This is a genomic window from Limimaricola variabilis, assembly GCF_014195545.1.
GTDB lineage: Bacteria > Pseudomonadota > Alphaproteobacteria > Rhodobacterales > Rhodobacteraceae > Limimaricola > Limimaricola variabilis.
Map to the genome: position 1 here is coordinate 55,455 of NZ_JACIBX010000002.1, position 107,697 is coordinate 163,151.

120 protein-coding genes and 1 tRNA gene (2 of these 121 running past the window's edge) are annotated in these 107,697 nt (G+C 68.7%); 40 read left to right on the forward strand and 81 right to left on the reverse strand.

Annotation, left to right across the window (positions count from 1 at the left end):
• From FHS00_RS03250 to rpsL, 26 genes are all read right to left on the reverse strand, one after another.
• Positions 1–302, reverse strand: the 5' portion of a protein-coding gene (locus tag FHS00_RS03250; protein WP_183469866.1) for a DUF2182 domain-containing protein. Its footprint begins 493 nt before the window's first position; 302 of the gene's 795 nt are visible here — the first part of the coding sequence; it begins with the start codon at positions 300–302; its stop codon lies beyond the left edge, outside the window.
• Positions 295–918: a DUF1326 domain-containing protein gene (locus tag FHS00_RS03255; protein WP_183470678.1), complete on the reverse strand. Its 624-nt coding sequence runs from the start codon at positions 916–918 to the stop codon at positions 295–297. The genes FHS00_RS03250 and FHS00_RS03255 overlap by 8 nt, the downstream gene beginning before the upstream one ends.
• A 244-nt stretch (positions 919–1,162) precedes the next feature.
• Positions 1,163–1,348: a 50S ribosomal protein L30 gene (gene rpmD, locus FHS00_RS03260; protein ID WP_183469868.1), complete on the reverse strand. Its 186-nt coding sequence runs from the start codon at positions 1,346–1,348 to the stop codon at positions 1,163–1,165.
• An 11-nt stretch (positions 1,349–1,359) separates the two neighbouring features.
• Positions 1,360–1,917, reverse strand: coding sequence for a 30S ribosomal protein S5 (rpsE, locus tag FHS00_RS03265; protein WP_021693348.1), 558 nt, complete (start codon positions 1,915–1,917; stop codon positions 1,360–1,362).
• Positions 1,918–1,928: 11 nt separating this feature from the next.
• Positions 1,929–2,288: a 50S ribosomal protein L18 gene (gene rplR / locus FHS00_RS03270; RefSeq protein ID WP_183469870.1), complete on the reverse strand. Its 360-nt coding sequence runs from the start codon at positions 2,286–2,288 to the stop codon at positions 1,929–1,931.
• A gap of 12 nt (positions 2,289–2,300) precedes the next feature.
• On the reverse strand, positions 2,301–2,834 hold the full coding sequence (rplF, locus tag FHS00_RS03275; protein WP_183469872.1) for a 50S ribosomal protein L6: 534 nt from the start codon (positions 2,832–2,834) through the stop codon (positions 2,301–2,303).
• Between the two features lie 12 nt (positions 2,835–2,846).
• Positions 2,847–3,239 (reverse strand): 30S ribosomal protein S8, encoded by a 393-nt coding sequence (rpsH, locus tag FHS00_RS03280; protein ID WP_183469874.1) that lies wholly within the window; start codon positions 3,237–3,239, stop codon positions 2,847–2,849.
• Between the two features lie 13 nt (positions 3,240–3,252).
• On the reverse strand, positions 3,253–3,558 hold the full coding sequence (gene rpsN, locus FHS00_RS03285; RefSeq protein WP_017928028.1) for a 30S ribosomal protein S14: 306 nt from the start codon (positions 3,556–3,558) through the stop codon (positions 3,253–3,255).
• Between the two features lie 21 nt (positions 3,559–3,579).
• Positions 3,580–4,143: a 50S ribosomal protein L5 gene (gene rplE, locus FHS00_RS03290; RefSeq protein WP_183469876.1), complete on the reverse strand. Its 564-nt coding sequence runs from the start codon at positions 4,141–4,143 to the stop codon at positions 3,580–3,582.
• Complete coding sequence (gene rplX, locus FHS00_RS03295) at positions 4,143–4,448, reverse strand: 50S ribosomal protein L24 (RefSeq protein ID WP_085894974.1); 306 nt, start codon at positions 4,446–4,448, stop codon at positions 4,143–4,145. The genes rplE and rplX overlap by 1 nt, the downstream gene beginning before the upstream one ends.
• Positions 4,448–4,816 (reverse strand): 50S ribosomal protein L14, encoded by a 369-nt coding sequence (gene rplN / locus FHS00_RS03300; RefSeq protein WP_017928025.1) that lies wholly within the window; start codon positions 4,814–4,816, stop codon positions 4,448–4,450. The genes rplX and rplN overlap by 1 nt, the downstream gene beginning before the upstream one ends.
• Before the next feature lie 74 nt (positions 4,817–4,890).
• On the reverse strand, positions 4,891–5,121 hold the full coding sequence (gene rpsQ, locus FHS00_RS03305; protein ID WP_183469878.1) for a 30S ribosomal protein S17: 231 nt from the start codon (positions 5,119–5,121) through the stop codon (positions 4,891–4,893).
• Between the two features lie 4 nt (positions 5,122–5,125).
• Positions 5,126–5,341: a 50S ribosomal protein L29 gene (gene rpmC / locus FHS00_RS03310; RefSeq protein ID WP_183469880.1), complete on the reverse strand. Its 216-nt coding sequence runs from the start codon at positions 5,339–5,341 to the stop codon at positions 5,126–5,128.
• A 236-nt stretch (positions 5,342–5,577) separates the two neighbouring features.
• Entirely contained in the window at positions 5,578–5,991 is a 414-nt protein-coding gene (gene rplP, locus FHS00_RS03315; protein WP_183469882.1) for a 50S ribosomal protein L16, read from the reverse strand.
• 14 nt (positions 5,992–6,005) lie between these two features.
• Positions 6,006–6,713: a 30S ribosomal protein S3 gene (rpsC, locus tag FHS00_RS03320; RefSeq protein WP_183469884.1), complete on the reverse strand. Its 708-nt coding sequence runs from the start codon at positions 6,711–6,713 to the stop codon at positions 6,006–6,008.
• Positions 6,713–7,093, reverse strand: coding sequence for a 50S ribosomal protein L22 (gene rplV / locus FHS00_RS03325; protein ID WP_085894980.1), 381 nt, complete (start codon positions 7,091–7,093; stop codon positions 6,713–6,715). Before rplV ends, rpsC begins: the two co-directional genes overlap by 1 nt.
• A 3-nt stretch (positions 7,094–7,096) precedes the next feature.
• The gene (gene rpsS / locus FHS00_RS03330; protein ID WP_183469886.1) at positions 7,097–7,375 is read right to left on the reverse strand and encodes a 30S ribosomal protein S19; all 279 of its coding nucleotides are present in this window, start codon (positions 7,373–7,375) and stop codon (positions 7,097–7,099) included.
• Positions 7,376–7,378: 3 nt separating this feature from the next.
• A complete protein-coding gene (rplB, locus tag FHS00_RS03335; protein ID WP_183469888.1) occupies positions 7,379–8,221 on the reverse strand; it encodes a 50S ribosomal protein L2 in 843 nt (280 codons plus the stop codon).
• 147 nt (positions 8,222–8,368) lie between these two features.
• The gene (locus tag FHS00_RS03340) at positions 8,369–8,665 is read right to left on the reverse strand and encodes a 50S ribosomal protein L23 (protein WP_085894983.1); all 297 of its coding nucleotides are present in this window, start codon (positions 8,663–8,665) and stop codon (positions 8,369–8,371) included.
• On the reverse strand, positions 8,662–9,279 hold the full coding sequence (gene rplD / locus FHS00_RS03345) for a 50S ribosomal protein L4 (RefSeq protein ID WP_183469890.1): 618 nt from the start codon (positions 9,277–9,279) through the stop codon (positions 8,662–8,664). The genes FHS00_RS03340 and rplD overlap by 4 nt, the downstream gene beginning before the upstream one ends.
• Positions 9,269–10,084, reverse strand: a complete 816-nt coding sequence (gene rplC, locus FHS00_RS03350) for a 50S ribosomal protein L3 (RefSeq protein WP_183469892.1) — start codon at positions 10,082–10,084, stop codon at positions 9,269–9,271. Before rplC ends, rplD begins: the two co-directional genes overlap by 11 nt.
• 10 nt (positions 10,085–10,094) lie before the next feature.
• Positions 10,095–10,409, reverse strand: coding sequence for a 30S ribosomal protein S10 (gene rpsJ, locus FHS00_RS03355; RefSeq protein WP_021693211.1), 315 nt, complete (start codon positions 10,407–10,409; stop codon positions 10,095–10,097).
• Between the two features lie 132 nt (positions 10,410–10,541).
• A complete protein-coding gene (gene tuf / locus FHS00_RS03360; RefSeq protein WP_183469893.1) occupies positions 10,542–11,717 on the reverse strand; it encodes an elongation factor Tu in 1,176 nt (391 codons plus the stop codon).
• A 64-nt stretch (positions 11,718–11,781) separates the two neighbouring features.
• A complete protein-coding gene (gene fusA / locus FHS00_RS03365; protein WP_183469895.1) occupies positions 11,782–13,905 on the reverse strand; it encodes an elongation factor G in 2,124 nt (707 codons plus the stop codon).
• Between the two features lie 17 nt (positions 13,906–13,922).
• On the reverse strand, positions 13,923–14,393 hold the full coding sequence (rpsG, locus tag FHS00_RS03370; protein ID WP_183469897.1) for a 30S ribosomal protein S7: 471 nt from the start codon (positions 14,391–14,393) through the stop codon (positions 13,923–13,925).
• A 12-nt stretch (positions 14,394–14,405) separates the two neighbouring features.
• Entirely contained in the window at positions 14,406–14,777 is a 372-nt protein-coding gene (gene rpsL, locus FHS00_RS03375) for a 30S ribosomal protein S12 (protein ID WP_017930005.1), read from the reverse strand.
• 484 nt (positions 14,778–15,261) lie between these two features.
• On the opposite strand from rpsL, the gene FHS00_RS03380 reads away from it, so the two are divergent.
• Both FHS00_RS03380 and FHS00_RS03385 read left to right on the forward strand, forming a co-directional pair.
• Positions 15,262–16,398 (forward strand): TauD/TfdA family dioxygenase, encoded by a 1,137-nt coding sequence (locus FHS00_RS03380; protein WP_246391028.1) that lies wholly within the window; start codon positions 15,262–15,264, stop codon positions 16,396–16,398.
• A 77-nt stretch (positions 16,399–16,475) separates the two neighbouring features.
• Entirely contained in the window at positions 16,476–17,474 is a 999-nt protein-coding gene (locus FHS00_RS03385) for a glycosyltransferase family 2 protein (RefSeq protein WP_183469900.1), read from the forward strand.
• 22 nt (positions 17,475–17,496) lie between these two features.
• Here FHS00_RS03385 and FHS00_RS03390 read toward each other — a convergent pair whose 3' ends face one another.
• The 11 genes from FHS00_RS03390 to FHS00_RS03440 form a co-directional block, all read right to left on the reverse strand.
• Entirely contained in the window at positions 17,497–18,147 is a 651-nt protein-coding gene (locus FHS00_RS03390; RefSeq protein WP_183469902.1) for a carboxymuconolactone decarboxylase family protein, read from the reverse strand.
• Between the two features lie 107 nt (positions 18,148–18,254).
• Complete coding sequence (gene rpoC, locus FHS00_RS03395; protein ID WP_183469904.1) at positions 18,255–22,496, reverse strand: DNA-directed RNA polymerase subunit beta'; 4,242 nt, start codon at positions 22,494–22,496, stop codon at positions 18,255–18,257.
• 74 nt (positions 22,497–22,570) lie between these two features.
• Positions 22,571–26,710 carry a DNA-directed RNA polymerase subunit beta gene (rpoB, locus tag FHS00_RS03400; protein WP_183469906.1) on the reverse strand — a complete coding sequence of 1,380 codons (4,140 nt, stop codon included), beginning with the start codon at positions 26,708–26,710 and terminating at the stop codon, positions 22,571–22,573.
• Between the two features lie 246 nt (positions 26,711–26,956).
• Positions 26,957–27,334, reverse strand: coding sequence for a 50S ribosomal protein L7/L12 (gene rplL, locus FHS00_RS03405; protein ID WP_085894993.1), 378 nt, complete (start codon positions 27,332–27,334; stop codon positions 26,957–26,959).
• Positions 27,335–27,403: 69 nt separating this feature from the next.
• Positions 27,404–27,916: a 50S ribosomal protein L10 gene (rplJ, locus tag FHS00_RS03410; protein WP_183469908.1), complete on the reverse strand. Its 513-nt coding sequence runs from the start codon at positions 27,914–27,916 to the stop codon at positions 27,404–27,406.
• 257 nt (positions 27,917–28,173) lie between these two features.
• Positions 28,174–28,875, reverse strand: a complete 702-nt coding sequence (gene rplA / locus FHS00_RS03415) for a 50S ribosomal protein L1 (RefSeq protein ID WP_183469910.1) — start codon at positions 28,873–28,875, stop codon at positions 28,174–28,176.
• 3 nt (positions 28,876–28,878) lie between these two features.
• A complete protein-coding gene (gene rplK / locus FHS00_RS03420) occupies positions 28,879–29,331 on the reverse strand; it encodes a 50S ribosomal protein L11 (RefSeq protein WP_183469912.1) in 453 nt (150 codons plus the stop codon).
• Positions 29,332–29,523: 192 nt separating this feature from the next.
• Positions 29,524–30,762 carry a glycosyltransferase family 4 protein gene (locus FHS00_RS03425; protein ID WP_183469914.1) on the reverse strand — a complete coding sequence of 413 codons (1,239 nt, stop codon included), beginning with the start codon at positions 30,760–30,762 and terminating at the stop codon, positions 29,524–29,526.
• 70 nt (positions 30,763–30,832) lie between these two features.
• Positions 30,833–31,366, reverse strand: a complete 534-nt coding sequence (gene nusG / locus FHS00_RS03430; RefSeq protein WP_183469916.1) for a transcription termination/antitermination protein NusG — start codon at positions 31,364–31,366, stop codon at positions 30,833–30,835.
• A gap of 171 nt (positions 31,367–31,537) precedes the next feature.
• A complete protein-coding gene (gene secE / locus FHS00_RS03435) occupies positions 31,538–31,738 on the reverse strand; it encodes a preprotein translocase subunit SecE (RefSeq protein WP_183469918.1) in 201 nt (66 codons plus the stop codon).
• 82 nt (positions 31,739–31,820) lie between these two features.
• A tRNA-Trp gene (locus FHS00_RS03440) sits at positions 31,821–31,896 on the reverse strand.
• Between the two features lie 130 nt (positions 31,897–32,026).
• On the opposite strand from FHS00_RS03440, the gene FHS00_RS03445 reads away from it, so the two are divergent.
• On the forward strand, positions 32,027–32,716 hold the full coding sequence (locus FHS00_RS03445) for a lysophospholipid acyltransferase family protein (RefSeq protein WP_183469920.1): 690 nt from the start codon (positions 32,027–32,029) through the stop codon (positions 32,714–32,716).
• Positions 32,717–32,809: 93 nt separating this feature from the next.
• On the opposite strand, the gene tuf (FHS00_RS03450) is transcribed toward FHS00_RS03445, so the two are convergent.
• Positions 32,810–33,985 carry an elongation factor Tu gene (gene tuf / locus FHS00_RS03450; protein ID WP_183469893.1) on the reverse strand — a complete coding sequence of 392 codons (1,176 nt, stop codon included), beginning with the start codon at positions 33,983–33,985 and terminating at the stop codon, positions 32,810–32,812.
• A gap of 190 nt (positions 33,986–34,175) precedes the next feature.
• Here tuf (FHS00_RS03450) and FHS00_RS03455 point away from each other — a divergent pair, with 190 nt between their 5' ends.
• Together FHS00_RS03455 and FHS00_RS03460 are read left to right on the forward strand one after the other, a co-directional pair.
• Positions 34,176–35,264: a hypothetical protein gene (locus FHS00_RS03455; RefSeq protein ID WP_183469922.1), complete on the forward strand. Its 1,089-nt coding sequence runs from the start codon at positions 34,176–34,178 to the stop codon at positions 35,262–35,264.
• Positions 35,264–35,920 (forward strand): Fe2+-dependent dioxygenase, encoded by a 657-nt coding sequence (locus tag FHS00_RS03460; protein ID WP_183469924.1) that lies wholly within the window; start codon positions 35,264–35,266, stop codon positions 35,918–35,920. The genes FHS00_RS03455 and FHS00_RS03460 overlap by 1 nt, the downstream gene beginning before the upstream one ends.
• 73 nt (positions 35,921–35,993) lie before the next feature.
• Here FHS00_RS03460 and parC read toward each other — a convergent pair whose 3' ends face one another.
• The gene (gene parC, locus FHS00_RS03465) at positions 35,994–38,312 is read right to left on the reverse strand and encodes a DNA topoisomerase IV subunit A (protein WP_183469926.1); all 2,319 of its coding nucleotides are present in this window, start codon (positions 38,310–38,312) and stop codon (positions 35,994–35,996) included.
• 140 nt (positions 38,313–38,452) lie between these two features.
• Here parC and FHS00_RS03470 point away from each other — a divergent pair, with 140 nt between their 5' ends.
• The 9 genes from FHS00_RS03470 to FHS00_RS03510 all read left to right on the forward strand — a co-directional run bounded on the left by FHS00_RS03470 (position 38,453) and on the right by FHS00_RS03510 (position 46,053).
• Positions 38,453–38,950 carry an SH3 domain-containing protein gene (locus tag FHS00_RS03470; RefSeq protein ID WP_183469928.1) on the forward strand — a complete coding sequence of 166 codons (498 nt, stop codon included), beginning with the start codon at positions 38,453–38,455 and terminating at the stop codon, positions 38,948–38,950.
• A 79-nt stretch (positions 38,951–39,029) separates the two neighbouring features.
• A complete protein-coding gene (locus FHS00_RS03475) occupies positions 39,030–39,863 on the forward strand; it encodes an SDR family oxidoreductase (RefSeq protein ID WP_183469930.1) in 834 nt (277 codons plus the stop codon).
• Positions 39,864–39,935: 72 nt separating this feature from the next.
• Positions 39,936–40,139 carry a twin transmembrane helix small protein gene (locus FHS00_RS03480; RefSeq protein ID WP_183469932.1) on the forward strand — a complete coding sequence of 68 codons (204 nt, stop codon included), beginning with the start codon at positions 39,936–39,938 and terminating at the stop codon, positions 40,137–40,139.
• A complete protein-coding gene (locus tag FHS00_RS03485; protein WP_183469933.1) occupies positions 40,139–40,711 on the forward strand; it encodes a cob(I)yrinic acid a,c-diamide adenosyltransferase in 573 nt (190 codons plus the stop codon). The genes FHS00_RS03480 and FHS00_RS03485 overlap by 1 nt, the downstream gene beginning before the upstream one ends.
• Before the next feature lie 90 nt (positions 40,712–40,801).
• The gene (locus FHS00_RS03490; protein ID WP_183469934.1) at positions 40,802–41,758 is read left to right on the forward strand and encodes a calcium-binding protein; all 957 of its coding nucleotides are present in this window, start codon (positions 40,802–40,804) and stop codon (positions 41,756–41,758) included.
• Positions 41,759–41,926: 168 nt separating this feature from the next.
• Positions 41,927–42,196, forward strand: a complete 270-nt coding sequence (gene rpsO / locus FHS00_RS03495) for a 30S ribosomal protein S15 (RefSeq protein WP_183469935.1) — start codon at positions 41,927–41,929, stop codon at positions 42,194–42,196.
• Positions 42,197–42,384: 188 nt separating this feature from the next.
• Positions 42,385–44,517, forward strand: a complete 2,133-nt coding sequence (gene pnp / locus FHS00_RS03500; RefSeq protein ID WP_183470682.1) for a polyribonucleotide nucleotidyltransferase — start codon at positions 42,385–42,387, stop codon at positions 44,515–44,517.
• Positions 44,518–44,705: 188 nt separating this feature from the next.
• A complete protein-coding gene (locus tag FHS00_RS03505) occupies positions 44,706–45,347 on the forward strand; it encodes a hypothetical protein (protein ID WP_183469936.1) in 642 nt (213 codons plus the stop codon).
• 142 nt (positions 45,348–45,489) lie between these two features.
• The gene (locus FHS00_RS03510) at positions 45,490–46,053 is read left to right on the forward strand and encodes a L,D-transpeptidase (RefSeq protein WP_221188703.1); all 564 of its coding nucleotides are present in this window, start codon (positions 45,490–45,492) and stop codon (positions 46,051–46,053) included.
• 36 nt (positions 46,054–46,089) lie between these two features.
• Here FHS00_RS03510 and FHS00_RS03515 read toward each other — a convergent pair whose 3' ends face one another.
• The gene (locus tag FHS00_RS03515) at positions 46,090–46,743 is read right to left on the reverse strand and encodes a peroxiredoxin (RefSeq protein ID WP_183469937.1); all 654 of its coding nucleotides are present in this window, start codon (positions 46,741–46,743) and stop codon (positions 46,090–46,092) included.
• Positions 46,744–46,861: 118 nt separating this feature from the next.
• Here FHS00_RS03515 and FHS00_RS03520 point away from each other — a divergent pair, with 118 nt between their 5' ends.
• The 3 genes from FHS00_RS03520 to FHS00_RS03530 all read left to right on the forward strand — a co-directional run bounded on the left by FHS00_RS03520 (position 46,862) and on the right by FHS00_RS03530 (position 49,981).
• Positions 46,862–48,310, forward strand: coding sequence for an aldehyde dehydrogenase family protein (locus FHS00_RS03520; protein ID WP_183469938.1), 1,449 nt, complete (start codon positions 46,862–46,864; stop codon positions 48,308–48,310).
• Positions 48,311–48,455: 145 nt separating this feature from the next.
• Positions 48,456–49,394, forward strand: coding sequence for a ring-cleaving dioxygenase (locus FHS00_RS03525; protein ID WP_183469939.1), 939 nt, complete (start codon positions 48,456–48,458; stop codon positions 49,392–49,394).
• Positions 49,391–49,981, forward strand: coding sequence for an alpha/beta hydrolase (locus FHS00_RS03530; RefSeq protein ID WP_183469940.1), 591 nt, complete (start codon positions 49,391–49,393; stop codon positions 49,979–49,981). Before FHS00_RS03525 ends, FHS00_RS03530 begins: the two co-directional genes overlap by 4 nt.
• On the opposite strand, the gene FHS00_RS03535 is transcribed toward FHS00_RS03530, so the two are convergent.
• The 4 genes from FHS00_RS03535 to hspQ form a co-directional block, all read right to left on the reverse strand.
• Positions 49,978–50,664 carry an RluA family pseudouridine synthase gene (locus FHS00_RS03535; protein ID WP_183469941.1) on the reverse strand — a complete coding sequence of 229 codons (687 nt, stop codon included), beginning with the start codon at positions 50,662–50,664 and terminating at the stop codon, positions 49,978–49,980. The genes FHS00_RS03530 and FHS00_RS03535 overlap by 4 nt on opposite strands.
• Positions 50,648–51,226, reverse strand: a complete 579-nt coding sequence (locus tag FHS00_RS03540; RefSeq protein WP_183469942.1) for a helix-turn-helix domain-containing protein — start codon at positions 51,224–51,226, stop codon at positions 50,648–50,650. The genes FHS00_RS03535 and FHS00_RS03540 overlap by 17 nt, the downstream gene beginning before the upstream one ends.
• A 67-nt stretch (positions 51,227–51,293) precedes the next feature.
• A complete protein-coding gene (locus FHS00_RS03545; RefSeq protein WP_183469943.1) occupies positions 51,294–51,767 on the reverse strand; it encodes a GAF domain-containing protein in 474 nt (157 codons plus the stop codon).
• 85 nt (positions 51,768–51,852) lie between these two features.
• A complete protein-coding gene (gene hspQ, locus FHS00_RS03550) occupies positions 51,853–52,179 on the reverse strand; it encodes a heat shock protein HspQ (protein ID WP_183469945.1) in 327 nt (108 codons plus the stop codon).
• 83 nt (positions 52,180–52,262) lie between these two features.
• Between hspQ and FHS00_RS03555 the strand changes: the two genes are divergently transcribed.
• The 3 genes from FHS00_RS03555 to FHS00_RS03565 all read left to right on the forward strand — a co-directional run bounded on the left by FHS00_RS03555 (position 52,263) and on the right by FHS00_RS03565 (position 54,440).
• Positions 52,263–53,147 carry an AEC family transporter gene (locus tag FHS00_RS03555; RefSeq protein WP_183469948.1) on the forward strand — a complete coding sequence of 295 codons (885 nt, stop codon included), beginning with the start codon at positions 52,263–52,265 and terminating at the stop codon, positions 53,145–53,147.
• A 75-nt stretch (positions 53,148–53,222) separates the two neighbouring features.
• The gene (locus FHS00_RS03560) at positions 53,223–53,807 is read left to right on the forward strand and encodes a transglycosylase SLT domain-containing protein (protein WP_183469949.1); all 585 of its coding nucleotides are present in this window, start codon (positions 53,223–53,225) and stop codon (positions 53,805–53,807) included.
• 144 nt (positions 53,808–53,951) lie between these two features.
• Positions 53,952–54,440: a cupin domain-containing protein gene (locus FHS00_RS03565; RefSeq protein WP_183469951.1), complete on the forward strand. Its 489-nt coding sequence runs from the start codon at positions 53,952–53,954 to the stop codon at positions 54,438–54,440.
• Positions 54,441–54,503: 63 nt separating this feature from the next.
• Here the strand turns inward: FHS00_RS03565 and FHS00_RS03570 are convergent, their stop codons facing one another.
• The 4 genes from FHS00_RS03570 to FHS00_RS03585 form a co-directional block, all read right to left on the reverse strand.
• Positions 54,504–55,109 carry a LolA family protein gene (locus FHS00_RS03570; RefSeq protein ID WP_183469953.1) on the reverse strand — a complete coding sequence of 202 codons (606 nt, stop codon included), beginning with the start codon at positions 55,107–55,109 and terminating at the stop codon, positions 54,504–54,506.
• Between the two features lie 212 nt (positions 55,110–55,321).
• Positions 55,322–58,915: a DNA translocase FtsK gene (locus FHS00_RS03575; protein ID WP_183469955.1), complete on the reverse strand. Its 3,594-nt coding sequence runs from the start codon at positions 58,913–58,915 to the stop codon at positions 55,322–55,324.
• Positions 58,916–58,929: 14 nt separating this feature from the next.
• Positions 58,930–60,108, reverse strand: a complete 1,179-nt coding sequence (locus tag FHS00_RS03580; protein ID WP_183470686.1) for an aminotransferase class I/II-fold pyridoxal phosphate-dependent enzyme — start codon at positions 60,106–60,108, stop codon at positions 58,930–58,932.
• Positions 60,109–60,216: 108 nt separating this feature from the next.
• Entirely contained in the window at positions 60,217–61,542 is a 1,326-nt protein-coding gene (locus tag FHS00_RS03585) for an amidase (protein WP_183469957.1), read from the reverse strand.
• A gap of 50 nt (positions 61,543–61,592) precedes the next feature.
• Here FHS00_RS03585 and FHS00_RS03590 point away from each other — a divergent pair, with 50 nt between their 5' ends.
• Positions 61,593–62,837, forward strand: a complete 1,245-nt coding sequence (locus FHS00_RS03590) for a UbiH/UbiF/VisC/COQ6 family ubiquinone biosynthesis hydroxylase (RefSeq protein WP_183469959.1) — start codon at positions 61,593–61,595, stop codon at positions 62,835–62,837.
• 3 nt (positions 62,838–62,840) lie between these two features.
• Here the strand turns inward: FHS00_RS03590 and FHS00_RS03595 are convergent, their stop codons facing one another.
• The 6 genes from FHS00_RS03595 to FHS00_RS03620 all read right to left on the reverse strand — a co-directional run bounded on the left by FHS00_RS03595 (position 62,841) and on the right by FHS00_RS03620 (position 66,869).
• Positions 62,841–62,993 (reverse strand): Trm112 family protein, encoded by a 153-nt coding sequence (locus tag FHS00_RS03595; protein WP_183470688.1) that lies wholly within the window; start codon positions 62,991–62,993, stop codon positions 62,841–62,843.
• A gap of 113 nt (positions 62,994–63,106) precedes the next feature.
• Positions 63,107–63,748 carry an LON peptidase substrate-binding domain-containing protein gene (locus FHS00_RS03600; protein WP_183469961.1) on the reverse strand — a complete coding sequence of 214 codons (642 nt, stop codon included), beginning with the start codon at positions 63,746–63,748 and terminating at the stop codon, positions 63,107–63,109.
• Between the two features lie 27 nt (positions 63,749–63,775).
• On the reverse strand, positions 63,776–64,696 hold the full coding sequence (locus tag FHS00_RS03605; protein WP_183469963.1) for a thioredoxin family protein: 921 nt from the start codon (positions 64,694–64,696) through the stop codon (positions 63,776–63,778).
• Positions 64,697–64,787: 91 nt separating this feature from the next.
• Positions 64,788–65,576, reverse strand: coding sequence for an exodeoxyribonuclease III (locus tag FHS00_RS03610; RefSeq protein ID WP_183469965.1), 789 nt, complete (start codon positions 65,574–65,576; stop codon positions 64,788–64,790).
• 78 nt (positions 65,577–65,654) lie between these two features.
• Positions 65,655–65,975 (reverse strand): hypothetical protein, encoded by a 321-nt coding sequence (locus FHS00_RS03615; protein WP_183469967.1) that lies wholly within the window; start codon positions 65,973–65,975, stop codon positions 65,655–65,657.
• Positions 65,976–66,182: 207 nt separating this feature from the next.
• A complete protein-coding gene (locus FHS00_RS03620; protein WP_183469969.1) occupies positions 66,183–66,869 on the reverse strand; it encodes a response regulator transcription factor in 687 nt (228 codons plus the stop codon).
• A 165-nt stretch (positions 66,870–67,034) separates the two neighbouring features.
• On the opposite strand from FHS00_RS03620, the gene ribA reads away from it, so the two are divergent.
• Positions 67,035–68,114 (forward strand): GTP cyclohydrolase II, encoded by a 1,080-nt coding sequence (ribA, locus tag FHS00_RS03625; RefSeq protein WP_183469971.1) that lies wholly within the window; start codon positions 67,035–67,037, stop codon positions 68,112–68,114.
• Complete coding sequence (locus tag FHS00_RS03630) at positions 68,111–68,611, forward strand: L,D-transpeptidase family protein (protein ID WP_183469974.1); 501 nt, start codon at positions 68,111–68,113, stop codon at positions 68,609–68,611. Before ribA ends, FHS00_RS03630 begins: the two co-directional genes overlap by 4 nt.
• 110 nt (positions 68,612–68,721) lie before the next feature.
• Here FHS00_RS03630 and fmt read toward each other — a convergent pair whose 3' ends face one another.
• From fmt to def (FHS00_RS03650), 4 genes are read right to left on the reverse strand one after another with little or no spacing between them, the layout of a single operon-like run.
• Positions 68,722–69,621: a methionyl-tRNA formyltransferase gene (fmt, locus tag FHS00_RS03635; protein WP_183469975.1), complete on the reverse strand. Its 900-nt coding sequence runs from the start codon at positions 69,619–69,621 to the stop codon at positions 68,722–68,724.
• Entirely contained in the window at positions 69,621–70,112 is a 492-nt protein-coding gene (def, locus tag FHS00_RS03640; RefSeq protein WP_183469977.1) for a peptide deformylase, read from the reverse strand. The genes fmt and def (FHS00_RS03640) overlap by 1 nt, the downstream gene beginning before the upstream one ends.
• Positions 70,109–70,576, reverse strand: coding sequence for a peptide deformylase (gene def, locus FHS00_RS03645; RefSeq protein WP_183469979.1), 468 nt, complete (start codon positions 70,574–70,576; stop codon positions 70,109–70,111). The genes def (FHS00_RS03640) and def (FHS00_RS03645) overlap by 4 nt, the downstream gene beginning before the upstream one ends.
• Positions 70,576–71,094 (reverse strand): peptide deformylase, encoded by a 519-nt coding sequence (gene def / locus FHS00_RS03650; RefSeq protein WP_183469981.1) that lies wholly within the window; start codon positions 71,092–71,094, stop codon positions 70,576–70,578. Before def (FHS00_RS03650) ends, def (FHS00_RS03645) begins: the two co-directional genes overlap by 1 nt.
• Positions 71,095–71,192: 98 nt before the next feature.
• Here def (FHS00_RS03650) and FHS00_RS03655 point away from each other — a divergent pair, with 98 nt between their 5' ends.
• Complete coding sequence (locus FHS00_RS03655) at positions 71,193–72,383, forward strand: MalY/PatB family protein (RefSeq protein ID WP_183469984.1); 1,191 nt, start codon at positions 71,193–71,195, stop codon at positions 72,381–72,383.
• A gap of 4 nt (positions 72,384–72,387) precedes the next feature.
• Here the strand turns inward: FHS00_RS03655 and FHS00_RS03660 are convergent, their stop codons facing one another.
• From FHS00_RS03660 to FHS00_RS03740, 17 genes are all read right to left on the reverse strand, one after another.
• Entirely contained in the window at positions 72,388–72,738 is a 351-nt protein-coding gene (locus FHS00_RS03660; protein WP_183469986.1) for a hypothetical protein, read from the reverse strand.
• A gap of 74 nt (positions 72,739–72,812) precedes the next feature.
• Complete coding sequence (gene cobM / locus FHS00_RS03665; RefSeq protein WP_183469988.1) at positions 72,813–73,580, reverse strand: precorrin-4 C(11)-methyltransferase; 768 nt, start codon at positions 73,578–73,580, stop codon at positions 72,813–72,815.
• 69 nt (positions 73,581–73,649) lie between these two features.
• A complete protein-coding gene (gene cobJ, locus FHS00_RS03670; protein ID WP_183469990.1) occupies positions 73,650–75,449 on the reverse strand; it encodes a precorrin-3B C(17)-methyltransferase in 1,800 nt (599 codons plus the stop codon).
• Positions 75,440–76,141, reverse strand: a complete 702-nt coding sequence (gene cobI / locus FHS00_RS03675) for a precorrin-2 C(20)-methyltransferase (protein WP_183469992.1) — start codon at positions 76,139–76,141, stop codon at positions 75,440–75,442. The genes cobJ and cobI overlap by 10 nt, the downstream gene beginning before the upstream one ends.
• The gene (cbiE, locus tag FHS00_RS03680; protein WP_183469994.1) at positions 76,138–77,355 is read right to left on the reverse strand and encodes a precorrin-6y C5,15-methyltransferase (decarboxylating) subunit CbiE; all 1,218 of its coding nucleotides are present in this window, start codon (positions 77,353–77,355) and stop codon (positions 76,138–76,140) included. The genes cobI and cbiE overlap by 4 nt, the downstream gene beginning before the upstream one ends.
• On the reverse strand, positions 77,352–77,987 hold the full coding sequence (locus tag FHS00_RS03685) for a precorrin-8X methylmutase (RefSeq protein WP_183469996.1): 636 nt from the start codon (positions 77,985–77,987) through the stop codon (positions 77,352–77,354). The genes cbiE and FHS00_RS03685 overlap by 4 nt, the downstream gene beginning before the upstream one ends.
• Before the next feature lie 61 nt (positions 77,988–78,048).
• Complete coding sequence (locus FHS00_RS03690) at positions 78,049–79,218, reverse strand: sirohydrochlorin chelatase (RefSeq protein WP_183469998.1); 1,170 nt, start codon at positions 79,216–79,218, stop codon at positions 78,049–78,051.
• Positions 79,215–79,433, reverse strand: coding sequence for a DUF6732 family protein (locus FHS00_RS03695; RefSeq protein ID WP_183470000.1), 219 nt, complete (start codon positions 79,431–79,433; stop codon positions 79,215–79,217). The genes FHS00_RS03690 and FHS00_RS03695 overlap by 4 nt, the downstream gene beginning before the upstream one ends.
• A 183-nt stretch (positions 79,434–79,616) precedes the next feature.
• Entirely contained in the window at positions 79,617–80,141 is a 525-nt protein-coding gene (locus tag FHS00_RS03700; protein ID WP_183470002.1) for a hypothetical protein, read from the reverse strand.
• Positions 80,142–80,203: 62 nt separating this feature from the next.
• Positions 80,204–82,141, reverse strand: a complete 1,938-nt coding sequence (mutL, locus tag FHS00_RS03705) for a DNA mismatch repair endonuclease MutL (protein ID WP_183470004.1) — start codon at positions 82,139–82,141, stop codon at positions 80,204–80,206.
• A 42-nt stretch (positions 82,142–82,183) separates the two neighbouring features.
• Entirely contained in the window at positions 82,184–83,548 is a 1,365-nt protein-coding gene (locus FHS00_RS03710; protein ID WP_183470006.1) for a M16 family metallopeptidase, read from the reverse strand.
• A complete protein-coding gene (locus tag FHS00_RS03715) occupies positions 83,545–84,900 on the reverse strand; it encodes a M16 family metallopeptidase (RefSeq protein ID WP_183470008.1) in 1,356 nt (451 codons plus the stop codon). The genes FHS00_RS03710 and FHS00_RS03715 overlap by 4 nt, the downstream gene beginning before the upstream one ends.
• Positions 84,901–84,985: 85 nt before the next feature.
• Positions 84,986–85,225 (reverse strand): DUF3035 domain-containing protein, encoded by a 240-nt coding sequence (locus FHS00_RS03720; RefSeq protein ID WP_183470010.1) that lies wholly within the window; start codon positions 85,223–85,225, stop codon positions 84,986–84,988.
• 56 nt (positions 85,226–85,281) lie between these two features.
• Positions 85,282–85,809, reverse strand: coding sequence for a signal peptidase II (gene lspA, locus FHS00_RS03725; RefSeq protein ID WP_183470012.1), 528 nt, complete (start codon positions 85,807–85,809; stop codon positions 85,282–85,284).
• Positions 85,810–85,819: 10 nt separating this feature from the next.
• Complete coding sequence (gene purH / locus FHS00_RS03730) at positions 85,820–87,406, reverse strand: bifunctional phosphoribosylaminoimidazolecarboxamide formyltransferase/IMP cyclohydrolase (RefSeq protein ID WP_183470014.1); 1,587 nt, start codon at positions 87,404–87,406, stop codon at positions 85,820–85,822.
• A gap of 31 nt (positions 87,407–87,437) precedes the next feature.
• A complete protein-coding gene (locus tag FHS00_RS03735; RefSeq protein ID WP_183470015.1) occupies positions 87,438–89,093 on the reverse strand; it encodes a heparinase II/III family protein in 1,656 nt (551 codons plus the stop codon).
• 71 nt (positions 89,094–89,164) lie between these two features.
• Positions 89,165–90,463: an RsmB/NOP family class I SAM-dependent RNA methyltransferase gene (locus tag FHS00_RS03740; RefSeq protein WP_183470017.1), complete on the reverse strand. Its 1,299-nt coding sequence runs from the start codon at positions 90,461–90,463 to the stop codon at positions 89,165–89,167.
• Between the two features lie 122 nt (positions 90,464–90,585).
• On the opposite strand from FHS00_RS03740, the gene FHS00_RS03745 reads away from it, so the two are divergent.
• Positions 90,586–90,777, forward strand: a complete 192-nt coding sequence (locus tag FHS00_RS03745; protein ID WP_183470019.1) for a DUF1674 domain-containing protein — start codon at positions 90,586–90,588, stop codon at positions 90,775–90,777.
• 4 nt (positions 90,778–90,781) lie between these two features.
• Here the strand turns inward: FHS00_RS03745 and dapB are convergent, their stop codons facing one another.
• On the reverse strand, positions 90,782–91,600 hold the full coding sequence (gene dapB / locus FHS00_RS03750; RefSeq protein ID WP_183470021.1) for a 4-hydroxy-tetrahydrodipicolinate reductase: 819 nt from the start codon (positions 91,598–91,600) through the stop codon (positions 90,782–90,784).
• An 84-nt stretch (positions 91,601–91,684) separates the two neighbouring features.
• Here dapB and rbfA point away from each other — a divergent pair, with 84 nt between their 5' ends.
• The 3 genes from rbfA to truB are packed head-to-tail and all read left to right on the forward strand — an operon-like array spanning position 91,685 to position 93,826.
• Positions 91,685–92,125 (forward strand): 30S ribosome-binding factor RbfA, encoded by a 441-nt coding sequence (gene rbfA / locus FHS00_RS03755; protein ID WP_183470023.1) that lies wholly within the window; start codon positions 91,685–91,687, stop codon positions 92,123–92,125.
• Positions 92,126–92,127: 2 nt separating this feature from the next.
• Complete coding sequence (locus FHS00_RS03760; RefSeq protein WP_246391072.1) at positions 92,128–92,886, forward strand: phosphodiester glycosidase family protein; 759 nt, start codon at positions 92,128–92,130, stop codon at positions 92,884–92,886.
• A 34-nt stretch (positions 92,887–92,920) separates the two neighbouring features.
• On the forward strand, positions 92,921–93,826 hold the full coding sequence (gene truB / locus FHS00_RS03765) for a tRNA pseudouridine(55) synthase TruB (protein ID WP_183470027.1): 906 nt from the start codon (positions 92,921–92,923) through the stop codon (positions 93,824–93,826).
• A gap of 20 nt (positions 93,827–93,846) precedes the next feature.
• Here truB and FHS00_RS03770 read toward each other — a convergent pair whose 3' ends face one another.
• From FHS00_RS03770 to rnhA, 3 genes are all read right to left on the reverse strand, one after another.
• Positions 93,847–94,611 (reverse strand): sulfite exporter TauE/SafE family protein, encoded by a 765-nt coding sequence (locus FHS00_RS03770; protein WP_183470029.1) that lies wholly within the window; start codon positions 94,609–94,611, stop codon positions 93,847–93,849.
• A 65-nt stretch (positions 94,612–94,676) separates the two neighbouring features.
• Positions 94,677–95,405: a DNA repair protein RecO gene (gene recO / locus FHS00_RS03775; RefSeq protein ID WP_183470031.1), complete on the reverse strand. Its 729-nt coding sequence runs from the start codon at positions 95,403–95,405 to the stop codon at positions 94,677–94,679.
• Positions 95,406–95,409: 4 nt separating this feature from the next.
• Positions 95,410–95,877 (reverse strand): ribonuclease HI, encoded by a 468-nt coding sequence (gene rnhA / locus FHS00_RS03780; RefSeq protein WP_183470033.1) that lies wholly within the window; start codon positions 95,875–95,877, stop codon positions 95,410–95,412.
• A gap of 137 nt (positions 95,878–96,014) precedes the next feature.
• On the opposite strand from rnhA, the gene FHS00_RS03785 reads away from it, so the two are divergent.
• A complete protein-coding gene (locus FHS00_RS03785) occupies positions 96,015–96,839 on the forward strand; it encodes a manganese catalase family protein (protein ID WP_183470035.1) in 825 nt (274 codons plus the stop codon).
• A gap of 283 nt (positions 96,840–97,122) precedes the next feature.
• Here the strand turns inward: FHS00_RS03785 and ispH are convergent, their stop codons facing one another.
• Together ispH and FHS00_RS03795 are read right to left on the reverse strand one after the other, a co-directional pair.
• Positions 97,123–98,082, reverse strand: coding sequence for a 4-hydroxy-3-methylbut-2-enyl diphosphate reductase (ispH, locus tag FHS00_RS03790; protein ID WP_183470037.1), 960 nt, complete (start codon positions 98,080–98,082; stop codon positions 97,123–97,125).
• Positions 98,083–98,146: 64 nt separating this feature from the next.
• Positions 98,147–98,695: a LabA-like NYN domain-containing protein gene (locus FHS00_RS03795; protein ID WP_183470039.1), complete on the reverse strand. Its 549-nt coding sequence runs from the start codon at positions 98,693–98,695 to the stop codon at positions 98,147–98,149.
• 102 nt (positions 98,696–98,797) lie between these two features.
• On the opposite strand from FHS00_RS03795, the gene folK reads away from it, so the two are divergent.
• The 11 genes from folK to era form a co-directional block, all read left to right on the forward strand.
• Positions 98,798–99,385 carry a 2-amino-4-hydroxy-6-hydroxymethyldihydropteridine diphosphokinase gene (folK, locus tag FHS00_RS03800; protein WP_183470041.1) on the forward strand — a complete coding sequence of 196 codons (588 nt, stop codon included), beginning with the start codon at positions 98,798–98,800 and terminating at the stop codon, positions 99,383–99,385.
• A 126-nt stretch (positions 99,386–99,511) separates the two neighbouring features.
• Positions 99,512–99,865, forward strand: a complete 354-nt coding sequence (gene rpoZ / locus FHS00_RS03805; RefSeq protein ID WP_183470043.1) for a DNA-directed RNA polymerase subunit omega — start codon at positions 99,512–99,514, stop codon at positions 99,863–99,865.
• A gap of 38 nt (positions 99,866–99,903) precedes the next feature.
• Positions 99,904–102,060, forward strand: coding sequence for a RelA/SpoT family protein (locus tag FHS00_RS03810; RefSeq protein ID WP_183470045.1), 2,157 nt, complete (start codon positions 99,904–99,906; stop codon positions 102,058–102,060).
• Positions 102,061–102,071: 11 nt separating this feature from the next.
• Positions 102,072–102,728, forward strand: coding sequence for a DUF2062 domain-containing protein (locus tag FHS00_RS03815; RefSeq protein WP_183470047.1), 657 nt, complete (start codon positions 102,072–102,074; stop codon positions 102,726–102,728).
• A gap of 22 nt (positions 102,729–102,750) precedes the next feature.
• A complete protein-coding gene (locus FHS00_RS03820; protein WP_183470049.1) occupies positions 102,751–103,500 on the forward strand; it encodes a pyridoxine 5'-phosphate synthase in 750 nt (249 codons plus the stop codon).
• A 235-nt stretch (positions 103,501–103,735) separates the two neighbouring features.
• Complete coding sequence (locus FHS00_RS03825) at positions 103,736–104,323, forward strand: hypothetical protein (protein WP_183470051.1); 588 nt, start codon at positions 103,736–103,738, stop codon at positions 104,321–104,323.
• A gap of 162 nt (positions 104,324–104,485) precedes the next feature.
• A complete protein-coding gene (locus FHS00_RS03830; RefSeq protein ID WP_183470052.1) occupies positions 104,486–104,926 on the forward strand; it encodes a PA2169 family four-helix-bundle protein in 441 nt (146 codons plus the stop codon).
• Between the two features lie 106 nt (positions 104,927–105,032).
• Positions 105,033–105,440, forward strand: coding sequence for a holo-ACP synthase (acpS, locus tag FHS00_RS03835; RefSeq protein WP_183470054.1), 408 nt, complete (start codon positions 105,033–105,035; stop codon positions 105,438–105,440).
• Between the two features lie 218 nt (positions 105,441–105,658).
• Entirely contained in the window at positions 105,659–106,510 is an 852-nt protein-coding gene (gene lepB, locus FHS00_RS03840) for a signal peptidase I (protein ID WP_183470056.1), read from the forward strand.
• Positions 106,507–107,187: a ribonuclease III gene (gene rnc / locus FHS00_RS03845; protein ID WP_183470058.1), complete on the forward strand. Its 681-nt coding sequence runs from the start codon at positions 106,507–106,509 to the stop codon at positions 107,185–107,187. Before lepB ends, rnc begins: the two co-directional genes overlap by 4 nt.
• Positions 107,184–107,697: the 5' end (the start) of a GTPase Era gene (era, locus tag FHS00_RS03850; protein ID WP_246391033.1), read on the forward strand. 518 nt of this gene lie beyond the right edge of the window; the window shows 514 of its 1,032 coding nt (coding positions 1–514); the start codon lies at positions 107,184–107,186; its stop codon lies beyond the right edge, outside the window. Before rnc ends, era begins: the two co-directional genes overlap by 4 nt.

Consider the following 107,697-nt stretch of genomic DNA (forward strand, 5'->3'; position numbering starts at 1 on the left):
GTGCGGCGGTTCAGCGCGGCGGCGAGCAGGATCACCGGCGCGGCCGATGGCAGCATCATCGCGACCATCATCACCCACCACATCGCGAGCATCAGCGCGGCATGCGACAGGCTCCACCCCATGGCAGCGGAGCCGGTGCCTTCACCCGGGGCCGGAGCCACGCCTCCAAACGGCAGCGCTATGCGCGCTCCTGCCAGCGTATAGACCCAAGCCAGCGCGCAGACCGCGGCCAGCAGGGCGCCGCAGATCAGCCGGTCGCGCCTGAGCAGGGGCACGAGGCGGTCCGCTGCGGCCTCAGCCATGCACGACGCCCTCTCCATTGTGGTGCAGCCGGTTGAACTGGCCGTAGCTGTCGGTCAGGTCGAGCGAGATGGCGCTGTCGGTGCCGCTGCGCGAGGTGGCGCTGCCGATTTCCGCGGTCTCGAACTCGATGCCGCCGGGGATCTGGATCCGCACCCGGTGCTCGCCATCGGAATGCGGCGGCATGATCGGCCGCCCCTCCCCGGTCAGGACACCGGGGATCGTGGCCCGCGCCCGTCGCGCGTCGATGTCGAGTTCGAGCTCGATCGGGCGATACAGCGTCGGGTGCACCACGTCGGACATCGCCCGGAACACCCACCAATGCGTCGCGGCCTCGGCGGTCTCGCCGCCGTGGAGCACCCGCTCCAGCGCCGCGCGCTGATCCGCGTCGGCGCGCTCGTCGATCACCGCCTGCAATTCCCCGCGACCTTCGAAGATCGGACCCGGCCAGGCATAGAGCAGCGCGACAAGGAGCCCGTCGAGCCGGGTCTCGGCAAAATGGCCGCGCTCGATCCGCAGCACCTCGAAGCCCCGGCAATGGCCGTGCGTCGGAAGATCCTCGAACTGGCACGGACATCCATAGGCGCAGTTGCAGTTACCGAAGGATTCCCCCTCGATGGACTAGTCGATCATGGCCCCCTCCCCCGTTGCGGAAGCCGCCCTGCGCGGGGCGGCGGGACACGGGCCGAGACGGGGCGGCGCAACTCGGGATCAGGTCCGGGCAGGATGTCCGCCATTGCCGCGACCTTGCCGCATCATAGCAGCCCCGCCCGAGTCGCGGGAGGGCAGCGGGACGGGCCGCATGCGAAAGGGGCGCCGCGGTTTCCCGCGACGCCCCTTCCATTCGCGCTGAGCCGGTGGCTCAGGCCTTTTCTTCGATGATCTGCACGAGGTGCGGGATCGAGTTCACCATGCCGCGGACCGAGGGGGTGTCCTCGAGCTCGCGGGTGCGGTGCATCTTGTTGAGCCCCAGACCCTTCAGCGTCGCGCGCTGGATGGCGGGGCGGCGGATCGGCGAGCCGATCTGCTTGACGACGATGGTTGCCATGTCCGCTCTCCTCAGGCTTCGGCGACTTCGGCGCCGGCCTCTTCGGGCTTGCGCAGAATGTCGGCGACCTTCTTGCCGCGACGCTGGGCGACCGCACGCGGCGACTGCTCGGCGCGGAGGCCGTCCAGCGTGGCGCGGATCATGTTGTACGGGTTCTGCGAGCCGAGCGACTTGGACACGACGTCCTGCAGGCCCAGCATCTCGAACACCGCACGCATCGGGCCGCCGGCGATGATGCCGGTACCCGCCGGAGCGGCACGCATCACGACGCGGCCGGCGCCGTGGCGACCTTCCATGTCGTGGTGCAGGGTCCGACCCTCGCGCAGCGGCACGCGGATCAGGTTGCGACGCGCCTGCTCGGTGGCCTTGCGGATGGCCTCGGGGACCTCCTTGGCCTTGCCCTTGCCGAAGCCGACGCGGCCCTTCTGGTCCCCGACGACGACGAGCGCCGCGAAGCCGAAGCGCTTGCCGCCCTTGACGGTCTTCGAGACCCGGTTGATCGCCACGAGACGATCGGCGAATTCCGGGTTCTCGTCGCGGTCGCGGCGACGGTTGTCACGTTCTGCCATGTTACGTCTCCTCAGATCTTCAGGCCGGCGTCACGGGCCGCGTCAGCGAGCGCCTTGACCTTGCCGTGGAACAGGAAGCCGCCGCGATCGAAATAGGCTTCGGTCACGCCGGCCTTCTTCGCACGCTCCGCGATCGCCGCACCGACCTTGGCGGCCGCCTCGACGTTGTTCTTCCCGACGATGCCCAGATCCTTCTCGAGCGAGGAGGCCGAGGCGAGAGTGACGCCGTTGACGTCGTCGATCAGCTGCACGCTGATGTTCTTGTTGCTGCGGTGCACGCTGAGGCGCGGACGCCCGGCGTTGACCTTGCGCAGCTTGCTCCGGACGCGCTGACGGCGCTTCAGGAACAGATCCCGTTTGCTGTTTGCCATTTTTTCGCGTCCTTACTTCTTCTTGCCTTCCTTGCGGAAGATGAACTCGCCCTTGTAGCGGATGCCCTTGCCCTTATAGGGCTCGGGAGCGCGCCACTCGCGGATGTTGGCCGCGACTTGACCGACGAGCTGCTGATCGATGCCCTCGACCACGATCTCGGTCTGCTTGGGCGCCGTAACCGTGACGCCCTGGGGCACCTCGAAGTTCACGTCGTGGCTGTAGCCGAGCGCCAGCTTCAGGGTGTTGCCCTGCATCTGGGCACGGTAGCCGACGCCCTGGATCTCGAGCTCTTTCTTGAAGCCCTCGGAGACACCAGTGACGAGGTTCTGAACCATCGAGCGGGACATGCCCCACTGCTGGCGCGAACGCTTCGACAGGCCGCGCGGGGTGACGCTGATCGCGCCATCCTCGAGCTTGAGTGTGACGTCATCGGTGGCGGTGAAGCTGCGGGTGCCCTTGGGCCCCTTCACTTCGACCGTCTGGCCGGAGACGTTGGCGGTCACGCCGCTGGGCAGGGCGACCGGGCGTTTGCCGATACGAGACATTCCGGACCCTCCTTAGAATACGGTGCAGAGCACTTCGCCACCGACATTGGCAGCGCGCGCGTTGGCATCCGACATCACGCCGCGGGGCGTGGAGACGATCGAGACGCCCAGACCCTGGCGCGGTGCCGGCAGGTCCTTGACGCTCATGTAGACGCGACGGCCCGGCTTGGAGACGCGCTTGAGCTCGCGGATCACCGGGGCGCCCTCGTAGTAGCGCAGGCTGATCTCGAGCGCCGGGTGGCCGTCCTTGCCGGTCACCTTCTCGTAGCCGCGGATGTAGCCCTCGTCCGCGAGGACATCGAGCACCCAGGCGCGGAGCTTGGAGGCGGGGGTGAGGACGGTGGACTTGTGACGCATCTGCGCGTTGCGGATGCGGGTCAGCATATCACCGATGGGATCGTTCATCTGTGGACCCTCCTTACCAGCTCGACTTGACCATGCCGGGGATTTCCCCGTTCGAGCCGAGCTCGCGCAGCATGATCCGGCTGAGTTTCAGCTTGCGGTAATAGGCGTGCGGACGCCCCGTCAGCTGGCAGCGGTTGTGAAGACGCGTGGGCGAGCTGTTGCGCGGCAGTTGCGCGAGCTTCAGGTTCGCCTTGAAGCGCTCTTCCACGGGCTTGTCTTTGTCGTTCGCGATCGCCTTGAGCTCGGCGCGCTTGGCGGCATACTGCGCCACCAGACGCTCGCGCTTCTTCTCGCGTTCGATCATGGATTTCTTGGCCATATCTCTCTTTCCTCCCGCGGATCAGCTGTTGAACGGCATGTTGAAATGCTTCAACAGCGCCTTCGCTTCCGCGTCGGTCTTCGCGGTGGTGCAGATGATGATGTCCATGCCCCAGACCTCATCGACCTTGTCGAAGTTGATCTCCGGGAACACGATGTGCTCCTTCAGGCCCATGGCGTAGTTGCCACGGCCGTCGAAGCTCTTGCCGGGGACGCCGCGGAAGTCGCGGATCCGGGGCATCGCCACGGTGATCAGGCGGTCGAGGAATTCATACATCCGGTCGCCACGCAGGGTCACCTTCGCACCGAGCGGCATGTCCTCGCGGACGCGGAAGCCGGCGATCGACTTCTTGGCCTTGGTGACGACGGCGCGCTGACCGGCGATGGTCGAAAGATCGTCCTGGGCGGACTTGGCTTTCTTGGAATCGCGGACGGCCTCGGCCCCGGCGCCGATGTTCAGTACGATCTTGTCCAGGCGCGGGATCTGCATGTCGTTCTTGTAGCCGAACTCTTCCTTGAGCTTGGCCTTGATCTCGCTGGCGAAGGTCGCCTTGAGACGCGGGGTATAGTTCGCGGTATCGAGCATCAGATCACGTCCCCGGTGGTTTTGGCGAAACGCACCTTCTTGCCGTCTTCCTCGCGGAAGCCGACGCGGGCCGGTTTGCCGTTGGCATCGACGATGGCCAGGTTCGACAGCTGGATCGGCATCGCCTTGGGCTGACGGCCACCCTGATCGGTCTGGCTCTGCTTGACGTGGCGGATCGCGACGTTGATCCCTTCGACCACGGCCTTGCCGGCCTTGGGGTCGACGGACTGGATCTCGCCGGTCTTGCCCTTGTCCTTGCCGGTCAGGACGACGACCTTGTCACCTTTGCGGAGTTTGGCAGCCATTACAGCACCTCCGGCGCGAGCGAGATGATCTTCATGAAGTTCTTCGCGCGCAGCTCGCGAACCACCGGCCCGAAGATACGGGTGCCGACCGGCTCGTTGTTGTTGTTCAGAATGACGGCCGCGTTGCGGTCGAAGCGGATCGAGGTGCCGTCTTCGCGACGAACTTCCTTGGCGGTGCGCACGACGACGGCCTTGCGGACGTCACCTTTCTTCACGCGGCCACGGGGGATCGCTTCCTTGACGGACACCACGATGATGTCGCCGACCGACGCATACCGGCGGTGCGAACCGCCGAGGACCTTGATGCACTGCACCCGGCGTGCGCCGGAGTTGTCAGCGACATCCAGATTGGTCTGCATCTGGATCATGGGTTTCTCCCGACCTTTGGGGGGCTCGCAATGGCCTTCTCCCCAGGGTTTCGTTCAAGCTGAGAGTGGGCGCCTTACTCGGCGATCACTTCCCAGCGCTTGGTCTTGGATTTCGGCGCGCATTCCTGAATGCGGACGATGTCGCCCACATTGAAGGTGTTCGCCTCGTCGTGAGCCCGGTACTTCTTGGACTTACGGATCGTCTTCTTCAGAACCGGATGGGTGAACCGGCGCTCGACCGAAACGGTGACGGTCTGGGCGTTCTGGTTCGAGGTCACGACGCCTTGCAGGATGCGTTTGGGCATGGGCTCAGGCCTCCGTGCCGGCGGCCGCGGCCGCCTTCTGGTTCAGGATGGTGTTGATGCGGGCGACGTCACGACGGACGCTGCGCATCCGCGCGGTGTTCTCGAGCTGACCGGTGGCCTGCTGGAAGCGCAGGTTGAACGCTTCCTTCTTGAGAGCGACGAGCTGCTCGCGCAGCTGGTCGGGGGTCTTGTCGTTGAGTTCCTTGGCAGCGAGCGCCATGGGCTGTCCTTTCCACATCACCGGAAGGCCCCTGTCATCAGTGAAAGGGTCACCCTGATTCCGGTGGACTAGGTGAATGAGCGCTGTCCCTAGACGGAATGGGCCGGGGATGCAAACCCTTTCTCGGAAAGCGCGCCCACGCGGGCCGAAGCGGCTTTCCGGCAGATACGAAAAGGCCCCCGCCGATTGCTCGACGGGGGCCTCTTGGTGCGGTCGGGGCCCTAGGGCCCCTGCCCTTACCAGTCCTCGCGGACCACGGTGCGGGTCTTGATCGGCAGCTTCATCGCGGCAAGGCGAAGAGCTTCGCGGGCAATTTCCTCGCTCACGCCGTCGATCTCGAACATCACGCGGCCCGGCTTGACCTTGGCGGCCCAGAAATCGACCGAACCCTTACCCTTACCCATCCGGACTTCGGTGGGCTTGGAGGTCACGGGCGTATCCGGGAAGATCCGGATCCAGACCCGGCCCTGACGCTTCATGTGACGGGTCAGGGCACGACGGGCGGCCTCGATCTGACGCGCGGTGATGCGCTCGGGCTGCACGGCCTTTAGGCCGTAGGAACCGAAGTCCAGGTTGAAGCCACCCTTGGCCTCACCGTGGATGCGGCCCTTGTGCTGCTTGCGGAACTTCGTGCGCTTCGGTTGAAGCATGTGTCAGCCCTCCCTTACCGGCGGCCGCCGGCGCCGCGGGGCACGGGGCCCTCCTGCAGCTCGGCCTGTTTGCGGTCACGCGCCTGCGGATCATGTTCCATGATCTCGCCTTTGAAGATCCAGACCTTGATCCCGATGATGCCATAGGGGGTCTCGGCTTCGGACAGCGCATAGTCGATGTCGGCGCGCAGCGTGTGCAGCGGCACGCGGCCTTCGCGGTACCATTCGGTCCGCGCGATCTCGGCACCGCCGAGGCGGCCCGCGACGTTGACGCGGATACCGAGGGCACCCATGCGCATCGCGTTCTGCACGGCGCGCTTCATGGCGCGACGGAACGACACCCGGCGCTCGAGCTGCTGGGCGATGGACTCGCCGACCAGAGCGGCGTCGAGCTCGGGCTTGCGGACCTCGACGATGTTCAGGTGCAGCTCGGACTTGGTGAGGTTCGACAGCTTCTTGCGAAGCACCTCGATGTCCGCACCCTTCTTGCCGATGATCACGCCCGGACGGGCGGCGTGGATCGTCACCCGGCACTTGCGGTGCGGGCGCTCGATGATCACGCGGCTGATGCCGGCCTGCTTGGCTTCCTTCTTGACGAAGTCCTTGATCGCAAGGTCCTCGAGCAGGAGATCGCCGTAGTCTTTCGTGTCGGCGTACCAGCGGCTGTCCCAGGTCCGGTTGACCTGGAGCCGCATGCCGACGGGGTTGACCTTGTTACCCATTAGGCTTGCTCCTCGACCTGACGGACCTTGATGGTGAGTTCCGAGAACGGCTTGACGATCTTGCCGAACCGGCCACGGGCCCGCGGGCGGCCGCGCTTCATGATCAGGTTCTTGCCGACCCAGGCCTCGGCGACGACCAGTTCGTCGACGTCGAGGTTGTGGTTGTTCTCGGCGTTCGCGATCGCGGATTGCAGGCACTTCTTGACGTCGCCGGCGATGCGCTTCTTCGAGAAGGTCAGGTCCGAAAGGGCCTTCTCCACCTTCTTGCCACGGATCATCGCGGCAACGAGGTTGAGCTTCTGCGGGCTGGTGCGCAGCATCCGGGTCTTGGCCATCGCCTCGTTGTCGGCGACGCGGCGGGGATTCTTGTCCTTGCTCATGGCTTACTTCCGCTTCGCTTTCTTGTCGGCGGCGTGACCGTGATAGGTGCGGGTCGGCGAGTACTCACCGAACTTCTGACCGATCATGTCTTCGCTGACGTTGACGGGAACGTGCTTGTGACCGTTGTACACGCCGAAGGTCAGTCCCACGAACTGGGGCAGGATCGTCGAACGGCGCGACCAGATCTTGATCACTTCGTTGCGGCCGGACTCGCGCGACGCTTCGGCTTTCTTGAGCACGTAAGCATCGACGAAAGGGCCTTTCCAAACAGAACGAGCCATGTGTTAACGGCCTTTCTTGCGAGCGTGGCGCGAACGAAGGATGAGCTTCGACGACGCCTTGTTCTTGTTGCGGGTGCGGGCACCCTTGGTCGGCTTGCCCCACGGGGTCACCGGGTGACGACCGCCCGAAGTCCGGCCTTCACCACCACCATGCGGGTGGTCGATCGGGTTCATCGCGACGCCGCGGACGGCGGGACGCTTGCCGAAGTGGCGGTTACGACCGGCCTTGCCGAGATTCTGGTTCGAGTGGTCGGCGTTCGACACCGCGCCCACCGTCGCCATGCACTCCTGGCGCACGAGCCGGAGCTCGCCCGAGGAGAGGCGGATCTGGGCGTAGCCGCCGTCACGACCCACGAACTGGGCATAGGTGCCAGCCGAACGCGCGATCTGGCCGCCCTTGCCGGGCTTCATCTCGATGTTGTGGACGATCGTGCCGATCGGCATGCCCGAGAAGGGCATCGCGTTGCCGGGCTTGATGTCGACCTTGGCGCCAGCGACGACCTTGTCGCCGATCGAGACGCGCTGCGGCGCCAGGATGTAGGCCTGCTCGCCGTCTTCGTACTGGATCAGCGCGATGAAGGCGGTACGGTTGGGGTCGTATTCGATGCGGGCGATGACGGCCTGCATGTCGAACTTGTTGCGCTTGAAATCGACGATCCGGTAGAGGCGCTTGGCGCCACCACCACGACGACGCATCGTGATCCGTCCGGTGTTGTTCCGGCCGCCCGACTTGGTCAGACCCTCGGTGAGGGCCTTGACGGGGCGTCCTTTCCAAAGCTCCGAACGGTCGATCAGCACCAGCCCGCGCTGGCCCGGCGTCGTCGGCTTGTACGACTTGAGTGCCATGCTTTGTGTCTTCCGTTGCTTTGCGGGCCCAGGGCCCGGTCGTTGAAGGGCCCCGAAGGTCCCCTGTGATGAAGGGCCCCGAAGGTCCCCGGCTGTCAAAAGGAGCGGCCCCGGACGAATCCGGGGCCGCGCCGATGGGGTCTGCTATTAGAGACCGGTCGAGACGTCAATGCTGTTGCCCTCTTCGAGGGTAACATAGGCCTTCTTGACGTCCTTGCGGGTGCCGAGCGTGCCGCGGAACCGCTTGACCTTGCCCTTGGTGACGACGGTGTTGACCGCCTTCACCTTGACCTGGAACAGCGCCTCGACGGCTTCCTTGATCTGCGGCTTGTTGGCGTCGATCGCCACCTCGAAGACCACCGCGTTGGCCTCGGAGGCCAGGGTCGCCTTCTCGGTGATGACCGGCTTGCGGATCACGTCGTAATGTTCGGGTTTCGCGCTCATTTCAGGCGAGCCTCCAGAGCTTCGACAGCCGCCTTGGTGAGCACGAGCGTGTCACTGCGGAGGATGTCGTAGACGTTGGCGCCCATCGAGGGGAGCACGTCCAGGTTGGCGATGTTGCGCGCGGCCTGGGCGAAGCCCTCGTTGATCGCCGCGGCGTCGATGACCAGTGCCCGCTTCCAGCCGAGGTTGGCGACCTGCTTGGCGAGCACCGAGGTCTTGCCCTCGGTCTCGATGCTGTCGAGAACCACCAGCTCACCGGCCTTCGCCTTCGCCGAGAGGGCGTGCTTGAGGCCGAGCTTGCGGAACTTCTTGGTCAGGTCGTGCTCGTGGCTGCGCGGCGTCGGGCCCTTGTAGGTGCCACCGTGACGGAAGATCGGCGCGCCCTTGGAACCGTGACGTGCGCCACCGGTGCCCTTCTGGCGGTAGATCTTCTTGGTCGAGTAGCTGACCTCGGAGCGGCCCAGCGTCGAGTGCGTGCCCTGCTGGGTACGCGCACGCTGCCAGCGCACGACGCGGTGCAGGATGTCGGCGCGCGGCTCGAGACCGAAGATCGCGTCGTCGAGATCGACGGAACCGGCGGAGCCGCCGTCCAGCTTGATCGCATCAGCCTTCATTGTTCTCACCCTCATCAGCGGTGTCGATCGCGGCCTGCTCGGCCTCGGCAGCAGCCTTGGCGGCGGCTTCCTCCTCGGCGGCGGCCTGTGCCGCAGCTTCGTCGGCGAGACGCTTGGCTTCGTCGGCATGGCTACGCAGGCCGGCGGGGAACACGACGTTCTCGCCGGTCGGCTTCTTCACGGCGTCCTTGACCGTGACCCAGCCGCCCTTGCCACCCGGCACGGCGCCCTTGACCATGATCAGGCCACGGTCGGCGTCGGTCTTGATGACCTGGAGGTTCTGGGTGGTCACGCGGGCGGCGCCCATGTGGCCGGCCATCTTCTTGCCCTTGAACACCTTGCCCGGGTCCTGACACTGGCCGGTCGAACCGTGGCTACGGTGCGACACGGACACGCCGTGGGACGCGCGCAGACCGCCGAAGTTGTGACGCTTCATCGCACCGGCAAAACCTTTACCGATGGAGACGCCCGACACGTCGACGTACTGGCCTTCGAAGTAGTGCGCGGCGATGATCTCCTCGCCCACTTCGATCAGGTTCTCGGGCGAGACGCGGAACTCGGCGACCTTGCGCTTGGGCTCGACCTTGGCGGCGGCGAAGTGGCCGCGCATTGGCGCGCTTACGCGCTTGGCCTTGGCGGTGCCGGCACCGAGCTGAACGGCGGTGTAGCCGTCACGCTCGACCGTGCGCTGCGCCACGACCTGCAGGTTGTCGAGTTGCAGCACGGTCACGGGGACCTGCTTGCCGTCCTCGAGGAACAGGCGGGTCATACCCACCTTCTTGGCGATGATTCCGGAACGCAACATCGTTACCCCCTCAGACCTTGATCTCGACGTCGACGCCGGCAGCCAGGTCGAGCTTCATCAGCGCGTCCACGGTCTGCGGGGTCGGGTCGACGATGTCCAGGAGCCGCTTGTGGGTGCGGATCTCGAACTGGTCGCGCGACTTCTTGTCGATGTGGGGTCCACGTAGAACGGTGAACTTCTCGATCTTGTTCGGCAGCGGGATCGGCCCGCGGACCGAGGCGCCGGTGCGCTTGGCGGTGCTGACGATCTCCGCGGTGCTGGCGTCCAGCACGCGGTAATCGAAAGCCTTGAGCCGGATACGGATATTCTGGCTTTGGGCGGCCATGACATTCCCCTTCAAGGGTTCGGGTTGAGAGGTCGGCCGGGCGGGATTGCCGGTCCACATCGAACCCGTCGTAAAAGTGGTGCGGGGCGGGCGCGAAACCCGCCCCGCGGCGACGTCCCTGATGGGGCGTCCTTACTCGACGATCTTGGAGACCACGCCGGCGCCGACGGTGCGGCCGCCTTCGCGGATGGCGAAGCGCAGGCCGTCTTCCATGGCGATCGGGGCGATCAGCTCGACGTTGAACTTCAGGTTGTCGCCCGGCATCACCATCTCGGTGCCCTCGGGGAGGACAACGGTGCCGGTGACGTCGGTGGTCCGGAAGTAGAACTGCGGACGGTAGTTCGCGAAGAACGGGGTGTGGCGGCCGCCCTCTTCCTTGGTGAGGATGTAGGCCTCGGCCTCGAACTTGGTGTGCGGCGCAACCGACTTGGGCTTGCACAGCACCTGGCCGCGCTCGACGCCTTCACGGTCGATGCCGCGCAGCAGCACGCCGACGTTGTCGCCGGCCTCGCCGCGGTCGAGCAGCTTGCGGAACATCTCGACGCCGGTGCAGGTCGACTTCTTGGTCTCGCGGATGCCGACGATCTCGATCTCGTCGCCGACGTTGATCACGCCACGCTCGACGCGGCCGGTCACAACGGTGCCGCGGCCGGAGATCGAGAACACGTCCTCGATCGGCATCAGGAACGGCAGGTCGACGGCGCGGGCCGGGGTCGGGATGTACTCGTCGACGGCCTTCAGCAGCTCGCGGATCGAGTTCTCGCCGATCGCCTCGTCACGGCCTTCCATGGCGGCGAGCGCCGAGCCCTTGACGATCGGGATGTCGTCGCCCGGGTAGTCGTAGGAGGACAGCAGCTCGCGGATTTCCATCTCGACGAGCTCCAGGAGCTCCTCGTCATCCACCTGGTCGACCTTGTTCATGTAGACGACCATGTAGGGGATGCCCACCTGGCGGCCGAGCAGGATGTGCTCGCGGGTCTGCGGCATCGGCCCGTCGGCGGCGTTCACCACCAGGATCGCGCCGTCCATCTGGGCGGCACCGGTGATCATGTTCTTCACATAGTCGGCGTGGCCGGGGCAGTCGACGTGGGCGTAGTGACGCGACTCGGTCTCGTACTCGACGTGGGCGGTCGAGATGGTAATCCCGCGGGCCTTCTCTTCCGGCGCGCCGTCGATCTGGTCGTAGGCGCGGAAGTCACCAAAGTACTTGGTGATCGCGGCGGTCAGGGTGGTCTTGCCGTGGTCCACGTGACCGATGGTCCCGATGTTCACGTGCGGTTTGGTGCGTTCGAATTTTGCCTTGGCCATGATCGGCTCCTTCAAATTGTCAGGCGTCGTGATGACGGGGCCCCGTGCGGGGCCCCGCCGACCGTCACGCGTATTTCTTCTGGATCTCTTCCGAGATGTTCTGCGGGACCGGCTCGTAATGATCGAAGATCATCGTGAACTGGGCCCGGCCCGAGGTCATCGAGCGCAGCGTGTTGATGTAGCCGAACATGTTGGCGAGCGGCACGAAGGCGTTGATCACGTTGGCGTTGCCGCGCGTGTCCTGCCCCTGCACCTGGCCCCGACGCGAGGTCAGGTCGCCGATGACGCCACCGGTGTACTCCTCGGGCGTCAGCACCTCGACCTTCATCATCGGCTCGAGCAGCTTGGCGCCGGCCTTGCGCAGACCTTCACGCATGCACATCCGCGAGGCGATCTCGAAGGCCAGGACCGACGAGTCGACGTCGTGGAACTTGCCGTCCAGCAGCTCGACCTTGAAGTCGATCACCGGGAAGCCCGCCAGCGGACCGGAGTCCATCACCGACTTGATGCCCTTCTCGACGCCCGGGATGTATTCCTTGGGCACCGCGCCACCGACGATCTTCGACTCGAACGAATAGCCTTCGCCCGGCTCGGTCGGCATGATGTTGAGCTTCACCTCGGCGAACTGGCCCGAACCACCCGACTGCTTCTTGTGGGTGTAGGTGTGCTCCACGGCGTGACCGATGGTCTCGCGGTAAGCCACCTGCGGCGCACCGATGTTCGCCTCGACCTTGAACTCCCGCTTGAGGCGGTCGACCAGGATGTCGAGATGGAGTTCGCCCATGCCCTTCATGATGGTCTGGCCCGACTCAAGGTCGGTCTCCACGCGGAAGGACGGGTCTTCAGCGGCGAGGCGCTGCAGACCGGCGGACATCTTCTCTTGGTCGGCCTTGGTCTTCGGCTCGACCGCGATCTCGATGACCGGATCGGGGAACGTCATGGTCTCGAGCACGACCTGCTTGTTGGGGTCGCACAGCGTGTCGCCGGTGGTGGTCTCCTTGAGACCGGCCAGAGCGATGATGTCGCCCGCGAAGGCCTCTTCGATTTCTTCGCGGTTGATGGCGTGCATCATCATCATCCGACCGACGCGCTCGCGCTTGCCCTTGGTCGAGTTCATCATGGTGTCGCCCTTCTTCACCACGCCCGAGTAGATGCGGGTGAAGGTCAGCGAACCGACGAAGGGGTCGTTCATGATCTTGAACGCCAGGCCCGAGAAGGGCTCGGAGTCGTCGGCATGACGCGGGATGTTGCGGGTCTCGGTCTCGTCGTCCGGCGAGAAGCCCATGTAGGCGGGCACGTCGAGCGGCGAGGGCAGGAAGTCGATGACAGCGTTCAGCAGGGGCTGGACGCCCTTGTTCTTGAACGCGGAGCCAGCGGCCACCGGCACGAAGGACAGCGACAGCGTGCCCTTGCGGATCAGGCTGCGCAGGGTCGCCTCGTCGGGCTCTTCGCCCTCGAGATAGGCTTCCATCGCGGCATCGTCCTGCTCGACGGCATTCTCGATGAGCGTGGCGCGCCACTCGGTCGCGACGTCCTGGAGCTCGGCACGGATCGGCTGACGGACCCAGGACGCGCCCAGATCTTCACCCTTCCAGACCCACTCTTCCATCTTGATCAGGTCGACGATGCCCTCGAGGTTGTCCTCGGCGCCGATCGGCAGAGCGATCGGAACCGGGGTCGCCCCGGTGCGGTCCTTGATCATCTTCACGCAGTTGAAGAAGTCGGCGCCGATCTTGTCCATCTTGTTGACGAACACGATGCGCGGGACCTTGTAGCGGTCGGCCTGACGCCAGACGGTCTCGGTCTGCGGCTCAACGCCGGCGTTGGCGTCGAGCAGACAGATCGCACCGTCGAGCACCGCCAGCGAACGCTCGACTTCGATGGTGAAGTCGACGTGGCCGGGGGTGTCGATGATGTTGAAGCGGTACTTGGTATCCGAAGTGCCCTCGGCGGTCGGGTCTTCCTGGCGCTGCCAGAAAGTGGTCGTCGCCGCGGACGTGATCGTGATGCCGCGCTCCTGCTCCTGCTCCATCCAGTCCATGGTGGCGGCGCCGTCATGGACTTCGCCGATCTTGTGGGACTTGCCGGTGTAGAACAGGATCCGCTCGGTCGTGGTGGTCTTGCCGGCATCAATGTGGGCCATGATGCCGAAGTTGCGGTAGCGCTGCAGAGGATAGTCGCGTGCCATGTCGGGGCTCCTTCCGCTTACCAGCGGTAGTGGCTGAACGCTTTGTTGGCGTCGGCCATCTTGTGGGTGTCTTCGCGCTTCTTCACCGCGGTGCCACGGCCGTTGACCGCATCGAGCAGCTCGCCGGCGAGACGCTCTTCCATGGTGTTCTCGTTGCGCTTCGCGCTGGCATCGATCAGCCAGCGGATCGCCAGCGCCTCACGGCGCTCAGGGCGGACCTCGACGGGGACCTGGTAGGTCGCACCGCCGACGCGGCGCGAGCGGACCTCGACCGACGGCTTGATGTTGTCGAGCGCCTCGTGGAACACCTCGACGGGCTCCTTCTTGAGACGGCTCTCGACGCGATCGAAAGCGTTGTAGACGATCTTCTCGGCAACGGACTTCTTGCCGTCGATCATCAGGTTGTTCATGAACTTCGTGACGACCCGGTCGCCGAACTTGGCATCGGGCAGGATCTCACGTTTCTCGGCGGCGTGACGACGCGACATGGCGCTCTCTCCTTACTTCGGACGCTTCGCGCCGTACTTCGAGCGGCGCTGCTTGCGGTTCTTGACCCCTTGGGTGTCGAGCACGCCGCGGAGGATGTGGTAGCGCACGCCCGGAAGGTCTTTCACCCGGCCGCCGCGGATCAGGACCACGGAGTGCTCCTGAAGGTTGTGGCTCTCGCCCGGGATGTAGCTGATGACCTCGAAGCCGTTGGTCAGGCGCACCTTGGCGACCTTCCGCATGGCCGAGTTCGGCTTCTTCGGAGTCGTGGTATACACTCGGGTGCACACGCCACGCTTTTGCGGGCAGGACTCGAGGTGCTGCGACTTGGACTTGGTGACTTTCGGCTGCCGCGGCTTGCGGATCAGCTGCTGGATCGTTGGCATTGGGCGTCTTTCCCCGTTTCCTGCACTAGTGTCACGGACCGGACGGCCCGCCGATTTCGATTCCTCACGCTGGCGCGTCCGCCAAGCGCAAAAACCCGCGAACGCACCCCTCTTCCGGGCGCGATGCGGTGGGTCTCCAGAGGATCGGGGCCAAGGCCCGGATCGTGACCACTTCAGCTCTGATATCAGGGCGGAAAGCGGACTGCCCCCTGCCCAAGTGGTGGCCGTATAGGGGGAGTCGCGGGGGGTGTCAACCGCGCCGGGGGCGGGGCCACCGGGCATGCCGCGATGACAGCTCCGCCGGGCCATGCTAGGTTGCGCGCAGATCGTTCCGATCCATTGCCGGAGGACCAGCCCGCAGATGTGTGTCGTTCTCGGAAGACGCCCGGGCCATCCCCACGCGAAGGCTTATGATTGGTGGCCGCCGCCGGGGCAAGACGCCCGTAGCTGAACGCGACTTCCACCGACATCACGGAGACGATCCATGCAATACATGGCAAAGGCGCGCCTCGAGGCGCGGCAACTCTGGCTCGACTGGGCCGAGGGCGGCAGCGACGCCTTCCCCTACATCTGGCTGCGCGACACCGACCCGGCGGGCTTCCACCCGCGCACCGGCGAGCGGGTTTTCGACCTGACCTCGGTGCCGCTCGACCTCGCGCCCGTCGCGGCGCGGGTCGAGGGCGCGGCGCTCGTGATCGACTGGCCCGGGGACGGCGCGCCGAGCCGGTTCGATCTGGACTGGCTGCGCGAGAATCGCCCCGGCCGGCGGCGGCCGGACCCGGCCCATGTCCCGGCCACCAGCTGGCGCGGCGATCTCGGGGCGGCCGGTGTGCCCCGCGCCCGCGCCGCCGACGTTCTGCACAGCGACACGGCGCTGGCCGAGTGGCTGCGGCGCAGCAAGGCGATGGGCCTGTCGATCGTCGAAGGCCTCGCCGACGATGTCGAGGCCGGTATGCGCGTGGCGCGGCGCATCGGCTTCCTGCGCGAGACCAATTTCGGGGTGACCTTCGAGGTGATCTCGAAGCCCGACCCCAACAACCTCGCCTACACCTCGGACGCGTTGCCGCTGCATACCGACCTGACCAACCAGGAGCTGCCACCGGGGTGGCAGTTCCTGCACTGCCTCGCCAATGAGGCCGAAGGCGGCGGCTCGGTGTTCTGCGACGGGGTCGCGGTGGCCGAGGATCTGGCGCTGGAAGACCCGGAGGGTTTCGAGCTTCTGGCCACGGTCGACATCCCGTTCCGCTTCCACGACGCCGAGACCGATATCCGGGCCCGCAAGACGGTGATCCGGCGCGGCGAGGGCGGCCGGGTCGAGGAAATCTGCTTCAACGCCCATCTCGCCGACATCCTCGACATCGCGCCCGAGATCATGCCGGCCTATTACGCCGCCTATCGCCGGCTGATGCAGAAGACCCGCGACCCCGCCTATCTCGTGACGCTGAAGCTCGGCGCGGGCGAGATGGTGGTCTTCGACAATCGGCGCGTGCTGCATGGCCGCGCTGCTTTCGTTCCCGCGACCGGCCGGCGCCACCTGCGCGGCTGCTATGTCGACCGGGGCGAGTTCGACAGCCGGATGCGGGTGCTGGCGCGCGAGACCGCGCGCACCGAACCCGCCTGAACCCGGACGGGAGGGCGCCTCGCGTGCCCTCCCCCACCGGGATGGACGGCGGCGATGATCCGTGCATCATTCGCCGCATGTCAGACCGCTCCGAACGCTTTCTCGTCTTTGCCGGCATGCGCGACGAGGGTGCGTTCCTGGTCGAGTGGATCTCCTGGTACCGGATGATGGGCTTCGAGATCCTGATCGGGGTCAACGACTGCACTGACCGGTCCCCTGCCCTGCTCGAAGCATTCGCGCAGGCGGGCTGGATCGAATGGTTCGAGCACAAGCCGCCGCACGGCACGCCGCCCAAGCAGTCCGCCCACCGCCACGCCCAACGTCACCCGGCCACGGCGCGGACCGACTGGCTGCTGATCTGCGACGTCGACGAGTTCCTCGTGCTGCACCGGGGCGATGGCACGATCGGCTCCTATCTCGACGATCTCGGCCGCGACCATCTCGGCGTGGCCTTCCATTGGCGATGTTTCGGCACCGGCGGCTGGAAACGCTACCAGCCGGGTCTGGTCCATCGGCAGTTCCGGCGGCGGGGACCCTCGCGGCGGCCGGTGAACGTGATGGTCAAGACCATGTTCCGCACGCCGCAGCGCTTTGGCCGCTGGAGCGATCACATGCCGTGGGAGTTCGAGGGCGAGTGGGACCGTGCCCGGAACCGGATCGTCGACAGCGAGGGGCGGACCATCGAGGCGCTCCTGACCGAGCCGCACCCGGTGCGCTTCACCGATGTCGAGCAGATCACCCACAGCTGCGCGCAGATGAACCACTACGTGCTGCGCTCGGTCGAGCAATACGACATGAAGCGCGGCACCCCCTCGGCCACCGCCGCCAAGGACCGCTACACGCAGACCTTCTTCGAGCGGCGCGACCGCAACGGTCGGCGCGATCTGGCGGCGCTGGCCCATGCAGAGGCCTTCGACCGGGTGCATGCGGAGGCGCTGGCCCTGCCCGGCGTCGCCCGGCTGCATCACCTGTGCTGCGCCGATCTGGTGGCGCGGCTCTGCGCGCATCAGGGCCGCTCGCCGAGCGCCGATCCGCGCTGGCGCGCCGCGATCGAGGCCGCCGAGGCGGCGGGCTGAGTGTTTCACGTGTGGCGGCGGCTCAGGCCGCCGTCGCCTCGTCGATCGGCCGCCCCCGCGCCAGCGCCCGGCGCAGCCCCTCAGGCAGCGCCATGAAGTCGGCGTCGGGTCGGGTGCCGAGCGCGTCGAGATACTTGCTGAAATAGCAGCGCAGCGCCGCGGCAGCGGCAGCCTGGGCGATCTCCTCCTCCGACAGGCCATGCGCCCTGAGAGCGGCGACATGCGCCGGGCCGATCGCGGTGGCATCGGTGACGATCTCGGCGGCATAGCCCATCAGGTCCGCCTCCTGCGGGGTGATCGAGGTGTGCCCCCGCTCGGTGGCGATCCGCTCCAGCTCCTCGGGCGACATGCCGTTCTCCAGCAGCACCTTGCCATGTGCCAGGGCGCAGTAGGAACTGCGCAGCGCCAGCGCCGCGGCGAGCGTCACCAGCTCGTAGCGCCGCAGCCCCATCCGCGCCTTGAGCGCGCCGGTCATCGCCTCGAAGTGACCGGCCAGTTCGGGCAGATGCGCGCAGGTGCGGTGCAGGTTGAGCACCTGCCCGCTCCGCCGCCGCGCCTCGGCGTAATAGTCGGCGGCAGGCCCGGTCGCCGTCGCCTCGTCGATCTCTTTCAGGAACCCCATCTCGACCACCATCGCAGGACGCCCGGCCCCGCCGGGCGGCGGGGCCCGCAAGCAGTATCCTCCCGTTCTCCTCCCTCCGGCAAAAGAAAAGCGCCGCGCATGCGAAAGGGGCCCCCGGTTTCCCGGGGGCCCCTTCATGTCGTCGCTCGGCGTCGCGATCAGTCGCGGCTGTCCTCGGCGCGCGCCGAGATCGTGTCGAACTGGTCGTCCGACATCGGCTGCTCGGACGGGGCGGCCAGCGCCGCGGCCTGTTCGGCCGCCTCGCGCTTCTGCTCGATCACCGAGTGGTCGCGGTCATGCGCGATCTTGCGCACGCGCGAGGTCGCACCGCCGGTGCCGGCCGGGATCAGGCGGCCGACGATGACGTTCTCCTTGAGACCGACCAGCTTGTCGCGCTTGCCCTGGACCGAGGCCTCGGTGAGCACGCGGGTGGTCTCCTGGAACGAGGCCGCCGAGATGAAGCTGCGGGTCTGCAGCGACGCCTTGGTGATGCCGAGCAGCACGGGGCTGCCCTGCGCCGGACGACCGCCCTTGGCGATCGCCTTTTCGTTGGCCTCGTCGAACTCCGCCTTGTCGACATGCTCGCCCTTGAGAAGCGTGCTCTCGCCCGAGTCCGAGATCTCGATCTTCTGCAGCATCTGGCGAACGATCACCTCGATGTGCTTGTCGTTGATCTTCACGCCCTGCAGTCGATAGACGTCCTGCACCTCGGCGATCATGTACTCGGCCAGGGCCTCGACGCCCATGATGGCAAGGATGTCGTGCGGCGCCGGGTTGCCGTCCATGATGTAGTCACCCTTCTGCACGAAGTCGCCTTCCTGCACCGGGATGTGCTTGCCCTTGGGCACCATGTACTCGACCTTCTCGCGGCCCTCTTCCGAAGGCTCGATCGCGATGCGGCGCTTGTTCTTGTAGTCCTTGCCGAAGCGCACATAGCCGTCGATTTCGGCGATGATCGCGTGGTCCTTGGGACGACGGGCCTCGAACAGTTCCGCCACGCGGGGAAGACCCCCGGTGATGTCCTTGGTCTTGGCACCCTCGCGCGGGATCCGCGCCACGACGTCGCCGGCCTGGATCTGCTGGCCGTCCTCGACCGACAGGATCGCGTCCACCGACATCGGGTAGGTCACCGGGTTGCCGCTGTCGGTGCGGACCGGTTCGCCATCCTCGCCCACCACGATGATCTCGGGCTTGAGCTCGTTGCCCTTGGGCACCGAACGCCAGTCCGTGACGATCCGCTGGGTCATGCCGGTCGCATCGTCGGTGTCCTCGCGCACGGCGATGCCGTTCACCAGGTCGACGAAGCGCACGGTACCGGCCTTCTCGGCGATGATCGGCAGGGTGTAGGGGTCCCACTCGAACATCTTCTCGCCGCGCTTCACATCCTGGCCTTCCTTGAGGAAGACCTTGGTGCCGTAGCCGATCTTGTGGCTCGCGCGCTCCTCGCCGTCCTCGCCCATGATCGCGATGACCATGTTCCGGCCCATGACGATCTGCTCGCCCGCCGCGTTCTCAAGGAGGTTGGCGTTGCGGAACTCGACCTTGCCCGACTGGCTGGCCTCGAGGAAGGATTGCTGACCGCCCTGGGCCACGCCGCCGATGTGGAAGGTCCGCATCGTCAGCTGGGTGCCCGGCTCGCCGATCGACTGCGCCGCAATGATGCCCACGGCCTCGCCCTGGTTCACCATCGTGCCGCGCGCGAGGTCACGCCCGTAGCACATGGCGCAGACGCCATCCTCGGCCTCGCAGGTGAGCGGGCTGCGGATGCGCATCTTCTGCACCGCCGATTGCTCGACCAGATCGGCCTTGCGCTCGTCGATCAGTTCGCCTGCCGCGACCAGAACCTCATCGGTGCCCGGCTTGAGCACGTCGTCGGCCGAGACACGGCCCAGCACGCGCTCGGAGAGCGGCGAGACCACCTCGCCATCGTTGACCGCCGCTTCCGCGGTGATCGCCCGGTCGGTGCCGCAGTCATGCTCGCGCACGATGCAGTCCTGCGCCACGTCGACGAGACGACGGGTCAGGTAGCCGGAGTTCGCGGTCTTCAAAGCGGTGTCAGACAGACCCTTCCGCGCGCCGTGGGTCGAGTTGAAGTACTCGAGCACGGTCAGGCCTTCCTTGAAGTTCGAGATGATCGGCGTCTCGATGATCTCGCCCGACGGCTTGGCCATCAGGCCGCGCATGCCGCCCAGCTGCTTCATCTGGGTGACCGAGCCACGGGCACCGGAGTGGGCCATCATGTAGACCGAGTTCGGCTCCGCTTCGGCACCGTTCTCGTCCCGCTTGTTGGCCGAGATCGTGTTCATCATGGCCTCGGTCACGCGGTCGTTACACTTCGACCAGGCGTCCACGACCTTGTTGTACTTCTCGCCCTGGGTGATCAGGCCGTCCATGTACTGCTGCTCGAAATCCTTGACTTGGTCGCGGGTCTCGTCGACCAGCGTCCACTTGGCGTCAGGGATGACCATGTCGTCCTTGCCGAAGGAGATGCCTGCCTTGAAGGCCTCTTTGAAGCCCGCGGACATGATCTGGTCGCAGAAGATGACCGACTCCTTCTGGCCGCAATAGCGGTAGACGGTGTCGATGACCTGCTGGACTTCCTTCTTGCGCAGCAGCCGGTTCAGAAGGTCGAACGGCGCCTTGGCGTTGAGCGGCAGCAGCGCGCCCAGGCGCAGACGGCCAGGGGTCGTCTCGTAGCGCTTGACGACCTCGTTGCCCTCGTCGTCGATCTGCTTGATCCGCGCGGTGATCTTGGCGTGCAGGTGCACTTCACCGGCGTTGAGCGCGTGCTCGACCTCTTCGATCGAGTTGAAGGCCATGCCTTCGCCCTTCATGCCGTCACGCATGATGGTCGTATAGTACAGGCCGAGAACCATGTCCTGCGACGGCACGATGATCGGCGCGCCGTTGGCGGGCGACAGCACGTTGTTGGTCGACATCATCAGGACGCGGGCTTCGAGCTGCGCCTCGAGCGACAGCGGCACGTGCACGGCCATCTGGTCGCCGTCGAAGTCGGCGTTGAAGGCCGAGCAGACCAGCGGGTGAAGCTGGATCGCCTTGCCCTCGATCAGCTGCGGTTCGAACGCCTGGATGCCGAGGCGGTGCAGCGTCGGCGCGCGGTTGAGCATGACGGGGTGCTCACGGATCACCTCGTCGAGGATGTCCCAGACCTCGGGACGCTCCTTCTCGACCAGCTTCTTGGCCTGCTTCACCGTCGAGGACAGGCCCTTGGCCTCCAGCCGCGAGTAGATGAACGGCTTGAACAGCTCGAGCGCCATCTTCTTGGGCAAGCCGCACTGGTGCAGCTTGAGTTCGGGGCCGGTCACGATGACCGAACGGCCCGAAAAGTCGACCCGCTTGCCGAGAAGGTTCTGACGGAAGCGGCCCTGCTTGCCCTTGAGCATGTCCGACAGCGACTTCAGCGGGCGCTTGTTGGCACCGGTGATGACGCGGCCACGACGGCCGTTGTCGAACAGCGCGTCGACGGATTCCTGCAGCATCCGCTTCTCGTTGCGCACGATGATGTCGGGCGCGCGCAGCTCGATGAGCCGCTTGAGGCGGTTGTTGCGGTTGATCACCCGGCGATACAGGTCGTTGAGGTCCGAGGTCGCGAAGCGGCCACCGTCGAGCGGCACCAGCGGGCGCAGCTCGGGCGGGATCACCGGAATCACGGTCAGCACCATCCACTCGGGACGGTTGCCGGATTCGATGAAGCTCTCGACGATCTTCAGGCGCTTGATGATCTTCTTGGGCTTGAGCTCGCCGGTCGCCTCCTTGAGGTCGGCGCGAAGCTGCTCGGCCTCGGCCTCGAGGTCGATCTGGGCCAGCATCTCGCGGATCGCCTCGGCGCCGATATTGGCCGAGAACGCGTCCGCGCCGTACTGGTCCTGCGCGTCGAGGAACTGCTCCTCGCTCATCAGCTGGCCATAGGTCAGGTCGGTCAGGCCCGGCTCGATGACGACGTAGTTCTCGAAGTAGAGAATCCGCTCGAGATCACGCAGGGTCATGTCCAGCATCAGGCCGATCCGCGACGGGAGCGACTTGAGGAACCAGATGTGTGCAACGGGCGCGGCGAGCTCGATGTGGCCCATGCGCTCGCGGCGGACCTTCTGCAGCGTCACCTCGACGCCGCATTTCTCGCAGACGACGCCGCGATACTTCATCCGCTTGTACTTGCCGCAGAGGCATTCGTAGTCCTTGATCGGCCCGAAGATGCGGGCGCAGAACAGGCCGTCGCGCTCGGGCTTGAAGGTCCGGTAGTTGATGGTCTCGGGTTTCTTGATCTCGCCGAAGGACCAGCTGAGGATGCGCTCCGGGGAGGCGAGGCTCACCTTGATCTCGTCGAAGGTCTTGGCCGGGGTCAGCGGATTGAACGGGTTGTTCGTGAGTTCCTGGTTCATTTCAAATCCTTGAATCTTGGCAGAGGGCGACGGCGTGGCGCGCCGGTTTCCCGGGGCGGGCTGAAAAGACGCCGTTACTCGTCCTCCGCGTCCAGGAGTTCCATGTTGAGGCCGAGGCCCCGGACTTCCTTCACGAGGACGTTGAACGATTCCGGCACGCCGGCCTCGAAGTTGTCCTCGCCCTTGACGATGCTCTCGTAGACCTTGGTCCGGCCCGCCACGTCGTCCGACTTCACGGTCAGCATTTCCTGCAGCGTGTAGGCGGCGCCGTAGGCTTCCAGCGCCCAGACCTCCATCTCGCCGAAGCGCTGGCCACCGAACTGCGCCTTACCGCCCAGCGGCTGCTGGGTGACGAGGCTGTACGGCCCGGTCGAACGCGCGTGGATCTTGTCGTCCACGAGGTGGTGCAGCTTGAGCAGGTACTTCACGCCCACCGTCACCTTGCGCGAGAACTTCTCGCCGGTGCGGCCGTCGAACAGGTCCGACTGGCCGGACTCGTCGAAGCCCGCACGGCGCAGCGCGTCGTTGACGTCCGGCTCCTTGGCGCCGTCGAAGACCGGCGTGGCGATTGGCACGCCGCGCTGGACGTTCTCCGCCAGCTCGGCCACGCCCGCCTCGTCGAGGTTCTCGATGCCCTCGTCATAGACGTCCTCGCCATAGGCCAGACGCAGCGCCTCGCGCACCGGGGTGAGATCACCCGAGCGACGATACTCCTGCAGTGCCTCGTCGACCTGGATGCCGAGGCCGCGCGCGGCCCAGCCCATGTGGGTCTCGAGGATCTGACCGACGTTCATGCGCGACGGCACGCCCAGCGGGTTGAGGCAGAAGTCGACCGGCGTGCCGTCGGCGAGGAACGGCATGTCCTCCATCGGCACGACGCGCGAGATGACGCCCTTGTTGCCGTGACGGCCGGCCATCTTGTCGCCCGGCTGCAGCTTGCGCTTCACCGCGACGAAGACCTTGACCATCTTCATCACGCCCGGCGGCAGGTCGTCGCCACGACGGACCTTCTCAACCTTGTCCTCGAAGCGCGCGTCGAGCGTGCGCTTCTGGATCTCGTACTGCTCGTTGAGCGCCTCGACGATCCGGGCGTCGTCCTCGTCCTCGAGGGCGAGCTGCCACCACTGGCCGCGCGACAGCGTGCCGAGCAGCTCCTCGTCGATCACCGCGCCGGCCTTGACGCCGCGCGGACCCTTCACCGCGGTCTTGCCGAGGATCAGGTCCTTGAGACGCGCGTAGATGTTGCGGTCGAGGATCGCCAGCTCGTCGTCGCGGTCACGCGCCAGACGGTCGACTTCCTCGCGCTCGATCTGCAGCGCGCGCTCGTCCTTGTCGACGCCGTGGCGGTTGAACACCCGGACCTCGACGATGGTGCCGAAATCGCCCGGCGGCAGCCGCAGCGAGGTGTCGCGCACGTCGGATGCCTTCTCGCCGAAGATGGCGCGCAGGAGCTTTTCTTCCGGCGTCATCGGCGATTCACCCTTCGGGGTGATCTTGCCGACGAGGATGTCGCCCGGCCCCACTTCGGCACCGATATAGACGATGCCCGCCTCGTCGAGGTTGCGCAGGGCTTCCTCGCCGACGTTCGGGATGTCGCGGGTGATCTCTTCCGGCCCGAGCTTGGTGTCGCGGGCGGCGACTTCGAATTCCTCGATGTGAATCGAAGTGAAGACGTCGTCGCGCACGATGCGCTCGGAGATCAGGATCGAGTCCTCGTAGTTGTAGCCGTTCCACGGCATGAAGGCGACGACGACGTTCTTGCCGAGCGCCAGCTCACCCATGTCGGTCGAGGGACCATCGGCGATCACCTCGCCCTTGCCGACCTTGTCGCCCACCTTCACCAGCGGACGCTGGTTGATGCAGGTGTTCTGGTTCGACCGCTGGAACTTGCGCATCCGGTAGATGTCGACCCCGGCATCGCCGAGCTCGAGATCCTCAGTGGCGCGGATCACGATCCGGGTGGCGTCGACCTGGTCGATGATGCCGCCGCGACGCGCCATGATGGCGGCGCCGGAATCGCGGGCCACGACTTCCTCGATGCCGGTGCCGACCAGCGGCGCCTCGGCCTGCAGCAGCGGCACGGCCTGACGCTGCATGTTCGAGCCCATCAGCGCGCGGTTCGCGTCGTCGTTCTCGAGGAACGGGATCAGCGAGGCGGCGACCGAGACGAGCTGCTTCGGCGAGACGTCGATCAGGTCGACGCTCTCGGACGGCGCGAGCATGTAGTCGCCGGCCTGACGGGTGTTGACCAGCTCGTTGGTGAACTTGCCGTTCTCATCGAGCGAGGCGTTGGCCTGCGCGACGGTGTGGCGCATCTCCTCGGTGGCCGAGAGATAGCTCACCTCGTCGGTCACCTGGCCGTCCACCACCTTGCGGTAGGGGGTTTCGATGAAGCCGTACTTGTTCACCCGCGCGAAGGTGGCGAGCGAGTTGATCAGGCCGATGTTCGGGCCTTCCGGCGTCTCGATCGGGCACATCCGGCCGTAATGGGTCGGGTGCACGTCGCGCACCTCGAAGCCGGCACGCTCGCGGGTCAGACCGCCCGGCCCGAGCGCCGAGAGACGACGCTTGTGCGTCACTTCCGACAGCGGGTTGGTCTGGTCCATGAACTGCGACAGCTGCGAGGAGCCGAAGAACTCGCGCACCGCGGCGGCGGCCGGCTTGGCGTTGATCAGGTCCTGCGGCATCACCGTGTCGATCTCGACCGAGGACATGCGCTCCTTGATCGCGCGCTCCATGCGGAGCAGGCCGACGCGGTACTGGTTCTCCATCAGTTCGCCGACCGAGCGCACCCGGCGGTTGCCGAGGTGGTCGATGTCGTCGATCTCGCCCTTGCCGTCGCGCAGTTCGACCAGCGCCTTGATGCAGGCGATGATGTCCTCGCGGCGCAGCGTGCGCTGGGTGTCCTCGGCGTCGAGGTTGAGACGCATGTTCATCTTCACGCGGCCGACGGCCGACAGGTCGTAGCGCTCGGCGTCGAAGAACAGCGTGTCGAACAGCGCCGAGGCGGCGTCGACGGTCGGCGGCTCACCCGGCCGCATGACCTTGTAGATCTCCATCAGCGCCGATTCACGGTTCCAGGCCTTGTTGTCGGCGGCGACGGTGTTGCGGATGTAGGGGCCGACATTGATGTTGTCGATGTCGAGGACCGGGATGTCGGTGATGCCGGCATCCATCAGATCCTTGAGCGTGCCGCCGGTGATCTCGCCGTCCTTGTCGGTCTCGAGCGTCAGCTCGTCACCGGCCTCGACGTAGATCGCGCCGGTTTCCTCGTCGATGATGTCACGCGCGACGAAGCGGCCGACGATGTTGTTGAACGGCACCAGCAGGTCGGTGACGCGGCCCTCGTCGATCAGCTTCTTGACGGCGCGCGGGGTCACCTTCTCGCCGGCTTTGGCGATCACTTCGCCGGTGGCGGCATCCACGAGGTCATAGGTCGGACGGGTGCCGCGCACCCGCTCGGGGAAGAACTTGGTGACCCAGGAATTGGCCTTCTTGTCGAAGCTGTAATCGACCGTGTTGTAGTAGGCATCCATGATGCCTTCCTGATCGAGACCCAGCGCGTAGAGCAGCGTGGTCACGGGCAGCTTGCGGCGACGGTCGATGCGCGCGAAGACGAGGTCCTTGGCGTCGAACTCGAAATCCAGCCAAGAGCCGCGATAGGGGATGATCCGGCAGGCGAACAGCAGCTTGCCCGAGGAGTGGGTCTTGCCCTTGTCGTGGTCGAAGAACACGCCCGGCGAACGGTGCATCTGGGACACGATCACCCGCTCGGTCCCGTTGACGATGAAGGTGCCGTTCTGGGTCATCAGGGGCATGTCGCCCATGAAGACGTCCTGCTCCTTGATGTCCTTGACGGACTTGGCGCCGGTGTCCTCGTCGACATCGAACACGATCAGGCGCAGCGTCACCTTCAGCGGCGCGCTGTAGGTCATGTCGCGGGCCTGGCATTCCTCGACGTCGTATTTCGGCTTCTCGAGTTCGTACTTCACGAATTCGAGTGTCGCGGTCTCGTTGAAGTCCTTGATCGGGAAGACCGACTGGAACACGCCCTTGATCCCTTCGCCGTCGGTCGGCTCGGGCTGGTCACCCGATTTCAGGAACAGGTCGTAGGAGGATTTCTGCACCTCGATGAGGTTCGGCATCTCCAGCACTTCGCGGATCTTGCCGTAATACTTGCGCAAACGCTTCTGGCCGAGGAAGGACTGAGCCATGGGTGTCGTCACCTTTCAGGTCTCTGCGGATCGGCGCGGCCGGCGGGGAAGGCCGCGTCATCCTTGCGAGAGGGGAGTTCCGGTCCATTCGCGATCACCGTCCCACCGGTGACCTCCCGACCGTGGAACCTGCCCGGGACCGGGGCCGCGCGCGGCCCCCTTCCAAGACGGGTTCGGCTGGACCCGCGAAACCGCGGATCCAGCCAATTCATGCGGCGTGGCGCGCAGGTCGCGCGCCGGCCGTTATCAGGCCAGCTCGACCTTGGCGCCAGCAGCTTCCAGCTTCGCCTTGATCTCTTCGGCTTCCGCCTTCGGCGCGCCTTCCTTGACCTTGCCGCCGGCCTCGACGAGGTCCTTGGCTTCTTTCAGGCCGAGGCCGGTGATGCCACGGACTTCTTTGATCACGTTGATCTTCTGAGCGCCGGCGTCCTTCAGGACGACGTCGAACTCGGTCTTCTCTTCGGCAGCGGCGCCAGCGTCGCCACCGGCCGGGCCAGCCATCATCACGGCGCCGCCGGCGGCGGGCTCGATGCCATACTCGTCCTTGAGGATGGTTTTCAGTTCCTGCGCCTCGAGGAGGGTCAGACCAACGATCTCTTCGGCGAGTTTCTTCAGATCAGCCATTTTACTTTTCCGTTCGTTCAATTGTGTTCCAACGCGGGGGCTTTCAACCCCCAAGGGAGACGGGATGCCTTATGCGGCCTTCTCTTCGATGGTCGAGAGAATGCCTGCGATGTTGCTTGCGGGCGCGCCGATGGCGCCGGCGATGTTGCTGGCCGGAGCACCGATGCAGCCGACGATCGAAGCAATGAGCTCCTCACGCGACGGCATCTGGGCCACGGCTTTCACACCGGCGACGTCCAGAGCCGAGTCTCCCATCGCGCCGCCGAGGATGACCAGCTTGTCGTTGGTCTTCGCATAGGCGTCGACCACCTTGGCTGCCGCCACGGGGTCTTCGGAGTAGGAGAGCACGGTCATGCCCGTGAGGTAGTCGGCGATGCTGGCGCAGGCCTTCCCCTCGAGGGCGATCTTGGCGAGCTTGTTCTTGGCAACACGCACGGACCCGCCCGCTTCACGCATTTTCGCGCGCAGGTCCTGCATCTGGGCAACCGTCATGCCTTCGTAGTGGGCAACCACCACGACGCCAGAGCTTTCGAAGATCTGGCCGAGTTCCTCGACCACTTTCTCTTTCTGGGCTCTATCCACGGTTTACTCCAAGTTTGGGGGTTTCCCCCCGGCTCTGTCTGACCCCCTGATGGTCCGGGGGCCGTTCGGGTCCGTTTCAGGGTCCCGAGGCCGCGATCGCCCGAAGGGAAGCTCGCGCTTCCGAACGGAAATCCAACACTCGTTTCCCATCTCGGGAAGGCCTTAGCGGGGTTTCCCCCTGCCCTCCGTCTCGGACAGGACGGGGCGGCTGACCGCCCCGCCATTCACTCCCGGCCGAGACCGGGAGGAAATCTCTATCAGGCCGCGCCGGTGGCCGAGGCCAGGTCGACGCTGACGCCCGGGCCCATCGTCGAGGACAGCGCCACCTTCTTGAGGTAGGTGCCCTTGGCGCCGGCGGGCTTCGCCTTGGAGACCGCATCCACGAAAGCGCGGATGTTCTCTTCCAGCTTGGCCTCGTCGAAGGACGCCTTGCCGATGCCGGCATGGATCACGCCGGCCTTCTCGACGCGGAACTGCACCTGACCGCCCTTGGCCGCGTTCACGGCTTCGGCGACGTCCATGGTGACGGTGCCGATCTTCGGGTTCGGCATCAGGTTGCGCGGCCCGAGAATCTTGCCCAGGCGGCCGACGATCGGCATCATGTCCGGGGTCGCGATGCAGCGGTCGAACTCGATCTTGCCCTGCTGCACGGTCTCCATCAGGTCCTCGGCACCGACGATGTCGGCGCCGGCCTTCTTGGCCTCTTCCGCCTTGTCGCCACGGGCGAAGACGGCGACGCGGACGGTCTTGCCGGTGCCGTTGGGCAGGGTCACCGAGCCACGGACCATCTGGTCGGCGTGGCGCGGATCGACGCCGAGGTTCATCGAGATCTCGATGGTCTCGTCGAACTTGGCGGTGGCGTTGGCCTTGATCAGCGAGACGGCTTCGGACAGCTGGACGTTGTCCTTGCCGGCGAAAGCCTCGCGGGCGGCGCGGGTGCGTTTACCGATTTTCGCCATGATTCAGCCTTTCACCTCGATGCCCATCGACTTCGCGGAGCCGAGCACGGTCTGCATCGCACCCTCGATCGAGGTCGCGTTGAGATCCTTCATCTTCGCTTCCGCGATCTCGCGCACCTGGGCGAGCGTCACGGTGCCGGCGGTCTCCTTGCCGGGCGTGGTCGCGCCCTTGGCGCGGTTGCGCTTGCCCACGGGCTTGAGGCCCGCAGCCTTCTTGAGGAAGAACGACGCCGGCGGCGACTTGATCTCCATCGTGAAGGACTTGTCCTGATAGTAGGTGATCACGGTCGGGCAGGGCGAACCCTTTTCCATGTCCGCGGTCTTCGCATTGAAGGCCTTGCAGAACTCCATGATGTTGATGCCGCGCTGACCCAGCGCCGGACCGACCGGCGGGGACGGGTTCGCTTCGCCGGCCTTCACCTGGAGCTTCAGTTGCCCCATCACTTTCTTGGCCATCGGGCCTCTCCTTGTCGCAACACCGCGCGGACGCGTCCGGGCGGCTTCGGTTGGTGCGGTGCGGTCCGGAGGGCGCGCCCTCCTCGCCTCCCGCAGGGGGCGCGAATCATCTCTGATCCGGTCGCCACCAAGGGTCCGGCCCACGGGCCGGCGCAATGGAAGGTCGTCGCATAGACCGCGCGCGGCGGCGCGTCAAGCCCGGTCGCCGACGATCCCGGCAGCCCGCCGTTCCGCCGCCGCCTGCCGCGCGGCGGCCGGGTAGCAGGCCGCCCAGGAGGCCGCGACGGCCGACCAGGCGAAACGTGCCTCGGCGATGGCGCGGGCCCGGCGCGCGACACCGTCCGCGAAGTCCGGCTCGCATATCAACCGGTCCATGCCCGCGGCGAGCCCCGCCACCACCGCGGCCTCCTCGCCCGGCTCCACATAGAGCGCCGCGTCGTCGCTCGCGAGATGGCCCGGCCCGCCCCAGCGCAGCGCCAGCACCGGCACGCCGAGCATCATCGCCTCCTGCATCACGATACCGTTGGCCTCGGCCAGGGAGGGAAACACGTAGCCCCGCGCTGCGGCGATTCCATCGAGCACCTCGCCATGCGGCCGCCAGCCGGCGAATCGCACGCGCTCGGTCACGCCCAGCTCCCTCGCGAGCCCCTCGAGCGCTGGCCGGGCCGGTCCGTCACCATAGACCGTAAGCCGGGCGCCCTCGCGACTTTCGGCCACCGCCCTGATCGCGAGGTCGGTGCCCTTGTGGTCGACCTGACGACCCGAGCAGGCGAATTCCGTGGACCGCCCGACATGACGCGCCGGGGGCCGGGCGGCGATCGCCTCGGCGACACCCGAATCGACGACCTCGCTCATCCGCTCCGGCGGCACGCCCGCCCAAGCAAGCGATCGGCGGGTGCGCGCATATCCCGAGACCAGAACGTGCCGGGCCTGTCGCTTGTCCGGTGCGAGCTTGCGGAACAGCAACTGCGCGGGCCGGTGCAGCCGTGCCCGCAGCTTGCCGCGCGGGGTCTCGCGGTCGGCGAAGTCTGGTGGGTAATGGATGTTGCCGGTGAAGGGGCCCATCACCGTCTCGAAGCCCTGCGGCGGAAACCGCGGCTCGACCGGCGAGACCGGGCAGAGATAGTGCAGCAGCGTCGCGGCGGGATCGAAGCGCGCGCGGATCAGCCGCGCCGCCAGCAGGTGGAAACAGGTCGAGACCAGCGGCGCGCCAAAGCGGCTTTGCCACAGCGTCCGCTGCACCGGCCCGTCCTCCACGAAGAGGAGCCGCTCGGCGGGAAAGTCGCGCGACAGGCCACGACGGTTGCGGGCATGGGTGAGCAGCACCGCATCGTATCCCTGCCGCAGCAGATAGTCGAAATACTGGTAGGCCTTGATCGCCTCGCCGCCCATGTCGGTACCGGCATTGGAGGAGACGAGGACGATCTTCATGAATGGGTCTCCGGGCGGCCTTGAGGCCCCGAGAACCTGACCGGCCGCACGCGACCGGTCAAGTCGAGCCTCAGCCCTGCTTGGCGACCTGAGTGAACTCGAGTTCCACCGGCGTGGCACGACCGAAGATCGAAACGGTGACCTTGAGGCGCTGGTTGTCCTCGTCGACCTCCTCGACCATGCCGTCGAAATCCTCGAAGGGGCCGTCCTTGACCTTCACCTTCTCGCCGATCTCGAAGCGGATCAGGGTGCGCGGGCTTTCCTCGCCTTCCTGGACGCGGCCCAAGATCGCCTCGACCTCGGCGTCGCGCATCGGCATTGGCCGGCCCTGCGGGCCGAGGAAGCCGGTGACCCGGTTGATCGAGGTAACGAGGTGGTAGCCCTTGTCGGACATTTCCATGTGCACCAGCACGTAGCCGGGCATGAAGCGCCGCTCGGTGGTGACCTTCTTGCCGCGGCGAACCTCGATCACCTCCTCGGTGGGGACCAGCACCTCGTCGATGACATCCTCGAGCCCCTGCTCGGCCACCTTGGTCCTGATCTGCTCGGCGATCTTCTTCTCGAAGTTCGAGAGCACGGAAACCGAATACCAGCGTTTCGCCATGTTGCCCGACACCTTCCGTCGCGACCGGCCTTGCGCCGGAGCCTCGTTGCATTCCCGGCCCCGATCGGGGCCGCTCAAACGGCAAAGCGGCGCGCACTCGCGCGCCGTTTCCCCAAGTCCGCCGGTCAGTAGCGCCCGGCGCGGCGCAGATCAAGCCCCGCGGGGCCCGGTTCAGCCCGCCAGACCCTCGAGCACCGCCTGCAGTCCCGAACGGATGCCCAGGTCGACCAGGCTGAAGAACAGCGCGGCGACAGCGGCGAGCAGGAAAATCATCACCGTGGTCAGCACCACCTCGCGGCGCGTTGGCCAGACCACCTTGGCGATCTCGGCGCGGGTCTGCTGCGCGAACTGGAGCGGGTTGGTTCTGGCCATCATCTTCACCTTTCCGGGGATCGATGCGGGACATACGGCCATGCCGCGCGATCTGCAAGCGGCGGCGACGCCGCGGTGGCCTTGGCAGGGGCAGGGGGACTCGAACCCACGACCCTCGGTTTTGGAGACCGATGCTCTACCAACTGAGCTATACCCCTAAGGCCGCCCTCCGAGTAGTCGCAATCGCCGCCGGGATCAAGAGGGCCCGGCAGCCAATCTCGCCCGCCCTGCCCTTGCCCTCGCGGCGCGGCCGCGCAAGATGCCCGCCGAAGGCTTGGAGAGGACGCGATGACGCTCGGCAAGAGACTGGCCAAGAGCCCCACCGTGATCCGCGGCGTCGGCGGGCTGGCGCATCTGTGGCTGGCGCGCTGCCAGTGGCGCACGCGGTGGCAGACGCGCGGCGAGGATGCCCTGCGCGCGGCGCTTGCGGAGGGGCCGGTGCTGCTGGTGCTGCGGCATTCGCGGCTGATGATGGGGCCGTTCCACTGGCCGCGCGACGCCGCCGACCTGTCGAGCCTGCACGACACCTCCCCGATCGCGCGAATCGCCGGCGACACGCATCGACGCTGCGGCCTCACCCCCGTTGCCATGTCGGCGCGGCTGTCGAATCTGGCGATGTCGCGGCTGGTGATGGACCGGATGCGCGCCGGCGCCAGCATCGGCATCACCGCCGACGGCCCGCTCGGCCCGGCCAGGGAGATCAACGACCCGCCGCTCGACTGGGCGCGGATCACCGGCGCGCCGGTGTTTTTCTACGCAGCCTCGATGACCCGGCAGGCCCGCGCCGCGAGCTGGGACCGGCTGCTGCTGCCGCGCCCGGGCGGCGAGGGCGCGGTCGTGTTCCGCCCCTGGGAGGACACGATGCCGCGCCGGGCGGATGCCGCGGCGCGCGAGGCGGCGCGGGCCTCGATGAAGGCCGGGCTCGACGCGACCACGGCCGAGGCCGACGCCATGCTCGGCCTAGCCCCGGGGCCTTGAGCCCCCTGCCCCACCGGAACGAAAAAAGGGCCGCCCCGGAGGGCGGCCCTTTCATATGGGGGAACCGGGCGGCCGCGCCGCCCGATGCTGTCCTTACTCGACGATCTTGGAGACCACGCCGGCGCCGACGGTGCGGCCGCCTTCGCGGATGGCGAAGCGCAGGCCGTCTTCCATGGCGATCGGGGCGATCAGCTCGACGTTGAACTTCAGGTTGTCGCCCGGCATCACCATCTCGGTGCCCTCGGGGAGGACAACGGTGCCGGTGACGTCGGTGGTCCGGAAGTAGAACTGCGGACGGTAGTTCGCGAAGAACGGGGTGTGGCGGCCGCCCTCTTCCTTGGTGAGGATGTAGGCCTCGGCCTCGAACTTGGTGTGCGGCGCAACCGACTTGGGCTTGCACAGCACCTGGCCGCGCTCGACGCCTTCACGGTCGATGCCGCGCAGCAGCACGCCGACGTTGTCGCCGGCCTCGCCGCGGTCGAGCAGCTTGCGGAACATCTCGACGCCGGTGCAGGTCGACTTCTTGGTCTCGCGGATGCCGACGATCTCGATCTCGTCGCCGACGTTGATCACGCCACGCTCGACGCGGCCGGTCACAACGGTGCCGCGGCCGGAGATCGAGAACACGTCCTCGATCGGCATCAGGAACGGCAGGTCGACGGCGCGGGCCGGGGTCGGGATGTACTCGTCGACGGCCTTCAGCAGCTCGCGGATCGAGTTCTCGCCGATCGCCTCGTCACGGCCTTCCATGGCGGCGAGCGCCGAGCCCTTGACGATCGGGATGTCGTCGCCCGGGTAGTCGTAGGAGGACAGCAGCTCGCGGATTTCCATCTCGACGAGCTCCAGGAGCTCCTCGTCATCCACCTGGTCGACCTTGTTCATGTAGACGACCATGTAGGGGATGCCCACCTGGCGGCCGAGCAGGATGTGCTCGCGGGTCTGCGGCATCGGCCCGTCGGCGGCGTTCACCACCAGGATCGCGCCGTCCATCTGGGCGGCACCGGTGATCATGTTCTTCACATAGTCGGCGTGGCCGGGGCAGTCGACGTGGGCGTAGTGACGCGACTCGGTCTCGTACTCGACGTGGGCGGTCGAGATGGTAATCCCGCGGGCCTTCTCTTCCGGCGCGCCGTCGATCTGGTCGTAGGCGCGGAAGTCACCAAAGTACTTGGTGATCGCGGCGGTCAGGGTGGTCTTGCCGTGGTCCACGTGACCGATGGTCCCGATGTTCACGTGCGGTTTGGTGCGTTCGAATTTTGCCTTTGCCATCTGCGTCGGCGCCTCGCGTGTTCGGGGGCCCCTTGGCCCGGTTCGACATCGCGGGCGATGTATTTGCAATCGGCAGGGAAATCAAGCGGCAGTTCCATGCGCCCGGTGGCTCGCGCCCCGCCCCGAGGCTTGACGTTCCAGGCCCGGACATATTACCGACTAAAACACTCAGAATCTTTGCGGAGGACATATGTCCAGCACCAAGACCCCCCGTCCCGTCAATGCCCGCATGTGGCGCAGCCTCGCCCTCGCCACCGCAATGGGCGGCGTCGCCGTCGGCTCCGCCATGGCCGGCGGCCCGCAGGCCACGGTTCCCGGCCAAGCAGCCCAGACCCTCTGGCCGATCGCCGGCGAAGGCGGCGAGGGCGGCGAAGCAGGCGCCATCGAGACCGAAGGCGGTGAAGGTAGCGAACAGGGCGAAGCCCACGCAGAAGGCGGAGAAAGCGGCGAGACCGGTTCGACCGAAGGTGGCGAGCATGGTGAAGCCGCTGCCGAAGGTGGCGAAGGTGGCGAGGAGGGCGAAGCCCACGCAGAAGGCGGTGAGGGCGGCGAAGGCGGCGGTGAAGGCGGCGAGAGTGGCGCAGTCGAAGCCGAGGGTGGCGAAGGTGGCGAAGGCGGAGAGGGCGGCGAAGGCGGCCTGATCATCGAGGTCGATGCAGACACCGCCTACCTGACCGACCTGCTGCTGATCGAGGGGCATCTGCGCGCCGGGATCGCGCTGCAGCGCGACAGCCGCGCCGAGCTCGCCGCGACCCACATGAAGCACCCCGAGGACGAGATCTATGCCGGTCTGGCCCCGCGCCTCGAGCAGCGCGGCGTCGCGGGCTTCTCCGACGAGCTGGCGGAACTGGCGACGGCCGTCGAAGGCGGCGCCGAAACCGAGCGGGCCGAGGCCGCCTTCGAGGCGTTGATCGCCCGCATCGGCGACGCCCGTGCCGCCGTGACCGACCCGCGCGCCCGGTTCGAGGCGGTCGAGGCGGCGCTGCGCATCGCGGCCGAGGAATACGAGGTCGGCATCGCCCCCGATGGCAGCATCACCGAGCTGCACGAGTACCAGGATGCGCTGGGCTTCGCGCAGGCGGCACTGGCCGAGACCGAGGCGCTGGCGGCGTCGGACGACGCCGAAGTGGCAGCCGCAGGCGCGCAGGCGCGCGACGCGGTCGAGGCCGCGATGGCGGCTTTTGACGGGTTCGTCCCCGAGGCGCTACCGGGCGTCGACGTGGCCCTGCTCCACGGCGCCGCGGCCCGCGTCGAACTGGCCGCGCTCGGCCTGAACTGATGCTGCTCGCCATCGACGGATTGCTGTCGGCACCGGAGGTCGAGGCGCTGCGCGCCTCGATCGACACGATCGACTTCGCCGACGGCCGCGCCTCGGCCGGGCGCTATGCCCGCGAGGTCAAGGCCAACGACCAAGCTGCCCCCTCGCCCGCGCGCAACGCGGTGCTGGCCAAGGTCGAGAAGGCGCTCGGCGGCAACGCGCTGTTTCAGGCGGCGGCGCGGCCGGCGCGGATGACGCCGCTGATCCTGTCGCGCTACCGGCAGGGCCAGACCTACGGCTTGCATGTCGACGACGCGCTGATGCAGGGCATCCGCACCGACATCTCCTTCACGCTGTTCCTGTCCGAGCCCGAGAGCTACGACGGCGGCGAGCTGGTGATCGAGGATGGCTTCGAGAGCCGCGCCGTGAAGCTGCCGGCAGGTGGGCTGATGGCCTATCCCTCGACCACGCTGCACCGGGTCGCCCCGGTGACGCGCGGCACGCGGCTGGCGGTGGTTGGCTGGGTGCAGAGTCGGCTGCGCGACGCCGCCCAGCGCGAGATGCTGTTCGATCTCGACCGCGCCGTGCGCGAGATCCATGCGCGCGAGGGCAAGTCGGAGCTGTTCGACCTGCTCGCCAAGAGCCGGTCGAACCTGCTCAGGATGTGGGCCGACTGAGACGACGGCCTCTGAAAGTCAAAAGGCCCTCCCGCATCGGGAGGGCCTATTCGTTTCAGTCGAAGCGATTGCCTTAGTTGAAGCGATTGTCGCGGGGGAAGCCGCGCGGCGCCATCCGCCCGGCCGTGGCGCGCTTGGCAACCCAGTCGCCCAGATCGCTCTCGGTCCGGGTCCGACCGGCCGGGTCCTTCCACGACAGCCCCGCCTCTAGGACGAAGGTCGTCGCGTCCGACAGACCGCCATCCTTGTACTTCTGCAGCCGCACGCCCTTGCCACGGGTCATCTCGGGCAGTTCGTCGAGCGGGAAGACGAGCACCTTGCGGTTGTCGCCGACCACCGCCACCGCATCGCCGGTCACCGGCTTGCAGATCTTCGCCACGACCTCGTCCTTGACGTTGAGCACCTGCTTGCCGGCGCGGGTCTGGGCCAGCACCTCGTCCTCGTTGACGATGAAGCCGTCACCGGCCGAGGAGGCGACCAGCAGCCGCCGCTCGGGCCGGTAGAGATGCAGCGAGACGATCTGCGCCTCGTTGGGCAGGTCGACCATCAGCCGCAGCGGCTCGCCCATGCCCCGCCCGCCGGGCAGGTTGGAGGCGGAAACGGTGTAGAACCGCCCGTTCGAGCCAAAGACCAGCAGCCGATCGGTGGTCTCGGCGTGCAGCACGAAGCGGCCTTTGTCGCCATCCTTGAACTTCAGCTCGCTGTCGAGCGCGATATGGCCCTTCATCGCGCGGATCCAGCCCATCTCGGAGCAGACGATGGTGATCGGCTCGCGCTCGATCATCGCCTCGATCGGCACGTCGGGGATCTCGGTGCCCTCGGCGAAGCCGGTCCGCCGGTCGCCGCCCGGGGTCCCGTGACCCATCAGCTTGCGGGTCTCGCGCAGCTGGGTCGCGATCGACTTCCACTGCAGCTCCTCGGAGGCCAGCAGGTCGACCAGACCGGCGCGCTCCTGCATCAGCGCGTCCTGCTCCTTCAGCAGCTCCAGCTCCTCGAGGCGGCGCAGCGAGCGCAGCCGCATGTTGAGGATCGCCTCTGCCTGCACCTCGGTGAGGCCGCCACCGCCGGCCGGCTCGGAGAGCGGTGAGCGATAGTCGCGCTCGGAGACGGCGCGGACATGATCGCGGTCCCAATCCTCGGCCATCAGCGCCTGCTTAGGCTGATCGTCGTAACGGATGATGTCGATCACCCGGTCGAGGTTGAGGAAGGCGGTGATGAAGCCTTCCAGCACCTCGAGCCGGTGGTCGATCTTCTCCAGCCGATGCTCGGAGCGGCGGGTCAGCACCTCGCGGCGATGGTCGAGGAAGGCGCGCAGCACCTCCTTGAGCGAGCAGACCTTGGGCGTCAGCCCGTCGATCAGCACGTTCATGTTGAGTCCGAAGCGGATCTCGAGGTCGCTGTTCTTGAACAGCATCCCCATCATCATCTCGGGCTCGACAGTCTTGGCGCGCGGTTCGAGCACGATGCGCACGTCTTCGGCACTCTCGTCGCGCACATCCGCCAGAAGCGGGATCTTGCGGGTCTGGATCAGCTCGGCGAGCCGCTCGATCAGCTTCGACTTCTGCACCTGGTAGGGGATTTCGGTGACCACCACCTGCCATTGGCCGCGGCCCAGCTCCTCCACCTCCCAGCGCGCACGCAGCCGGAACGAACCGCGCCCGGTGCGGTAGGCCGCGAGGATGTTCTCGCGCGGCTCGACCAGCACGCCGCCGGTGGGAAAGTCGGGACCCGGCACCAGATCGACGAGCTTCTCGTCCGAGACGCCCGGCGTCTTGATCATGTAGAGGCAAGCCTCGATCAGCTCGTGCAGGTTATGGGGCGGGATGTTGGTCGCCATGCCGACCGCGATGCCGCTCGAGCCGTTGGCGAGCAAGTTCGGGAACGCCGCGGGCAGCACGATGGGCTCTTCGAGCGTGCCGTCGTAGTTGGGTCGGAAATCGACCGCGTTCTCCGCCAGCCCCTCCATCAGCGCCTCGGCGGCGGGGGTCAGGCGGGCCTCGGTGTATCGGGCGGCGGCCGGGTTGTCGCCGTCGATGTTGCCGAAATTGCCCTGGCCGTCGACGAGCGGGTAACGCACCGCGAAGTCCTGCGCGAGGCGGGCCATCGCGTCGTAGATCGCCGCGTCACCATGCGGGTGATAGTTGCCCATCACGTCGCCCGAGATCTTGGCCGATTTTCGGAAGCCGCCGGTCGAGGAGAGCTTCAGCTCGCGCATGGCATAAAGGATACGCCGATGTACAGGCTTGAGGCCGTCGCGCGCGTCCGGCAGCGCCCGGTTCATGATCGTGGAGAGCGCATAGCTTAAGTAACGCTCGCCGATGGCACGGCGCAGCGGCTCGGTCAGGTCCTGCTCCGGCCGGGCCGGGAGGGCGTCGTCAAGGGGGTTTGGCATGAAAAGCTTCCTATCGCCGGGAACCATCGGCGTAAAGTCGCGGTTAGAGAGGCAACGGATCAGCGAGATCCTGCATCAGCGGCGGGTGTCACGCGACAGTGAGAGATCCGCCAGGGCGCAGAGCAGAACGAGAGGCTGTCATGAAGCACGTATTTGGTATCGGTGTCACCTTCCTGCTGCTGGGCGTAGGCTATTACGAAATGTCCGGCGGAGCCGATTTCCAGCCCCAGACCCGCATCTCCGTGGCGCAGGCCGCTGATACCACGGGCGACGCCTTCGAGATCGAGCGCACCGACTCGGGCATCCCGGTCACCGCGATGCGCGAATTTCCCGAGAATGTCGAGTTGATCTCAGCCTCCTTCATGCCCAAGCCCGCCGCTGCGGCGACCCCCGCCCCGGCCGCGACCGAAACCACGGCCGAAGCCGCCGATGCCAAGCTCGCCCTGCTGCAGGTGAGCGGCGACCGCGTCAACATGCGCCAAGGTCCCGGCACCAGCCATGGCGTGCTCGACACGCTGCCGCGCGGCACCGAGGCGCGGCTGATCGAGAGCGCCGGCGGTTGGGCCAAGATCGAGATTACCTCCACCGGCCAGACCGGTTGGATGTCCGAGCGGCTGCTGGCCCCGATCGAGGGCTGATCGCTGGACACTGCTGCGAGGCGCCCTGCGGGGCGCCTTTTTCGTTGCAGCGCGGCCTTTGCCCCGGCATGAGGCCCGCATGGATACGCCCCGCACCCTGCTCATTACCGGCGCCTCGTCTGGCATCGGTCTCGCCTGCGCGCATCACATGCGCGAACGGGGCTGGCGGGTCTTCGCCTCCTGCCGCGCCGAGGCGGATTGCGAAAGGCTGCGGGCCGAGGGCTTCGAGGCGCCGCGGCTCGACTATGCCGACCCCGACAGCGTCGCCGAAGGGCTGGCGCAGGTGCTGGAGATGACCGGCGGCCGGCTCGACGCGCTCTACAACAACGGCGCCTTCGCCTGCCCTGGCGCGGTCGAGGATCTGCCGCGCGAGGCGCTGCGCGAGATCTTCGAGACCAATCTCTTCGGCTGGCACGACCTGACCACCCGTGTCATCCCGGTGATGCGCGAACAGGGCCATGGGCGGATCGTCAACTGCTCCTCGGTGCTCGGCCTCGTGGGGGTGAAATGGCGCGGCGCCTATGTCGCGACCAAGTTCGCGCTCGAGGGACTGACCGACGTGCTGCGGCTCGAGATGAAGGGCACCGGCATCCATGTCTCGCTGATCGAGCCGGGCCCCGTCACTTCGCGGATCAGGGCCAACTCGATCCCGCATTTCGAACGTTGGATCGACTGGAAGAACTCAGCCCGGCGCGCCGAATACGAGGGCGGGCTCCTGCGCAGGCTCTACGAGGATCGTGCCCCGGACCGGTTTGAGCTGCCGCCCGGCGCGGTGGCCGAAAAGCTGGCCCATGCACTCGAAGTGGCCCGGCCGCGGCCGCGCTACTACGTCACGTTGCCCACGCATCTGTCTGGAACGCTACGGCGGATCCTGAGCACGCGCGCGCTCGACCGGGTGGTGTCGCGCGGCTGACCGCGACACCGCGTCCCGCTTTTCTTCGCCGCTGGAACCGCTAGATCCTAGGGGAACCGCGAAAGGCCCGCCATGCTGCAAGATCCCCTCCTCATCCTCGTCATCCTCGCCGTGCTGATCGTCGCCGGCATCCTGATGTTCGGGGTCGGCACCTTCGGCAAAGGCGGCGACTTCAACCGCAAATACGCCAACCGCATCATGCGCTGGCGCATCGGCGCGCAATTCGTCGCGGTGCTGCTGATCCTGCTCTACGTCTTCCTGAGGGGCATGAACTGATGGTCGTTCTGAATCGCATCTACACCCGCGCCGGCGACAAGGGCGACACCGCGCTCGGCGATGGCAGCCGGGTGCCCAAGGACGCGCTCCGGGTCGAATGCTACGGCACGGTGGACGAGACCAACGCGGCGCTGGGCCTCGCCCGGCTGCACGCCGAGGGTGAGATGGCGGCGGCACTGAGCCGCATCCAGAACGACATGTTCGACCTCGGCGCCGATTTCTGCCGTCCCGAGCCGGACAAGGACGCCGAGGCCGGACACCCCGTGCTGCGCATGAGTGCCGCCCAGACCGAGCGGCTGGAGCGCGAGATCGACGCGATGAACGAACGGCTGGAGCCGCTGAGAAGCTTCGTGCTGCCGGGCGGCACGCCGCTGGCCGCACAGCTGCACCACTGTCGCACCGTGTCGCGTCGGGCCGAACGGCTGGCCGTGGCGCTGAGCCGGGAAGAGCCGCTCAACACCGAGGCGCTGCGCTATCTCAACCGGCTGTCGGACTGGTTCTTCGTCGCCGCGCGGATCGCCAATGATTCCGGTCGCGCCGACCTGTTGTGGCAGCCGGGCGCCAACCGCTGATCATCCGCGCTTAACCACGGGACACGGTTCTCCGCCGGACCGGCGCCGCCGCGTGCTAGTCTCGCGCGGCCCCGTTCCCCGGAGACTGCGATGATCACCCTGCTCGGACTGTTCGGACTTGCCCTGACCGGCGCCGCCCTGCTGCCCTCGGCCGCCGCCGAGGTGGAGGCCGAGCCCGGCCCTGCCCCCGCGGATACGCCTCCCGAGACCGTTCCGCTGGACACGGTGCTGGAGCCCGAGCCTGGCCCGGAGGCGGCAAGCGACACCCCGACAAGCGAGGAAGCAGCGGCCGGCCCTGCGACGGGGGCGGCACCTCAGCGTCTGTCCGGGCACGGCACTATGGGCGCCGACGTCGTCTTTGGCACCGACGGGGCAGACGATGTCGCCGGCCTCACGGGAGCCGATCACCTCGACCTGCGGGACGGCGACGACATGGCGGATGGCGGCGACGGCGCCGACGAGATGCATGGCGGGCGCGGCGACGATGTATTGCGTGGCGGCGCAGGTGACGACGCGCTCTGGGGCCATGTCGGTGACGACCTGCTCTTTGGCGATGCCGGTGACGACGCCCTGCGCGGCGGCGACGGCCACGACGACCTGTCAGGCGGCGCGGGCGACGACATGCTGGGCGGCGACCTCGGAGACGACCGGCTGTCGGGTGGCGCGGGCCGCGACGTGCTGCATGGCGGGGCGGGCGACGATCGGCTCGACGGCGCCGGTGACAGTGCCCGCGACTACCTCAATGGCGGTGCCGGTGACGACGAGATCATGCTCGGCGCCGACGATATCGCCCATGGCGGATCGGGCGGCGACCTGTTCGCGCTGCGCAGCCTCGAGGCAGGCGAGCCCGCGGTGATCGCCGATTTCGACGCGACCCAGGACCGGATCATGGTGCTGCATCCCGCCACCGCCGCGCCCGAGCTGACGCTGGAGCCGGTGCCCGAGGGGCTGCTCTTGCGCGCCGACGGCGCGGCGCTGCTGCGGATCGACGGGCTGGAACAGCTTGAGCCGGGGACGGTGACGTTGATGGCCGAAACCGCCGCCTGAGCCGCCCCCCGGCCGGGCGCGGCCTCGCGCCGCAGCATTCCGCTTTCCTTTTCGGGCGATTTCCCTTATGGGCACGCATCCGTCTTCCTATATGAAGGCGGTGCTCCATGGGCCCTGCTGGACGACATCCCGGCTTGTGCCATCACCCTCACCCGAAAGGAGACCCCGATGTCGATCACCGTGGAAGACAAGGCCAAGGTCATCAGCGATTTCGCCACCAAGGACGGCGATACCGGTTCGCCGGAGGTGCAGGTTGCGATCCTGACCTCGCGCATCGCGACCCTGACCGAGCACTTCAAGACCCACAAGAAGGACAACCACGGCCGCCGTGGCCTTCTGAAGCTGGTGGCTCGCCGCCGTAAGCTGCTGGACTACGTGAAGTCCCGCGACGAGGCACGCTACCAGGCCCTGATCGGCCGCCTCGGCATCCGCCGCTAAGGTTTTTAGGGACCGCGCCACGGCGCGGTCCCTTTCATATCCGGGATGGCGCGGACCGGGCTCGCCCCGCGTCACGGACACGAGAAAAAGAGCCAGGGGCATCCGGCCCCTCCGCAACCCGCCCCCGGGGACTGTACGCACGAAGGGGGGCACAAGGGCCCGAAGGTCGGGCCAGAATGGAAAAGACGATGTTTCACGACGTGAAAAAATCGATCCAGTGGGGCGAAGAGACGCTGACGCTGGAAACCGGCAAGGTCGCGCGCCAGGCCGACGGCTCGGTCATCGCGACGCTGGGCGAAACCAGCGTGATGGCCAACGTCACCTTCGCCAAGGCGCCGAAGCCGGGTCAGGACTTCTTCCCCCTGACCGTCCACTACCAGGAAAAATACTACGCCGCCGGCAAGATCCCGGGCGGCTTCTTCAAGCGCGAGGCGCGCCCGACCGAGAAGGAGACGCTGACCGCGCGCCTGATCGACCGGCCGATCCGCCCGCTCTTCGTGCCGGGCTTCAAGAACGAAGTTCTGGTGATGTGCACCGTGCTGAGCCACGACCTCGTCAACGACCCCGACGTCGTCGCGATGATCGCCGCCTCGGCCGCGCTGACGGTCTCGGGCGCCCCCTTCATGGGTCCGATCGCCGGCGCCCGCGTCGGCTTCGTCGATGGCGAATACGTGCTGAACCCGACCGTCGACGACATGCAGAACCTGCGCTCGAACCCCGAGCAGCGCCTCGACCTCGTGGTCGCCGGCACCAAGGACGCGGTCATGATGGTCGAGTCCGAGGCCTACGAGCTGACCGAGGAAGAGATGCTCGGCGCCGTGAACTTCGCGCATGAGCAGATCCAGCCGGTCATCGACCTGATCATCGATCTGGCCGAAGAGACCGCCAAGGAGCCCTTCGACTTCACCCCCCCGGACTACGCGGCGCTCTACGACGCCGTGAAGGCCGCCGGCGAGGAGAAGATGCGCGCCGCCTTCGCGATTACCGACAAGCAGGAGCGCACCGCCGCCGTCGCGGCCGCCCGCGAGGCGATCAAGGGCCAGCTCACCGAGGAGCAGCTCGGCGACGAGAACCTCGGCTCGGCGCTCAAGAAGCTCGAATCGAGCGTCCTGCGCGGCGACGTGGTCAAGAAGGGCAAGCGGATCGACGGTCGCAACCTCGACACCGTCCGCGACATCGTGGCCGAGACCGGCCTGCTGCCGCGCACCCATGGCTCGGCGCTGTTCACCCGTGGCGAGACCCAGGCGCTCGTGGTGACCACGCTCGGCACCGGCGATGACGAGCAGTTCATCGACGCGCTGCACGGCAACTTCAAATCGAACTTCCTGCTGCACTACAACTTCCCCCCCTACTCGGTGGGCGAAGTGGGCCGCGTCGGCTCCCCGGGCCGTCGCGAGATCGGCCATGGCAAGCTCGCCTGGCGGGCGCTGCAGGCGGTGCTGCCGGCGGCGACCGACTTCCCCTACACGATCCGTCTCGTCTCGGAGATCACCGAATCGAACGGCTCCTCCTCGATGGCTTCGGTTTGCGGCGGCTCGCTCGCCATGATGGATGCCGGCGTGCCGCTCAAGAGCGCGGTCGCGGGTGTGGCCATGGGCCTCGTGCTGGAAGATGACGGCTCCTACGCCGTGCTGACCGACATCCTGGGCGACGAGGACCACCTCGGCGACATGGACTTCAAGGTCGCCGGCACCGCCGAAGGCATCACCTCGCTGCAGATGGACATCAAGGTCGCGGGCATCACCCCCGAGATCATGCGCAAGGCTCTGGCGCAGGCCAAGGACGGCCGGATGCACATCCTTGGCGAGATGAACAAGGCGCTCTCCGGCGCGGCCGAGTTCTCGGTTCACGCACCGCGCATCGAGACGATGCAGATCCCGACCGACAAGATCCGCGAAGTGATTGGCTCGGGCGGCAAGGTGATCCGCGAGATCGTCGAGGTCTCGGGTGCCAAGGTCGACATCAACGACGACGGCGTGATCAAGATCGCCTCGGCCAATGGCGAGGCCATCCAGAAGGCCTATGACATGATCTACTCGATCGTGGCCGAGCCCGAGGAAGGCAAGGTCTACAAGGGCACCGTGGTCAAGCTCGTCGACTTCGGCGCCTTCGTGAACTTCTTCGGCAAGCGCGACGGCCTCGTGCATGTCAGCCAGATCGAGAACCGCCGCCTGAACCACCCCTCGGATGTCCTCAAGGAGGGCCAGGAGGTCTGGGTCAAGCTGCTGGGCTTCGACGATCGCGGCAAGGTGCGCCTGTCGATGAAGGTCGTGAACCAGGAGACCGGCGAGGAAACCAAGGAAGACGCGCAGGCCGAGTGAGCCGACGCTTCTGATGGATCGGGAAAAGGGGCCTTCGGGCCCCTTTTTTCATACAGTCTGAAGATGCGTGTGCTGCACTGCGGCGAAACGGTCACACGGAAATGTGACCAATCTGCGATCTGACATCTCTGGGTTGTGATTCACCTGTCCTTTTCGGCAGATGGCGGGGTCACCAACAAGGAACCCCGATGACCCGCCAGATTGCTCTCAACGCCCTCTTCCTCCTCGCCGCCACCGGCGCCCAAGCCCAATCCGTCGAGGATCTCTCGACCGGCTTCGGCCTGTCGACTCTCGGCCTCTACGGTTCGGCCAGCTACGAGGCGATGCCGCAGCTGCGCGCCCGCGGCGTCGTCGTCGGCCTGCCCACCCTCACCCACACCGAGGAAGAAGATGAGGGTGACATGACCGTCGAGCTGGCCACGCTCGGCCTCGCCGCGCTCGCCGATTACTACCCCACTGCAGGTGGCCTGCGCCTCTCGGGCGGCCTGTATCTCGGCAAGCCGGACCTCAGCTTCGACTTGGTGGCCGGGCCGGGCGAGACGATCGAGGTCGGCGATTCGGAGTATTCCGACGCCTCGCTGCACGCCTCCGCATCCTTCGGCCGGCCGATCTCGCCGATGGTGGCGGTCGGCTACGAGACCCGCTTCGGCGAGCGCTGGGCCTTCGACGCCGAGATCGGCGCCATCATGTTCGGCGGCATCGACATCGACGTCGAGGGCGAGAACATCGAAATGGACGATCTCCAGGAGGAAGCCGCCCAGATCGAGGACGATCTCGGCTTCATCAAGGCCTATCCCTGGATCGCGATCGGCGTCTCCTACGCCTTCTGATCCCCGTCTCAGATTTCCCTCCGAGAGGCGCGCCGGTGACGGCGCGTCTCTTGCCGTTTCGTAAACCCAAATTCCACCATTCCGTGCTATGCTCCCCCGCATCGAGGCGAAAACGGGCCAAAGAGTCCGATCAGGAGCAGTCATGAAACTCACGAGACGAGGCGTTCTCGCGGCTATGGCCGCGTCGGTGGCGAGCGGGCCGGTGCTGGCCGCGCCCCCGCATGTTGTGAAGATTCCCCGCGACTGGCTGCCCAGCGTGGTGCCGGTGAACCCGGAACTGGCCGCTGGCGAAATTCACGTCCGGATCGCGCAGAACCGGCTCTACTGGACGCTGGGCGATGGCAAGGCGATCCGCTACGTCGTGGCGCTCGGAGCGGCCGGGCGCAACTTCTCCGGCACCGCGCGGGTCGCGCGCAAGGCCGAATGGCCGTCATGGACGCCCACCGCCAACATGATCAAGGCCGAACCGGCGGTGTACGGCCCCTATGCGCGCGGACTGCCCGGCGGCCATGCCCGCAACCCGCTGGGTGCGCGGGCGCTCTACCTCTACCGCGACGGGCGCGACACCTACTACCGCATCCACGGCACGCCGCAGCCCTGGACGATGGGGCGCCAGTTCTCCTCGGGCTGCGTGCGGCTGATCAACGAGCATGTCGAGGATCTCTACGACCGAGTGCCGGTCGGCACGACCGTGGTCGTCGCCTGATGGCAGGGCGCCCGCATGCGGGCGCCCCTTTACCGATTACTGCGGCGCCTTGGTCATCCGCAGATAGGGCAGAACGGTTTCGAAGTCGCCGAACTTGGCCTTCGCGTCCTCGTCCGAAAGCGTGGCCGGGATCACCACGTCCTGGCCGACCTGCCAGTCGGCGGGTGTCGCGACCCCCTTGCCGGTAGAGAGCTGCAGCGCGTCGAGCGCGCGCAGCACCTCGCCGAAATTGCGGCCGACGGTCATCGGGTAGGTCATCGACAGCTTGAGCTGCTTGTCCGGGCCGATGATGAAGACCGCCCTCACCGTGGCGCTGTCATTGGGCGTGCGCCCGTCCGGCAGGTAGGCATCGGCAGGCAGCATGTCGAAGGCCTTGGAGATTTCCAGACCGTCATCGGCGACGATCGGGAATTGCGGCGCGGCGCCGCCCGCCTTCTCGATGTCGCGCTTCCAGCGGACATGCTCGTCGACACCGTCGACCGAGACGCCCAGCACCTTGGTGCCGCGCTTGTCCCATTCGGCCTGAAGCCGCGCCACGGCGCCGAATTCGGTGGTGCAGACCGGGGTGAAGTCCTTGGGATGGCTGAAGATGATCGCCCAGCCGTCGCCGACCCACTCATGCAGGTTCAGCTCGCCCTGATCGGTGGTCACCGTCAGGTTCGGGATCTCGTCATTGATGCGCAGGGCCATGTCAGCCTCCTTCATCCGGTTGCGTTGTTGCCAACATAGGAAGCCCGCCCCCCCGCTGCCACCGCTTGCGGGCCGGACGAGCCACTGCCACTGTCGCCGCCAAGACGGAGGACATTCCATGATCGAGAAACGCGAGTTCTACATCGACGGCCGCTGGACCGCCCCTGCGGCGGCGCGCGATTGCGACGTCATCGACCCCTCGACCGAGGAGGTTTGCGCGGTGATCTCACTGGGCGCGCAGGCCGACACCGACGCCGCCGTGGCCGCCGCCAAGCGCGCCCTGCCCGGCTGGCGCGCCACTCCGCCCGCGGAGCGCCGGGCGCTGATCGAGCGGTTCCTTGAGCAGTACAAGGCACGCAAGGAGGATCTCGCCGAGGCGATGAGCCTCGAGATGGGCGCGCCGATCGACTTTGCTCGCGCCGAACAGGCCAGCGCCCTGCCCTGGCACACCAAGAACTTCCTGCGTGCCTTCGACAAGATCGAATGGCTGCGCCCGCTGGGCGATCACGCCCCCGACACGATGATCTCGATGGAGCCGATCGGCGTGGTCGGGCTGATCACCCCGTGGAACTGGCCGATGAATCAGGTCACGCTCAAGGTGGTGCCGGCCCTGCTCGCCGGCTGCACCATGGTGCTCAAGCCCTCCGAGGAAGCGCCGCTCTCCTCGATCGTCTTCGCCGAGATGCTGGACGCGGCCGGCGTGCCGCCGGGGGTGTTCAACCTCGTCAATGGCGACGGCGCGGGCGTCGGCACGCAGCTTTCGGCGCATGAGGACGTGCAGATGATCTCCTTCACCGGTTCGACCCGGGCGGGCCGCGCCATTTCCCGCACCGCGGCCGAGACGCTCAAGCGCGTCACGCTCGAACTGGGCGGCAAGGGCGCGAACCTGGTCTTCGCCGATGCCGGCGAGGACGCGGTACGGCGCGGTGTGCAGCACTGCATGGAGAACACCGGCCAATCCTGCAACGCGCCAACCCGGATGCTGGTCGAGCGCGGCTTCTACGACCAGGCGGTCGAGATCGCCGCGCACGAAGCCGCCGCCACCCGCGTCGGCCCCGCGAGCCAGCCCGGCGCGCATATCGGCCCGCTGGTCAACAAGACCCAGTGGGACAAGGTGCAGGGCCTGATCGAGAAAGGCATCGAGGAGGGCGCGCGCCTCGTGGCAGGAGGGCCGGGCCTGCCCGAAGGCGTCAACCGTGGCTACTTCGTCCGCCCCACCGTCTTTGCCGACGTCACGCCGTCGATGACCATCGCCCGCGAGGAGATCTTCGGCCCCGTCCTGTCGATCCTGCCCTTCGACGACGAGGCGCAGGCGGTCGAGATCGCCAACGACACGCCCTACGGCCTGACCAACTACGTCCAGAGCGCCGATCCGGCGCGGCGCAACCGCCTCGCCCTCGCACTGCATTCCGGCATGGTCGAGATGAACGGCCGGTCGCGGGGGGCAGGTGCGCCCTTCGGCGGCGTCGGTCAGTCTGGCCGCGCGCGCGAGGGTGGCGTTTGGGGCATCGAGGAGTTTCTTGAGGTCAAGGCGATCTCCGGCTGGGGCCTCGACGCCGCCGAGTGATGACCCAAGGGGGCGGCTCCCCGCCCCCTTTGCCTGCCCCATCGTCGACGACTGTGCGCCCCTGCACCGACCCCGCGCCCAAAGCGGGGATTTCGCTCTGCCCGTGCTAGATTATCTCGGTGCCAAGCACAGGGGAGCCGAAGCCATGCTGGATCAGATCAAGGGCCTGCACCACGTCACCGCCATGGCGTCGGGCGCACGCGCCAACAACGCTTTCTACACCGACACGCTCGGGCTACGCCGGGTCAAGAAGACCGTCAATTTCGACGCGCCCGACGTCTATCACCTCTACTACGCCGACGAGATCGGTACGCCGGGCACGGTGATGACCTACTTTCCCTTCCCCCGGGCGGCGCGCGGTCGGCGCGGGGCGGGCGAGGTCGCGCTGACCTCCTTCGCGATTCCCGAAGGCAGCGCCGCGGCATGGGAGGCCCGGTTGCGCGAGCGCCATGTCGAGAACCTCGCCCGCGACAGCGCCTTCGGCGCGGCGCGGGTCCTGTTCGACGGCCCCGACGGTGAGCGGCTGGCGCTGGTCGAGGTGCCAGGCGACGACCGTGCCCCCTGGACCGGGGGCGGGGTGGAGACCGAGATCGCGATCCGCGGCTTTCACTCGGTCGAGATGCTCCTGCGCGACAAGGCCGCGACGGTCGAGCTGCTGAATTTCATGGGCTACCGTGAGGCGGACGCCGAAGGCACCGTGACGCGCTACGAGATCGCCGGGGGCAACCCGGCCAACCGGATCGATATCCGGGTCGACCCGGCGGCCCCGCGCGCGCAGCAGGGCGCGGGCTCCGTGCATCACATCGCCTTCGCGGTCGAGGACCGCGCCGCGCAGGCCGAGGTCGCGGCGCGGCTGGCCGAGGCGGGCTGGCAGACCACGCCGCAGATCGACCGCGACTACTTCTACGCCATCTATTTCCGCAGCCCCGGCGGCGTGCTGTTCGAGGTGGCGACCAACGAGCCGGGCTTCGACCGGGACGAGGAGCGCGCCCATCTCGGCGAGGGGCTGAAGCTGCCCCGCCAGCACGAGCACCTGCGCGCGCAGCTCGAGCGCCAGCTCGAGCCGCTCGGGGACGAGGCATGATGCAGGCGGCCCGGCATGACGGCCGCGCGGGCGCGCCGCTGCTGCTCACCTTTCACGGCACCGGCGGCGACGAGCAGCAGTTCCACGGCTTCGGCATGGAGCTGCTGCCCGGGGCACATGTCGTCTCGCCGCGCGGCGAGGTGAGCGAGGGCGGCGCGCTGCGGTTCTTCCGGCGCAAGGCCGAGGGCGTCTACGACATGCAGGATCTGGCGCAGCGGCGCGACGAGATGGCCCGCTTCGTCGCGGCGGAGATCACCCGCACCGGCGCCACGCGGGTGATCGGGCTGGGCTATTCCAACGGCGCCAACATCCTCGCCGCCACGGCGCTGGAGCACCCCGCCCTGTTCACCGACATGGCGCTGCTGCACCCGCTGATCCCCTGGACGCCCGTACCGCAACCGGGCCTCGCGGGGCGCCGGGTGCTGGTCACGGCGGGTGAGCGCGATCCGATCTGTCCGGCGCCGCTCACCCGCGCACTGGCCGACTATCTCGAGGCGCAGGGCGTCGCGCTGAGCCAGGCCTGGCACCCCGGCGGCCACGAGATCCGCCCTGAGGAGATCGAGGCGCTGCGCAGTTTTCTCGCCTAGAAGGGCGCGCGGGCGCTGAAGCGCACGCCCTTGCCGCCGTCGGGATGGCGGAATTGCAGCGTCTCGGAATGCAGCATCAGCCGGGGGTGATCGTCGCGCGCCGGGCCCTCGGCATAGAACGGATCGCCCAGGATCGGGTGACCGAGCGCCAGCATGTGCACCCTCAGCTGGTGGCTGCGCCCGGTCTTGGGGCTGAGCCGCACCCGGCTTTCGGCGTCATTGGCGCGCACCACCCGCCAGTCGGTCACGGCCGGGCGGCCATTCTCGTGATCGACCCTCTGGCGCGGTCGATTCGGCCAGTCCACGGCGATCGGCAGGTCGACCGTGCCGGTCGCCGGTTCGAGCCGCCCGGCCACCCGCGCCACATAGGTCTTGCGGGTCTGGCGCTTTTCGAACTGCAGGCCGAGATGGCGCTGAGCATGCGGCGTCAGCGCAAAGACCATCACGCCCGAGGTGTCGCGATCGAGCCGATGCACCAGCAGTGCCGTGGGAAAGGCCTCCTGCACCCGGCCCAATAGGCAATCGGCCAGATGCGCCCCCTTGCCCGGCACCGAGAGCAGACCCGAGGGCTTGTCGACGATCAGGATCTCGTGGTCGTCATGAATGACCGAGAGCGGCGTCTGCGGCGGATCATAGGCGCTGCCGATATCGGGTTCGGGCGGGGTGTCAGGCGTCCGGGTCATCCGGCAGCGGTGCCAGCACCCAGACCACCGTGCAAGGGGTGTCGTGCGGATTGAGCCAGGAGAAGGCTTCTCCCCGGCTCCAGAAGCTGTCCCCGGCACCGAGGTGATGGTGACGATCCCCGATGCGAATCTGGACGTCGCCCTTGACCACCAACCCCATCATGATGTCGCCCTCGTGGCGCGGTCGCTCCGAAGCCGTGTGCGGCGCGAGCTCGCTGCTGTAGAAATGAATGCCCGCCATCATCGGCGTCAGCAGGTCGTCCATCGCGCCGCTGTTGTCGGCCGACAGGGCGCGGCGCTGATCGGCGCGCAGCACGGTATCCTCCGGAGCCAGGACCGCCCCGTCGCGCCGGAACAGCTGCGACAGCGGCAGCTCGAAGGCTTGGGCAAGGATCTTCAGATCCTCGTAATCCAGGCGCGACCGGCCCCGCTCCACCTGGCTGATCCAGCCGGTCGAGCGGTTGGTCAGCGCCGCGAGATCCGCGATCCGCAATCCCTTTGATTTGCGCAGGCGCCGGAGATCCGTTCCCAGCCCGCTGCGCACTTCATCCATCACACTCATAAACACCTGCCCTTTCGTGCAGGGCCTTGTACCCCCTGGGGGTTTGTTAATCAAAATCTGCAACAACTCAGGCGGGAATTGCGGCCCGATGTTGCGAAAACACAGTCCTCAGCAGCGCCTCAAGCCGCTCCGCATCTGCCGCGTCGAAGGCGTCCGGCTGATCGCTGTCGATGTCGAGCACCGCGAAGACCCGGCCTTCGACGTCGCGCAGGGGGATCACCAGCTCGGATCGGGTCGAGGAGGAGCAGGCGATGTGGCCGGGGAACGCCTCGACATCGGGCACGAGCTGGGTTTCGCCAGTCCGCGCCGCCGCGCCGCAAACGCCGCGCTCGAACGGGATCGTCAGGCAGCCATGGCCCCCTTGATAGGGCCCGATCTTGAGCAGACCGGGCGCGGTCACGCGGTAGAAGCCCGTCCAGTCGAACCGGTCATCGGCGTGGTGCAGCTCGCAGGCGATCGTCGCCATCAGCGCGATCTCGTCGGTCTCGCCCTCGGTCAGGGCGAGCACGCGGCCACGCAGTTCGTCGAAATCGAGGGTCATAACTGATGCTCCGGGTCGAATACCTGCCCAATGGGACAGGTCGTGGACCCACCGCAACCCCACAAACCCGTACGCTATCGCACGTTCAGTTCAGATCGACCTGCAGCGGGTAATGCCCATCCTCGAACGGGCCGAAGAGATCGTCGAGATCGGGGTGGTCGACCGGCTCGCCGGAATAGTCGGCCACGAGGTTCTGCTCGCTGACATAGGCGACGTAGTAGCTCTGCGCGTTCTCGGCGAGGAGATGGTAGAAGGGCTGCTGCTTGGCCGGGCGGCTGTCCTCGGGGATCGCTAGGTACCATTCCTCGGTATTGGAGAAGATCGCGTCGACATCGAAGATCACGCCGCGGAACGGGTGCTTGCGATGGCGGACCACCTGACCCAGCGAATATTTTGCGCGCGACTTCAGCATGGCAGACCGTCCTTTCCACCAGTATTACCCGCAAAGCCCCTCACAGGTCCATGCGAGGTGGTCAAGTAGGGGAGAAACAGTCCGTGAACCTGATTTCGACAGTGCTGGAGATCACCGCGCCCGTCTTCGCCTTGGCGCTGATCGGCTTCGGCTGGGTTCGCCTTGGACTGGAATACGACGTGCGCTTCGTCAGCCGGATGGCGATGACGATCTCGGTGCCCTGCCTGATCTTCGTGGCCCTGATGAAGACCGAGATCGACCCTTCGGCGCTGGCGACGCTGTCGCTCGCCGCGGGGGCGAGCTACGTGGCGCTGGCGCTGGCCTTCGCGGCGCTGCTGGCGGTGCTCAGGCTCGACCAGCCGACCTATCTGGCCCCGCTGATCTTCGGCAATACCGGCAATGTCGGGTTGCCGCTGGCCTATTTCGCCTTTGGCGAGGAGGGGCTGGGCTACGCGGTGGTGGTCTTCGCGGTTATGGCCATCGGCTCCTTCACCTTCGGCATCCGCATCGTCGCCGGGCGCGGCGCCATGGGACGGGTGCTGCGCGAGCCGCTGGTCTGGGCCACGCTGCTGGGTGCGCTGTTCCTGTGGCGCGGCTGGCGCACCCCCGACGTGGTGACCAACACGCTGGAGCTCGTGGGCCAGATGGCGATTCCCCTGATGCTGATCACGCTCGGCGTCGCGGTGGCCCGGCTGCGCCCCGGCACGCTGGCGCGCACCACCGCGCTTTCGGCCGCCAAGATCGCGCTCTGCGCCATGGTGGCCGCGGTGCTGGGGCTGTGGTTCGGCCTGCCGCCCACCGCCTTCGCGGTGCTGGTGGTGCAGATCTCGACCCCGGTGGCGGTGACCTCCTACCTGCTGGCCGAGAAGTATGGCTCGGACGCGCAGGCGGTGGCGGGGCTGGTGGTCACCTCGACTCTGCTGTCGGTGATCACCTTGCCGCTCATCCTGGCAATCGTGATCGCCTGAACCGCTCTGGGCTGTTTCGCGTTGCCCCGCGTTGGGCTAGGCTCGAAAAAAAATACAAACGCTTGCGAGGGGCATATGAGCAGACTCTTTCGCGCCATGATTGTGTTGGCCGTCTTGGCCGGTTGCGGGCAGCGCGACTTCGCCGCGCCCCGCGAGCTGGACGACGCCTGCAGCATCGTGCGCCAGCATCCCGACTATCTCCGCGCCTTCAAGGCGACCGAACGCAAATGGGGCGTGCCGGTCCCGGTGCAGATGGCGATCATCTACCAAGAGAGCAAGTTCGTCGGCAACGCGCGGACACCGTTCCAGTGGAAGTTGGGGGTGATTCCCGTCGGCCGGCAATCCTCGGCCTATGGCTACAGCCAGGCGCTCGACGGCACCTGGGAGGAATACATGGAGCAGGAGGGCGGCTTCCGGCACAAGCGCGACCGGATCGAGCACGCCACCAACTTCATGGGCTGGTACATGAACGGCACCCAGCGCGAACTGGGCATCCCGCTCTACGACACCCGCAACCAGTATCTGGCCTATCACGACGGGCGCGCGGGCTACCGGCGTGGGACCTGGAAGTCCAAGGGCTGGCTGATCAACGTCTCGGATTCGCTAGCCCGCCGCACCCTGCTCTATGACAGCCAGCTCAGGGCCTGCGGCAAGCGCTGAATCACGGATACGGGCGGCCTTGGGGCCGCCCTTTCCTTGTGCATCAGGCGGATGCAGTCCCTTCGGGGAGCTGTGCGACTCGGGGCGCGAGGCTTACCCTGCGGCACGGGCCGATTTGCGGCCCGATCATGGGAGATACTCGACATGTTTCGATTCCCAGATCACCCGTGGCGCGGCGGGGGCATCGCCCTCGTCCTCGCCCTGACCGGCTCCATGGCCTTTGCCATGGACGACATGGCAAAATCGATGGCGCCGGATATGCTGGAGTGGGGCGCTGGACCGCCCACCCTGCCCGAGGGTGCCGAACTTGCCGTGCTGAGCGGCAACCCGATGGAGGCCGGCCCCTTCGTGGTGAGGCTGCGCTTTCCGGACGGCTTCGCGGTGCCACCGCACACCCACCCCACCGCAGAGCACGTGACGGTGATATCCGGCACCCTGCTCTTCGCCCATGGCGAGGACCCCGCCACGGCCGAGCCGCAGCAGGTCGCGGCCGGCGGCTTCATCATGATCCCCCCCGACCACCCGCACCGGGCGACGGCCGAGGGCGAGACCGTGATCCAGATCAATGGCGAGGGGCCGTTCGCGGTAACCTATCTCGACCCTGCCGACGATCCGCGCGGCCAGACCAACTGACCATAACGAAAAGGGCCGCCGGTCGGACGACCGGCGGCCCCGAGAGGGCTCAGGCGTGGCCCGTCACCACTTCGACATCTCGGAGCGGATGTTGAACTTCGAATCGGAGATGCTGGCGCCCGGCCGTAGGTCGTTGAGCACCACGGTGGTCTTCTGCCCGGCATCGTCGGTGACGATCCACTGCCGCAGCTCGACCGGATCGGCGGTGAACACCATCTGGATCGAGCCGTATTCCGGATGCGCCGGGTCCTGGGCGGTCACGGTGGTCTTGGTGCCGTCCGAGGTATGGCCGGTCACCATCCCGGCGCGGCCGAGATCGACGTTGCGCTCGAGGATGATGTTGAGCGGCGTCTGGTTCAGCGGGTAGCGCTCGGGCCCGGTGTTGGAGCGGGCGTCGAACACCGCCACCTGGCCACCGCCGGCGATCATCATCGAGCGGTCGCCTTGATACTCGAAGCGGATCCGGCCGGGCCGCTTGATGTACATCGTGCCGGTCTGGATCGAGCCGTCGCCGTTGATCTGGGTGAAGCCCGAGCTCGCCGACTGGAGCTGGTTGAGATAGTTCGAGATCTCGCCCAGCGAAAGCTGCCGGGCGAAGGCCGGGCCAGCGGCCACCGCCAGCGAAGCGGCGGCGAGCGAGGCGAGGAAGCTGCGTCGGATCATGGTCATGTCTCGCGTGGTCCTTGATGTCCTGCGCCCGAAGGGGCGCCTTGGCACTCGATATAGGGCCGGTCTGCCGAATTGTCCGCCGATAGGCGATATCGGGCCGGCCGCCAACGGATGACGAGGCCAAGAAAAAGCCCCCCACCCGGCGGGGTAGGGGGCTTAAGCCTCTGATTTCATTGCGCGCGACGCCCCCTCACGGAGTGATCGCGCCGATGTCAGTGGACCTCCGGCACCAGCACTTCGCGCTTGCCGACATGGTTCGCAGCCGAGACCACACCCTGATCCTCCATCTGCTCCACCAGTCGCGCGGCCTTGTTGTAGCCGATCGCCAGCTTGCGCTGGATGTAGGAGGTGGAACACTTGCGGTCCTTGGCGACGATCTGCACCGCCTGGTCGTAGAGCGCGTCCTCGCCGTCGGAGCCCGAGGTCGAGGAGCCGCCACCCGCGAGGCCCAGGACCGCGTCGATATCCGAGCTCTTCTCCTCGTCGGGGCCCTCGACCACGCCGCCGACATAGTCGGGCGGGCCGAAGCCCTTGAGGTAGGTCACGATCTCTTCGACCTCCTCGTCCGAGCAGAACGGCCCGTGGACGCGGGTGATCTTGGAGCCGCCGGCCATGTAGAGCATGTCGCCCATGCCCAGGAGCTGCTCGGCCCCCTGTTCGCCGAGGATCGTGCGGCTGTCGATCTTGGAGGTGACCGAGAAGGAGATCCGGGTCGGGAAGTTGGCCTTGATCGTGCCGGTGATGACGTCGACGGAGGGGCGCTGCGTCGCCATGATCAGGTGGATTCCGCTGGCCCGCGCCATCTGCGCGAGGCGCTGGATGCAGGCCTCGATCTCCTTGCCCGCGACCATCATCAGGTCGGCCATCTCGTCGACGATGACGACGATATAGGGCAGCAGTTCGGGCTGGAACTCGTCGGTCTCGAAGATCGGGTCGCCGGTCTCCTCGTCGAAGCCGGTCTGGACGGTGCGCGAGAAGGTCTCGCCCTTGGACAGCGCCTCCTTCACCCGGCCGTTGTAGCCGTCGATGTTGCGCACGCCCATCTTCGACATCTTGCGGTAGCGCTCCTCCATCTCGCCCACCACCCATTTTAGGGCGACCACCGCCTTCTTGGGATCGGTGACGACGGGCGAGAGCAGGTGCGGGATGCCGTCATAGACGCTGAGTTCCAGCATCTTGGGGTCGATCATGATCAACCGGCATTCCTCGGGCGTCAGCTTGTAGAGCAGCGACAGGATCATCGTGTTGATCGCCACCGACTTGCCCGAGCCGGTGGTCCCCGCGATCAGCAGGTGCGGCATCTTGGCGAGGTTGGCGATCACCGGCTCGCCGCCGATATCCTTGCCGAGCGCGAGCGGCAGCTTCATCTGCTGGTCGGAATAGTCGCGTGCACCGAGGATCTCGCGCAGCGCCACCATCTCGCGCTTGGCGTTGGGCAATTCGATGCCGATCACCGAGCGGCCCGGCACGGTCGAAACCCGCGCCGAGAGCGCCGACATGGAGCGCGCGATGTCGTCGGCGAGGCCGATTACCCGGCTCGCCTTCAGGCCCGGCGCGGGCTCCAGCTCGTACATGGTGACCACGGGGCCGGGACGGACCGAGACGATCTCGCCCTTGACGCCGTAATCCTCGAGCACGCCCTCGAGCATGCGCGCGTTCTCCTCGAGCTGCGCGTCCGGCAGGTGGTGCCGCTCGATGGCGGAGGGGTCCATCAGCAGGTCGAGCGGCGGATACTCGTATTCGGGCCAGCTCGGCTGCGCAGCCACGGGCTGGCTCGGCGCCGGTTGAGGCGCGGCGCGCGCGATCGGCGCCGCCGGCCCGGCGGGCATGGCGGGCGCGGCCGGACGCGGTGCCGGGCGCGGCTCGGCAGCCGGTGCCACCGGTTCGCGACGCGCGGTAAGCGGCGCGGGCTGCGGGCGCGCGGGTGCGGCGACCTGCGGGGTCACGGGGGCGGGTTCGGGCTCGGCTTCGCCATGGACGCCATGAGCGCCCCAGTCCGCCGCGGTCTCTTCCGCCCAATCCGCCGTCGCATCGGCGACGCGGTCGCTCTGGGTCTCATCAGCCCAACCGGCCGTCTCCTCGGCGCTCCAGTCGGTGTCCGGCTCGCGGGTCTCCACTTCGGGCGCGTCCCAGCTCCGCATTTCGCGCGGCGCCACTTCGGGGGCCTGGACCTGCGGTGCATGGGCTTCCGGCGTGGCAGCACCGAGCGCGGGGGCATGGCTTTCCGCCTCGACCGCTCCCGTGGCGCGGGCCAGCGGCGGCTCGACCCGCGGTGCAGCGGTGGGCGCGGCCCGCGTGCCAAGCGCCTGACCGGCGATCGCTTGTCCCGCGGCGGCGAGACCGGCCCCGGCGGCGGCAAGACCGGCGCCGGCGACCGCGCGCGGCGTCTTGTTAATCATCAGCGGCTTGGGACCGCGGCCGCGGGTCAGCGACGGCTCGATCCGGCCGTTCTGGAAGGGCGGCATGGTGTCGGGGCCGGTGCGCGCGCGGATCGCGTCCGAAATGCGCGACCGGATGCGGTCATCGACCCCGTCCGGCTCGGCCGGTGCAGCGGCGGCAGCGGTGAGCGGCGGCTCGACCGGGCCGGTGGTCGCGTCGCGCGGCTCGCTGCGGCGCAGGAGCTGCGGCATCCGCGACAGCAGGCCGCCCGAGGGCTCCTCGGAACGGGTCGGTCGCGGCGGCGCGGCGAGCGTGCCCGGCGGTGCCGGCGGCAGCCTGCGCGCGGGCGCGGCTGGCATGTCCTCGGCCACGGTTTCGGCCAACTCCGGCTCGGGCCAGCCATAGGCGTCATCGGCCTCCGGCATCGGCGGCGGCGGCGGGACGGGTGCTGCGGCGCGCGGCATCACCCGCGTGACCGCGGGCGGCATGCGCCGCGACGGCGTCTCGATCAGCGCCTCGTCATCCTCTTCGGCGGCATAGGCGGCCTCGTCCGGCTCACTGGCCGCAGCCGCCGGGGCGGACACGGAGGCCATGCGCCGGGCGGCATGGGCGCGGACCACGGCGGCGACGCGCTGCGTCTGGCTCGGCTCGGGCACGGCGCGGGCGGCGGCCTCTTCCTCGGCGGCGAGGGCGGCGTCGCGGCGCATCTGCTCGCGGCGCTGCTCGATCTCGTCGCCGATCCGTGCGCGCATCACCTCGGCGGCGCGCATCGATACCGCGGCGCCGCGGCCCATCAGCCGCAGGCCCAGCGCATAGGCCAGCACCAGCCCGAGAAGCAGCAACCGCCACAGCCCCTGCGTCTCGTCGCGGGTGAAGCCGGTAACGAAGGCACCGGCGGCCAGCGTGCCCGCCCCCAGCAGCAGCGCCAGCAGGTTCACCCCGAAGCCCGCGCCGAAGGGCAGGATGGTGAGCAGGAGGCCCAGCACCGTGTCGCCGAACAGCCCGCCCAGCCCGAAATTATGGCTCCAGCCATCCGGCGGGGTCAGCGTGGCGGCAAAGACGGCGGCCAGCGCGACGACGATCGGCGCGAACATCAACCGCGACATCGCCCGGTCCTCGCCCCGGTGCAGCGTCAGCCGCACGCCCCAGGTCAGGAACACCAGCGGCAGCATCCAGGCGCCGCGGCCGACGATCATCACGATCGGCTGCGCTACCGAGGCACCGAAGCGCCCCAGCCAGTTCTGCACCGGCGCGTCCGAGGCGAGCATCCAGTTCGGATCGTCGGGGCTGTAGGAGCCGATCATCATCGCGACCATCAGCCCCAGAGCGATCAGCACAAGTCCGAGCAGCTCCTTGCCGCGCTTTTCCAGCGCTGCCTGGGTGTTGCTGTCGAAGAGCGGTTCGCGCCCCCGCGTCTGATACGCCATTTCGCCTCGTCCTCTCAGTCGTAGAGACAGCTGCGGAGTGTCTCCAACCCGCGCTGCATCTCATCCGCCGGGGCCACCATGGCGACCCTGACATATCCCTTGCCGGGATTTTCTCCGTTTACCTCGCGCCCGAGATAGGCGCCGGGCAGCACCCGCACCCCCGTCTCGCGCCACAGCTTGAGCGCCGCCGTCTCGCCATCCCCGACCGGAAGCCAGAGGAAGAACCCGGCCTCGGGGGCGGCGTAGCCAGGCACGCCCCCCAGCACCGCGTCGGCGATGTCGAATTTCGCGGCGTAGAGCGCGCGGTTCTCGACCACGTGCTCCTCGTCCGACCACGCCTTGGCCGCGACAGCCTGCAGCGGCAGCGGCAACGGCGCGCCGGCATAATTCCGCAGCTGGCGCATCCGGCGAATCGATTCGGGGCCGCCAGCGGCGAAGCCCGCGCGCAGGCCGGGCAGGTTCGAGCGCTTGGAAAGCGAGTTGAACACCACCAGCCGCTCGGGATCGGCGCCCATGGCCTCGGCCACCGCGAGCGCGCCGGGCGGCGGCGTCTCGCGCCAGATCTCGGAATAGCACTCGTCGGCGAAGACCCGAAAATCATGGCGCTCGGCCAGTTCCAGCAGCCGCTTGAGATAGGCTTCCGAGGCCACCGCGCCCTGCGGATTCGAGGGCGAGCAGAGATAGAAGATCGCCGTGCGGTCCAGCGTCTCGGGCGCGATCGCGTCGAGATCAGGCAGAAAGCCAGTTTCGCCCGTGGCGGGCAGGTAGCGCGGCTCCGCGCCGACCGACAGCGCAGCCACGGCATAGACCTGGTAGAAGGGGTTCGGCATCAGCACCAGGGGCCGCTGCCCGCCCTTCGCCTCGGGGCACAGCGCCATGGCGGCGTTGTAGAGACCCTCGCGGGTGCCGTTGAGCGCCAGCAGCCGGTCCTGCGGCACCGCGATGCCGTAGCGCCGGGCGATCCAGCCCGAGATCGCGCCGAGCAGCATCTCCGACCCCTCGTTGACCGGATACTTGCCGAATCCCTGCGCCGCGGCGGCGATGGTCGGCCCGACCCAGTCGGGATAGGGGTGCTGCGGTTCGCCGATCGTCATCGCCAGCGGCGCGCCGCCCGGCTTGTGCGAATCGAGCAGCGCCCGCAGACGCGGGAACGCGTATTCCGGTAGGTCCGAGAACCGTTCGGGAAAATCCATCGCTGCCTCATGATCGGGGGTCATGGCCCTGCCCCTCTTGCCACGAAACTACCCGTGCGGGCAGGACGATGTCCAGCTTTCGCCCCCGCAGCGCCGCGCTTGTGGCTTTCAGGCCAAGGCCGCCTCGACCGCCGCCGCCAGCCGCCACAGCCGCGCATCCTGACCGGCCGCGCCGTTGAGCAGGAGTCCGCAGCCCGGATCGCCCGCCGGCAACGCCGCCGAGCACAGCCCCATCAGGTTGGCCAGACGGGTGTTGCGCAGCGTCTTGAGGTTGGTGTCGCGAAACGCCTCGGCATCTTCCAGCAGCGGCGCCACCTTGGGAGGAGTGATCGCCACGCCGGGGCAGATCACCGCGTCGAACCCGGCCGTGGCCGTGGCATAGTCGCGGCGCAGCGCGTGCAGCCGGTCCCAGCCGGCGATCCAGTCGGCGGCCGACACCCCCTGCCCGGCCCGCACGCGGTCGAGAATCGGCGGGTAGAGCGCGGCCGTGTCCGCCTCGATCCGCTCGCGCCACCACGCCCAGGCCTCGGCGGTGTAGAGCGCGCCCGCCAGCGCGTAGGCCTCCTCCAGCGCCGGGTGCGAGCGCCGCACGATCTCGGCCCCCGCCGCGTCGAGCCGTGACAGCGCCGCGTCGAAGCTGCGCGAGACCGTCGGGTCGAGCTCCTGCATGACGATCGTGTCGATCACCAAGAGCCGCGCGCCGTCGAGCCGCGCCCCGCGCAGGTCGGCCGACGGCCCGCCCATCGCGGCGAGGGCGAGGTTGGCGTCCTCGACGCTGCGCGCGAGGGGACCGACGGTATCGAATCGACCGCAGAGCGGCACCGCCCCGGCGAGCGGCAGCGCGCCATGGGTGGGTTTCAGCCCGACCAGCCCGTTCCACACCGACGGCACCCGGACCGAGCCGCCGGTATCCGATCCGATGGCGAGCGGCGCGAGGCCATGCGCCACCGAGGTCGCCGCCCCCGATGACGAGCCGCCCGGCGCCGCGTCGGCGTCGAACAGGTTGGGCGGCGTCGCGGTGCGCGGATTGATCCCGAGGCCCGAGAAGGCGATCTCGGTCATGTGGGTCTTGCCGAGGCAGACCGTCCCGGCGGCGGTGGCGCGGGCCAGCACCTCGGCGTCGCGCGCCGGCACCCGGCCGGCCATCAGCCGCGTGCCGGCCTCGGTGCCGCAGCCGGCGCTGTCGAACAGGTCCTTCCAGCTCAGCGGCACGCCGTCGAGCGGGCCGAGCCTGCGCCCGCCCCGCGCCCGCTCGCGCGCCGCCTCGGCCTCGGCCATGGCGCGCTCGGGCGTGGTGCGCGCATAGATCCGCGCACTGTCGGGATGGGCCGCGATCGCATCGAGAAAGACCTGCGCCAGCGCCACCGGGTCGATCTCGCCCGCAGCGATGCCGCGTCCGAGCGCCGCCGCGCCCATGCTCCGCCATTCGTCCATGAGATCCCCCTGCGCGCCGCTCGGGTGACACGCTAACGGCGCGCGGGCGCATGGACAATCCCGGCCCCGGCCCCATAGTCAGCGGCATGAAGCACGACAGCGACATCCTCATCGCGGGCGGCGGGCTGAACGGCCCGGTGCTGGCGCTCGCCCTCGCCCGCGCCGGGCTTTCGGTGACCCTCGTCGACGCCGCCGGCCCGGCGAAGGGCGACGCCTTCGACGGCCGCGCCTATGCCATCGCCGCCGGATCGCGGCGGATGCTGGCCCGGCTCGGCCTGTGGGGCCGCTTGGCGTCGGATGCCCAGGAGATGACGGAGATTAAGGTCACCGATGGCCGCGCCGGCGAAGGCCCGGCGCCGTGGTGGCTGCATTTCGATTCGGCCGAGATCGAAGACGGCCCGATGGGCCACATGGTCGAGGACCGGCACCTGCGCGCGGCGCTGGCCAAGGCGCTGGCGGAGGCCGAAGGCGTGACGCTGCGTGCGCCGGCTCGGGTCGTCGCGCAGGCAGTCGAGCCGGGCGGCGTCGAGGTCACCCTTGATGCGGGCGAGAAGCTGCGCGCGGCGCTGCTGGTGGGTTGCGACGGCCGGGCGAGCGGCACCGCCGCGCGGGCCGGGATCCGGCGGCAGGAACGCGGCTATGACCAGAGCGCGATCACCTGCGCGGTGGACCATGAGCTGCCGCATCGCGGCGTGGCACACCAGTTCTTCATGCCGGGCGGGCCGCTGGCGATCCTGCCGCTGCGCGAGAACCGCTGCTCGATCGTCTGGAGCGAGCGCAGCGCGCGGGCCGAGACGCTGGCGGCGCTGGACGACGCCGATTTCCTCGACGCATTGCGCCCGGCCTTCGGCGATTTCCTCGGCGAGATCCGGCTCGAGGGCGGGCGCGGGCTTTTCCCGCTCGGTCTCAGCCTCGCGGAGCGGTTCACCGCCGCCCGGCTGGCGCTGGTCGGCGACGCGGCGCACGGTCTGCACCCGGTGGCCGGCCAGGGGCTGAATGCCGGGCTGCGCGACGTCGCGGCGCTGGCCCAAGTGCTGAGCGAGGCACGGCGGCGCGGCGAGGATCCGGGCGCCGGCCCGGTGCTCGACCGTTACGCCCGCTGGCGGCGCTTCGACGTGGCGACGCTGGCGCTGACGACCGACCTGACCACGCGGCTATTCTCGAATGACCGCCCCGGCCTGCGGTTGGCGCGCGATCTGGGCCTCGGCGCGATCAACGCCGTGGCGCCGCTTCGGCGGGCGATGATCCGCGAGGCGGCGGGGCTGACCGGCGATCTGCCGGAACTGATGCGCTGAGGTTCAGTCGAGCTGGCGCGCCTCGTCGGCGAGCATCACCGGGATGCCGCCCCGGATCGGGTAGGCAAGCCCGGCGGCGCGGCTGACCAGCTCCTGCCTGTCGGCGTCGTAGCTCAGCGGTGCCTGCGTCTGCGGACAGACCAGCGCCTCGAGCATGCGCCGGTCGAAGGCGGCGCGCCCGGCCCGCGGATCGGGCTCGCGATCAGGGATGGGATCGAGCGGCGGCACCGGATCCGGCGGGGTATCGGGGGGCAGGTTCGGGTCGTCGCTCATTGCATCCTCTCTTCACCGGATCCGCCATGCAGGGCGAATTCGATCAACGTTACCAGCGTCTCGCGCCGCAAGGGCAGTGTCGGCGCCTCGAGCAGCGCCTGCCGCTCCTCGCTGTCGAACGGGCAGAGCATCGAGAGCGAGTTGATCAGCAACTCGTCTTCGGCCTCGCGCAGGCTGTCCCAATCGGTCGACAGCCCCCGCTCGTCGAAGAACCGCCCCAGCAGCGGCAGGAACGCCTCGCGCTCCAGACCGGGATCGGTCTCGACCGCGCCGCGGTCGCGCTCGAAGCCGGTCCAGCTCACCTCGCAGCGGCGATAGGGGGTAAAGCCGTCCACCTCCCGCGTCACCCTGAACCGCGAGATCCCCGACAGGGTGACCATGTAGCGCCCGTCTTCGGTTTCGGAAAAGGCGGTCAGCCGTCCCGCGCAACCGATCGCGTGCAGCCGGGTCTCGCCCGAGGGGATGTCATAGGGCTGGATCATCCCGATCAGCCGCTCTGGCGTCTTCATCACGTCCTCGATCATCGCGAGATAGCGCGGCTCGAAGATGTGCAGCGGCAGCCGGGCACGCGGCAAGAGCAGCGCGCCCGGAAGCGGAAAGACCGGAATCGTCTCGGGAAGGTCCGCGGCTGTGATCATGCCCGGCGACCTAGCGTGGCCCCCGCCTCAGGCAAATATCATCGAAGACAGGCGGCGCCGACCGGCGAGCGCGATGGGATCCTTGGCGGGCAGCGCCTCGAAGATGGTGAAGAGCTGGGTCTTGGCCGCCCCGTCGTTCCATTCGCGGTCGCGGCGGAAAATCTCAAGGAGCTGATCCACCGCCTCGGCGGTCTCGCCCTTGGCATGCAGCGCGGTGGCGAGGTCGTAGCGCGCCTGCAGGTCGCCCGGCTCGGCCTCGACGCGGGCGCGCAGCTCGGCCACCGGGCCGGCATTGCTGGCCTGGCGCGCCAGCGCGATCTGGGCATGGGCGGCGTCGAGTTCGGGCGCATGGGCGACCTCGGCGGGGGCACCGTTGAGGATCGCCTCGGCTTGGTCGATCTGGTCGAGCGCGAGATGCGCGCGCACGAGGCCTGCATAGGCCGGCGCGTTCTTGTCGTCCTCCTGCAGGATCGCGCCGAACACCTCGGCCGCGCCCACCGCGTCGCCCTCATCGAGCATGGCATCGGCCGCCGCGATCGCCTCGGACAGCCCGCCATCCTCATCGCCGCCGCCCAGCGCCACGAGCTTGTTCACGAATTTCTCGATCTCGGAGCCGGGCAGCGCGCCCTGGAAACCGTCGACGGGCTGGCCCTGCCAGAAGGCATAGACGGTCGGGATCGACTGCACCTGCAGCTGGCCCGCATAGGCTTGGTTGCGGTCGACGTCGATCTTGACCATCCGAACCTTGCCGCCGGCCTTGGTCACCGCCGCTTCGAGCGCCGGGCCGAGCGTCTTGCACGGCCCGCACCAGGGCGCCCAGAAATCGACGATCACCGGCACCGTCTTCGATGTCTCGACCACGTCCTGCATGAAGGTGGCGTCGGAGCCCTCGCGGATCAGGTCGTCCTTGTTGGGGGCGGCGGGGGCGCTGTCGTTGAGACCGAGCATTGAAGAGCTCCTGCTTGCATGCGTTGCGGCCCTGACGGGCCTCGTGTTCCGATGAGACTATATGTGGGCAGGGCGCGGATGCGCCAAGCCCTCACAGGTCGAAGCTGGCGAAGACCGGGGCGTGATCCGAGGGTTTCTCCCAGCCGCGCGCCGATTTCAGCACCCGGCTGCCATGCGCCGCACTCGCGATGTCCGAGGTCGCCCAGACATGGTCGAGCCTGCGGCCGCGATCGGCCGCCTCCCAATCCTTGGCACGGTAGGACCACCACGAATAAAGCGGTCCCTCGGGGATGTCCTGCCGGGTCACGTCGACCCAGGACCCACTGTCCTGCACCTGTGCGAGATGCTCGACTTCGACCGGCGTGTGGCTGACGACCTTGAGCAGCTGCTTGTGGCTCCAGACATCGTCCTCGCGCGGGGCGATGTTAAGATCGCCCACGAGGATCGCGCGCTCGGGCCGGTTGGCGTGGAAGTCGTCGCGCATATGGGTGAGGTAGTCGAGCTTCTGCCCGAACTTCTCGTTGATCTCGCGGTCGGGCTCGTCGCCCCCTGCGGGGACGTAGAAATTGTGGATCGTCACGCCGTTCTCCAGCCGTCCGCAGATGTGCCGGGCATGGCCGAGGCTCGCATGGTCATGCGCGCAGACCTCCTCGATCGGCAGGCGCGACAGGATCGCCACGCCGTTATAGCCCTTCTGGCCGCGCGCGATCATGTGGTCGTAGCCCAGCGCCTTGAACGCCTCGAGCGGGATCTTCTCGACCGGGCTCTTGCATTCCTGCAGGCACAGCACGTCCGGGCCCTCCTCTTGCAGGAGGCGGCTCACCAGGGTCTCGCGCAGGCGGACCGAGTTGATGTTCCAAGTGGCGAGGGTGAAGGGCATGCGCAGTCTCCGGCTGTCGGGCCGGGCCTGCCTAGCGGCTCGGACGGCCGAGCGCCACCCGCCCCTCTCTCCCAGAGCTCAGGGCTCGATGGTGTAGCTGTCGGCCTTGCAGACATCGACCCGGCCCGGCACCACCGCCCCGTCGGCGAACATCATCAGCAGGTCGTAGAAGCACTCCGAGACGTTGCGGATGGTGACGTCGACATTGCGGCCGGAGCCCAGCACGTAGTCACCGAGGAGATCGTCGCGCCAGAACTCGTCCGTTACCGGCGAGGCGAAGAACCGCACCAGATCGACCCCCGACCGGTTGCGCAGCCGCAGCGTCTCGGTCCCAGTCTCGGCCGCCACCGGCAGGGCCGGAAGCAGGATCGTCGTCATAGCGAGAATGGCGGCTTTCATGGTCGTCTCCTGTCCCGGTCACCTCCAGCCTACAGCGTTGATGTCCCAGACCCCAATGGCTGAATGCCGAGCTTCACGCCGCCGCGACGCCGGGCAAAGAAAAGCCGGGCCAATGGCCCGGCCAAGTCCAACAGGGAGGTATGTGGCTTAACCCAGCCACGGGGCTTCGGCAGGGTAACGCCGCGCCGAGGCCCCGGTTCCGCCGGTTCAGGCGACCAGCCGATATCCGCCCGATTCGGTCACCAGAAGTCGGGCGTTCGAGGGGTCCGGCTCGATCTTCTGGCGCAGCCGGTAGATGTGGGTTTCCAGCGTATGCGTCGTCACCCCGGCATTGTAGCCCCAGACCTCGTGCAGCAGCACGTCGCGCGGGACCACACCTTCGGAGGCGCGGTAGAGGAACTTGAGGATGTTGGTTTCCTTCTCGGTCAGCCGGATCTTGCGGTCATCCTCGGTGACCAACAGCTTCTGCGCCGGGCGGAAGCTGTAGGGCCCGAGTTGGAACACCGCGTCCTCGGACTGCTCATGCGTCCGCAGCTGGGCCCGGATCCGGGCCAGCAGCACCGGGAACTTGAACGGCTTGGTGACGTAATCATTGGCGCCCGCGTCGAGCCCCAGGATCGTGTCGCTGTCGCTGTCATGTCCGGTCAGCATCAGGATCGGGCATTTCACGCCCTGCTTGCGCATCACCCGGCAGAGTTCGCGACCGTCGGTGTCGGGCAATCCGACATCGAGGATCACCAGGTCGAACAGCCCCGCCTTGACCTGCGCCATGGCTTCCTGACCGTTACCGGCCTCGAACACGTCGAAATCCTCGGTCATCACGAGCTGCTCGCTCAGCGCTTCGCGCAGGTCGTCCTCGTCATCCACCAACAGGATCTTTTTCACCTGTGCCATCGCCTCGTCTCCATGCCCGTTCAGCCAACATGTGTGTAACGAATACGTGTGGCTCAAGTTTCCTGCTGCTTTTGCTGCGGTTGTTTCACGCCGAGTTGTGGCCGGGCGGGGAAATGTTACATTCGCCTCCCGCGCCGGATGCTCCGGTCCCGCCAAGGATACGCCATGCCCTTCCGTCCCGATCCCGTCGAGCGCCGCGCCCGCGCGCTGGCCGATCTGCGGCTGGGCGTGCCGGTGGTGCTGGGACAGGGACAGGGCGCGCTGGTACTGGCGGCCGAAACGGCAGGGCCGGAGCGCCTCGCGGAGCTGCGGGCCATGGGCGGCCAGCCGGTGCTGGCGATCACCGGGCGGCGGGCCGAGACGCTGCGGGCGCGCGCCTATGACGGCGACGTCGCGCGGGTGGTACTTCCCTCCGAGGTGGATTGCGGCTGGGTGCGGGCGGTGGCCGACCCGGCCGGCGATCTCGACCGGCCGATGAAGGGGCCACTGGCGACGCTGCGCGAAGGATCGGCCGAGACCCATCGCGCCGCCGTCGGCCTGGTCAAGGCGGCGCGGCTGCTGCCGGCGGCGCTGGTGCTGCCGCTCGACGACGCGGCGGGCTTCGCGGCCGCCCATGAGCTGACGCGGCTCGACCTGCCGCTGCCGCCCGCGATCACCCCGGCCTATGCCCCTGTGGCGGCTGCGCGGCTGCCTATGGAGGCGGCCGAGAAGGGCCGGCTGCACGTGTTCCGCCCCGGCGATGGCGGCGAGGAGCATTACGCGGTCGAGATCGGCAAGCCCGCCCGCGACGCGGCGCCGCTGGTGCGGCTGCATTCGGCCTGCTTCACCGGCGACGTGCTGGGCTCGCTCAAATGCGATTGCGGCCCGCAGCTGCATGCCGCGCTCGACCAGATGGGCGAGGCCGGCGAAGGGGTGCTGCTCTACCTCAACCAAGAGGGCCGCGGCATCGGCCTGGCCAACAAGATGCGGGCCTATTCGCTGCAGGACCAGGGCTTCGACACGGTCGAGGCGAACCACCGGCTGGGCTTCGAGGATGACGAGCGCGACTTCCGGATCGGCGCCGAAATTCTCAAGCGGCTCGGTTTCTCGCGCATCCGCCTGCTGACCAACAATCCCAACAAGGTCGCCCGCATGACGGAGGCCGGGATCGCGGTCGACGAGCGGGTGCCGCTCAAGGTGGGCCGCGGTTTGCACAACCACCATTACCTCGCCACCAAGGCGGCCAAGTCGGGGCATCTGCTGTGATCCATTCTCCCGCCGATCTCGTCCTCACCCGCCGCGGGTTGCGGGTTCTGGGCCGCCATCTGCCCTGTTCGATCGGCCGGGGCGGCATCCGCGCGGACAAGCGCGAGGGCGACGGCGCGACGCCGGTGGGAGAGCACCGGATCACCGGCATGTTCTACCGTCCCGACCGGCTGCCGGCGCCGCAGCCTTGGGCCGAACCGATCCTGCCCGGCGATCTGTGGTCGGACGCCAGCGGCGAGGCGGCCTATAACAGCCATGTCCGCGCGCCCTACCCCGCCAGCCACGAAGTGCTGCGCCGGGCCGATCCGCTCTACGACATCGTGCTGGTGACCGACTGGAACGAGAGGGGCGCGCCGGGCGCGGGCTCGGCCATCTTCCTGCACCAGCGCCGCCGGGCCGGTTTCCCGACCGAGGGCTGCGTGGCCTTTTCGCGCCCAGACCTGATCTGGCTCGCCCGCAACATCGCGCGCGGCGCGCGGCTGATCGTCAGGCGCTGATCCCCTTCACCATTCTCCAAATACGCATGGCGCAACATGTCGGCCGGCGCGACGCGGGCCGATTAAGCCCCTTACGTATTTCTGACCCCGTGAAACGCCGCCTCGGCAGGTCAGCCGAGCGTGTCGGGCAGCGCCCTACCTCGGAGCGCCTCGGCCACCGGCAACGGCTTCTTGCCCTCGCGCTGGATCTCCAGCAGCTCGACCGCGCCGTCGCCGCAGGCCACGACGCCCTCGCCGATCACCGCGCCGGGCGCACCTTCGCCCGGACCGGCGGCGGCGCGCAGGATCTTGAGCCGCTCGTCACCCGCCATGCACCACGCCCCGGGAAAGGGCGACAGCGCGTTGACCTGGCGCGCGACATGGGCCGCCGTGCGGGTCCAGTCGATCCGCGCCTCCGCCTTGTCGATCTTGGCGGCATAGGTGACGCCGTCCTCGGGCTGCGGCTCGGGCCGCAGATCGGCCAGCTCGCGCAGGGTGTCGACGATCATCCGCCCGCCCATCTTGGCGAGCCGATCATGCAGTTCGGCGGCAGTGTCGGTGGCACCGATCGGTGTCGCCTCGCGCAGCAGCACGGGCCCGGTGTCGAGCCCTGCCTCCATCTGCATGATGCAGACGCCGGTCTCCGTGTCGCCCTCCATGATCGCCCGCTGGATCGGCGCGGCGCCACGCCAGCGCGGCAGCAGCGAGGCGTGGATGTTGAGACAGCCCTGCCGGGGCGCGTCGAGGATCGGCTGCGGCAGGATGAGGCCATAGGCCACCACCACCGCCACGTCGGCCTCCAGCGCGGCGAAGTCGGCCTGTGCCTCGGCCCCCTTGAGCGAGACCGGGTGCCGCACCATGAGCCCCAGCTCCTCGGCGCGGGCCTGCACGGCGCTGGGCCGGGGCTTCTTGCCCCGCCCGGCGGGGCGCGGCGGCTGGGTATAGACGCAGGCGATCTCGTGGTCCGCCCGCAGCAGCGCGTCGAGCGCGTGGACCGAGAAGTCCGGGGTGCCCATGAAGGTGACGCGCATCAGGAGAACTTTCTCGCCTTGGCGACCAGCCGGTCGCGCTTCAATCGGCTCAGCCGGTCGAAATACATCCGGCCTTCCAGGTGGTCGATCTGGTGCTGCAGCGAGGTCGCCCAGAGCCCGACGAAATCGCGCTCCTCGATCTCGCCCTCGGCGTTGAGAAACCGGGCGGTCACGGCGCGGGGCCGCGAGATCACCGCCGAGACGCCGGGCAGGTTGGGCGAAGCTTCCTCGTGCTCGCGCAGCTGCACGCTCGCATGCAGGATCTCGGGGTTGGCCATGCGCACCGCCTGGCCGCGCCCATCGGAGGCATCGACCACGGCGAGGCGCAGCGAGACGCCGATCTGCGGCGCGGCGAGGCCGACGCCAGGCATCGCCTCCATGGCCTCGATCATCTCGTCCCAGATCGCGCGGATCTCGTCGGTGATCTCCGCGACCGGAGCGGCGGGCTTGCGCAGCGTGGCATGCGGCCAGCGCAGGAAGGGGCGGGTCATTCGGTCTCCTCCTCGTGGCGGTCGATGCACAATATGCCGTTCAGGTGGTCGAGCTCGTGCTGGATGCAGGTCGCCTGGACGCCGTCGAACGCGGCCTCGTGGCCGAGCCCGGTCAGATCCTGCCATTTCAGCTCGATCCGGGCGGGACGGCGGACGCGACAGGGTGTGTCGGGGATCGACAGGCACCCCTCCTCGCGCAGCACGGTCTCGTCCGAGGCGTCAGTGATCTCGGGATTGACGAAGATCTTGGGCGCCGGGTCTCCCTCGCGCCAGTCGACATCGGTGACGAAGACCCTGAGCGGCAACCCGACCTGCGGCGCCGCGAGGCCCCGTCCCGGCGCGTCATACATGGTCTCGATCATGTCGGCGGCGAGCCGCGACAGCGTCGCGTCGAACAGGGTCACCGGCTTCGCCTCCGCGCGCAGCACCGGCGCCGGATGCAGGACGATGTCGAGTACGGCCATCAGCCGCGCGCCCGCTCGCGCTTGAGCTTGACCATGCGACGGGTGATCATCTGCCGCTTCATCGGCTTGAGGTAGTCGATGAAGAGCTTTCCATCGAGATGGTCGATCTCGTGCTGCACGCAGGTGGCCCAGAGCCCGTCGAACCGCTGGGAATGGGTCTTCCCGTCGAGGCCCAGCCAGCGCACCTCGACCTCGGCCGGGCGTTCGACATCGGCGAACTGCTCGGGGATCGACAGGCAGCCTTCCTCATAGACCGACCGCATATCGGAGGCCCAGGTGACCTGCGGGTTGATCAGCACCATCGGCTGCGCGGTCTCTTCCTCCTTGGCGGCGTCCATGACCAGCAGGCGGCTGAGCCGGCCGATCTGCGGCGCGGCGAGGCCGATGCCGGGCGCGTCATACATGGTTTCGAGCATGTCATCGGCGAGGCGGCGAATCTCGTCGGTGATTTCGGGCACCGGCTCGGCCACGGTCTTGAGACGCGGGTCGGGGTGGATGAGGATGGGGCGCAATGTCATGGCGCCGATCTAGGGCCAAGCGGCGCGCATGGCAACATCGCGGCCCTTGCACGCCCGGCGCCGCCCGTGCAGCCTTCGCGCGACCGACAGGAGAACCCATGCGTCACGACCCCACCACCCCCGATTTCGACGAGATCATCGACCGGCGCGGCACCAACTGCTCCAAATGGGACCAGATGCAGGCGGTCTATGGCGTCAGCCCCGATGACGGCATCGCGATGTGGGTGGCGGACATGGACTTCCGGCCGCCCGCCTGCGTCCAGCGCGCGGTCGAGGAGATGGCGGCGCATGGCATCTACGGCTACGCCGCCTCGGACGCGGCGCAAAAGGAGGCGATCGGCTGGTGGATGGATCGCCGTCATGGCTGGCGGCCCGAGCCGGGCGACATCTTCACCACCCATGGCCTCGTCAACGCGACCGGCGTCTGCGTCGACGCCTTCACCGATCCGGGCGACGGGGTGGTGCTGTTCACCCCGGTCTACCACGCCTTCGCGCGGGTGATCCGCGCCGCCGGGCGGCAGGTGGTCGAATGCCCGCTGGCGCTGCAGGACGGGCGCTACCTGCCCGATTTCGATGCCTGGGACGCGATGATGACCGGGCGCGAAAAGGTGATGATCCTGTGCTCGCCGCAGAATCCGGGTGGCCGGGTCTGGAGCCGGGCGGAGCTGGAGGGCTGGGCCGAGTTCGCGCGGCGCCACGACCTGATCCTCGTTTCCGACGAGATCCATTGCGACCTGACCATGCCCGGCGTCACCCATACCGCGATGACCCGGCTCGACGGCGTCGCGGACCGGCTGGTGATGCTCACCGCGACGACCAAGACCTTCAACATCGCCGGCGCCCATATCGGCAACGTCATCATCTCCGACCCGACCCTCAGGTCGCGCTTCGCCGCGCGGATGGGCGCGTTGGGTCTGTCGCCCAACAGCTTCGGCCTTGCCATGGCGACGGCGGCGATGTCCCCGGAGGGGGTCGAGTGGCTCGAGGCGCTGCGCAGCTATCTCGACGGCAACCGCCGCCTGTTCGAGGAGGGTGTGGCCGCGATCCCGGGCGTCCGGCCAATGCCGCTCGAGGCCACCTATCTCGAATGGGTGGATTTCTCGGGCACCGGCATGACCCGCGAGGAGGTGCTCGCCCGGATCGAGGGCGAGGCGAAGATCGCGGTGAACCATGGCACCAGCTTCGGGCTCGGCGGCGAAAGCTTCCAGCGGTTCAACATCGCGACGCCACGCGCCCGCGTGGCCGAGGCCGTGTCGCGGCTGCAGGCCGCCTTCGCGGACCTTCAGTAGCGCTTCAGAGGCGGGGCAGCCGCAGCGCCGGCTCGGCTTCCTCGCGCTCGAAATCGACCGGGGGCTTCTCGGAGACGCGGCTGTGGCGCTTAAACTCGTAGACGCGCTCGCCCTCCTCGACCCGGCTGGTCATGACCAAACACTGGTAGAGATGACGCGGCCCGTCATAGAGATCGACGAAGCCGTGCAGGATCGGCGCGTCCTTGGCGGCCAGCGCGAAGCCGGTCTCCCACATGCGCAGAACCGGGTGAACCTCCTCGCCGTCATGCACGCATAGCCGGGCCGAACGCCGCTGCGCGGCGCGGCGGGCCGCCTCCATGGCGTCCTGCAGGTCCTTGGTCAAAAAATCGGTCATCTCTTAATCCTCCACTGCTTCCATCCTGCGCAGCGGAGTGTGAAATTCAAGCGACGTTCTCCGAAAATTCTCCGTCAGGCCCGAACCCGAGGCCGCAACACATGCGGCTGGGCGGGATCGTAGAGCGCGCTGTCCGGAAAGCCCTGGCCGCCCCCCAGCCCCGGGCCGACGAGGATGAGCGCCGTGCGCGTCAGCTTGGCCTCGCGGACCTTGGCGTGGATGTCCGACAGCGTGCCGCGGATCACCTGCTGGTCGGGCCAGCTGGCGCGGTAGACCACCGCCACGGGACAATCCGCGCCATAGAAGGGCGTCAGCCGCCGCTCGATATCGCGAAGCGCCCGGATGCCCAGATGGATGGCCAGCGTGGTGCCGGTGGCGGCGAAGTTCTCGAGCGTCTCGCCTTTGGGCATCGAGGTCGATTTCATCGACATGCGGGTGAGCACGATCGATTGCGCCACCTCGGGGATGGTCAGCTCCTGGCCGAGCGCGGCGGCGGCGGCGGTATAGGCGGGCACGCCGGGGATGATCTGGTAGGGGATGCCGTCGGCCTTGAGCCTGCGGATCTGCTCGGCGATGGCACCGTAGAGCGAGGGATCGCCGGAATGCACCCGGGCCACGTCCTCGCCCCGTCCATGCGCCGCCGCGATCTCGGCATGGGTCTCGTCGAGCGTCATCGGCGCGGTGTCCATGACCCGCGCGCCGTCGGGCGCACCGGCCACGACCTCCTGCGGCACCAGAGAGCCAGCGTAGAGGCAGACCGGGCAGGCCGCGATCAGCCGCGCGGCCTTGAGGGTGAGAAGCTCCGGATCGCCCGGGCCGGCGCCGATGAAATAGACGGTCATGTCGCGGTGGTCCCTTTCAGATGTCCCCGGAGGGGCGTGGCGCGCGGCGGCGTCCGCCGCGCCGCCGGTTCAGCGCGCGTCGATCTTCTTGGCGTAGCCGCGCGGCGTCACCATGCGCGGCCCCTCGCCCAGCTTCACCAGCTTCGACTGCGAGGAGCCGACCAGCACCACGGTCAGCATGTCGACCTCGTCGACCTGCAGCTCGTCGAGGCGGCGGTAGCGGATCTCCTCCTCGGGGCGGCCCAGCGACGAGGCGAGCAGCACCGGCGTGTCGGCGGGACGGTGTTGGAGCAGGATATCGCGCGCCTCGGCCAGAAGCGTGCGGCGCCGCTTCGACACCGGGTTGTAGAAGGCGATGACGAAATCGCCCTGCGCCGCGGCATGCAGCCGCTTCACGATATCCTCGCGCGGGGTCAGCAGGTCCGACAGCGAGATGGCGCAGAAGTCGTGGCCCAGCGGCGCACCGGCCCGCGATGCCGCCGCCTGCAGCGCCGAGACGCCGGGCGTGCAGGTGACCTCGATGCGGCGCGCGGCATCCGATACCCCGCCCTTGTCGGCATCGCGGCCCAGCAGTTCGAAGACCAGCGCGCCCATGGCGTAGATGCCCGCGTCACCCGAGCAGATCAGCGCCACGTCGCGCCCTTCGGCTGCGCGCTCCAGCGCGTAGCGGCAGCGATCCTCCTCGCCGCCGAGCGGGAAATCGGCACGCGGTTTGCCGGCGGCCAGCGGTCCCAGCAAGTCGATATAGAGCCCGTAGCCCACCAGCTCCTCGGCCTCGGCGATCAGGCGGGAGGCCTCGGGGGTGCGCCAGCCGGACTGCCCCGGCCCGATCCCCACCACCGAGAGGCGGCCACGCGGGCGGCCGCGCAGTTCGGTGACAGGCTGCGGCGCCAGCGCCAGCGCGCAGGTGGCGTTGGCGGTCTTGCGCTTGGTCACGGCGAGTGTGGCGTCGGCTCCGGCCTGCGCCAGGGCCGCGCCTTCGGAGACGCCGTGGCAGCCGACCTCGGCAAAGACGACCTCGGACGGGGTGGCGAGGCGCGGCGCCTCGGCCTCAAGCTCGGCGGCGGTGAACAGGCGCAGCGGCACGCCGATTGCACGTGAAACATTCAGGATGGCGGGCTCATCGGCCTTGAGGTCGATCGAGGCCACGGCCTGAACGGCCTCGGGCGCGATTCCGGCCTCGGCCAGCGTGTCCCGCACCAGCGCGGCCATTTCCTCGGGCGGGCAGTCGCGGGCGCAGCCCAGCCCCAGCACGGCACGTTGCGGCGCGAAATGCAGGTGCTCGGCGCCGAGCCCCTGCTGCGGGGCCTCGGAGACGGTGATCCTGAGCGCGTCGCCCTGCGGCAGCTCGGCCAGCCACGGCGCGTCGCCGGTGACGGTCGCGCCGCCGCCCGAGAGCAACGCCGCCATCGCGCCCTTGGCATCGGCGGGGTTCACGAGGCGGTAGCCGGCGGGCGGCTCGTCGAGCGCCACGCCCAGCGCGACATCGCCCGCGGTGGTGACGGCGGCGGTCCCTTCCAGCGCCTCGGCGATGCGTTTCGCCAGGCGGTTGGCGCCGCGATGCCCGCCGAGCAGCGGCACCACCACGCGGCCGTCATCGGAGACCGAGATCACCGGCGGCTCGGCGCGCTTGTCCGATAGAAGCGACGCCACCGCCCGGATCAGGATGCCGCTCGCGCAGACGCCGACGACCGGCGTTCCTGCGGCGAAGAGATCGCGTGCATGTTCGAGCGCATCGGCGAAGAAGGCGTCGGCCCGCTCCACCCGCCCCTCGCGGCCGTGCAAGGGCGCACCAAGCGCCTCGGCGATGCTACGGGCCACGGGTTCGCCCGAGCGGGAGAGCGCGAGTACAACGGGGGTCACAGCCAAGGATCGGCTCCCTTCGTGAGGATGATCATCGAGAAATAGGGCGCGGTATCGGGCGCCTCGGACAGCGGGCGGACGATTTCCGCCTCCAGCGTGGCGCGCTCGACATAGGTGGCGTGCGAGGTCAGGCCGAGGCTATCGATCACTGCGCGCACCTTGGGGAAATGCCGGCCGAGCTTCATGATCGCGACGCTCTCGGCGCCCTCGATCCGGGCGCGCAGCTCGGCCTCCGGCAGCGGGCCCGGCAGCACCGTCAGCCGCTCGTTGCGCGCGGCCAGCGGCCTGCGGGCGGCGGCCGCGGCCGCCGTGAGCGAGGTGACCCCGGGCACGATCTCGACCCGGTGGCGGTCCGCCAGCCGCGCGAAGAGATACATGAAGGAGCCATAGAAGAACGGGTCGCCCTCGCATAGGCAGACCACATCCTCGCCCGCCTCCAGCGCCTCGGCGATCTGCGCGGCACCCGCGTCATAGGCCGCCTGCGCGGGTGCACGCTCGACCGTCATCGGCACGTCCATGGCGATCTCGCGCGCGTCGGGCGCGATCAGCTCCGCCGCGATGGAGCGCGCGAAGCTCGCGCCACCGGCCAGCGTCGGATAGGCGACGACGCGCGCGGCCTCGATCAGCCGCGCGGCGCGCAGGGTGATCAGGTCGGGCGCGCCGGGTCCGAGGCCCACGCCATACAGCGTTCCGCTCATCGCTTGATCAGGCTCCACTGCGTCACCGGCATCGCGGGCTTCCAGCCGGTCAGCCGCCCGACCGGCGCGGCGCGCGCGACCGAGATCCGCACCAGCTCCCCACCATGCGCGGCGTGCAGCGCGATCAGCGCGGCCTCGCTCTCCAGCGTCACGGCATTGGCCACCAGCCGCCCCAGCGGCCGCAGCGCCGCCCAAGCCGCCTCGAACACCTCGGCAGAGAGCCCGCCGCCGATGAAGATCGCGTCGGGCGCGGGCAGACCGTCGAGCGCTGCGGGCGCTTCACCCTCGATCAGCCGCAGCCGCGGCGTGCCCAGCGCCAGCGCATTGGCCGCCGCCATCGCCCGGCGGTCGGCGCGCGGCTCGATGCCGATGGCGTTGGCATAGCGCGCAGCCCGCATCCATTCGATCGCGACCGAGCCCGAGCCCGCGCCGATGTCCCACAAGAGCGCGCCGCGCATCGGCATCAGCTTGGCCAAGGTCGCCGCGCGCAGCTCGCGCTTGGTCATCGTGCCGTCGGAAACGAAGAGACAGTCGTCGAGACCCGGCACGCGCGGGATCAGCGCGGCATCGGGGGCGGCTACGCAATCCACCGCAAGCGTGTTGAAGGGCGGCACCTCATGGTCCCAGCTCTCGGCAAGCCCGTCGAAACGCGCCTCGTCCTCGCCCCCCATATTGGCCAGCACGGTCATCGGGCTCTGGCCAAAGCCGCGCTCGGTCAGGAAGCGGGCGATCTGGCCCGGCGTCTCCGACCCGGTCGTCAGGATCAGCAGCCGCGCCTGCGGCTGGATGAAGGCGATCATCTGCTCGACGGGGCGACCATGCACGGTCAGCGTCTCGACATCCGCCATGCTCCAGCCCATGCGCGCCGAAGCGAGCTGAAACGCCGAGAGCTGCGGGTGGTAGACGATCTCGGAGGCCGGGATGGACCGCCCGATCCGGGCGCCGACCGAGAACCACAGCGGATCGCCCGTGGCCAGCACCACGACGCGGCGACCCTTGAAGGATTTCAACCGGTCGATCAGCGCGTCGAAGGGGCTCGGCCAGGCGACACGCTCGGCGCCAACCGCCCCCGCCAACTCGTGATGCCGGTCGCCGCCGATGATGATCTCGGCCGCCTCGACCACGGCACGGGTGGCGGGCATCAGCCCGTCCATGCCGTCTTCGCCGATTCCGACGACGTGGAGCCAGGGCTCTTGGGTTGCGACCGCGTTCATCCCCGTTCCTCCGATATGCCGTTGGCCAGCGCGTTCACCGCCGCCGAGGCCATGGCCGAGCCGCCCTTGCGGCCCCTGAGCGCCACGAAATCGCAGCCGCGCGGGTCGACCGCAAGCTCGGCCTTGGATTCCGCCGCACCGACGAAGCCCACCGGAAAGCCGAGGATCAACGCCGGCTTCGGCCAGCCGGCATCGAGCCGCTCCAGAAGGTGGAAGAGCGCAGTCGGCGCGTTTCCGACCGCCACCACCGCCCCTTCGATCCGCTCCTGCCACAGATCGACGGCGGCGGCCGAGCGGGTGGTGCCGAGCGCCTGCGCCATCCCCGGCACCGCCGGATCGTTGAGCGTCACGACCACCTCGGTATCCGGCAGGTGCCGCCGGATGATCCCCGCCGCCACCATCTCGCAATCGCACAGGATCGGCGCGCCCGCGGCCAGCGCCGCGCGCCCCGCCGCCATGGCATCCGGGGAAAAGGCCAGACGGTCGGCGATCTCAACCATGCCGCAGGCGTGGATCAGCCGGATCACCATCGGCTGCAGTTCCTCGGGGAAGCGATCCAGCCGCGCCTCGGCGCGCACCGTGGCGAAGCTCTGGGCATAGATCCTTGCCGGGTCGGTCTCGTAGGGGCGCATCAGGCCCTCCTTTCCGCCCGGCGCGAACCGGCGGATCTGCGCAACTGAGGAATGGCGAGGCTCACTTGCGCGATTTCAGCACGCTGAGCGGGCCAAGCGGGTGGTCGGCCTGGGGATAGGGCGCGTGGGGATGATCGTGGTCGTGGTCATGCCCGTGGTGATGATGGTGATGCCCGTGCCCGTGCCCGTGATCATGGCTGTGTCCGTGATCGTGGTCATGGTCATGGTCATGATCGTGCGGCAGCCCGTGCGCATGGGCATGGGCGTGGCGCGCTTCGGCATCAAGCCGGCACATGCCGGTGCAGAAATCGGCGCAGAGCGCGCAATCCGCCACGTTGGAGCCCGGCGCGTTCGCCCCCTGCCCCTCGACATGGTGGTGATGGCTTTCCTGCACCGCGCCGACCTCGGCCTCGAAGCCCAGAACCTGGGTGCGGTACTTGCACATGCCGCAGGTCGGCGGCACGGCCTCTCCCGCGAGTTCGGTCACCCGCTCGGCGAAGGTGGCCAGCACCTCCTGATGATCGCCCAAATAGGGCGCCTTGACGAAGTCCAGCTCGGGATGCGCCTCGCCCACCTGGTCGGTGAAGCCGTAGATGCGGTCGATCAGGATGCCGGAGAACAGGAAATAGGGGAACACCACCACGCGGCGGTAGCCGAGCCGCGCCACGTGCTCGAGGCAGGGCTCGACCAGCGGGAAGGTGACGCCGGAATAGCCGGTCTCGCACCAGCCGAAGCCCATCCCCTCCCATAGGAGCCGCGCCACCTTGGCGACGTTGCCGTTGGCGTCGGGGTCGGAGGCGCCGCGCCCGATCACCACGAGGCAGGTCTCGTGCATCGGCACGTCGGAGGGGTTGGCGTCGAGCGCGCTCCGGATCCGGTCGGCGGCGGCGGCGATCATGCGCGGATCGACCCCCAGCTCGCGGCCATAGATGATCTCGATGCCGTGCTTGGCGGCATAGGTGTTGAGCACGGTCGGAATGTCGTTCTTGGCATGCATCGCCGCGAACAGCATGCCCGGCACCGCGAGGATGCGGGTGCAGCCCTGTTCGCGCAGCCGGTCGAGCCCGTCGCGGATCACCGGGTTGGCGAATTCGAGATAGCCGTATTCGACCGGCCAGTCCGGCGGCAGCAGCGCGGGCAGCTTCTCGGCCAGCACCGCGAATTCGTCCACCGCCGACTGGCTGCGCGAGCCATGGCCGCAGATCATCACGCCGGTCTTGGGGGCGTTCATGCCTTGGCCTCGTCACCCTTCTCGTCGGTGCCCTCGGCCTTCTCCTCGGAGCGCCCGCCCTTCAACGCGCCCCACAGCCCGAGCGCGATGGCCAGCCCGATCGCCGCCCCGGCGACCCAGTGGTCGTGCCCGGCAAGGTCGGTCATGTGGCCCGGATGGGCCGCGGCCATCCCCGGCATGATGAGCGGGATCGTCGGCAGGAGGATGTGGCGCATCGCGGACCTCTCGATCTGGCAATGGCCGGCGCCCGCCGCGTGCATCGCGACGGGTCGAGGACGACGTGGCGCTCCGGTCCCCTGTCTGGGTCGACCCCCGCACCACCGACCGTTCCGGCCACTTTGGGCTTCGTCAGCCCCCTCCATAGCCGTGGCCGCGCCGGGGCGAAACCCCTCGATGCGTCACTTCATGACGAGCGGGCGACTTGGCGTCGACACCACCACGGCCGGTCGGGCCAGCGCGGTAAGCTCGATCTCGGGGAAATGCTCCCAGGCGAGGGGCGCCTTCCAGGGCGCGAACTTGCCGCCGCCGCTGCGGGTCACGAAGCCGCCGCCGCCGGTCTCGAGATGGAAGCTCATCCCGTGCACGCCGCTGACGACATAGGTGTCCTCGGCCATCGACAGCCGTCCGGCATGGCCGTTGACGCAGATCGCCTGCCCACCCTGGCAGGGGATGAGGCGCCATGTCGCCATGTCGCCCTGCGGGTCGGGGGCGATGACCGACATCGGGCCCTTCTCGAAGGGCCGCTCGGCATATTCCGGCTCGAAGGGCTGGGGTTCGGGCAGCACCTGCACCGCCGCCACGGGCGGTGCCATCGGCGGCAGCGCCGCCGATTCGAGCAACGGCATCACAAGCGGCTCGACCTCGCCGCAACCCGCCAGAAACAAGGCCAGCGCAGCGGCCCCCGTCTTCACACCCAGTCGCATCCTTTGGCTCCTCGTTCCCTGGCCACCACTTCACATAGACGTGAGGTAATCCCCGGCAAGCGTCAACGCCGGCCGAACAACCTCTCGATATCCGCCAACTTCAATTCGACATAAGTGGGACGGCCGTGGTTGCACTGGCCCGATCCCGGCGTCGCCTCCATCTCGCGCAACAGCGCGTTCATCTCCTCGGCCCGCATCCGGCGGCCCGAGCGCACCGAGCCATGGCACGCCACCCGGCTCAGGATCGCGTCGAGCCGCGCGGGCAGCGCGGTCGAGGCGTCGAGATCCTCGAGTTCGTCCAGGATGTCGCGCAGCAGCGCGGCTGCGTCGATCCGGCCCAGCAGCGCCGGCGTCTCGCGCACCGCGACCGTGCCGGGGCCGAAGCTCTCGATCACCAGACCCAGACCGGCGAGATCCTCGGCGGCCTCGAGCAGCCGCTCCGCCCCCGCCCCCAGTTCGACGATTTCCGGCACCAGCAGCGCCTGGGCGGCAACACCGCTCTCCGCCATCTGCCGCTTCAGCCGCTCATAGACCAGCCGCTCATGCGCGGCGTGCTGGTCCACCAGCACCATGCCGGTTTCGGTCTGGGCGACGATCCAGTTGCCGTGCAGCTGCGCCCGCGCCGCGCCGAGCGGCAGCGCCTCGGCGCCCGTCTCGGCCTCCGGCTCGACCCGCGCCGACGGGGCCTCGGTGCCCGCAAACCGGCCCGGCATCGCGGGCGGCGCGGTCTCGAAGCCGAAGCTCGACTCCGCCATGCCCGGCGCTTGGCCCAGCCGCGCGACCTGCATCGCCCGGGCGGTGGGGCGCTCCATCTGGTAGATGCGCGGCGGCGGCGCGGCGCGGCCGGGGCGGTCTTCCTCGTCGATCAGCCCGCCGGCATCGCCTGCCGGAGGCTTCGCAGCCGCCGGGCCGGGGCGCATCGCCTCCAGCGTGCCCGCCGCAACCGTGGTCGAGGCACGGTGCCCCGCCCCCGACAACACCGCGCGCAGTGTCGAGACGATCAACCCGCGCACCGCCTGCGGGTCGCGGAACCGGACCTCGGATTTCGCCGGGTGGACGTTGACGTCGACCAGATGCGGCTCGCATTCGACGAACAGCGCGGCGGCCGGAAACCGGTCGCGCGACAGGAAATCCATATAGGCCGCGCGCAGCGCCCCGGTCAGCTGCCGGTCGAGCACCGGGCGGCCGTTGACGAAGACGTGCTGGCTCACCCCGGCGCCGCGCGAATAGGTCGGCAGCGCCGCAAAGCCGGTGAGGTGCAGCCCGTCGCGTTCGCCATCCACCGGCAGCGCGTTGTCGCGGAACTCCTGCCCCATGATCGCGGCAAGCCGGTTGCCGAGCGCTTCGACCGGATCGCCGTTCTCGGCATCGAGGCGCAGGATCTCGCGGTCGCGGCCATCGGTGGCGTCGCGCAGGATGAAGGCGACATGCGGCTCCGCCATGGCCAGCCGGCGCAGCACCTCGGCGAGGGCCTGCCCTTCGGCACGGTCGGTGCGCATGAATTTGAGCCGGGCCGGGGTGGCGTGGAACAGGTCGCGCAGCTCGACCACCGTGCCGCGCCCCAGCGCCGCCGGTGTCACCGGGCCGAGACGGCCGCCCTCGACCCGGATCGCCGCCGCCTCGTGACCGGCGGCGCGCGAGGTCAGCACCAGCCGTCCGACCGCGCCGAGCGAGGCCAGCGCCTCGCCGCGAAACCCGAAGGAATGGATGGCCAGCAGATCGGATCCGTCGATCTTGGAGGTGGCGTGGCGCGCCAGCGCCAGCGGCAGCTCCTCGGGCGTCATGCCGCAGCCGTCATCGGCGACGCGGATCAGCCGCTTGCCGCCTGCCGCCACCGTCACCTCGATCCGGCGCGCGCCGGCGTCGAGCGCGTTCTCGACCAGCTCCTTGACCGCCGAGGCCGGACGCTCGACCACCTCGCCCGCGGCGATGCGGTTGATCGCCGCCTCGTCGAGCTGGCGGATCACGGGGCGCGGGGGCGTGGTGTCGTGCAGCGTCATGGCGCGAGCCTAGCACGGTCCCGCGCCGCCGCGCGAGGGGCGTTACTCCGCAGGCAGCAGCACCCGTGGCAACACCACCTCAGGCCCGGCCGCCGCGTCCTGCGCCAACCCCTCGGGCCGGCCCACCACCACGAAATGCAGCCGGTCGGGCTCGACCCGCTCTGCCGCCACCCGGTTGATCTCCTCGAGCGTCACCGCCTCGATCAGCGCGTTGCGCTCGGTGACGTATTCGGGCGGCAGCCCGGTCACCTGCATGCCGACGAGGATGTCGGCGATCGGCCCGTTGCCGTCGAAGCGCAGCGGGTACTCCCCGGTGAGGAAGGTCTTGGCGGCGTCGAGTTCCTCCTGAGTGACACCGTCGCGGGCGATGCGGTCCCATTCGGCGCGGATCACCTCGATCGCCTCTCCCACCCGGTCATTGGCCGAGGCCAGAGAGCCGACCCAGAACTCGGCATTCTCCAGCGGCACCAGATCGGTGCCGACGCCGTAGGTCAGGCCGCGCTTCTCGCGCACCTCGGTCATCAGCCGGCTCTCGAAGCCGCCCCCGCCGAGAATGTGGTTGAGCACGTAGGCGGCGAAGAAATCCTCGTCATCACGCTTGAGCCCCGGCTGGCCGAACATCGCCACCGATTGCGGCGAGGGGTAGTCGATCACCTCGATGCCGCCCTCGAGACCGAAATCGACATGTCCCGGCAGTTCGGGCCCGCTTTCCGGCAGATCGCCTAGCAATTCGTCGAGCAGCTGGCCCAGCTCCTCGGGAGTGATGTCGCCCACCGCGCCGACATGCACGCCGTCGCGGGTCAGCGCCGCCTGATGCGCCGCGACGAGATCCTCGCGGGTCAGCGCCGCCACGCTCTCGGGCGTGCCATTGTCCGGCCGGCCATAGGGGTGGTCGCCGAAGGCGGCCTCGTAGAAGGCGCGACCGGCGATGCGGCGCGGGTTCTGCGCCTCCTGCGCGAGGATCGACAGCACCTGCCCGCGCACCCGCTCGGTCGCCACCGGGTCGAATCGCGGCTCGACCAGCGCGGCGCGCAGCAGGTCGACCGCCGCCTCGCGGTTCTCGGTCAGCATCCGCGCCGAGACCGACAGCGTGTCGGCCCCGACATCGAAGGAAAAGCTCGCGGCCAGATCCTCGCGCGCGGCCTGGAAGGCCCGGGCGTCCATCTCGCCCGCCCCCTCCTCCAGAAGACCGGTCATCAGGTTGACGGCACCGAGCCTGTCGGGGTCGTCGAGCCCGGTGCCACCCTCGAAGCGGATCTCCAGCGCGGTGAAAGGGATCGAGTGATCCTCCACCAGCCAGGCATCGATGCCGCCAGGCGAGGTGACCTCCTGGATCTCGATCTCCGCCCGCACGAGACCGGCGGTGCCGAGCGTCAGGGCAATGGCGAGGCTGAATGCGCGGATCATCGGGACGCCTCCTCTTCGGGGGTGACGGTCATGGTGACGCTGCGGTCGGGGTCGAACAGGGCGCGACCGGCCTCGACCACCTCCTCGGCGGTCACCGATTGCAGCAGTTCGGGCCATTCGGCGACATCCTCCACCGTCAGGCCCTGGCTCAGCGCAGCGCCGTAGCGGCGCGCCAGCCCCTCGACCGAATCGCGGGCATAGATTTCGGCGGCGCGCAGCCGGGTGCGGACCCGGTCCATCTGCTCCTCGGTCGGACCGGCCTCGAGGAAGGCCGCCAGCGCCGCGTCGAGCGCCTCCTCGGCCTCGTCGAGGCCCGTTCCGGGCTTTGGCAGAACCGACAGGGTGAAGGTCGTGTCGTCGAGCGACATGCCGTCATAGCCCGCGCCCGCGTTCAGCGCGATCTCGCGCTCGAACACCAACTCCTCGGCCAGCACCGAGGTGAAGGAGGAGCCGCCGAGGATCTCGGCCAGCACGGTGAGGGCCGCTGCCTCGCGCTGGTCGCCCGAATCGCGCTCGGGCGCGAGATAGCCGCGCAGCAGATAGGGCTGAGAGACGCGCGGATCCTCGTAGGAGAGCCGGCGCGCCGCACGCTGCGGCGGCTCCTGCGGGCGGGCGCGTTCGGGCAGGCCTTCCTCGGCGGGCATTGCGCCGTAATGCTCCTCGGCCAGCGCCAGCACCGCCGCGGGCTCCACGTCACCGGCCACCACGAGGGTGGCGTTGCCGGGCGCGTAATAGGCGTCGTAGACGGCGCGCACCTCGTCATGCCCCAGCTCTTCGATCTCGTGCATCCAGCCGATCACCGGCGCACCGTAGGGATGGTTGAGATACTGGGCCGCGTTCATCTGCTCGCGCGCCAGCGCGCCCGGATTGCTCTCGGTGCGCTGGTTGCGCTCCTCGACGATCACCTGCCGCTCGGTCTCGATATCGGCATCGGTGAGCCGCAGATCGTTCATCCGCTCGGCTTCCATCGCCATCATCAGCGGCAGCCGGTCGGCGGCGACGCGTTGGAAATAGGCGGTGTAGTCGGTCGAGGTGAAGGCGTTGTCGGAGCCGCCATTCGCGGCCACCGTCGCCGAGAACTCGCCAGCGGCGAGATCGTCGGTCGCCTTGAACAGGAGGTGTTCGAGGAAATGCGCGGCGCCCGTGGCGCCTTGCGGCTCGTCGGCCGAGCCGACCCGGTACCACAGCATCTGGGTGACGACCGGGGCGCGATGATCCTCGATCACCACCAGCTCGAGCCCGTTATCGAGGGTGTAGGTCGTCACCGCGTCATCCGCCGCGGGGGCGGCCTCCTGGGCCACCGCGGGCAACGCCAGGATGAGGGGGGCGGCCAGGGCCAGTCTGCGCAGCATGAAGTGCCTCCTTCGCTGCGCACAACCTACGGCACAGCCCGGGCACCGCAAGCGTCGCCACGGCTTCGTGAGCCGGCGCGAGCGGTCAGAAGGGCGGCCGTAGCGCGGTCTGAGGCGTGCCGGTGCGCAGGGCGATCTCGGCGGGCGCCGGGTCGGCGCGGTTGGCCGTGCCGGGCGCCGGCGGCGGCAGGTCGAGCCGGGCCGGGATCTCAAGCGGGCGCTGCGGCACCACGGTGGTCGGATCCGGGCCCGCCGGGCCGTCGCCGCCCTTGCCGCAGGCCGCGAGTGTCAGCGCGGTCAGCCCCGCGGCCAATGCCAGTCGCATAAGTCGTCCCCGTCGATCTCGTCCGTTGTCCTGCCTAGCCCAGCTCGCGCGCCGGGTCACGGGCTCTTTGTGCCGCGTTTGCGCCGACCGCCCCGCCCGGCCTGCGGGCCGGGGCTCTGACCGTCGGAGCGCTTGTCGCCGCCGAACAGCACCAGCCCCACCGCACCGGCGAAGATCGCGATGTCGGCGACGTTGAAGGCATAGGGGTTCTCGATGCCGCAGCAGCTGACATTGAGGAAATCCGCCACCGCGCCATAGAGCACCCGGTCGACCACATTGCCCAGCGCGCCGCCGACCAGAAGCCCGGCCGAGATCCGCATCATCCGGCCGCCGCCCTCGCGGGCGATCCAGACCAGCACCGCGGCCGAGATCAGCAGCGCCAGTCCGACCAGGATCCAGCGCATGTCGAACCCGGCGAAGAGCCCGAAATTGACGCCGCGATTCCACGCCATGCGGAAATCGAGAATGCCGGGAATCACGGTTATCTGCAGCCGCTCCATCAGCCCGAGCGCGTGCACCACCAGGTATTTCACCGCCTGATCGACGAGAAATACCCAGAAGCCTGTCCACAGCGTCAATCGCATCCTGCCCGCCTCAGTGCCGGAAATGCCGCATGCCGGTCAGCACCATCGCCAGACCCGCCTCGTCGGCCGCCGCGATCACCTCGTTGTCGCGCATCGAGCCGCCCGGCTGGATGACGGCGGTGACGCCGGCGCCGGCAGCCTCCATCAGCCCGTCGGCAAAGGGGAAGAACGCGTCGGAGGCCACCACCGAACCCTTGGCCGGGCTTTCGGAGAGGCCCAGCGCCTCGCCCATGCGGCCCGCCTTGGCCGCCGCGATCAGCGCGCTGTCGAGACGGCTCATCTGGCCGGCGCCGACGCCGACGGTCTGGCCGCCCTTGGCATAGACGATCGCGTTCGACTTCACGTGGCGCGCCACGGTCCAGGCGAACATCAGGTCGTCGAGTTCCTGCGCCGAGGGGGCGCGCTTGGTCACCACCTTGAGGTCGTCGCGCGACACGAAGCCCGAATCATGGTCCTGCACCAGCAGGCCGCCCGCCACCTGCCGGTAGGCGAGGCGGGGCGCGCGCGGATCGGGCAGCGCGTCGGTGACGAGCAGCCGCAGGTTCTTCTTGGCGGCAAAGACCGCGCGGGCGTCCTCATCGGCGCCGGGCGCGATCACCACCTCGGTGAAGATCTTGGCGATCTCTTCCGCGGTCGCCCCATCGAGCGGGCGGTTCAGCGCGACGATGCCGCCGAAGGCCGAGGTGCGGTCGCAATCGAAGGCCCGCGCATAGGCTTCCTTGAGCGAGCCGCCGGTGGCCACGCCGCAGGGGTTGGCATGCTTGATGATCGCGCAGGCAGGCGCGTCGCCGCCGAACTCGGCCACCAGCTCATAGGCCGCGTCGGTGTCGTTGATGTTGTTGTAGCTCAGCTCCTTGCCCTGGATCTGGGTCGCGGTGGCGACGCCGGGGCGCATCGAGCCGTCGGTGTAGAACGCCGCCTGCTGGTGCGGGTTCTCGCCGTAGCGCAGGGTCTGGGCAAGCGTGCCGGCGAATGCGCGGCGGCGCGGCGCGGTCTCGCCGATGGCGGAGGCCATCCAGGTCGAGACGGCGGCGTCATAGGCGGCGGTGCGGGCATAGGCGGTCTGGGCGAGCCGCTTGCGGAACGGCAGATCGGTCTGGCCGTCATGGGCGTCGAGCTCGGCGAGCAGCGCCTCGTAATCCTCGACATCGGTGACCACGCAGACATCGGCGTGGTTCTTGGCGGCGGCGCGGATCATCGCCGGGCCGCCGATATCGATGTTCTCGATGCAGTCGGCGTAGTCGCCGCCCTTCGCGACCGTCTCCTCGAAGGGGTAGAGATTGACCACCAGCAGGTCGATCGCCGGGATGCCGTGCTCCTGCATGGCCGCGACATGGCCCTCGTCCGAGCGCACCGCCAACAGGCCACCATGGACCTTGGGGTGCAACGTCTTGACCCGTCCATCCATCATCTCGGGGAAGCCGGTGACCTCGGCCACGTCCCGAACCGGCAGGCCCGCCTCGCGCAGCGCCTTGGCGGAGCCGCCGGTGGAGAGCAGCTCGACGCCGCGGGCATCGAGCGCGCGGGCGAGGTCGATCAAGCCGGTCTTGTCGGAGACGGAGAGCAGCGCGCGGCGCAGCGGGGCAAGCGAGGTCATGGGTCGTCCTTCCTGGTCTGGTCCGCGCGACTCATGCCGGGGCGTCCTCCCCGCGCCACAGGTCGCGCGGGGCCGGCACGCCGTCGCCCATCCGAACGAGCGACCAGCGGACGAGCGTCGCATAGGCCATCGCGCGGCCGGATAAAACCACCTGTTGCGTCGGGACCGGGTCGGGATGGCTGTTTTCGAGGTAGACCGAGGGCGCCAGAGACAGCCGCGCGCCGCCGTCATGCGACAGCTCCCACACCTCGCCCGAGCGCAGCGTCAGCCTTGCCGTGGTGCCGTGAGGGTCGCTCTCGGCCACGACGTCGGGATGGAGGTGAAAGCGGATCGCGAAGCCGACGCCCGGATGGCGGCCGGCCCGGCTCGCCGCCTCGAAGGCGCGCTCGTCGGGCGGGCCGAGCGTGGTCAGGAGATCCTCCCCCACCAGCACCGCGCCGCCCCGGTCGAGCGCGAGCCGTCGATCATGGGTCAGTCCGAACGCCTTGCGCCAGGCGTCGTGGCTCGCCTCCATCCGCTGCAGCCGCTCGGCATCGAAGCGATGCGTGAGCACCTCGCGCGGCCCGTCGCGCAGCGTCTCGCGGCCATCCGGGGCCTGATCGAGCCGGGCCGAGGAGCGGCCCTCGACGCACAGCGTCGAATGCGACGGCGTGGCGCGCCCGGCCCGGCGCCAATCCGGGCCGTGCCGCAGCCCGGAGCCGCAATTGACGATGAGCGGGCGCCGCCCGACGGTCATCTCGAAGGCCAGGGTCGAGGCATGGGCCATGGTCGCCCCCGGCCCCTCCGGCGGCGCGGCGGCGTCGATGATCACGCTGCTACGCCCCGAGGCGAGCCGGGCGAACCCCATCGGCAGCGGCGCCGCGGCGCCCCGTGGCGCTTGGGCCAGCGCGCGCTCGACCCGGCCCGGCGCGCCGCGACCGCCGCCATGGAACCGCGCCAGCCCGCCATCGACATGGCGCAGCCCGCGCAGCACCGGGGCGATGCGGGTGATCGCGTCGCGATGCGGCGACGTGACGTGCTTGCCCAGCAGCTCCGCAGATTCGATCAGCGCGCAGAACAGCTCGAGCAGCGCCTCGGGCGCCCGCGCGCCGATGCCGCCATCGGGTCCCACAGCCTCGGCCGCGGCCCGGCCCATGGCGGCGGCCCGCCGGGCGGGCTGGGCCGGTGCCCCGTCGAGCGCCGTCTCGGACGCGATCAGCGCGGCGAGCACCTGCGGCCGTTCGGACGGCGCCGCCCCGGACCAATGCCGGGCCAGCCAGCGGGTCTGCCGCGACAGGCTGCGCAGGAAGAGGGCCCGCCGCTCCGGGCGCGGCGGCGTCTGGGTGAGCCAGGCGGCGTGCCCGACCCAGCGCGCGATCCGCGCCGACAGGATGTCCGGGCTCCAGCCCTCGCCCGGCCCCTCGTGCCGACCGATCCACTCATCGATCCAGCGCCAGGCGAGATCGCGCGCCGCCGGGCCGCCCAGCGCGGCGAGGTCGTCGAGCCAGCCGAAGCGGTGCATCGCCTCGGTATCCGGGCCGGGTGCCAGCATCAGGATCGAGCGTCCGCCCCGCGCCGCCTCGACCAGCGCGCGACCCCGCGCGGCCTCGCCGAGGCCCGGCGGCGGGCCGGGTCGGGCCAGCGCGGTCGGCACGGCGCGCGCATCGCGGCGACGCCAGAACCGCTCCAGCCCCAAGATCCGCCCCATCACCGTCATCCCGGTCCGCTCTCCCCGACACATGCGCGCCGGGCCATGCTAGGGCGAGGCGGGGCGCGATGTCACGCGGTCTGGGGACGGCGCAGGCAGGCGATGAAGAATCCGTCCATGCCGCCGCGATCGGCCCAGAAATCGGGTCTGAGCCGGAGCCCCTCGGGGCCGATCCAGTCCTCCGCGATGCCGGGCCGCGCCAGCGCCGCGCGGTCGTTCACAAGGCCGGGGTGCCGCGCCAGCGCCTCCTCGACCTGCACCTCGCCCTCGTCGGGCAGCAGCGAGCAGGTGCAGAAGACCAGCCGTCCGCCCGGAGCGAGCAGGCCCAGCGCATGGTCGATCATCTCTGCCTGCAGCTCGATCAGCGCGCCGAACTCGGCCCCGTCCTTGGCGTGCGGCAGGTCGGGGTGGCGGCGGATCGTGCCGGTGGCCGAGCAGGGCGCGTCCAGAAGGATCGCGTCGAAGCCGCCCTCGTCGAACTCCAGCGCGTCGCCCTGCACGATGCGGGCCGACAGGCCGGTGCGGTCGAGATTCTCGCGCAGCCGCCCAAGCCGCGCTTCCGACAGGTCGAGCGCGGTCACCTCGGCGCCGGCGGCGGCAATCTGCATGGTCTTGCCACCCGGCGCGGCGCACAGGTCGAGCACCCGCTCCCCGGGCTGGGCGTCGAGCACCCGCGCCGCCACGGCGGCGGCGGCGTCCTGCACCCACCAGTCACCGGTCTCGAAGCCCGGCAGCGCGGAGACCTGCCCCGCCTCGCGCAGCCGCAGCGAGCCGGTCGGCAGCAGCTCGGCCCCGAGCCGTTCGGCCAGCGCCGCCGGATCGCCCTTGGCCGTCAGGTCGAGCGGCGGGGCCTCGGCCTGCACCGCCTCCATCGCCGCGACCGCGTCCCGCCCCCAGGCCGCGACCATCGGGCCGCGCAGCCAGTTCGGCAGCTTGGGTACCGGCAGCTTCGCCCAGGCCTGCGGGTCCTGGTCGCCGAGGCGGCGCAGCACCGCGTTGACGAGACCCTTGTAGCTCTGGGTGCGTTTGCCGTGACCGATGATCTGCACCATGGCGTTGACCACGCCATGCGGCGCCGCGCCTTCCATGATCTCCACCGCGCCGAGCCGCAGCGCGTTGCGCACCGCGAGCGGCGGCTGCTTGGCGAGGAACGGCTTGAGCGCCCGGTCGGCGCGCGGCAGCTGCCGCAGTGCCTGGGTGGCGAGGCGCTGGGCGCGGGCGCGATCAGGCGGCGACAGCCGCTCCAGCGCGCCCGCGGCGATGCTTTCGGACAGCAGCCGCTGGCTGCCGGTGGCCTGCCCGATCAGGTGCAGCGCGGCGCGGCGCGCGGCGAGGCCGTCATCGGGGGCGGTGGCGCGTGCGTCGGTCATGGCGTGTCCGGGGGTTGTTGGAAACCGCACAGCACGTATATCCCGATCACCCGCCGCACAAGCACTGCCCCGTGCGCTCGCGCACAAGCACTGCCCCGTGCGCCCGCGCAGAGGAGAGCCCCATGGCCGACGAAACCCAAACCCCAGCCACCGACCTGCCCCCCGCCGCGCAGCGGGCCCTGGCCGAGGCCCGCGCCCGTCGCGAGGCGCTGGACCGTGCCGCGCAGATGCCGACCGAGCTGGGCGGCCGCGACGGTCCCGAGCCGGTACGCTACGGCGATTGGGAGAAGCAGGGCCTCGCCATCGACTTCTGAGGCCTCAGCGGGCGAGCCCAAGCACGTCGATCATGTCGTGCTGTCCCGGCGGCCGCCCCTGCCCCCACAGCGCCGCCCGGAGCGCGCCGCGCGCGAAGATCATCCGGTCGGTCGCCATGTGGCGCAGCACGATGCGTTCGCCCTGCCCGGCAAAGATCACGTCGTGCTCGCCGACGATGTCGCCACCGCGAATCGCCGAGAAGCCGATATGACCCTCGGTTCGCGCGCCGGTGATGCCGTCGCGGCCGCGATCGGCCACCTCGGACAACCGCACGCCGCGCCCCTCGGCCGCGGCCTCGCCCAGCATCAGTGCCGTGCCGGAGGGTGCGTCGGCCTTGCGGTTGTGATGCGCCTCGACCACCTCGACATCCCAGCCCTCGTCCAGCGCCGCCGCGACCATCTTGGTCAGTCCGGTCAGCAGGTTCACTCCGAGGCTCATGTTTCCGGCCCGGATCTGCGTGCAGTGCCGTGCCGCCGGGACCAGCTTCTCGATCTGGGTCTCGGTGAAGCCGGTGGTGCCGATCACGTGCACCGCCCGGGCCTGCGCGGCCAGATGCGCGATCTCGAGCGTGGTCTCGGGCGTGGTGAAGTCGATCACACCCTGCGCCCGGGCCATCGCCTCGAGCGGGTCGTCGGTGGCGATCACCCCCATCGCCGGGCCGCCCATGGCGTGGCCGACATCGCGGCCGACCCATTCGTGGCCCGAACGCACCACGGCGCCGGCGAGCCGCGCCTGCCCGCTGTCGCAGACCGCATGCACGAGCATCCGGCCCATCCGGCCCGCCGCTCCCATGATCACGATTCCCGGTGCCGTCTCGGTCATAGGTCCGTCCTTTCCTGCGTTGTCCCTGTCTGGCGCGGGCCGCGCCCGCTTGGCAAGACCGGGTACCGCGACTAGATGGGGCGCATGAGCAAATCCCGTGCCTCCGAACCCCGTGGCCCCTCGCAGCGCCAGCTGCGCGTGGGCGAGCTGATCCGCCGCAGCCTGTCCGAGCTGCTGACCCGTGGCGACCTGCACGAGCCCGATCTCGCGGCGGTGTCGATCACCGTCGGCGAGGTGCGCGTGACCCCCGACCTCAAGCGCGCCACCTGCTTCGTGCTGCCCTTGGGCGGCGGCGACGAGCAGGGCGTGCTCGACGCGCTGAGACGGGCCAAGCCCGAGATCCGTCACCAGCTGGCGCGCAGCATGAAGCTCAAGCACGCGCCGGACCTGAAGTTCGAGATCGACCGCAGCTTCGACCGCATGGACGAGACCCGCCGCCTGCTCTCGGACGAGAGGGTGCGCCGCGACGTGGCCGCCGTCGAGGCCCGCCGCGAGAGCGGGGACGGCGACGAGGACGACGCGTGAGGTTGCAGCTGGCGCTGGCCGGTCTCGGCCTCGCGGCAGGCTGCGCGCTGGCGCTGCCGGCGGGTGCGGCGGCCTGCGAGGATGTCGAGCATGCGGGCCTGTCCTACACGGTCTGCGAGGCCGATCCGGCGACCGACGACCTGCGGCTGTTCCTGACGGACGAGAATGGCGGCCTCTATGGCAGCTTCCAGGCGATCGACCGCGAGGCTGGCGACCAGCGCCTCGTCTTCGCGATGAACGCCGGCATGTACCACCCCGACCGCCGCCCGGTCGGCCAGTATCTCGAGAACGGCGAAGAGGTGATGCGCCTCGTCACCAATCCGGGGCCGGGCAATTTCGGGATGCTGCCCAACGGGGTGTTCTGCATCGACGACGACAGCGCCCGGGTGATCGAGACCCTGCGCTACGAGGCCGAGGCGCCCGAATGCCTCTACGCCACGCAGTCGGGGCCGATGCTGGTGATCGACGGCGAGCTGCATCCGCGTTTCCTGCCCGACAGCACCTCGCGCAACATCCGCAACGGCGTCGGCACGACCGAGGCAGGCGACCGCGCGGTCTTCGTCATCGCCAACCAGCCGGTCACCTTCCACGAATTCGGCTCGTTCTTCCGCGATGCGCTGGAGCTGCCGCAGGCGCTCTATTTTGACGGCAATGTCAGCCGTCTGCACGCGCCCGGGCTGGGACGTTCGGATTTCGGCTTTGCCATGGGGCCGATCGTCGGCGTGCTGGCCCCCGTTGACGGCGCGCGCCCCGACGGCTAGGCCGCGCGCCTCGCATAACCGAAGGGGGGCCGACATGGCACGCAAGCGCAAGGGCCGCGACGTCTCGGGCTGGCTGGTGGTGGACAAGCCCGCGGGGCTCACCTCCACGGCCGTGGTCAACAAGGTGAAATGGGCCTTCGACGCCAAGAAGGCGGGTCATGCCGGCACGCTCGACCCGGAAGCCACCGGCGTGCTCGCCGTAGCGCTGGGCGAGGCCACCAAGACCGTGCCCTTCGTCACCGACGCGCTCAAGGCCTACGAGTTCACCGTGACCTTCGGCGCGGCCACGAACACCGACGACGCCGAGGGCGAGGTGACGGCCCGCTCCGACGCCCGCCCCTCCGACGCCGAGATCAAGGAGGCGCTGCACGGCTTCGTCGGCGACATCGAGCAGGTGCCGCCCGCCTTTTCGGCGGTGAAGGTCGACGGCCAGCGCGCCTATGCCAAGGCCCGCGCCGGCGAGGAGGTCGAACTGGCCGCCCGCCCGCTCTGGGTCGAGAGCCTGATCCTGCTGGATCGGCCCGACGCGGATCACGCCAAGCTCGAGATGGTCTGCGGCAAGGGCGGTTACGTGCGCGCCATCGCCCGCGACCTGGGCGAGAAGCTCGGCTGCCTGGGCCATGTGCGCGAGTTGCGCCGGGTTTGGTCGGGGCCCTTCACCGCCGCCGAAGGCGTGACGCTGGAGCAGATCGAGGCCGAGGCGAAATCCGAGATGCTCGACCGGTTCCTGCGGCCCGTGGAGGACGGCCTCGCCGACCTGCCCCGCGTCACCTGCTCGGCCGAATCGGCCGCGCGGCTCCGGAACGGCAACCCGGCGCCGGTGGTCGCCTCGGGCCTCGATTACGGCGAAGAGGCCTGGGCCGCGCATGAGGGCCGCGCGGTGGCGGTGGGCCGGGTGATGGGGCCGGAACTGCACCCCTCCCGCGTCTTCGTGCTCTGAGACAGCGCGCGGCGCGGGTCTCAGAAGATCGCGCGCCGCACGAGGTTGAGCCCGGCGACCAGCAGCACCGCCAGCGTCACGCGGCGAAATACCTGCTGGTCGATCCGGTCATGCACCAGACCGCCCAGCATCATCCCCGCCACGGCGGGGACGATCATGAACAGCGAGAACGGCAGCGTCGCGGCGTTGAGCACCCCGGACTGGAGATGTGCGCCCGACAGCGCCAGTGCACCAAGCCCGTAGATCACTCCCTGCACCCGGATCGAATCGCCCTTGGGCGTGTCGATCGCGGTGAGATAGGCCACCGTCGGCGGCCCCCAAACCCCCGACACCCCGCCGACGAAGCCCGAAAAGCCGCCGATCAGCGCCTCGATTCCGTTGGTCTTCTCCGGGATCTTCGGCTTCCAGCCCGACAGCTGCAGCACCGCGAAGGCCGAGACCGGCGCGCCGATCAGCAAAAACAGCGCCTCGGCCGAGAGCACCCGTACCAGCTGCGCGCTGATCGCGAGCATCACGCCACCGACGATCAGGTAGACCCTGAAGCGCTTGACCGTGGAGACCGCCGCGCGCCCGCCCTGGCGCAGCGCCTGCATGCCGTTGGTCACCAGCGTCGGCGCGATCAGCGCGGCCAGCGCCAGCTCGGGCGGCAGGAACAGCGACATCGCCGAGATCATGATCATCGGCATGGCGAAGCCGACCATGCCCTTCACGATGCCGGCGCCGAAGCCCACGAGGACGGATAGCAGCAGCAGCTGCGGGGGCATCAGCTCGGCAAAGGGATACATGCGGCTCTCACGGATCTGGCGGTCGTCGCAGTGGTGTCGGGAAAGCGCGGCATGGGCAAGGGGCCTCAGCCGGTCCGCTCGATCGCCTCGATCAGCCGCGCCCGCGCCGGCGGCAACGGCCGGTCGCCCGAACCGGGCAGCAGCCTGTGCTCGATGAACCAGCCGGTGGTGGCGAGCGCGGCGATGATGTCGGCCGCCGCCGCATCGCCCTCGCCGCGCAGCACCGGCGGCAGCGGCAGGAGCTTGGACGCCCATGCCCCCGCCCCCGCCCGGCTGACCGCGCGGCCGGATTTCGGGCTGACGAGATCCAGCCCCTCGGTCGCGCCGGTCACCGCGCAGCGCGAGAGGTCGAGCGCGAATCCCATCTCTTCCAGAAGCGACAGCTCCCAGCGCAGATAGGCCAGCGGCCAGATCTCGGTCTCGCCCAACAGATCGAGAAGCGCCACGGTGCGATCATAGAGCGGCGGGTGCGGATCGCGCTCGGGCAGCACCGAGACCAGCAGCGCCGCCACCGCGTTGAGACCGGCCAGCGCCAGGCGATCGGCCATCACCCGGTCGGCGCGCGAGCGCACCGGCTCGAAGGTGAAATTGCCCAGATGCTCGCCCAGCCGCGCCGTCCAGGTCAGGTCGAGCTGCGCGCCGGGCTGCAGGAGCGGCGCGATGCGCCGCGAGCCGCCGCCCCGCACCACCCCGGCATGCAGCCCATGGCCACGGGTCAGCACCTCGATGATGGCCGACCCCTCGCCATGGCGACGGACGCGTAGCAGCGCCCCCTCCTCGCGCCAGGAGATCATCGGCTCAGGCCCGGGCGCGGCCCGGTTTGAACGGTGCCATGCCCTCGCGGGCCAGCTCGTCGGCGCGCTCGTTCTCGGGATGGCCGGCATGTCCCTTGACCCATTGCCAAGTCACGTCGTGCCGCGCCGCCGCCTCGTCGAGCCGGCGCCACAGATCCTCGTTCTTGACCGGCTTGCCGGCCGAGGTCCGCCAGCCCTTGCGCTTCCATCCCGCCATCCATTCGGTGATGCCCCCCTTCACATAGGCGCTGTCGGTCACGACGGTAAGCCGGGTGGGCTTGGCCAGCGCCTCGAGCGCCGAGATCGCGGCCATCAGCTCCATGCGGTTGTTGGTGGTCATCGCCTCGCCGCCCTTGAGCGTGCGCTCCTTGGTGACGGCCTCGCCCTCCTTGGCCTGGAGCAGCGCACCCCAGCCGCCGGGACCGGGATTGCCCGAGCAGGCGCCATCAGTGAAGGCGAAGATCTTGGCCATGGAAGCTCCGGAAATGAGAGGGGTCGGGGCGTTCCCTTTAGGCGAAGCTCCGCCGTCCGGCAACGTACGGGCGGGAACTCTCTCCGCCGGTCGCGCCGTTTCGCTTGGGTGACTTAACCGAACCCGGAGCCATTCCCATGTTCCACCATTCCTCCAAGCTTCAATACCAAGTCCGCGTCGACAAGCCCTCCCCAGCCTTCGCGAAATATCTCCAGCAGGCGATCGGCGGCGTCGAGGGCGAGATCCGCGTCGCGATGCAGTACTTCTTCCAGGCGATGGGCGCGCGCGGCGACAGCAAATACCGCGACATGCTGATGATGACCGCCACCGAGGAGCTGAGCCATATCGAGTTCCTCGGCCACGCCGTGGCGCTCAACCTCGAGGGTGCGCCCGTGGAAGTGCAGGACGAGGCGGCGAAGGACCCGATCGTGCACGCGATCCTCGGCGGCATGAACCCACGCCATATCCTGTCCTCGGGGCTTTCGGCGATGCCGGTGAACTCGAACGGCGTGCCCTTCGACATGAGCCATGTCTACGCCACCGGCAATCTCGGCGCCGACATGCTCGCCAACGCCACTGCCGAAGCCGGCGGACGGGTGCTCGCCTCGCGGCTCTACAACATGACCGACGATGCGGGCATGAAGGACATGCTCTCCTTCCTGATCGCGCGCGACACGATGCACCAGCAGCAGTGGCTCGCGGTGATCGAGGAGCTGGGCGGCATGCAGGCGCAGCTGCCGATCCCGAACTCCACCCCCCAGGAGCACGAGGCGACGGAGCACAGCTACTACTTCCTCAACACCTCGCTCGACGAGCCGACCCCGCAGGGCCGCTGGACCTCCGGCCCCTCGCTCGACGGGCGCGGCACCTTCTCGGCTAGGGACAAGCCCGAGCCGCTGGGCCAGAAGCCCGATCTCGGCAAGGCGAAACCAAAGAGCGGCACCCAGACCGAGCAGCAGTAAGTCAGTCGGGCGGGCCTTCGTGGCCCGCCTGTCCTGTTACCATGCCGCGCGAGAGGCCCCGAGGGCGCGCACCTTGGCTGACGCGGAGCCATGCGTATTTGGGGAGTAGTGAAAGGGAAGCGCGTTCAAACCACCGGTAGCACCAGGCAGATCACGGTAAGCCCGGTGGGCAGCCGCAGGCGCAGGCACTAGTCCAATGCGAGGCCGGGAACCCCCGTCGTCAGCGCCCCTCAGGCGAAGGGCAAAACCCCGACCAGCTCGAGGGCCAGCACCGGGCGCGGGATCACGCGGGCTCGCGCAGAATGCGCGGCACCTTGAACTCGACGTTCTCCTGCGCGGTTTCGACCAGCTTTACCGTGACATCGTGGCGGGCGCGGAAAGCGTCGATCACCTCCTGCACCAGCACCTCGGGCGCGCTTGCCCCCGCCGTCAGCCCGAGCGAGCGGATGCCCTCCAGCGCGCGCCAGTCGATATCGCCCGCGCGCTGCACCAGCTGCGCATAGCCGCAGCCCGCCTTGGCGGCGACCTCGACCAGACGTTTGGAGTTCGATGAGTTGGGCGCGCCCACCACCAGCAGCGCGTCGCAATCGGGCGCCATCGCCTTGACCGCTTCCTGCCGGTTGGTGGTGGCGTAGCAGATGTCCTCCTTGCCCGGCCCCTTGATCGCGGGAAACCGCGCCTTCAGCGCCGCGACGATGCCTGCCGTGTCGTCGACCGACAGGGTGGTCTGGGTGACATAGGCCAGCCGCTCGGGATCGCGCACCGCGACGGTGGCGACATCGGCCTCGGTCTCGACCAGCAGCACCTCGCCTTCGGGAAGCTGGCCCATCGTGCCGATCGTCTCGGGATGCCCGGCATGCCCGATCATGATCATCTGCAGCCCTTCGGCCGAATGGCGCGCGGCCTCGTTGTGAACCTTGGTGACCAACGGGCAGGTCGCGTCCACCGCGATCATCTCGCGCCGCGCAGCTTCGGCCGGAACAGCCTTGGCGACGCCATGCGCCGAAAAGATCACCGGGCGGTCGTCGGGCGCCTCGTCGAGCTCCTCGACGAACACCGCCCCCTTGGCGCGCAGATCGTCGACGACATAGCGGTTGTGGACGATCTCGTGGCGCACATAGACCGGCGCGCCCCACTTCCCGAGCGCCATCTCGACGATCTTGATGGCGCGGTCGACGCCGGCGCAGAATCCGCGCGGCGCGGCAAGGTGGATCGTCAGCGGCGGCAGGGCGGTGTCGGTCATCGGGGGCCTCCAAGACAGCGGCCTTACAGCTAAGCCTTCGCGGCGCCGAGGTCCAGACGGGGGCCTAGTCCTCGCGCCCCGTCGCGCGCGGGGTTCGGCCGATCGCCTCCCGCAGATCGTCGAGCTCGATGAAGTCGTCGGCCTGGCGGCGCAGCTCGTCGGCGATCATCGGCGGGCTGGCGCGGATCGAGGAGACCACCGAGACCCGCACCCCGCGCCGCTGCAGCGCCTCGACCAGCGCCCGCAGGTCGCCGTCGCCGGAGAACAGCACGACGTGATCGATCCGATCCGCCAGCTCCAGCGCGTCGACCGTCAGCTCCACGTCGAGGTTGCCCTTGACCTTGCGCCGCCCCTGCGCGTCGGTGAACTCCCGCGCCGGCTTGGTGCGCATGGTGAAGCCGTTGTACTGCAGCCAGTCGACCAGCGGCCGGATCGGCGAATACTCGTCCCCGTCGAGAAGTGCGGTGTAGTAGCAGGCGCGGATCAGCCGGCCCCGGTTCATGAATTCCTGCCGCAGCAGCTTGTAGTCGATGTCGAAGCCAAGCGCCTTGCCGGTGGCGTGCAGGTTGGCGCCGTCGATGAACAGGGCGAGCCGTTCGTCGCGATAGAACATTGAAAAGGATCCCTCGTTACAGTATCGCCGGTTCGCTCGGGCGGCCCCCGCGGAGTTGGCGACGCCTCAGCTGCCCCCCCATTCATTGGAAAAATCAAGGGCATGGCGCAAGATACCGTTATCGACAGGGGCGCGGGGCTGGCATTGATCGCGTTGGGCGCCAATGCCGAAGGGCCGCAGGGCGCACCCGCCGCCGGCCTGCGTGCCGCCATGGCCGAGATCGCCCGGCTTGGGCGCGCCGCCCGGTGCAGCCGGCTGTGGCGCAGCCCGGCCTTCCCGGCCGGGATCGGCCCGGATTTCGTCAATGCCGCGATGGCGTTCGATACCGATCTCGATGCCGCCGAGCTGCTCGCCCAGCTGCACGCGATCGAGGCGCGCTTCGGCCGGGTCCGGCAGGATCGCTGGGGACCGCGCAGCCTCGATCTCGATCTGCTGGCGCTGGACGGGGCGGTGCGACCCGACCTCGCGGGCTGGGCGCGCTGGCGCGACCTTGCCCCAGCGGAGCAGGCGCGCCAGACGCCGCAGGAACTGATCCTGCCGCATCCGCGGCTGCAGGATCGCGGCTTCGTGTTGCTGCCGCTGGCCGAGGTCGCGCCCGATTGGTGCCACCCGGTGACCGGGCTTTCGGTGGCCTCGATGCGCGACGCGTTGCCGCCCGCGGTGGTCGAGGGGCTGGCCCCGCTCGGCTGAGGCCGCTTCCCTCCCTGCCCGCCTTGTGTTCCGGCGACGGGCGCTGTATGCGTGCCCTTTCGAGGCCGTGCCGCGCTGCCGTGCGTGCCGCCCAGCTTTGCCCACCCCCAGACGGGAGACGTCCGAATGGCCCGCGTGACAGTCGAAGATTGCGTTGACAAGGTTCCGAACCGCTTCGAGCTGGTGATGCTCGCCGCGCATCGCGCCCGCGAGATCGCCTCGGGCGCGCCGCTCACCGTCGCGCGCGACAACGACAAGAACCCGGTCGTGGCGCTGCGCGAGATCGCCGACGAGACCCAGCAGGCCGACGACCTGCGCGAGCGGATGATCGAGGCGCACCAGACCCAGATCGAGGTCGACGAGCCCGAGGCCGATTCGATGTCGCTCCTGATGAGCCAGGAGGCCGACAAGCCGGCCCAGGACGACATGAGCGAGGAGCGCCTGCTGCGTGAGCTGATGCAGGTGCAAAAGGAGGGCTGACCGCAGCCCGATCGAGGCCGGGGGACAGGACGCGCCAGATGACTTCCGCAGACGAGCTGATCGCTCTGGTCCGCAGCTACAACCCGGCCACCCGCGACACGCTGATCCGTGACGCCTATGCCTTCGGGCAGGAGATGCATGAGGGGCAGTTCCGCAAGTCGGGCGAGCCCTACTTCATGCATCCCGTCGCGGTGGCGGTGATTCTCGCCAAGCAGCAGATGGACGACGCCACGATCGTCACCGCGCTGCTGCACGACACGATCGAGGACACCCGCGCCTCCTTCTCGGATGTCGCGAAGCGCTTCGGCCGCGAGATCGCCGAACTGGTCGACGGCGTCACCAAGCTCACCAACCTGCAGCTCTCCTCGACCCGCACCAAGCAGGCCGAGAACTTCCGCAAGCTGTTCATGGCGACCTCGCGCGACCTGCGGGTGACGCTGGTGAAGCTCGCCGACCGGCTCCATAACATGCGCACGATCCGCTCGATGCGGCCCGAGAAGCAGGCCCAGAAGGCGCGCGAGACCATGGAGATCTACGCGCCGCTGGCAGGCCGGATGGGCATGCAGTGGATGCGTGAGGAGCTCGAGGACCTGTCGTTCCAGGTGCTCAACCCCGAGGCACGCAACTCGATCATCCGCCGCTTCATCATGCTCCAGAAGGAGGCCGGCGACGTCGTCGAGCGGATCACGGCCGACATGCGCGCCGAGCTCGACCGCGCCGGCATCAAGGCCGACCTCTTCGGCCGCGCCAAGAAGCCCTACTCGATCTGGCGCAAGATGCAGGAGAAGGATCAGGGCTTCTCGCGGCTGTCGGACATCTACGGCTTTCGCGTCATCACCGACAACGAAGCCGACGCCTACCGCGTGCTGGGCGTGATCCACCAGCGCTGGCGCGCCGTGCCGGGCCGGTTCAAGGATTACATCAGCCAGCCGAAATCCAACGGCTACCGCTCGATCCACACCACCGTGTCGGGCCGGGACGGCAAGCGGGTGGAGGTGCAGATCCGCACCCGCGAGATGCACGAGGTCGCCGAGACCGGCGTCGCCGCGCACTGGTCCTACCGCGACGGCCTGCGGGTCGAGAACCGCTTCGCAGTCGACCCGGCCCGCTGGATCGCGCAGCTGACCGAGCGGTTGGAAACCGGCCATGATGACGAGGATTTCCTCGAGGCCGTGAAGCTCGAGATGTACCAGGACCAGGTGTTCTGCTTCACGCCCAAGGGCGAGGTCATCAAGCTGCCCCGCGGCGCCACGCCGATCGACTTCGCCTTCGCGATTCACACCCGCATCGGCTCCGCCTGCGTTGGCGCCAAGGTGGACGGGCTCCGGGTACCGCTCTGGACCCGGCTCAAGAACGGCCAGTCGGTCGAGATCATCACCGCCGACGGGCAGCGCCCGCAGGCGAGCTGGATCGAGATCGCGGTGACCGGTCGGGCCAAGGCCGCGATCCGCCGGAGCTTGCGCGAAGAGGACCGCGAACGCTTCGTCAAGCTCGGCACCGAGCTGGTGCGCGTCGCCTTCGAGAATGTCGGCCGTCGCGCAACCGACAAGGCGCTGCGCACCGCCGCCAAGACCTTGGGACTGGAAAGCGCGACCGAACTGCTGGCCCGGCTCGGCTCGGCCGACCTCACCACCCGCGAGGTCGTGCAGGCGCTCTATCCGGAGCTCGCCGCGCGCGGCGACACGCAGGAGGTGGCGCAGGAGCGCGCCGTGGCAGGCCTCGCCGCCGGGCAGAGCTTCCGCCGCGCGCCCTGCTGCCAGCCCGTGCCGGGCGAGCGGATCGTCGGCATCACCTTCCGCGGTCAGGGCGTCGTGATCCACGCGATCGACTGCCCCGCGCTCGAGCATTACGAAGAGCAGCCCGAGCGCTGGCTCGACCTGCGCTGGCAGGACGGGACGCACGCCCCGGTCAACACGGTGACCCTCGACCTGACGGTGACCAACGACGCGGGCGTCCTGGGCCGGATCTGCACGCTGATCGGCGAGCAGTCGGCTAACATCTCGGACATGACCTTCCTCGACCGCAAGGCCGACTTCTACCGCATCCTGGTCGATGTCGACCTGCGCGACGCGGAGCACCTGCACAGGGTGATGACCGCGCTCGAGGCCGAGAGCCACGTCTCCTCGATCGAACGGCACCGCGATCCGTCGCGCGCGCTTCCTGCACCGCACGCCCCGGCGCCGGCCGGGGGCTGATCGGGGGCGCGGTGGTCTTCAAGCGGCGCGACAGGCGGTCGGTGGGCCGCGCGGTGGCCGAGACGCTCTATCCGCGCGGCGGCTGGCGCCGCGCTTTCGGCTATGTCCGCCACCGGCTGCAGCGGCTGCCCGACACCCCCGAGAAGATCGGCCGCGGCATCTTTGCCGGCGTGCTGGCGAGCTGGACGCCGTTCTACGGGCTGCATTTCATCATCGCCGTAATCTTCGCCAAGATCGGGCGGGGCAACATCCTCGCCTCGCTGCTGGGCACCTTCTTCGGCAACCCGCTGACCTATGTGCCGATCGGGGTGGTGGCGCTGCAGACCGGCCATTTCATCATGGGCCGGCCGCCGCATCGCGACATAGAGACCTCGCTGGTGGGCAAGTTCGCCGCTGCGGGCGAGGATCTGTGGCACAATTTCGGAGCGCTGTTCGGGCCGGACCGCGCCGATTGGCGCGGGCTGACGCTGTTCTACCACGACGTCTTCCTGCCCTATCTCGTGGGCGGCATCCTGCCCGGGCTGATCTCGGCCTTTGCCTGCTACTGGCTGTTCGTGCCGGTGATCGCGGCCTACCAGAACCGCCGTCGCAAGAAGCTCCGAGCCAAGCTGCAGACACTGGGAAAAATTCCGTCCGTCCCGGCTGACGACGGGCCCGGACCGGACTAGTCTGCGTCCAAAGGAGACGATGATGACGGAACTCAGGCTCGGCGTGAACATCGACCACGTGGCGACGGTGCGCAACGCGCGCGGCGGCGACACCCCCTCCCCCGTCCGGGCTGCCAAGCTCGCCGAGGAGGCCGGTGCCGACGGCATCACCGCGCATCTGCGTGAGGATCGCCGCCACATCTCCGACGCCGATATCGAGGCACTGATGGCGGCGCTGAAGCTGCCGCTCAACTTCGAGATGGCCGCGACCGATGAGATGCAGGCGATCGCGCTGCGCCACCGCCCGCATGCCGTCTGCATCGTCCCCGAACGGCGCGAGGAGCGCACCACCGAGGGCGGGCTCGAGGTCGCAAAGGACGAGAACCGTCTGGCGTATTTCATCGCGCCGCTGCGCGAGGCGGGCTGCCGGGTGTCGATCTTCATCGCCGCCGACCGCGCCCAGATCGACGCCGCCGCCCGGATCGGGGCGCAGGTGGTGGAACTGCATACCGGCGCCTATTGCGAGGCGCATGCGGCGGGCGATCTCGCCGCCCGCGACGCCGAGCTGGCGCGGATCACCGAGATGACGACCCATGCGCATGATCTCGGTCTCGAGGTGCATGCCGGGCATGGCCTGACCTATGACACGGTCGGGCCGATCGCCGGGCTGCCGGAAATGCGCGAGCTGAACATCGGCCACTTCCTGATCGGCGAGGCGATCTTCCGTGGGCTGTCCCCGGCGATCGCGGAGATGCGGCGCCGGATGGAGGCGGCACGACGGGTGATGCGCTGAAACGGTTCCCGCCCCGCGCGATCACGATTGCAGCCCTTCGGGTCTGAAACCCCTGTTCTGCAAAACCTTGCCGACCATCCGGCAGCTTCCTGCCGCCTTCTGGCGGGTCGCATCACTGCCCGCGAAAGTGGCAGGAACATGAGGCCGTCGCCGCCGTTCTGCCCTCCGAGACCGCCGGGGCCATTCACCCCCCTATCGCCCCGGCCGGTCAGAACCCTGGAGGAAAGGAACGACCATGTTCATGAAATCCAAGACCCTTGTCGCCGCCACCGCGCTGTCGATCGCCGCATCCGGTGCTTTCGCCCAAGGCCAGGAAGGTCTCGTCAACGTGTCCGTCGACGACAACACCGTGCAAGTTCCCGTCGATGTGGCGGCCAATGTCTGCAACATCGACGCCAATGTGCTGGCGACCGACTTCGTCGGGACGGAAGACTCCGCCTGCACGATCGACCAGAGCACCGCTGCCAAGAACGGTATCAAAACCGGTAAGGGCAACAGCGGCCATATGGAAAACACGGCCTCGAACGGCAAGAGCGGCAAGCAGGAGGGCCTCGTGAACCTCTCGCTCGACGGCAACACCATCCAAGCCCCGGTCGCGGTCGCCGCGAACCTTTGCGACCTCGACGTGAACCTCATCTCCAAGAAGTTTCAGGGCAAGGACAAGACCGCCTGTGAAATCACCCAGGAGCAGGCCGCCGAGAACGGTCTCGACACTTCGGGTCTGAGTGACAGTGATATGACCGATGCGACGGATACGGTGGAGGACACGGTGGACACCGCCACCGACACCGTCACCGATACCGTGGACAGCGCGACGAACTGATCCGCGTCATGTTTCGCTCCGAAAGGCGCCCGGCTCTCCGGGCGCCTGTTTTCATGGCGAATCCGCCCGAAATTCGCCTCGAATCAGGATCGTTCCGAGGCGCCACGCGTTGTCACTCCAAGCGGCCCCCGAGGGGGCACCCACAAGAAACGGAGACACGACATGGCTGATCATCTCGACACCATCAAGAAGCTGCACACCCGCGTCATCGACAGCCGCGACGGCTATAAGCACTCGCGCGAAGAGGTGAAGGACGAGCGCGGCTTCGTCGGCTTCTTTGATCGCCGCATCGCCGAGCGCGAGCAGTTCCACACGGTGATCCACCGCCAGCTCGCGGCCGAGGGCGTCGAGGTGAGCGAGAGCGGCTCGACCGCCGCCGCAGCACATCGCGGTTGGCTGTCGCTCAAGGATTCGCTGACCGGCAATGACGAGGCGGTCTATGACGAGATCATCAACGGCGAAGAGCAGCTGTTGAAGCTCTATGACGACGCCATCGCCGCCACTTCGGGCAAGCCGGAATGGTCGTTCCTGGCCAGCCAGCGCGCCGACGTGGAGAAGGCGATCACCGAAGCGAAGAGCGAGAAGACCCGCCACGCCGCCTGATCGCCGATCCTTTGGTTCCTGATGCGCCGCCCTCCCCGAGGGCGGCGCTCTTTTGCGCGAGGGCCGCGGATTGCCCGACCCCGCGGCATCGGCTAGGCAAGGTCGCATGATCCTCGGCATCGGCACCGACCTCGCGAATATCGACCGCATCGCCGGCGTCCTCGAACGCCATGGCGACCGCTTCCGCAACCGCGTCTTCACGGATGTGGAGCAGGCCAAGGCCGAGCGCCGCCGCGACGTGGCCGGCACCTATGCCAAGCGCTGGGCCGCCAAGGAGGCCTGCTCCAAGGCGCTGGGCACCGGCCTCAGGATGGGCATCGCATGGAAGGACATGGCGGTGTCGAACCTGCGCACCGGCCAGCCAGTGATGGAGGTGACGGGCTGGGCGCGCGAGCGGCTCGACGCGATGACTCCGCCCGGATACGAGGCGATCATCCACGTGACGCTTACCGACGACCACCCTTGGGCGCAGGCCTTCGTGGTGATCGAGGCACGGCCTCTCGCCGGGCACTGATGCGCGCGGCGCGCCGCTGGCGCATCGACGGCCCCCGCCTGCTGCGCGCCCTGCCCTTTCTCGATGCCATGTCGACCGAGACGGCTCTGGCCTGAGCGCCCCGTTGCGCCGGGGCTGGCCTTGCGGTTTCGCGCGCGCTAGATGGCGCGTCTGGCGGTTTCCTTGACTAATCCCCCCGCCCCCCGCATGTAGCCCCGAAACCCAAGGGACCAATCCGCATGGCCAGCAGATCCGACACCGAGAAGCAGGGCTTCGTCCACAGCGTCTGGGAAACCATCAAGACGGTGTTCTGGGCGCTGCTGATCGCGGGCATCTTCCGTACCCTGTTCTTCCAGCCGTTCTGGATCCCCTCGGGCTCGATGAAGGACACGCTGCTGATCGGCGACTTCCTCTTCGTCAACAAGATGGCCTACGGCTACTCCTACGCCTCCTGCCCCTCGGTGCGGCTGGCCTCGCTGGGCGTCGACATCTCGGCCGAGGATGTCTGCGGCTGGGCCAAGGGCGACAACGACCGGCTCTGGGGCGAATACCCCGAGCGCGGCGACGTGGTGGTGTTCCGCCACCCCGTCACCGGAGAGGATTTCATCAAGCGCGCCATCGGCCTGCCCGGCGACCGGATCCAAGTCCGCGACGGGCGGCTCTTCATCAATGACGAGGCGGTGGGCCTCGAACCCGCCGGCACCTTCACCGAGGTGATGGAGCGGCAGGGGCCGCAGGGCCTGCTGCCGCGCTGCCGCAACGGCGCGGTCGGCATGGGGGCCATCTGCGAGAAGACCCGCTATACCGAGACGCTGCCCAATGGGCGCAGCCATGACGTCCTCGACATTACCACCCAGTCGTCGGACAATACCGGCGTCTACACCGTTCCCGAGGGGCATCTGTTCTTCATGGGCGACAATCGCGACAACTCGACCGACAGCCGGGTGCCGCAGAACGCGCGCGGCGTGGGCTTCGTGCCCTTCGAGGACCTCGTCGGCCGGGCCGACCGGATCATGTTCTCCTCGGCCGGGCGCTCGATGCTGGCCTTCTGGACCTGGCGCTCGGACCGCTTCTTCAAGGCGGTCGAGTGAAGCTTTCGGCCGAACTGCGCGCCTTCGCGACCCGGCTGGGGCACGAGTTCTCGCGTCCCGAGCTGCTGTCGCGCGCCGTCACCCATGGCTCGATCTCCGGGCCGATGCGTGACGACAACCAGCGGCTGGAGTTCCTCGGCGACCGGGTTCTGGGGCTGGTGATGGCCGAGGCGCTGCTCGAGGCCGACCGGAGCGCCACCGAGGGCCAGATCGCGCCGCGCTTCAACGCGCTGGTCCGCCGCGAGACCTGCGCCGAGGTGGCCCGCGAGATCGAGATCGGCACGGTGCTGCGGCTCGGGCGCTCGGAGATGAAGTCGGGCGGACGCCGCAAGGAGGCGCTCTTGGCCGACGCGATGGAGGCGGTGATCGCCGCCGTCTATCTCGATGCCGGCTTCGAGGCGGCGCGCAACGTGGTGCGCAGGCTCTGGGGCGAGCGGATCAACCGGGTCGAGGAAGACGCCCGCGATCCCAAGACGGCGCTGCAGGAATGGGCGCAGGCGCGCGGCGAACCGCCGCCGGCCTATGCCGAGACCGGCCGCGAGGGACCGGACCACGCGCCGGTCTTCACCATCGAGGTCAGGCTGGCTTCCGGCGCCAGCGAGAACGCCACCGCCGGGTCGAAACGGCAGGCGGAACAGGCGGCGGCAGCCGCGCTTTTGAAACGGGTGAGCGAATGAGCGACCAAGATCAGACGCCGGAAGGCGACGAGACCCCGGACGCCGCTCAGGGCCCCGAGGCGCTGCACGAGGATGGCCTACCGGGCGCGCCGATCGGCGGCGACCAGGAGGGCGAGGCCGGTCCGACCCGCGCCGGCTATGTCGCGCTGATCGGCGAGCCCAATGCCGGGAAATCGACCCTGCTGAACCGCATGGTCGGCGCCAAGGTGTCGATCGTCACCCACAAGGTGCAGACCACCCGCGCCCGCATCCGCGGTGTCGCGATGGAGGATCGCGCCCAGATCGTCTTCGTCGACACGCCGGGCCTGTTCCGGCCGCGCCGCCGGCTCGACCGCGCGATGGTCGCCGCCGCCTGGAGCGGGGTGGCCGATGCCGACATGGTCGTGCTGCTGATCGAGGCTCATCGCGGCATCACCGACGGCGTGAAGGCGATCCTCGAGGCCCTGCCCGAACGGCTCGGTCGCAAACCCGTCGCGCTCGCGATCAACAAGATCGACAAGGTGAAGTCCG

Excerpts from the sequence above, each read along its gene's own strand:
- rplD (WP_183469890.1), bottom strand. The coding sequence starts at position 9,279 with ATGAAGGCTGATGCGATCAAGCTGGACGGCGGCTCCGCCGGTTCCGTC.
- FHS00_RS03785 (WP_183470035.1), top strand. The coding sequence starts at position 96,015 with ATGTTCCACCATTCCTCCAAGCTTCAATACCAAGTCCGCGTCGACAAG.
- rbfA (WP_183470023.1), top strand. The coding sequence starts at position 91,685 with ATGAGCAAATCCCGTGCCTCCGAACCCCGTGGCCCCTCGCAGCGCCAG.
- rplV (WP_085894980.1), bottom strand. The coding sequence starts at position 7,093 with ATGAGCAAGGACAAGAATCCCCGCCGCGTCGCCGACAACGAGGCGATG.
- FHS00_RS03385 (WP_183469900.1), top strand. The coding sequence starts at position 16,476 with ATGTCAGACCGCTCCGAACGCTTTCTCGTCTTTGCCGGCATGCGCGAC.
- FHS00_RS03505 (WP_183469936.1), top strand. The coding sequence starts at position 44,706 with ATGACCCGCCAGATTGCTCTCAACGCCCTCTTCCTCCTCGCCGCCACC.
- rpsC (WP_183469884.1), bottom strand. The coding sequence starts at position 6,713 with ATGGGTAACAAGGTCAACCCCGTCGGCATGCGGCTCCAGGTCAACCGG.
- FHS00_RS03655 (WP_183469984.1), top strand. The coding sequence starts at position 71,193 with ATGCGTCACGACCCCACCACCCCCGATTTCGACGAGATCATCGACCGG.
- FHS00_RS03570 (WP_183469953.1), bottom strand. The coding sequence starts at position 55,109 with ATGACCATGATCCGACGCAGCTTCCTCGCCTCGCTCGCCGCCGCTTCG.
- FHS00_RS03610 (WP_183469965.1), bottom strand. The coding sequence starts at position 65,576 with ATGCCCTTCACCCTCGCCACTTGGAACATCAACTCGGTCCGCCTGCGC.
- rpoB (WP_183469906.1), bottom strand. The coding sequence starts at position 26,710 with ATGGCTCAGTCCTTCCTCGGCCAGAAGCGTTTGCGCAAGTATTACGGC.
- folK (WP_183470041.1), top strand. The coding sequence starts at position 98,798 with ATGGCGCAAGATACCGTTATCGACAGGGGCGCGGGGCTGGCATTGATC.
- FHS00_RS03535 (WP_183469941.1), bottom strand. The coding sequence starts at position 50,664 with ATGACCCGGACGCCTGACACCCCGCCCGAACCCGATATCGGCAGCGCC.
- rplA (WP_183469910.1), bottom strand. The coding sequence starts at position 28,875 with ATGGCGAAAATCGGTAAACGCACCCGCGCCGCCCGCGAGGCTTTCGCC.
- FHS00_RS03575 (WP_183469955.1), bottom strand. The coding sequence starts at position 58,915 with ATGGCGTATCAGACGCGGGGGCGCGAACCGCTCTTCGACAGCAACACC.
- FHS00_RS03480 (WP_183469932.1), top strand. The coding sequence starts at position 39,936 with ATGCTGCAAGATCCCCTCCTCATCCTCGTCATCCTCGCCGTGCTGATC.
- rpsH (WP_183469874.1), bottom strand. The coding sequence starts at position 3,239 with ATGAACGATCCCATCGGTGATATGCTGACCCGCATCCGCAACGCGCAG.
- FHS00_RS03710 (WP_183470006.1), bottom strand. The coding sequence starts at position 83,548 with ATGATCCGCGCATTCAGCCTCGCCATTGCCCTGACGCTCGGCACCGCC.
- hspQ (WP_183469945.1), bottom strand. The coding sequence starts at position 52,179 with ATGCTGAAGTCGCGCGCAAAATATTCGCTGGGTCAGGTGGTCCGCCAT.
- FHS00_RS03475 (WP_183469930.1), top strand. The coding sequence starts at position 39,030 with ATGGATACGCCCCGCACCCTGCTCATTACCGGCGCCTCGTCTGGCATC.
- FHS00_RS03620 (WP_183469969.1), bottom strand. The coding sequence starts at position 66,869 with ATGGCACAGGTGAAAAAGATCCTGTTGGTGGATGACGAGGACGACCTG.
- FHS00_RS03770 (WP_183470029.1), bottom strand. The coding sequence starts at position 94,611 with ATGTATCCCTTTGCCGAGCTGATGCCCCCGCAGCTGCTGCTGCTATCC.
- rplB (WP_183469888.1), bottom strand. The coding sequence starts at position 8,221 with ATGGCACTCAAGTCGTACAAGCCGACGACGCCGGGCCAGCGCGGGCTG.
- rplR (WP_183469870.1), bottom strand. The coding sequence starts at position 2,288 with ATGGCAAACAGCAAACGGGATCTGTTCCTGAAGCGCCGTCAGCGCGTC.
- rplF (WP_183469872.1), bottom strand. The coding sequence starts at position 2,834 with ATGTCTCGTATCGGCAAACGCCCGGTCGCCCTGCCCAGCGGCGTGACC.
- fmt (WP_183469975.1), bottom strand. The coding sequence starts at position 69,621 with ATGCGCGTCACCTTCATGGGCACCCCGGACTTCTCGGTCCACGCGCTC.
- cobM (WP_183469988.1), bottom strand. The coding sequence starts at position 73,580 with ATGACCGTCTATTTCATCGGCGCCGGCCCGGGCGATCCGGAGCTTCTC.
- parC (WP_183469926.1), bottom strand. The coding sequence starts at position 38,312 with ATGCCAAACCCCCTTGACGACGCCCTCCCGGCCCGGCCGGAGCAGGAC.
- rpsG (WP_183469897.1), bottom strand. The coding sequence starts at position 14,393 with ATGTCGCGTCGTCACGCCGCCGAGAAACGTGAGATCCTGCCCGATGCC.
- FHS00_RS03735 (WP_183470015.1), bottom strand. The coding sequence starts at position 89,093 with ATGGGGCGGATCTTGGGGCTGGAGCGGTTCTGGCGTCGCCGCGATGCG.
- def (WP_183469979.1), bottom strand. The coding sequence starts at position 70,576 with ATGGCCGTACTCGACATCGTCCTGCATCCGGCGCCGGTGCTGCGCGCG.
- rpsQ (WP_183469878.1), bottom strand. The coding sequence starts at position 5,121 with ATGCCCAAACGCATCCTGCAAGGCGTCGTGACCTCGAACCAGAACGCC.
- secE (WP_183469918.1), bottom strand. The coding sequence starts at position 31,738 with ATGGCCAGAACCAACCCGCTCCAGTTCGCGCAGCAGACCCGCGCCGAG.
- def (WP_183469981.1), bottom strand. The coding sequence starts at position 71,094 with ATGACATTGCGCCCCATCCTCATCCACCCCGACCCGCGTCTCAAGACC.
- rpsL (WP_017930005.1), bottom strand. The coding sequence starts at position 14,777 with ATGCCAACGATCCAGCAGCTGATCCGCAAGCCGCGGCAGCCGAAAGTC.
- rplL (WP_085894993.1), bottom strand. The coding sequence starts at position 27,334 with ATGGCTGATCTGAAGAAACTCGCCGAAGAGATCGTTGGTCTGACCCTC.
- pnp (WP_183470682.1), top strand. The coding sequence starts at position 42,385 with ATGTTTCACGACGTGAAAAAATCGATCCAGTGGGGCGAAGAGACGCTG.
- recO (WP_183470031.1), bottom strand. The coding sequence starts at position 95,405 with ATGATCTCCTGGCGCGAGGAGGGGGCGCTGCTACGCGTCCGTCGCCAT.
- rplK (WP_183469912.1), bottom strand. The coding sequence starts at position 29,331 with ATGGCCAAGAAAGTGATGGGGCAACTGAAGCTCCAGGTGAAGGCCGGC.
- cbiE (WP_183469994.1), bottom strand. The coding sequence starts at position 77,355 with ATGAACGCGGTCGCAACCCAAGAGCCCTGGCTCCACGTCGTCGGAATC.
- lepB (WP_183470056.1), top strand. The coding sequence starts at position 105,659 with ATGGCCAGCAGATCCGACACCGAGAAGCAGGGCTTCGTCCACAGCGTC.
- FHS00_RS03715 (WP_183470008.1), bottom strand. The coding sequence starts at position 84,900 with ATGCTGCGCAGACTGGCCCTGGCCGCCCCCCTCATCCTGGCGTTGCCC.
- FHS00_RS03490 (WP_183469934.1), top strand. The coding sequence starts at position 40,802 with ATGATCACCCTGCTCGGACTGTTCGGACTTGCCCTGACCGGCGCCGCC.
- dapB (WP_183470021.1), bottom strand. The coding sequence starts at position 91,600 with ATGACCGAGACGGCACCGGGAATCGTGATCATGGGAGCGGCGGGCCGG.
- FHS00_RS03445 (WP_183469920.1), top strand. The coding sequence starts at position 32,027 with ATGACGCTCGGCAAGAGACTGGCCAAGAGCCCCACCGTGATCCGCGGC.
- nusG (WP_183469916.1), bottom strand. The coding sequence starts at position 31,366 with ATGGCGAAACGCTGGTATTCGGTTTCCGTGCTCTCGAACTTCGAGAAG.
- rpsN (WP_017928028.1), bottom strand. The coding sequence starts at position 3,558 with ATGGCCAAGAAATCCATGATCGAACGCGAGAAGAAGCGCGAGCGTCTG.
- FHS00_RS03525 (WP_183469939.1), top strand. The coding sequence starts at position 48,456 with ATGCTGGATCAGATCAAGGGCCTGCACCACGTCACCGCCATGGCGTCG.
- FHS00_RS03615 (WP_183469967.1), bottom strand. The coding sequence starts at position 65,975 with ATGAAAGCCGCCATTCTCGCTATGACGACGATCCTGCTTCCGGCCCTG.
- FHS00_RS03690 (WP_183469998.1), bottom strand. The coding sequence starts at position 79,218 with ATGAACGCCCCCAAGACCGGCGTGATGATCTGCGGCCATGGCTCGCGC.
- rplE (WP_183469876.1), bottom strand. The coding sequence starts at position 4,143 with ATGCTCGATACCGCGAACTATACCCCGCGTCTCAAGGCGACCTTCGCC.
- FHS00_RS03605 (WP_183469963.1), bottom strand. The coding sequence starts at position 64,696 with ATGCTCGGTCTCAACGACAGCGCCCCCGCCGCCCCCAACAAGGACGAC.
- FHS00_RS03380 (WP_246391028.1), top strand. The coding sequence starts at position 15,262 with ATGCAATACATGGCAAAGGCGCGCCTCGAGGCGCGGCAACTCTGGCTC.
- FHS00_RS03825 (WP_183470051.1), top strand. The coding sequence starts at position 103,736 with ATGTTCATGAAATCCAAGACCCTTGTCGCCGCCACCGCGCTGTCGATC.
- rplN (WP_017928025.1), bottom strand. The coding sequence starts at position 4,816 with ATGATCCAGATGCAGACCAATCTGGATGTCGCTGACAACTCCGGCGCA.
- rpsO (WP_183469935.1), top strand. The coding sequence starts at position 41,927 with ATGTCGATCACCGTGGAAGACAAGGCCAAGGTCATCAGCGATTTCGCC.
- tuf (WP_183469893.1), bottom strand. The coding sequence starts at position 33,985 with ATGGCAAAGGCAAAATTCGAACGCACCAAACCGCACGTGAACATCGGG.
- FHS00_RS03660 (WP_183469986.1), bottom strand. The coding sequence starts at position 72,738 with ATGACCGATTTTTTGACCAAGGACCTGCAGGACGCCATGGAGGCGGCC.
- acpS (WP_183470054.1), top strand. The coding sequence starts at position 105,033 with ATGATCCTCGGCATCGGCACCGACCTCGCGAATATCGACCGCATCGCC.
- FHS00_RS03485 (WP_183469933.1), top strand. The coding sequence starts at position 40,139 with ATGGTCGTTCTGAATCGCATCTACACCCGCGCCGGCGACAAGGGCGAC.
- FHS00_RS03595 (WP_183470688.1), bottom strand. The coding sequence starts at position 62,993 with ATGCTCGAGGCGCTGGTCTGTCCGCAGACGCAGGCACCGCTGAGCTAC.
- FHS00_RS03695 (WP_183470000.1), bottom strand. The coding sequence starts at position 79,433 with ATGCGCCACATCCTCCTGCCGACGATCCCGCTCATCATGCCGGGGATG.
- cobI (WP_183469992.1), bottom strand. The coding sequence starts at position 76,141 with ATGAGCGGAACGCTGTATGGCGTGGGCCTCGGACCCGGCGCGCCCGAC.
- rplC (WP_183469892.1), bottom strand. The coding sequence starts at position 10,084 with ATGTTGCGTTCCGGAATCATCGCCAAGAAGGTGGGTATGACCCGCCTG.
- FHS00_RS03560 (WP_183469949.1), top strand. The coding sequence starts at position 53,223 with ATGAGCAGACTCTTTCGCGCCATGATTGTGTTGGCCGTCTTGGCCGGT.
- FHS00_RS03720 (WP_183470010.1), bottom strand. The coding sequence starts at position 85,225 with ATGCGACTGGCATTGGCCGCGGGGCTGACCGCGCTGACACTCGCGGCC.
- FHS00_RS03585 (WP_183469957.1), bottom strand. The coding sequence starts at position 61,542 with ATGGACGAATGGCGGAGCATGGGCGCGGCGGCGCTCGGACGCGGCATC.
- rnhA (WP_183470033.1), bottom strand. The coding sequence starts at position 95,877 with ATGGCCAAGATCTTCGCCTTCACTGATGGCGCCTGCTCGGGCAATCCC.
- FHS00_RS03425 (WP_183469914.1), bottom strand. The coding sequence starts at position 30,762 with ATGAAGATCGTCCTCGTCTCCTCCAATGCCGGTACCGACATGGGCGGC.
- FHS00_RS03510 (WP_221188703.1), top strand. The coding sequence starts at position 45,490 with ATGAAACTCACGAGACGAGGCGTTCTCGCGGCTATGGCCGCGTCGGTG.
- FHS00_RS03810 (WP_183470045.1), top strand. The coding sequence starts at position 99,904 with ATGACTTCCGCAGACGAGCTGATCGCTCTGGTCCGCAGCTACAACCCG.
- fusA (WP_183469895.1), bottom strand. The coding sequence starts at position 13,905 with ATGGCACGCGACTATCCTCTGCAGCGCTACCGCAACTTCGGCATCATG.
- FHS00_RS03685 (WP_183469996.1), bottom strand. The coding sequence starts at position 77,987 with ATGCGCCCCTACGAGACCGACCCGGCAAGGATCTATGCCCAGAGCTTC.
- lspA (WP_183470012.1), bottom strand. The coding sequence starts at position 85,809 with ATGCGATTGACGCTGTGGACAGGCTTCTGGGTATTTCTCGTCGATCAG.
- FHS00_RS03795 (WP_183470039.1), bottom strand. The coding sequence starts at position 98,695 with ATGTTCTATCGCGACGAACGGCTCGCCCTGTTCATCGACGGCGCCAAC.
- purH (WP_183470014.1), bottom strand. The coding sequence starts at position 87,406 with ATGACCTCGCTTGCCCCGCTGCGCCGCGCGCTGCTCTCCGTCTCCGAC.
- FHS00_RS03600 (WP_183469961.1), bottom strand. The coding sequence starts at position 63,748 with ATGATCACAGCCGCGGACCTTCCCGAGACGATTCCGGTCTTTCCGCTT.
- ispH (WP_183470037.1), bottom strand. The coding sequence starts at position 98,082 with ATGACCGACACCGCCCTGCCGCCGCTGACGATCCACCTTGCCGCGCCG.
- FHS00_RS03700 (WP_183470002.1), bottom strand. The coding sequence starts at position 80,141 with ATGCGACTGGGTGTGAAGACGGGGGCCGCTGCGCTGGCCTTGTTTCTG.
- FHS00_RS03545 (WP_183469943.1), bottom strand. The coding sequence starts at position 51,767 with ATGACCCTCGATTTCGACGAACTGCGTGGCCGCGTGCTCGCCCTGACC.
- FHS00_RS03520 (WP_183469938.1), top strand. The coding sequence starts at position 46,862 with ATGATCGAGAAACGCGAGTTCTACATCGACGGCCGCTGGACCGCCCCT.
- FHS00_RS03820 (WP_183470049.1), top strand. The coding sequence starts at position 102,751 with ATGACGGAACTCAGGCTCGGCGTGAACATCGACCACGTGGCGACGGTG.
- rplX (WP_085894974.1), bottom strand. The coding sequence starts at position 4,448 with ATGGCTGCCAAACTCCGCAAAGGTGACAAGGTCGTCGTCCTGACCGGC.
- rpoC (WP_183469904.1), bottom strand. The coding sequence starts at position 22,496 with ATGAACCAGGAACTCACGAACAACCCGTTCAATCCGCTGACCCCGGCC.
- rpmC (WP_183469880.1), bottom strand. The coding sequence starts at position 5,341 with ATGGCGCTCGCTGCCAAGGAACTCAACGACAAGACCCCCGACCAGCTG.
- FHS00_RS03745 (WP_183470019.1), top strand. The coding sequence starts at position 90,586 with ATGGCCGACGAAACCCAAACCCCAGCCACCGACCTGCCCCCCGCCGCG.
- FHS00_RS03340 (WP_085894983.1), bottom strand. The coding sequence starts at position 8,665 with ATGAGCGCGAAACCCGAACATTACGACGTGATCCGCAAGCCGGTCATC.
- def (WP_183469977.1), bottom strand. The coding sequence starts at position 70,112 with ATGACCCGCCCCTTCCTGCGCTGGCCGCATGCCACGCTGCGCAAGCCC.
- rpsJ (WP_021693211.1), bottom strand. The coding sequence starts at position 10,409 with ATGGCCGCCCAAAGCCAGAATATCCGTATCCGGCTCAAGGCTTTCGAT.
- ribA (WP_183469971.1), top strand. The coding sequence starts at position 67,035 with ATGCCCTTCCGTCCCGATCCCGTCGAGCGCCGCGCCCGCGCGCTGGCC.
- FHS00_RS03590 (WP_183469959.1), top strand. The coding sequence starts at position 61,593 with ATGGACAATCCCGGCCCCGGCCCCATAGTCAGCGGCATGAAGCACGAC.
- rpsS (WP_183469886.1), bottom strand. The coding sequence starts at position 7,375 with ATGGCTCGTTCTGTTTGGAAAGGCCCTTTCGTCGATGCTTACGTGCTC.
- rplP (WP_183469882.1), bottom strand. The coding sequence starts at position 5,991 with ATGCTTCAACCGAAGCGCACGAAGTTCCGCAAGCAGCACAAGGGCCGC.
- FHS00_RS03740 (WP_183470017.1), bottom strand. The coding sequence starts at position 90,463 with ATGACCGACGCACGCGCCACCGCCCCCGATGACGGCCTCGCCGCGCGC.
- FHS00_RS03515 (WP_183469937.1), bottom strand. The coding sequence starts at position 46,743 with ATGGCCCTGCGCATCAATGACGAGATCCCGAACCTGACGGTGACCACC.
- FHS00_RS03580 (WP_183470686.1), bottom strand. The coding sequence starts at position 60,108 with ATGGATTTTCCCGAACGGTTCTCGGACCTACCGGAATACGCGTTCCCG.
- rpoZ (WP_183470043.1), top strand. The coding sequence starts at position 99,512 with ATGGCCCGCGTGACAGTCGAAGATTGCGTTGACAAGGTTCCGAACCGC.
- FHS00_RS03530 (WP_183469940.1), top strand. The coding sequence starts at position 49,391 with ATGATGCAGGCGGCCCGGCATGACGGCCGCGCGGGCGCGCCGCTGCTG.
- FHS00_RS03540 (WP_183469942.1), bottom strand. The coding sequence starts at position 51,226 with ATGAGTGTGATGGATGAAGTGCGCAGCGGGCTGGGAACGGATCTCCGG.
- FHS00_RS03455 (WP_183469922.1), top strand. The coding sequence starts at position 34,176 with ATGTCCAGCACCAAGACCCCCCGTCCCGTCAATGCCCGCATGTGGCGC.
- truB (WP_183470027.1), top strand. The coding sequence starts at position 92,921 with ATGGCACGCAAGCGCAAGGGCCGCGACGTCTCGGGCTGGCTGGTGGTG.
- rpmD (WP_183469868.1), bottom strand. The coding sequence starts at position 1,348 with ATGGCAACCATCGTCGTCAAGCAGATCGGCTCGCCGATCCGCCGCCCC.
- FHS00_RS03460 (WP_183469924.1), top strand. The coding sequence starts at position 35,264 with ATGCTGCTCGCCATCGACGGATTGCTGTCGGCACCGGAGGTCGAGGCG.
- rpsE (WP_021693348.1), bottom strand. The coding sequence starts at position 1,917 with ATGGCAGAACGTGACAACCGTCGCCGCGACCGCGACGAGAACCCGGAA.
- FHS00_RS03470 (WP_183469928.1), top strand. The coding sequence starts at position 38,453 with ATGAAGCACGTATTTGGTATCGGTGTCACCTTCCTGCTGCTGGGCGTA.
- FHS00_RS03565 (WP_183469951.1), top strand. The coding sequence starts at position 53,952 with ATGTTTCGATTCCCAGATCACCCGTGGCGCGGCGGGGGCATCGCCCTC.
- mutL (WP_183470004.1), bottom strand. The coding sequence starts at position 82,141 with ATGACGCTGCACGACACCACGCCCCCGCGCCCCGTGATCCGCCAGCTC.
- tuf (WP_183469893.1), bottom strand. The coding sequence starts at position 11,717 with ATGGCCAAGGCAAAATTCGAACGCACCAAACCGCACGTGAACATCGGG.
- FHS00_RS03830 (WP_183470052.1), top strand. The coding sequence starts at position 104,486 with ATGGCTGATCATCTCGACACCATCAAGAAGCTGCACACCCGCGTCATC.